Here is a 109,293-nt window from a genome sequence, read left to right as displayed (position 1 = left end):
GCCGAGCAGGGTGCTGGAGTCGGGTGCGCTTCACGGAGTGCTGCTCTCGGTGTCGGACGTGCCGGGGGCGGTGCTCGTCGGTGCGCCCGGGGGCGGGCGTCCCGCCACGCTATCGCCTCCGGCCAGGGGCTGACCGGGTCGGTCGCGCGGGCGCGGAGGAGGGCGACCGGACCGTGCCCCGGCAGGACGGCGTCGGGCTCGACGTCGAGCCACGGCTCGAGCACGAACGCGCGCTCGGCGGCGCGGGGGTGCGGCAGCGTGAGGTGCGCGTCGTCGCGGACGACCGCTCCGACGGCGATCAGGTCGATGTCGAGCGTGCGGTCCCCCCAGCGCTCCTCGCCCTCGCCCTCGGATCCGACCGCCGGCGCGCTCGATCGCCGAGGTCGCCGCGAGCAGGTCCTCGGGATCGAGGGTCGTCGATCCGGTGGCGACCGCGTTGAGGTAGCCGGGGGCGTCCGGATCGACGCCGTCGAGCTTCCAGGCGGGCGTCTCGACGACCTTCGACACGGCGTGCAGGCGCAGACCCGGAGTGGTGGCGAGTGCGCGCACCGCCTCCTCCAGGTGGGCGAGGCGGTCGCCGAGGTTGCTGCCGAGCGCGAGCACGACGCGGCGCTTGGGGCGGATCCGCTCCTGCCGGGGCCTCACGAGCGCGCCCTCGTGATCTGCACGGCGACGTCGTCGAAGGGCAGCGGGATGGGGGCGTCGGGCTTGTGCACCGTGATGCGGACGACGTCGGCCGCGGCGAAGCCGAGCGCGACGGCGGCCAGGCGCTCGGCGACGGTCTCGATGAGGTCGACCGGGTCGCGGGTGACCGCATCCGCCAGCGCGATCGCGAGCTCGCCGTAGTGCACGGTCTCGGCCAGGGCGTCGGCGCCCGCCGCAGGGGCGACGTCGAGCCACACGGTCGCGTCGATGACGAAGTCCTGGCCGTTCTCGCGCTCGAAGTCGAAGACGCCGTGGTGCGCGCGCACGCGCAGGCCCGTCAGCGTGATCGAGTCGCGGAGGGCGAGGGAGGCGGGGTCGACGGCGGTCACGGGAGCTCCTCGTGCAGGCGGGCGGAGAGCGCCAGGGCGCGGGCGCTGGAGCGGACGTCGTGCACGCGGACTCCCCAGGCGCCGCGATCGGCCGCGATCAGGCTGAGCATCGCGGTCACGTCGTCCCGCTCGGCGGCCGGGGCGTCGACGGGGCGAACGGGGCGAGGAAGCGCTTGCGGGAGTGCCCGACGAGCACCGGGAACCCGAGCGAGACGATCGCGTCGAGGCGGGCGAGCAGCGCCCCAGTCGTGCCCGCCGTTCTTCGCGGAAGCCGAGGCCCGGGTCCAGGATCAGGCGGTCGTCGCGGATCCCGGCCTCCCGCGCCGCGTCGATCCGGCGCTCGAGCTCGCCCCGCACCTCGCCGACGACGTCGGAGTAGGACGCGAGGGAGTTCATGTCGGCACTGTGGCCGCGCCAGTGCATGGCGATGTAGACCGCGCCGGCGCTCGGCGACGAGCGGCAGCATCGCCGGGTCGGCGAGTCCGCCCGAGACGTCGTTCACGACGAGCGCTCCCGCGTCGAGAGCGGCCTCGGCCGTGGACGCGCTCATCGTGTCGATGCTGACCTGCACCCCCTCCGTCGCGAGCGCGCGGACCACGGGCAGCACGCGCGCCTGCTCGGCGTCGGCGTCGACCCGCGCCGCCCCAGGGCGGGGTGGACTCGCCGCCGACGTCGACGTAGGTCGGCGCCGAAGGAGGCGGGGCCCTCGCCGCTGGAGCGGGTCATGCCGATGCCGTGGCGCACGGCGTCGTCGACGGAGAACCAGCGACCGCCGTCGCTGAAGGAGTCGGGGGTGACGTTCAGGATCCCGAGGAGGGCGGCGCGATCGGGCGGCGCGAGATCCGCAGCGGAGGGAGGCACGTCACTCCCCTCGCGCGGCGCCGATCAGCGCGATGATCTCGGCACGGGCGGCGGGCTGGGCGAGGGAGCCGCGGGCGGCGACCGTGACGGTGGAGCTGCGGGTCTGGCGCGGGCCGCGCATCCGCACGCACCCGTGCTCGGCGTCGACGACGACGACGACGCCCTCGGGAGCGAGTCCCGTCTGGATCACGTCGGCGATCTGCTCCGTGAGCCGCTCCTGCAGCTGCAGCCGCGAGGCGACGGTCTCGACGACGCGCGGCAGTCGGCCGAGGCCGACGACGCGCTCACCCGCGCGGTAGGCGATGTGCGCCACCCCGAGGAACGGCAGCAGGTGGTGCTCGCAGACGGAGCGGAACGCGAGATCGCGGACGATCACGGTCTGCCCGTCGGGGTGCACCGTCGCGTCGCCCTCGACGACCGCGAAGGTCTCGTCGAGGTGCGCGGCCGGATCGAGGTCGCTCTCGCCGAAGAACTCCTCGTAGGCCTCGGCGAAGCGCCGGGGGTGGAGGCGAGCCCCTCGCGGCCCGGGTCGTCCCCGATGGCCGCGAGGAGCTCGACGACGGCCGCCTCGATGCGCGCCTTGTCGACGGGCATCGGAGGCTACGCCGTCGCGGGACGCGGGTTGATCAGCGGCGGGCGCTGCGGTGCGGTCTCCTCGGTGCCGGCGGAGGTGACTCCGCCGTCGGTGGCACCCGCGTCGATCGGCGCCTTGGCGGCGGGGATCGCGATGGGCGGGAGATCGGACAGCGGACGCTTGTCGCTCGAGAGCCACTGCGGGCGCTCGTCGATGCGGCGCACGTCCTTGAAGATGTCGGCCAGCTGGTCGTGGTCGAGCGTCTCCTTCTCGAGCAGGTCCGCGGCGAGGCGGTCGAGGATGTCGCGGTTGGCGTTGATGACCTGCCACGCCTCGTCGTGCGCCTGCTCGATCAGCTGCCGCGTCTCGGCGTCGACCCGCTCGGCGATCTGCTCGGAGTAGTCGCGCTGGTGGCCCATGTCGCGGCCGAGGAACATCTCGCCCGAGGACTGGCCGAGCTTGACGGCTCCGACGTTCGAGGACATGCCGTACTCGGTGACCATCTTGCGGGCGATCGCGGTCGCCTTCTCGATGTCGTTCGAGGCCCCGGTGGTGGGGTCGTGGAAGACGATCTCCTCGGCGACGCGGCCGCCCATGGCGTAGGTCAGCTGGTCGAGCAGCTCGTTGCGGGTGGTGGAGTACTTGTCCTCGAGCGGCAGGACCATCGTGTAGCCGAGGGCGCGGCCGCGCGGCAGGATCGTCACCTTGGTGACGGGGTCGGTGTGGCGCATCGCGGCGGCGGCGAGGGCGTGGCCGCCCTCGTGGTACGCCGTGATCAGCTTCTCCTTGTCGCGCATGACGCGGGTGCGGCGCTGCGGGCCGGCGATGACGCGGTCGATCGCCTCGTCGAGCGCGCGGTTGTCGATCAGCTGCGCGTTGGAGCGGGCGGTGAGCAGCGCGGCCTCGTTGAGGACGTTCGCCAGGTCGGCACCGGTGAAGCCGGGCGTCTTTCGGGCGACGACCTCGAGGTCGACCCCCTCGGCCAGCGGCTTGCCGCGGCCGTGCACCTCGAGGATGCGCTTGCGGCCGAGCAGGTCGGGGGCGTCGACGCCGATCTGGCGATCGAAGCGGCCCGGGCGCAGCAGCGCCGGGTCGAGGATGTCGGGGCGGTTCGTCGCCGCGATCAGGATGACGTTGGTCTTGACGTCGAAGCCGTCCATCTCGACGAGGAGCTGGTTCAGCGTCTGCTCGCGCTCGTCGTGACCGCCGCCCATTCCGGCGCCGCGGTGTCGGCCGACGGCGTCGATCTCGTCGACGAAGATGATCGCCGGCGAGTTCTCCTTCGCCTGCTGGAACAGGTCGCGCACGCGGCTCGCGCCGACGCCGACGAACATCTCGACGAAGTCGGAGCCCGAGATGGAGTAGAAGGGCACTCCCGCCTCACCCGCGACGGCGCGGGCGAGCAGGGTCTTGCCGGTGCCGGGAGGGCCGTACAGCAGCACGCCCTTCGGGATCCGCGCGCCGACCGCCTGGAACTTGGCCGGCTCCTTGAGGAACTCCTTGATCTCGTGCAGCTCCTCGATCGCCTCGTCGGCGCCGGCGACGTCCTGGAACGTGACCTTCGGGGACTCCTTCGAGACCAGCTTCGCCTTCGACTTGCCGAACTGCATGACGCGGTTGCCGCCGCCCTGCATGCCCGAGAGCATCAGCCAGAAGAACGCGCCGATCAGGAGGATCGGGAGCAGGAAGCCGAGCGCCGACAGGAACCAGTTGGTCTGCGGCACCTCGTCGTCGTAGCCGTCCGACGGGTCGGCGGACGTGACCGCCTCGATGACCTCGGGTCCGCGCGGAGCCACGTAGTAGAACTGCACCTGGGTGCCGTTGTCGCCGTCGGCCTGCGAGAGCGTGAGATCCACGCGCTGCTCCCCGTCGACGATCTTCGCCGACTCGACCTGGCCGTCCTGCAGGAGCTGGAGGCCCTCCTGCGTGCTGATCTGCCGGAATCCGGACATCGTGATCAGAGAGGATCCGATCCAGACCGCCACGATCGCGAGGACGACGTAGAGAATGGGACCCCGGAAGATGCGCTTGACGTTCATGAATGTTGCGGGTGGAGACCCGGCACCTTTCTGACGAAGAAATGTGAGTGTCAGGCTACCTCCCGCACTCTGGGCGCGTGCCGCGCGTTCGCCGTGGGCATGCGTCGTGCTGTCCGGCTCGGCCGGGCTGGCCGAGCAACGCTGGCACGCGTTCTCGGATCGCGGCCCTAGGGGGGCGGGGGCGGTCCGATGGAGGGGCTGTCCGATCTGCAGGGGATCCGGGACGGGCAGGACGGTGACGAGCGGAGGCAAGCACGTTCCCGGGTGGAGGGCCTGCAGATCGGTGCGTGCGGTGCCGGGTCAGGCGGACGGCGCAGGAGGCGGGCGGCCACCTCGGTGGCGAGGACGGCGCCGAGCTGGGCCGAGAGGGTGGCGGGCAGGGTCGGCGGGGCGTCCCAGCGGGGGCCGGCGAGCAGGACTCCGCGCCTCTCCCCGACCGCCAGAGGGCGTCGACGCTGCCCAGGACGAAGGAGCGCAGGCGCTCGGCGGTCGCGGGGCGACCCCCTCCGTCAGCGCGAGGTCGACGAGGTGGCGGTAGGCGATCCCTCCGAACAGGGCGCCGTCGCCCGTGCCCTGGTCGATCAGGACGCCGTCGGGGGCGAGGCGGTCGAGGAGGTCCTCGGCCGTGAGAGCCGCGTGGGCGACGAGTCGGACGTCCGGTCGCAGGCGGTGCAGGGCGAGCGCCGCGCCCATGTAGACGCCGTGGTTGTAGCTGAAGGCCCAGTCGTCGCGGGCGGAGCCCCTCGCGGCCGATGCCGTCGGCGACGAAGCCGGACTCGTCGTCGCGCAGCCGCACGTGCATCCAGTCGAACGCCGCGCGCGCGAGCACCTCCCGCCCATCGGGACGCAGCAGCTCGAGCCGAGCCCGAGGATCGCGAACGGCCCGTTCGCCGGGGCGTTCTTGTAGTCGAGCTGCCTGCGGCGCCAGGCGAAGGCTGGCGCCGTGGCGGAGGTTCCAGCCCTTCCGGACGGAGAAGCGCTAGAGCCGGTCCGCACGGTCCAGCCAGCGCGGCTCGCCCGTCGCGGCACCGAGACGCGCGAGAGCGCCTCCGAGCCACATCATGTCGTCGAAGTAGCCGTTCACCAGTCGGCCGCCGTTGCGGAGCCGGATCGCCCGGTGCACGCGGCGCGCCCGATCGAGGTGCGTCTCGTCTCCGGTGCGCTCGAAGGCGTCGACCGCCGCATCGATCGCGTGCGCCAGCCACCAGTAGTGGAACGGCGCGTCGGCGGCGACCGAGGTCGGATAGCTCGCGTGGTACCCGATCAGGGGCGCCCGGAACAGCAGGTCGAGACTGCGCTGCGACGTCCGCCCGCTGCTCGGGCGAGGTCGGGCCACTCGTAGACGTGGGGCGCGAGGATCGCGACATCGCGGAGGTTGCGGTAGCGCTCGGCGTAGTCGAGCCCGTAGCCGATGACGAAGTCGTTGGGGATGTCGAAGCCCACGTAGGCGACGTCGACCTCGACCTTGGCGGCGCGGGGCTTGCGGAACAGCGCGCAGATCTCGACCGACTCCGCTCCTCGGCTGCGCAGGTTGCCCTGCAGCCACGAGAGGGTGAAGGCCCGAGTCGATGATGTCCTCGACGATCAGGACCTTGCGGTCCGTGATGTCGGTGTCGAGGTCCTTCAGGATCCGCACGACGCCCGAGGACTTGGTGCTGCTGCCGTAGGAGGAGACGGCCATCCAGTCCATGACGATGTCGAGCTTGAGCTCGCGCGCCAGATCGGCCATGACCATGACCGCGCCGCGCAGGACGCCCACGATCAGCAGGTTCTCGCCCTGGTAGTCGCGCTCGATCGCGCGAGCCAGGTCGCGGATCCGCGCGTGGATCTCGGCCTCGGTGTAGAGGACCTCGGTGATGTCGTCGGCGATGTCGGCTGCTTCCACCTCGATCACTCTACGGCCGGTCCGCAAGAGGTCAGTGCGGTCGGGCCGGCGCGACCACGAGGTCCGAGCCCGAGCGGGTCGCGACGGACGCCGGGCAGGTCGACGCCCTTCTGTCCGTGCCAGTCGGTGACGAGGGCGGCGACGGCCAGCGTCTGCGCGCGCGAGAGCGCGACTCCGAACTCGTTCGAGACGACCAGGCGGATGATGCGCTGCCGCAGCGCGGGCGGATCGGCCGCCAGCCCTCGGGCGTCGACGGTCACGTGCCCCTCGTCGTTCTGGCCGACGAAGCTCGAGGGCCCAGTCGAGCGCCATCGCGTCGAGCGCGTCGCCGTCCTCGCGCAGCTGCTCGGCGGTGCGGGCGAGTGCCTCGGCGATGCCCGGACCGAGCTCGTCCTCGAGCACCGGCAGCACCGAGCGGCGGACGCGGACCCGGGAGTAGCGGAGGTCGTCGTTGTGGGGGTCGTCCCAGGGCTCGAGGCCGGCGTCGGCGCAGGCGGCGCGGGTGCTCGCGCGGCGGATCCCGAGCAGTGGCCGGCGCAGCGGTCCGCTCGCGGCCGCCATGCCGTGCAGGCTCGCGGCTCCGGCTCCGCGCGCGAGGCCCAGGAGGACCGTCTCGGCCTGGTCGTCGAGGGTGTGCGCGAGGAGGACGGCCGCGGCGCCCGTCGCCTCGACGGCATCGGCGAGGCGCGGTGGCGCGCGGTGCGGGCGGCCGCCTCCGGCCCGTCCTCGCCCTCCGGTACCGAGACGACCTCGACGAGGACGGGCGCGAGGCCCAGAGCGCGCGCCTGGTCGGCGGACCGGCGGGCGACGCCTGCTGAGCCCTCCTGCAGGCCGTGGTCGACGATCACGGCGCCGGCGCGGAGGCCCGCGCGGGGCGCCTCGAACGCGACGGCCGCGGCCAGCGCGAGCGAGTCCGCTCCTCCGCTCAGGGCGACGAGGACGAGCGAGTCGCGCTCGAGCCCGTCGAAGCCGGCGCGGACGGCCCGCCGGATGTCGGCGACGGCGGGGGTCAGACGGGGGCGATCGGGCACATCAAGTAACGTTAGGCCAGCGATCCGGCCTGCGAGCGCTGGGCCTGTGCGCACGCTCGGGGAGGCGGATCCGATCCGCCGATGCGCCGCCCGCGGCGCCACCGACCTCAAGCGAGCGAACATGGCCGCATACGACGTCGTCGTAGAGATCCCCAAGGGCAGCCGCAACAAGTACGAGGTCGACCACGAGACCGGTCGCGTGTACCTCGACCGGGTGCTCTTCACCTCCTTCGTCTACCCGACGGACTACGGCTACTTCGAGAACACCCTCGGCCTCGACGGCGACCCCGTCGACGCGCTGGTGCTGCTCGAGTACCCCGTCTTCCCGGGCGTGGGCGTCTCGGTGCGCCCCGTGGGCGTCCTCAACATGAGCGACGAGGCCGGTTCCGACGCCAAGGTGGTCGTGGTCCCCGCGAAGGACCCGCGCTGGCAGCACATCCAGGACATCGGCGACGTCCCGGAGCAGACGAAGAACGAGATCAAGCACTTCTTCGAGCGCTACAAGGACCTGGAGCCCGGCAAGTGGGTCAAGGTCGAGGCGTGGGGCGACGCGGCCGAGGCCGAGCAGATCGTCCAGGACGGCATCAAGAAGCTGGCCGAAGAGGGTCACTGACCCCTCGCGAATGACGAGAACCCGCTCCCTCCGAGTCCAGCGGCTGCTGGATCGCCGGTGGGGGCGGGTTCTTCGCGTTGCGGGACCGAGCCGGCGCCCCAGGAGGCCGGGCGGCCGACCATGCCGGTCGGGGTGCCCCAGATGGAGTGGATGCGCACCGGCGCGTTGGGGTTCGGCGCCTCGATGATCTGGCCGTTCCCGAGGAAGATGGCGACGTGGTAGTAGTCGCCGGCTCCGCCCCAGAAGATCAGGTCGCCGCGCTGGCGCTCGCTGTAGGGGACGAGCTTGCCGTCCGCCGCCATGGTGTTGTACTGGTTCGTCGCCGAGTGGGTGCCGATGTAGCGACCCGCGGAGGCGTAGGACTGCTTTGTCAGTCCCGAGCAGTCCCAGACGTCCGGACCCATGCCGCCGAGCAGGTACCGCTCGCCGAGCTGCGCGGACGCGTACGCGATCGCGGTCTCGACCTCGCTGGTGTTCGGCTGGCCGACCGGAGCGGGCGCGGGGGCCGGTGCCGGGGCGGGCGCAGGAGCGGGGGCCGGTGCCGCGGGAGCGGGAGCCGGCGCCGGAGCCTGGACGGGAGGCGCGGGCTGCGGCGCGGCGGGGACGGGCTGCGGCGCAGCGGGAGCCGGCTGCGGAGCCGCGGGAGCGGGGGCCGGAGCCGCGGGAGCGGCCGGTCGCGGCGCTGCGGGCTGGGGCGCCGCCGGGGCGGGAGCCGCGGGACGGGGACGGAGCGCCTGCCGGCTGCGAGCCCTGCTCCTGCGAGGTCTCCTCGGCGTCGGCCTGAGCCTGAGGCCGCTGCGGCGGCCGCCGCAGCCGCAGCCCTGCGCTCCAGCTCGCCCGCGAGGAACGCGGTCTCGACCTCGACGGTGGAGTCCTTCAGCAGCGCGAGCTGGGCGATGAGCTCGGACGACTTCGCCTCCTGCGCGGCGAGGGCCGACTGCGCCGAGCGCGCGGCGTCGTCGGCGATCGCGCGGGCGCGGTCGGCCTCGTCCGAGAGCGCCCGGTGCTCGTCGACCGCGACGTCGGCCTGCGCGGCGAGGGACTCGGCGTTCTGCTTGTCGCCGAGGGCGTCGGCGTAGACCTTCTGCGACTGCTCCGTCAGCTGCGACATCGCCCCGAGCTGGTAGAGCAGGTCTCCCGCGTTCTCTCCGCTCGCGACGAGGCTCATCGAGAGGTCGCCTCCGGCGGCCTTGGACAGGTGCGCGGCGAGCAGGCCCGCGCGCATCCGGGAGGTCTGTGCCTTGGCGGAGGCCTCGGCGGCGCGGTCCTCGAGGTCGGTGACGGCCTGCGCGGCGGCGGCGAGGGCGTCCGACGCCTGACGCCAGGTCTCGGCCCCGCGCATCGCCTCGACCGAGGCCTCGTCGACCGCGCTCTGCAGCCCGGCGACCAGACCGGTGATCGAGTCGATCTCGGCCTGCTTCGCCGCCTCGTCGAGCTTCGCGTTCTGCACGTCGTCCCACGAGGGGTACTGCGGATCGTCCGCCGAGGCGGGGTGAGTCCGAAGGACGCGGTGATCGCGGTCACGGCGAAGGCCGCGGACACCGCGAGCGGCAGCCGGCCCTTCCAGGCCCGCTCGCGCGGCGCCGGCGTGAATCCTCGTGCGGTGGTCCGGGCGTCAACCAAGGGTCACTCCTCGTGCGGCCATGAAGGGCTGGGCGTTGACGGCGGTGCCGTTCACGCGGGTCTCGTAGTGCAGGTGGCAGCCGGTGGAGGCGCCGGTGGAGCCGACCGCGGCGATCTGCTGACCGGCCTCGACCCGCTCGCCGACGCTCACGTAGATGCCGCCCGCGATGATGTGGGCGTAGCCGGTGCTGATGCCCTCACCGTGGTTGATCTCGATCCAGTTGCCGTACGTGCCGAACACGCCGGCGTAGGTGACGGTGCCGCTGTGAGCGGCGAAGATCGGGGTGCCGCAGGGAGCCGCGAGGTCGGTGCCGCGGTGGAACGAGCTGGTCGATCCTCCGCCGGTCGAGAGGCTGCCGCGCGGTCCGAACGTGCCGGTGATGCGCCCGTTGACGGGCTTCACCCAGCCGGAGTCGCTGACCGCGGTCGATCCGCCGCCCGCGACGGGGGCCGGAGCAGGGGCAGAGTAGCCGCCACCGCCACCCCCGGAGCTGGGACGGGGAGCCGCGGCCGCAGCCGCTGCGGCGGCGGCCTGCGCGGCGGCGCGCTGGGCGTCGGCCGCGGCCTGGCGGGCGGCGGCCTCCTCGGCGAGCTTGCGCTGACGTTCGGCCTCGCGCGCGGCGACTCCCGCCTGGTACTCGGCGACGGTGCGCGACTCCGTGTCGCGCAGCGCGGCGAGCTGCTGCTCGAGCACGATGCTCTGCTCCTGCTGCTCGACGAGCGCGGCCTCGGACGCCTGCTGGGCGCTCGTGGCCTCGGCGAGGGCGGCCTCGGCGGCGACCCGGAGGCGCTCGCGCTCCGTCTGCGCCACCTCGGCCTGGTCGGCCAGCGATGAAGCGGTGTTGCGGGCGGTGCTCGCCTGCTCGTAGATCGCGTTGGAGCGCTCGACGAGCTTGGTCATGTTGCCGATGCGGCCGAGCAGATCATCGGATCCGGTGCTCGCCGTCGAGGAAGATGTTGACGGACAGGTCCGTGCCGGTGGTGCGGTAGAGCTGGGCGGCGAGCAGGCCGGCCTGCTGCGACGCGGCGTCGGCCTCGTCGGCGCTCGCGGTGGCCTTGGTGTCGAGCGACGTGGCGCGGTCGGCGGCGAGGTCGAACGCCTCCTGTGCCGTGAAGTACCTCGCCGCGCTTCTGCGCGAGCTCCTGGGCCGCGGCGACCTCGTCCTGCAGTCCGGCGATCAGCGAGGTGATGTTCTCGACCTGCGCGGCGGCCGCTTGGGTGTCGCCCTTGGCGGCCTCCACGTCGGCCCACGTCGGGTACTCGGCCGCCTGCGCGGGAGTGGCGACGAGGAGACCGGCGACGAGCGCGAGCACCGCGGACGCGAGCGCGGCGGAGCGGAGCCGCCCGAGCCGTGGCGCGCCCGATGACGGTGCGGGGCGACGGCGGCGCGGGGAGAGAGCATGGGACCTCGGGGTGATCGGGGATCCCTCACCACGGCAGGACGACGCGGGCCGTCGCCGGGGGAAGGGCAATTCCGACCAACCCTAACCAAGCCCCTACCGCCGCGCCTAGAGATGCGGCAACCCCGGACGGGGTTGTTCACGTGTGCGAAACGTTCGGATTTTGCATCTGGCGCGATCATCCGTATGCTTGCGTGTCGGTAGTCATGGTGGGGTCGGCCGCAGGGTCGCCCTGCAGCTTCCGGCCCCATCGTTTAGTGGCCTAGGACGCCGCCCTTTTCACGGCGGTAGCACGGGTTCGAATCCCGTTGGGGTCACGAAGACGGCACCGAGCAAGAACCGGTCGGAAACGAGCGGGTGGAAATCGAATAGCCTCGAAGGCAGTATGCTTGTCTTCGCAACGAGGCCCTGTAGCGCAGCTGGTTAGCGTGCCGCCCTGTCACGGCGGAGGTCGCGGGTTCAAGTCCCGTCAGGGTCGCAAAGGGGCCCTTCCGAGAGGAAGGGCCTTTTTCAGCGGCGGAACGTCGCAACGGCTCTGTAGCTCAGTTGGTAGAGCGCACGACTGAAAATCGTGAGGTCACGGGATCGACGCCCGTCGGAGCCACGGAAACCCTCGCCTAGCTTCTACATGGCGGGGTTTCTTCATGTCCGGACGCGTGCGAGGAGGACTCGTCCTGCAGAGCACGCGTGCCGGGCCGTTCGCCCAGCCTGCCTGCGTAGCCTGGTGAGGCCATGAATCCCGCCGCCTTCCCGCCGCCCGATCCGTCGACCGTCGCTCCCGAGCAGCCTCCGGTCGCGCCTCCGTACGCCGCGGCGCCCAGCGGATGGCCCACGCCGACCGCCTGGCCGGCGCCTCAGCAGGCGCCCGAGCCGCAGCCGTCGATCCATGCGCCGTACTCGTCGCTCCTCTACCTCCCCGATCCGCGCGTTCGCTGGGGACTGCCGACCGCCGTGCTCACGATCGCGGGGATCGTGGTGCCGCTCGCGGTGCTCATCCTGCTGTTCGGCTTCGGCGTGCTGCCCTACTCCCCCGGGCTCGCCTTCGCCGGCGCCTTCGGCAGCTACCTGATCGGCCTGGTCGTGCCGATCCTCGCCTCGCGGCTGCGCGGGCTGAAGTCGCTGGCTGCCGATTTCGGCCTGCGGTTCCGCTGGATCGACGTGCCGATCGGGATCGGCCTCGGGATCGCGGTGCGGATCGCCATCGTGCTGGTGCTCCTGGGCTTCTCCCCGTTCCTCCAGGACGCGCAGGGGAACCTCGAGCTCGAACCGGATCCGCTGTGGTTCGTCCTCAGCTCCGTGGTCATCCCCGTGGTCGTCGCGCCGATCGTGGAGGAGATCCTCTGCCGCGGCGTCGTGATGCGGGCGGTGCGCAACCGCATGCTCCGCACGAGGACCGAGGCCGCTCCCCCGACCCGGGGGCGGCGCGTCTGGGCGGCCGTGTTCAGCATCATCGCCTCGACGCTCGTCTTCGCACTGCTGCACGGGCACCAGATGGTGAACCCCGCGACGATCGCCACGCTCGGAGTGACCACGGTGGTGGCGGGTCTCGCGCACGGCTGGATCTCGACCGTCACCGGTCGGCTCGGCGCGGCGATCATCTCGCACGCGACGCTGAACGGCACCGCGGTGCTGCTGCTGGTGCTGGTGACGGCGCTGGGCTGAGCCGGCCCGACGTCTCAGACATCGAGGGCGCGCAGCGGCGGGCGCTCGATCGGGAGCTCGCCGCGCACCTGCCGGTGCAGGCGCTCCATGTCGGAGTCGAGAGCGGCGGCCGTGCGGGCCGCGTCGGCGAGTCCGTCGAGCAGCTCCGTGGGCACCTGGCGGTCGTACTTGTAGTAGATCTTGTGCTCGAGGCTCGCCCAGAAGTCCATCGCGATCGTGCGGAACTGGACCTCGACGCAGACGTCGACGGATCCGCCCGAGAGGAACACCGGCACCTCGACGATCGCGTGCAGGCTCTTGTAGCCGTTCTCCTTGGGGGAGGCGATGTAGTCCTTCACCTCGAGCACCGTCACGTCCGGCTGCGACGTGAGCAGCTCGAAGACGCGGTAGACGTCCGAGACGAAGCTGCACGTGATCCGCACGCCCGCGATGTCGGTGATCGCTCCCGAGATGCCCTCGAACGTGGTGTCGCAGCCCTTGCGCTCGATCTTCTCGATGAGGCTGTCGGCCGACTTGAGCCTGCTCGAGACGTGCTCGATCGGGTTGTAGTCGTGGAGCTCCCGGAACTCCTCCTGCAGGATCGACACCTTGGTGACGATCTCGTCCATGCCGAACTTGTACTGGAGCATGAACCGCGCGAAGTCGTCGCGCAGCGCTCGGATCTCGGCGACGGTGCCCGCGTCGAGGGCCTGCGCACCGGCGTCCGTGAGCGGAGGCAGGGCGGCGAGCGAGGGTTCGGAGGGCGGCGATCCACAGTCGGACACCCTACGCGGGCGCAGCCAGCGGCCCGGTGTGAGCGGGAGGAGCGTCTGCTCACAGGACGCCCTGCGGCGGGACCGGGACGCGTGGCCATACTGGATCGTGTGAGCACCGCCGCCCCGGGTCCGACCTTCCCGCCTCCCGATCCGGCCACCGTCTCGCCGGGCCGACCGCCCCGGCGCCGGATCCCGCAGACGGCTCGGCGCGCGATCGCGGGCGGTGCGGCGCTCCTGCTCCTCGCCGCGGGCGCGGGCACGGCGGTCCTCGTCCGCGACTCCGTGTCGCAGCAGCGGTTCGCCGAGGCGTCCGAGGGGCTCGAACGGGTGGCCGCCGACCACGATCGGGCCGTCGATGCGTGGGCGGCGCTCGAGGAGTCCGTCGGGGAGGAGACGGAGGGGATCCGACCGGTGCTGGACGAGGCGGACGACGCGGCCGTGGATCCGTCGGCGCGCGACGCCTACGAGGCGGCGATCGACGCCCTCGTCGATGCGGCCGACGACGTCCCCGTCGCCGCGCGGGCGGCGGTCGCGGTGCCCGAGGCGCCGGAGGGAGCCGACGAGCGCTTCGCGGCGGCCGACGACCTCGACGCCCGGGCGGCGGAGCTGGCCGAGGAGGCCCGGGAGCAGGAGGAGCAGCGGGTCCGCGTCCGTCCGCTCCTGTCCGCGACGGGCGCCGCCGCGACCGCGTTCACCCGGAGCACCGCCGCCACGGCCGAGGCGCTGATCGCGAGCAGCACCGCCGCCACGCACCAGTCGCGCTGGCTGGTCGAGAAGGCGCTCTACGGGTACGGCAGCGACCCGGTCCCGCTCGACTTCTCGGACCCGGGCGCCCTGCGCGCGTACCTCGCGCAGGTCGAGGCGCTGCAGGCGTCGCAGGAGGAGGGTCTCGTCGAGCGTGCCGCAGCGGACTGGCCGAGGAAGCAGCAGGTGCTCGACTTCGCCGACTCGATCGGGGGCGGCGTGCCGATCGACATCTCCTGGGAGGAGAGCATCGAGGTGGACGGCGTCGCGTACGGCGACCGCGACTCCGGGGCCGGCCTGGCGACGTGGAGCCTGCAGGAGGGGGCGCCGTCGCGGATCCAGCTCACCGAGAGCATCCAGCGCTACTGGGACGCGGGCTGGACCGTGGGGCTCGTCGCGCGCGAGGTCGGGCACGCCATCACCTCGAAGCAGAGCTGCTACGACCTGTACCGGGCAGCGCCCTTCGACGGCGACGACGAGAAGTGGGCGACCGCCTGGGGCGCTCTCCCTGGGGTACACCGAGGGTTCGGGGGTCGAGCCCTACGGCTCCCCGGGCGACGACGCGATCGCCGTCGCCGCCGGATGCCGGTGATGCGTCCTAGCCTGGGGCGATGAGCACCGAGCCGCGTCCGCTGCGCTACTGCGCGTTCGTCATGAACACCGCCTCCCACATCCAGCACGGGCTCTGGCGCCACCCCGACGCCCGTCAGCACGAGTTCGACGACGTGCAGCTGTGGATCGACCTCGCCCGCACCCTCGAGCGCGGCCGCTTCGACGCGATGTTCTTCGCCGACGTCGCCGGCCTCTACGGCCCGGCGGACGGCGACTGGGAGGTCAACGCGCGCGAGGGCCTGCAGCTGCCGAGCAACGATCCGGCCGTGCTGCTCTCGGCCCTCGCCGTGAGCACCGAGCACCTCGGCTTCGCGTTCACGAGCTCGGTGCTGCAGTCGCACCCATTCGACTTCGCCCGCAAGGTCTCGACGCTCGACCACGTCTCGAACGGGCGGATCGGCTGGAACATCGTCACGAGCGCCCTCGACGGCGCCGCGCGCAACTTCGGCTACGACCGGCTCGAGGAGCACGACGAGCGCTACGCCTGGGCGCAGGAGTACCTCGACGTCGTCTACAAGCTGTGGGAGGGCTCGTGGGACGACGGCGCACTGCTGCGCGACAAGGCCGGCGCGTTCGCCGACGCGTCGCGCATCCACCGCATCGACCACGTCGGGAAGCGCTACCGCGTGCAGGGGCCGCACCTGTCCGCCCCGTCGCCGCAGCGCACGCCCGTGCTGTTCCAGGCCGGCTCCTCCCCCGCCGGCCGGCGCTTCGCGGCGCGCAACGCGGAGGCGCAGTTCGTCTTCTCGGGGTCGCCCGAGAAGACGCGCGAGCTGATCGTCGACACGCGCCGGCTCGCCGCGGAGGCGGGTCGCGGGGACGGCGTCCCGGCCTTCTACCTCGGTCTCTCGTTCATCACGGGCGACACCGAGGAGGAGGCTCGCCGCGCCGAGCGCGAGATCGACGAGTACCTGTCGTCGGACGCGTTCCTGCTGCACTCGAACCTCGGCTTCGATCCGAAGACGGGCGAGAAGCTCGATCCGGATCTGCCGCTCTCGGCGATCGAGACCTACGCCGGGCAGAGCCACCTGCAGTGGATCCGCGACGCGTCGCCCGATCGCGAGCCGACGGTGCGCGACCTCGCGCGGCTCTCGGCGAAGCTCCGCGGGCGCGTGGTGGGCACACCCGAGCAGATCGCCGACCATCTCGCCGAGTGGCGCGACGCGGGCATCGACGGCATCAACGTCGTCAACTGGATCCTGCCCGGCAGCTACGAGGAGTTCGTCGACCGGGTGATGCCGGTGCTGCAGGAGCGCGGGCTCGCTCAGACGGAGTACGCGGAGGGCACGCTGCGGCGCAAGCTCTTCGGGACGGACGAGCTGCCCTCGACGCATCCGGCGCGGGCCTACCGGGGCGCGTTCGCCTGAGTCCGGGCCGGCCGACCTCCGCCGCTCGGGGAGGGATCCGGACCGCGACCCGCCTAGCGTGGAGCTATGACCACTCTGCCGTCCACCCTCTTCTTCTCCTTGTACGTCGTCGTCCTGGTCGTGGGCGCCGTGCTCGCCGTGGTCCTCGTGGTGCTGCTGTGCCGCCTGGCGATCGCGGCGCGCGAGACGCTGCAGAACCACGACGCGACTCCGCGAGCTGCAGATCGTGCGGCTGCTCGAGGAGGACGAGGACGGGATCACACCGCAGGACCTCGGCTAGGGCGGTACGGCTCGGGCTAGGGCAGCGCGGGGCGCGGGTCGGGCTTCGGCACCCGCGGGATGAGCAGCCCGAGCACGACCGCGACGACGGCGCCCACCGCGCCGATCACGAAGGTCAGCCGGAACCCCTCGGAGCTCGGCACCTCGACGGCGCCGACCGAGACGGTCAGCTGCGCCAGCACGGCGGCGGTGACCGCCGACGACAGGGTCGTGCCGAGGGTGCGCATCAGCGAGTTGAGCCCGTTGGCCGCAGCCGTCTCGGAGGCGGGCACGGCGTGCATGATGAGCGTCGGCATGGCGGCGTACGCGAGCCCGAGGCCCACTCCGATCAGGGCGTTGATCACGAGGATCTGCCACACCTCGCTGCCGAAGGGCAGCACCAGGAGGTACGACACCGCGATCAGAGCGGCGCCCGAGATCAGGACCACCCGGGGTCCCGAGCGCGAGGAGAGACCGGCCGCGACGGGAGAGGTCGCCATCATCGCGAGGCCGGAGGGGCCAGCACGAGGCTCGCCACGATCAGGCTGAGGCCGAAGCCGACCCCGGAGGCGGTCGGCAGCTCGAGCATCTGCGGCAGCGTGATCTGCGCGCCGAAGAACGCGAAGCCCACGGCCACGGAGGCGAGGTTCGTGAAGAGGACGGCGGGCCGCACGGCGACGCGGAGATCGACGAGCGGGCTCGACTGCCGCAGCTCGAACCAGCCCCAGAGCACGAGCACGGCGACGCCGCCGAGCCCCGAGCCGAGGATCGCGGGGCTCGTCCAGCCCGCGTCGTTGCCGCGTGAGACGGCGATCAGCACGCCGCTGAGTCCGATCGCGAGCCCGATCGCGCCGACCACGTCGAAGCGGCCGGGCGAGCGCAGGGTCGACACCGGGACGACGAGCAGGATCAGCACGATGTCGAGGACGCCGAGCCCGGCGGACATCCAGAACAGGACGTGCCAGTCGGTGCTCTGGGCGATCAGGGCGCTCAGCGGCAGCCCGAGTGCACCACCGATGCCGAGCGTGGCGCTGACCAGGGCGATCGCGCCGGGCAGTCGATCGCGGTGCAGGGTGTCGCGGAGGATCGAGATGCCCAGCGGGATCACTCCCATGACCGCGCCCTGGAGCGCGCGCCCGACGACGAGGGTCCACACGTCGCCGGCGAACGCGCAGACGATCGAGCCGAGCACCAGCACCACGAGCGCCGCGACCGCCATCCTCCGCTTCCCGTAGAGGTCGCCCAGGCGGCCCGAGACCGGAGTGAGGATGCAGGCGCTCAGGAGGGTCGCTGTGATCACCCACGCGGTCTCGCCGCGGTCGGCGTCGAGCAGTCGCGGCAGCTCGGACTGGATGGGCACCACCAGCGTCTGCATGAACGACGCGCTCATCCCCGCGAAGGCGAGGACGGCGGTGATCAGACGCGGGTCGGGCGTGCGGGTGAGGGAGCGTCTGTCGGAGTCGGGCACGCGGGTCCTTCGAGTCGGGGATGTATTGCCCAGCTTTGCAGTCGCCGGCCGGGTACTCGAACCGCGGAGGGCTCCGGAACCTTCCCGCTCCGCGCCCTTCCGCAGTCGGTCGGGCGGGACGAGGATGTGCGGATGATCGACATCGAGAACTGGATCGCCGGCTACGAGAGGGCGTGGGCGAGCGACGACCCCGCCGACATGGCCGCGCTCTTCACCGAGGACGCCGAGTACTTCACCGCCCCGCACCGCGACGCGATCACTCCGGCGCGACGCGATCGTCGAGTGGTGGCGAGCGGAGTCGGAGCCCGCCGAGCCGACCTTCGCGTGGGGTCTCGTGGCCCTGACGGACGCGACGGCGGTGGTGCAGGGGCGGACCGTCTACCCGGGGGCGGAGACGTACCTGAACCTGTGGATCATCCGCTTCGCTCCGGACGGGCGGGCGTGCTCGTTCGCGGAGTGGTTCATGGAGGAGCCCGCCGACTCGGTGTCCTAGAAGCGCGGGTCTCGATACGCCGCTGCGCGGCTACTCGACCAGCAGGGGCTCGAGCGTCAGAGCTGGGCGCCCGGCACCGCGAAGGTGTCGCAGTCGACCGCGTCGCCCTCGAAGCCGGCCTCGAACCAGCGCTGGCGCTGCTCGGCCGAGCCGTGGGTCCAGCCCTCGGGGTCGACCGTGCCGGTCGCCTGCTCCTGGATGCGGTCGTCGCCGACGGCCGCCGCCGCGCCGAGCGCGTCCTGGTACTCCTGCGCGGTGACGGGCTTGAGGTAGGGCGTTCCCGTCTCGTCGGGCACGGTCGAGGCGTCGCCGACCCACGCGCCGGCGAAGCAGTCGGCCTGCAGCTCGAGGCGCACCGAGTCGGAGTCGGGCCCGGTGCCGGAGCGGTCCGCGGACTCCATCGCACCGGTCAGGTTCTGGATGTGGTGCCCCCACTCGTGGGCGAGGATGTACATCTGCGCGAGCGATCCGCCTGAGGTGTCGAACCGGGTCCGCAGCTCGTCGAAGAACTCCGTGTCGAGGTAGATGGTCTGATCCGGCGGGCAGTAGAACGGGCCGACCGCGGCCGTCGCGCCGCCGCATCCGGTGCTCGTCTCGGTGTCGAACACGATGACGCCACCCGGAGTCGCGTAGGTCGCGCCGATCGTGCCGGTCGCGGTGGCCCAGTAGCGGTCGAGCGACTCGGCGGCGCCCTCGAGGCGGCCAGTCGACCTCGGTGTTCGCGTCGGCACCGCTGTCGCAGGCGACTGCGGTGCTGGTGATCTGCTCGGGCGAGGTGCCGCCTCCGCCGCCGAGGACCTCGCCGAGTCCCGTCAGGTTCACGCCGAGCAGCTGCGACAGCAGCGCGAGCACGACGACTAGCCCGCGCCGCCGCCGACTGCGATGCCCGTGGTGCGTCCGCGCCGGCGGACCTTGCCGCCGCTGAGCTGGGAGTCGTCGTTGAAGGTCATGCGGTCACGGTAGTGGTCCGGCGCCGCTCCCCGCCGGGGCTTGCGGAGGCGCGGGTCAGCCCCAGCGCGACTCGCTCGTCGAGCGGATGATCTCGAGCAGCGCGTCGCGGAGCGGACCGTGCTCGAGGCTGCCCGGGAACATGTCGACCTCGAGCCGGTGCGCACGCTGCCACGCCTCGGTGCCCTTCGCGGTCAGCGAGACGAGCTGGCGGCGCCGGTCGGCCGGGTCGCTCCGGCGTCGACGTGGCCCTCGCGCTCGAGCCGCTCGATGGTGCGCGACATGGTCTGCACCTCGACGTGCGCGGAGGCGGCGAGCTCCTTCTGCGCGACGGGCCCGGCCTGCAGCAGGTGCAGGACGATGAGTCCGGCGTGGGTGAGGCCGATCTCGGCGAGCGCCCCGTGCCAGGCGTGCTCGACCATGCGGGACGCGGTCGACAGCAGTCGGCCCGTGGGCCAGCTGTCCATCCCGGAGTCGTCGTCCGCGCGCATCCGCTCAGGATAGCCCCGCGTGCCGGCGCCTCCCGGCTCAGGACGCGAAGCGGTGGGGGCTCAGGACGCGAAGCGGTGGGGGCTCAGGACGCGAAGCGGTCGGTGGCCTCGATCAGCGCGTTCAGGATGCCGGGCTCGTCGAACGCGTGCCCCGCGTCGGCGATGAGGTGGAACTCGGCCTCGGGCCAGGCGCGGTGCAGGTCCCAGGCGGTGAAGGCCGGGGTGCACATGTCGTAGCGGCCCTGCACGATCACGGCGGGATGCGGCGCAGCACCTCGGCGTCGCGGAGGAGCTGCCCCTCCTCGAACCAGCCCCGGTGCACGAAGAAGTGGTTCTCGATCCGCGCGAAGGCGAGGGCGAAGGCGGGGTCGGACCACGCCTGGATCATCTCGGGCTTCTGCAGGAGCGAGATGGTCGACGCCTCCCACGTTGTCCAGGCGACGCCGGCCGGACCGTGCACGGCCGGGTCCTCGTCGTGCAGGAGGCGGTAGTACGCCTCGATGAAGCTGCCGCGCTCCGAGGCGGGGACGACCGAGGTGTACGACTCCCACAGGTCGGGGTAGACCGCGGCGGCCCCGCCCTCGTAGAACCACTCGAGCTCGGCGCGGCGGAGGGTGAAGATCCCGCGGAGCACGATCTCGCTGACCCGCTCCGGGTGCGTCTCGGCGTAGGCCAGGGCGAGGGTGGAGCCCCGGGAACCGCCGAGGACCAGCCAGGTGTCGACGCCGAGGTGCTCGCGCAGGCGCTCGATGTCGGCGACGAGGTACCAGGTGGTGTTCGTCGAGAGGTCCGCGCCGGGCTCGCTGGCGTGCGGGGTGGAGCGTCCGCACATCCGCTGGTCGAAGAGGACGATGCGGTACTTCTCGGGGTCGAAGAGGCGGCGGTGCGCGGGCGAGGTGCCGGCACCGGGGCCGCCGTGCAGGAAGACGACGGGCTTGCCGTCGGGGTTGCCCGAGACCTCCCAGTAGACGGAGTGGCCGTCGCCGACGTCGAGCATGCCGGTCTCGTACGGCTCGATCTCGGGGTACAGGGTGCGCATGCTCGGCACTCTACGGAGTCGCAGTGGCGCGTTCCGCGATCTCGGCGGCGCGGTGCGCGATCGACCGCGCGCGGCGGTGCTCCGCTCGATCGCCTGCCCGGCGTAGGCCGCCGCCACGATGAGCGCCGCGCCCAGCGCGCCGAGGGCCTCGATCGCCTCGCCCGCGAGCACCGTGCCGACCAGCAGCGCCCAGACCGGCTCGGTGCCCATCAGGATGCTCGCCCGCGCGGCCGAGGTGCGCCGGACCGCCCAGAGCTGCACGACGAAGGCGAAGACCGAGCAGAGCAGCCCGAGGAAGAGGACGCTCCCCCAGCCCGCCGCGTCGAGAGCGGCGGCCGAGACGGGGAGCGAGGGACCCGCGAGCAGGGAGAACGCGCCGGCGCAGACGAGCACCTGCACGAGGACGACTCCGAGCGTGCCGTCGGTGCGGCCCCGGGTCAGGTGCGCGCTGGCGGTGACGTGGAACGCGCGCACGACCGCGGCGGCGATCACGAGCGCGTCGCCCGGCGTCGGCGTGCGGAACCCGCCCTCCGAGACGAGCAGTGCGACTCCGACCACCGCGGCGACCGCGGCGACGAAGAACGAGCGCGGCAGCCACGAGCGCGAGGCCAGCCCCTCGAGCACGGGGGTCATCACGAGCGCGAGGCTGATCAGCAGCCCGGCGTTGGTGGCGGAGGTGAGGTGCACGCCCCACGTCTCGAGACCGATGACCGCGGCCTGGGAGCAGCCGAGGACGGCGGCGATCACGAGGCCGCGCCCGCGCGGGAGGCGCTCGCGGCGCACCAGGCACACCAGGGCGAGGGCCGCGGCGGCCACCAGGAAGCGGAGGGCGACGGCCGAGGGCACTCCGGTCACGGCCGCGAGGTCCTTCGCGGCGAGGAAGCTGGCACCCCACACCGCGGCGACGCCGAGCAGGAGCAGATCGGCGGCGGTGTCGGAGGAGCGGCGGGAGGGCATGGGGCTACTGTCGTCCCCACGGACGATGAAGAACAACGGGCATCGTCTTGATCGATGAGGAAGCAGATGCTTATGGATCCCGCGCGACTCCGCCTGCTCCGCGAGCTCGGTGACCGCGGGAGCGTCGCGGCGGTCGCCGCCGCCCTGCACATCAGCGCCTCGGCGGTGTCGCAGCAGCTCGGCGCTCTGCAGGCCGGGGTCGCCGTCCCTCTCACGGTGCGCAGCGGTCGCCGGCTCGTGCTCACGGAGGCGGGCGAGGCGCTCGCCGTCGCCGGGGCGCGCGTCGAGGAGGCGCTGGCCGAGGCGCAGGCGGCGGTCGACGCGCATCTGGAGCGCGACGACCGGGCGGTGCGGGTCTCGGCCTTCCACAGCGCAGGCCTCACCCTTTTCGGGCCGCTGCTGCGGAGCGCTGGGCGAGGACCTGCGCGTCTCGCTGACCGACGCCGACGTCGCCCAGGACCGCTTCGCCGGGCTGACCGCCGACCACGACCTCGTGATCGCGCACCGCCTCGCGCACGATCCGGAGTGGCCGTCGGCCAGGATCGTCAGCACTCCGCTGCTCGTCGAGCCGCTCGACATCGCCCTGCACGCCGCGCACCCGCTCGCCGCGCAGGCGAGCATCCGCCCGAGCAGCTCCGCGACGAGCGCTGGATCTCGACGCACGACGGCTTCCCGCTGGCGGGAGTGCTCGAGCACCTCGGCGCGCTCGGCGGCCGGGCCCCGCGCATCGAGCACCGGATCAACGAGTTCTTCGTGGCGGCCGAGGTGGTCCGCTCGGGAGCGGCGATCGCGGTCATGCCTCGGATCACCGCCTCGACGCTCGCGGTGGACGGGATGGTGCTGCGCCCCGTCGAGGGCGGGGCGCTCGTCCGGCACGTGGACGTGCTCGCCCGACCGGGGGCGCTCGCGCACCCGCCGGTGCGCCGGGTGCTCGCGGTGCTGCAGGAGGTGGCCGGACGGACGGCGGGGGTCTAGGCGCGCAGATCCCGCTCGAAAGCGAGACGGACGCGGCGCTCGTACTCGTCCTGCTCCATCGGCACCACCGCGACGAGCAGCTCCTCGAGCCGCTCCTGGTCGGAGCCCGTCACGGAGACGATGGAGTAGTCGATGAGCCGAGCGAGCATCCGGGATCCGTCGACCTCGAGCACCCAGACGCCGTCGTCGCGGCGCTCGCAGGTGTTCCCCGCCGTCCCCGCCAGCTCCGGAGCCGTGTAGCGGCTGCAGACCTGGATCTCGAGCGCGAACTCCGGGTCGAACCGACTCGTGAGGATCGTGATGTCCCCCGGGTCGGGAAGGTGGTCGGTGTCCTGCCGGGCGAGCGGATCCTCCGACGCCCGGACGGAGGGACTCGTACTGCCCGATGACGACGGCCGTCGTCGTGAGTCGATCGGACTCGAACGGCACGACGGAGTAGTCGAGCCGGTACTCGTACTCCGTCTCCTGCGAGGCGCGCACCGCCGTGGTCCGCCCGACCACCGTCTGCGCCACGGGTGATGCCACCACAGCCAGGAGGGCGGCGGTCGCCACTGCTCCGATCACCCGGGGGCGACCCGGATGGACGACGAGCGACCCGGACGCCGCCGCGGCTCCGAGCAGCAGCGGAACGGCAGCGAGGAGGGAGGCGGGGAGGCGGCGCCTCGGTCACGAGCGGCGCGACCACAGCGGCGAGCGTCGCGAGGGTCAGCAGCGTGCCGAGCGCGAGATTCGCGCCGACGTGGAGTCGACCCGTGACGATCCGGGACACGCTCAGCAGCAGCGCGGTGGCGATCAGCGGCAGGACGGCCAGCGCGGCCAGACCGGCGGACCCGGCGAAGAGCAGCGGCACGGCGAGGATCGATCCGGCGAAGGCGACGGGCGCTGACGGCGATGCCCGCCATGACGGAGTGGGCGATCACCGGAGGTCGATCGGACGCAGTCGTCATCGGGCCCCTCCCTGCCGCTGCCCCCGAGTGTAGAGAGCGACCGCTCCTCCTACCCCGCTCGCAGCACGCGCGCCTACGCTCGTCGGCATGAGCACGCAGCGCACGCCGGTGAAGGTCGCAGTCACGGGAGCGGGGGGCGCCATCGGCTACGCCCTGCTGTTCCGCATCGCCTCGGGTCAGCTCCTCGGGCCGGACGTGCCCGTGCGGCTGAGCCTGCTCGAGATCCCGGCCGGGCTCCGGGCCGCGGCCGGCACCGCCCTCGAGCTGCAGGACGGAGCGTTCGGGCTCCTGCACGGCGTCGAGGTGACCGACGATCCCCGCGCGGCCTTCGACGCCGCGAACGTCGCACTCCTGGTCGGCGCCCGGCCCCGTTCGGCGGGGATGGAGCGCGCCGACCTGCTCGCCGCGAACGCCGGCATCTTCGGGCCTGGGGCGCCGCGCTGAACGCGCACGCCGCGGACGACGTCCGCGTGCTGGTCGTCGGGAACCCGGCGAACACGAACGCCTGGATCGCCCGCGCGAGCGCGCCGGACATCCCGCGCGGTCGCTTCACCGCGATGACGCGGCTCGACCACAACCGCGCCGTCGCGCAGCTGGCCGCGAAGCTGGACGCCCCGGTCGGCTCGATCGCGGGAGTCGCGATCTGGGGCAACCACTCCGCCTCCCAGTACCCGGACGCGACGCACGCGAGCGTCGACGGACGGCCCGTGACCGAGCTGGTCGACGCCGCGTGGTTGCACGACGAGTTCGAGCCGCGCGTCGCGAAGCGCGGGGCCGAGATCATCGAGGTGCGCGGAGCGTCGTCGGCCGCCTCGGCAGCGTCCGCCGCGATCGACCACGTGCACGACTGGATGACGGGCACCGAGTGGACCTCGGCGGCCGTCGAGTCGGACGGCTCCTACGGGGTGGAGGAGGGGCTGATCTCGTCGTTCCCGGTGCGCTCGGTGGACGGCGAGTGGCGCATCGTCGAGGGGCTCGAGATCGACGAGTACTCGCGGCGCAAGATCGACGAGTCGGTGCTCGAGCTGCGGGCCGAGCGCGACGCGGCGCTGGCGTACCTGCAGCGCTGAGCCCGCGGCCCGGCCGCCCTGGTCCCGGCGTCAGTGGCGCGGGAGCCTTCTCGGGGCGCGGGAGGCTGCCGTCGGCGCGGGCCGCCTCGTACCAGGCGTGCGCCTCCTCCTGCCGGGTCTGCTCGGCGCCGGTCGCGATGGCCGCGCGCAGGTGCTCGGGGCCGTAGCCGAAGGACGCGACGAGGTCGCCGGCGTGGGGACGGAGCCGGGCGAGCAGGCGGTCCATGTACGACGTCACGGCGACCGCGCGCTGCGACGAGAGCCGCCCGTGCAGCAGGTACCAGTCGAGGTGCTTCTCGACGAGGCCGAGGCCGAAGAGGTCGCGGAGCCAGGTGAGGACCGTGCGGGTCCCCTCGTCCTCGATGCCGGCGAGCGCCTCGGTGAACGCCTCCCACTGCAGCAGCTCGGCGTGCGCGCGGGCCGCCTCGATCAGCTGGTCCTGGTGGGCGTTGAAGAGGCGCGCGGCCTCGTCGGCGGGGAGCTTGCGCGCCGCGCGCAGGCGTGAGGCAATGCCGGAGACCATGGTCTCGACGCGTCCGGTGAGCAGCTCGCGCTGGTCCTCGCGGAGCTGGCCGACGGAGCGGGCCGTGGATCCGCGGTCCGAGACGACCTGGGCGAGGCGGCGCAGACCGGAGTTGTCGACCGTCGCCCCCGCGACCTGGCCGACGGCGTAGCGCGCCAGCTCGGTGGGCTGGGCGTCCTTGAAGCGGCGCCCGACGTCGGTGAGCAGGCGCTTCGCGACGAGCTGGAGCAGGACCGTGTTGTCGCCCTCGAAGGTGACGTAGACGTCGAGGTCGGCGCGCAGCTGCGTGAGCCGGTTCTCGGCGAGGAAGCCCGCGCCTCCGCAGGCCTCGCGCGCCTCCTGCAGCGTGTCGAGGGCGTGCCAGGTGGAGACCGCCTTCAGCCCGGCGGCGAGGGTCTCGAGGTCCTGGCGCGACTCGTCGGTGTCGTTCCTGCCCGAGAAGACGTCGTCGAACGCGCGCAGCAGCTTGTCGTGCGCGAAGCCGGCGGCGTACGTCGTCGCGAGGCGCGGGAGCAGACGGCGCTGGTGGCGCTGGTAGTCGAGGAGGACCTCCTCGCGGTCCCCTCCCCGGTGAACTGCCGGCGCTGGTCGCCGTACGTCACGGCGATCGCGAGGGCGATGCGGGACGCGGCGACCGCTGCTCCGTCGAGCGAGACGCGGCCCTGCACCAGGGTGCCGAGCATGGTGAAGAAGCGGCGGCCCGGGCTCGCGATGGGCGAGGAGTAGGTGCCGTCGGCCGCGACGGAGCCGTAGCGGTTCAGCAGGTTCTCGCGCGGCACTCGGACGTGGTCGAAGTGCAGGCGGCCGTTGTCAATGCCGTTCAAGCCGCCCTTGAGGCCGTCGTCCTCGCCGCCGATGCCCGGGAGGAACGCGCCGGACTCGTCGCGCAGCGGCACGAAGAACGCGTGCACGCCGTGGCCGACGCCCCGAGTCACCAGCTGGGCGAACACGACGGCGGCGCGGCCGTCGATCGCGGCGTTGCCGAGGTAGTCCTTCCACGCGGCGCGGAACGGGGTGTTGAGGACGAAGTCGCCCGTCTCCTCGTCGAACGTGGCGGACGTGGCGATGGACGCGACGTCGGAGCCGTGACCGGTCTCGGTCATCGCGAACGCGCCGGGGATGCGGAGATCCATGATGCCGGGCAGCCACTTCTCGTGGTGCTCGCGGGTCCCCAGGTGCAGGACCGCGGCGCCGAAGAGGCCCCACTGCACGCCCGACTTGATCTGCAGCGACGGGTCGGCGGTGACCAGCTCCTCGAAGCCGGCGATGTTGCCGCCGTGGTCGGCGCCTCCGCCGAGGTCGGCCGGGAACGCCCGCAGCACGCCCTTCTCGGCGGCGAGGATCCGCATCTGCCGCGTGACGCGCGCACGGTGCTCGGCCATGGGGAGGCCGCTCTCGCCGTGCAGCTCCGGACGGGCGGTCAGCGCGCGGCGAGGCGAGGCGCTGCTCCTTCCAGGCGCCCAGGAGCAGCTCGCCGAGGACCTCGACGTCGACCGACGGTGCGCCGTCCTCGTCGAGGCGGGCGTCGACCTCGGTGCCGAGCGCGTCGACGGGCGGAGTGGGGGCGATGGCGCCGGAGCGGGAGCGGCGCTTGCGGGAGGAGCCGGTGGCCGCCTTCTCGGCGGCGTCCGCGGCGGAACGGGGGCGGGGAGCAGTGGTGACCATGAGCGAGGATCCCTTCGACCGACGGCGGTGACTGCACGCTAGGTCGCGGTCGCGGAACGCGGAAAAGTTCCGTCGCGGGCCGACAAAGGCGGCCGGGCGGATGCGGCGGGGCGTTGTCGGATCGGGCCAGGCGGGCGTGGGCGAGCCGGGACGGCGTGGCTAGGCTCGCGGTATGAGCGAGCCGCCGCTGCCTCCGCCCCCGCCGCCCCGCCGGGAGCCGGTGCAGCCGGAGTGGGCGTCTCCCGGTGCGACGCCGTCGGGCCTCTCGACGCCGTCGGCCCCCGGGCGGATGCCGTCGGGGCCGGGCACTCCGTGGACCGCGGCGCGCCTGCGCCGCCCGGTGCGGGTCTGGGACCTGGTGCTGACGATCGTGCTGCTGGCGGGCGAGTTCCTGCTGACGGCGCTGCTGTCGTACTTCGGGCTGTTCCTCGCGATGGCGAGCGACGCCTGCATGGGCGGCAACGACTGCGACTCCGGACTCATCGGCGGCGGAGTGCTCGTGGCCGCGGGCGGGGTCTGGATCGGGATGCTCGTGGCGCTGGTGGTGTCGATCGTGCTGCTGGTGCTGCGGCGGATCGCCTTCTGGGTGCCGATCGCCGGCACGGTGCTGTCGTTCGCCGCCACGATCATCGGCTCGTGGATGGCGATGGCCGGGACGGGGACGTGAGCGGAGCGCCGGCACCGCAGCGGCGCCCGGTGCGCGTGTGGGACCTCGTCCTCACGGTCGTGCTGCTCCTGGCCGAGGTCTGCGCGACGCTGCTGCTGACCTACGTCGGCCTCTTCTCGAGCATGGCGAGCGACGGCTGCCTCGGCCGCGACGACTGCGACTTCACCCTGCTGAACTGGGGGGTCCTCATCGCGGCGGGTGGGGTCTGGATCGGGATGCTCGCCGCGCTCGTCGTGTCGATCGTGCTGCTGGTGCGGCGGCGGATCGCCTTCTGGGTGCCGATCGCCGGCACGGGCCTCGTCGTTCGCCGCGACGGCGATCGGCATCTGGATGGTGACGGTCAGCACGGACTGATCGGCGCTCAGTAGCTGTCCCATCCGGGCTCCCAGTCGGGCTCCTCCGGCGGCACCCAGTCGTCCTCGGGCGCGGCGGAGGAGACGGGCGGACCGGCGGTGCGCTCGGACGAGGCGCCGCCGAACGCCGGGCGGGCGCCCTTCGCCGCGGCGCCACCGGAACGGGCGGCACCGGAGCGGGCCGGACGCCGGGGCGCCGGCTCCTCCTGGTTCGCATCGGGCTCGGCGATCTCGGGCGTCTCGCCCGCGACGACGGCGAGCACCGCGGCTCCGTAGGTCACGAGCTTCTTCTGGCCGACACCGCCGATGATGCTGAGCGCGTCGATCGTGGCGGGCTCGGCGGTGGCGATCTCGCGCAGGGTCGCGTCGTTGAAGACGATGTAGGCGGGGACCGACTGCGCCCGCGCCTGCGCGGCGCGCCACTCGCGGAGCCGCTCGAACAGCGGCTGCGCCTCGGTCGGCAGATCGGACACGGTCGAGCGACCGGAGCGCGACGAGCCGCTCGAGCGGGCGGGCTTCTCGGGCTCCTGCCGCAGCTCGACCTTGCGCTCGCCGCCGAGGACCGACCCGGACGCCGGGGTGATCACGAGCGTGCCGAAGCCGTCGTCGTTGACCCCGAGCAGCCCCTGCGCGAGCAGCTGGCGCGCGACTCCGCGCCACTGGGTGTCGCTCAGGTCGGCGCCGATGCCCCAGGTGGAGAGCGCGTCGTGGCCGTGCTGGGTGGTGCGCGGGGTGGTCTTGCCGCGGAGGATGTCGATGACGTGCCCGGCGCCGAACTGCTGGTTGCGCTCGCGCTTGAGCCGCACGACGGTCGAGAGGAACTTCTGCGCGGCGACCGTGCCGTCCCACGAGGCGGGCGGCTCGAGGCAGGTGTCGCAGTTGCCGCAGGCGGTGCTCTCCTGGCCGAAGTAGGCGAGCAGGTTCACGCGACGGCACTGCACGGTCTCGGAGAGCGCCAGCATCGCGTCGAGGTGCGCGGACATCCGGCGGCGGTGGGCCAGGTCGCCCGGCGACTCGTCGATCATGCGGCGCTGCTGCACGACGTCCTGCAGGCCGTAGGCGAGCCAGGCGGTGGACGGCAGGCCGTCGCGACCGGCGCGGCCCGTCTCCTGGTAGTAGCCCTCGACCGACTTGGGCAGGTCGATGTGCGCCACGAAGCGGACGTCGGGCTTGTCGATGCCCATGCCGAACGCGATGGTGGCGCAGACGATCACGCCCTCCTCGCGGAGGAAGCGCGACTGCGCGGCGGCGCGGACGCGGGCGTCGAGGCCCGCGTGGTACGCCACCGCGTCGAAGCCGGCGCCGCGCAGCGCCTCGGCCGTCGCCTCGACGCTCTTGCGCGAGAGGGCGTAGACGATGCCCGCGTCGTCGGCGTGCTCGCGGCGCAGGAAGTCGATCAGCTGCTTGCGCGGCTCGACCTTGTTGACGATGCGGTACTGGATGTTGGGACGGTCGAAGCTCGAGACGAAGTGCCGGGCCTCGCCCATGTGCAGGCGCGTGGTGATCTCGCGGTGCGTCGCCTCGGTCGCCGTGGCGGTGAGCGCGATGCGCGGCACGTCGGGCCAGCGCTCGGCCAGCTCGCCGAGGGCGAGGTAGTCGGGGCGGAAGTCGTGTCCCCACTGGCTCACGCAGTGGGCCTCGTCGATCGCGAAGAGGGCGATGCGGCCGCGGGCGAGGAACTGCTTCATCCCCTCGTTGCCGAGCCGCTCGGGCGCGACGTAGAGCAGGTCGAGCTCGCCGTCGAGGTAGGCGCGCTCGACCCGGGCGCGCTCGCCCGAGTCCTGGGTGGAGTTGAGGAACTCGGCGCGGACGCCGTTGGCGCGCAGGGCGTCGACCTGGTCCTGCATGAGGGCGATGAGCGGCGAGACGACCACCCGGTGCCCTCGCGGACGATCGAGGGGATCTGGTAGCAGAGCGACTTGCCGCCGCCGGTGGGCATCAGGACGACCGCGTCGCCGCCCTCGATGACCTGCTCGACGATCTGCTCCTGCTCGCCGCGGAAGGAGGAGTAGCCGAAGACGCGCTCGAGGATCTCCTGCGCGGGCGTCTGAGTACCGGGCTGCTCGGCGAGCGGGAGGGCGGTCGCGGTGGGCTCTGTCACCCGGGGAACTCTACCCGCCGCCTCCGACTCCGCCCGGGCGACGGGGACCGCTGGGGACGGCGCCGGAGCGCCTCCGGTTGGGGAGGAGAGGTCAGAGCGCGGTGATCGTCTTCGTGTCGCCGTCCCAGAAGCGCACGCTCGAGAGGCCCACGGGGAACGGCTCGCCCAGCAGGGGCACGGCCGCGCCCAGCTGCTCGGCGCGCAGGCGGCGCGAGGCGCTCACGTGCGGGGTCCACGCCTCCGGGAGCGACGTGGGCACGCCGCCCGGGACCGCCGCGACGGTGGCGCGGTGCAGGGCGTCGAGCGCGGGCGAGCGGACGGCGCCCCAGGCGAGCACGAAGCGGCCGGAGTGGGGGAAGAGGAGGACGGCGCCGAGGTCGACGCTCGCGGGGAGCGGGCCGAGGGCCCCGGGCTCCGGGCACTCGAGCTCGGGGCCGGCGACGAGGGTGATGTGCGGGCGGTTGCTCTCGGAGCGGTGCAGGGCGAGGCTCGGCAGCCCGGCGCTCTCGAGCGCCTCCCACTGGCTCCGGATGCGGGCCTCGGACTCCGGGTCGAGGAGGAGTTCGACGCTGCGCACGCGTCCTATCCTGCCGCGAAGGGCGGCGCCCGGCGCGGGCTCGCCGTTCCGCAGAAGTTGCGGTAACGGCGCGCGCTCACCGCAACTTGTGGAGGATCCGCGGGGCTCGAGGACGGGCGACGACGTCGAGTACGCAGAAGTTGTCGTACTCGAGCGCGAGTACGACGACTTTCGAGGAGTCGACGGGGCGGGCGGGGCAGGCGGGACGGGAGGGACGAGCGGCTCTGCGCCGCCCCTGCTTCCGCAGAAGTTGCGGTAACGGCGCGCGCTCACCGCAACTTGTGGAGGATCCGCGGGCTCGAGGACGGGCGACGACGTCGAGTACGCAGAGGTTGTCGTACTCGAGCTCGAGTACGACGACTTTCGAGGAGTGGGGGGCGGGCGGGGCGTCAGCCGATCGTCACGAGGGTGGCGAAGAGCTCGGGGGCGCGGCGGTCGACGAGGCGCCCGCCGAGGCGGATCCCGAGCACCGCGAACAGCCCGCCGAGCACGAGCGCGAGGACCAGCGACACCGTTCCGAGGACCGGGTCGCTGCCGACCAGGGAGATCGCGCCGACGACGATCGACGGGAGCGACAGCAGCGCGGTGGCGCCCATGCTGCCGAGCATCACGACGCTCGAGATCATGCCGGAACCCGGCGGCGTCTTCAGCGGGCTGTCACCGGGCGCCGGCACCGGGTAGACGACGAGCGCCGACGCGATGCTCGACACTCCGAAGCCGCTGAGGACCAGGGCGAGCGAGATGCCCAGGATCGCGGGGATCGCCTCGGGCCGCCCGGCGTAGAGGCAGGTGCCCACCGCGACGATCACCACGGCCGGGACGCCGACGATCGCGGCGGCGATGACGCGGCCGGCGCGGTCGGCCGCCCCGTCACTCCGAGCTGAGTGCGCGGCCCACGCGGTGCCGTCGTACGAGACGTCGGCGCAGAGCGTCACGCCGAAGATCAAGGCGATGAAGACGGCCGAGAAGGTGGCGAACGAGCTCTCGCCGCCGCCGAGGGTGCCGTAGAAGAGCGTGAGGACGACGACCGCCGGGATCACGAGCAGGCCGCGGCTGTAGCGCGGGTCGCGCCACCAGTAGCCGAGGGCCCGCGCGGCGATCGCCCCGGTGGGGGTGCCGGGGAACCGGCCGAAGAGGCCGATGCCGGCGGATCCGGAGGCGGTGCCGGACGCTGACGCGGCGGGCTCGCGCAGGGCGCGGCGCAGCGCGAGCGACCAGCCCCGCACGAGCACGGCGAGCGTCCCCACTCCGATCGCGGAGCGCGCGAGCGCGGCGAGCCACTCCCCGCCACGATCGACCCGGGCACCGCCCAGATCGCTCCGAGCGGCGACCAGCCGAGGGCCGTGGCGACGACGGGGAGGACGTCGACTCCCTCTCGAAGCACGCCCATCACTCCGATGAGCAACGGCCCGAGCAGGACCATCACGACGAGGACCACTCCGCCGATCACCTCGCGGTAGCGGCGGCTCGAGCCCAGCCCGGTGGTGAGCGCGCCGATCAGGCGGAGGCGACGACGCAGGTCGCGACGCCGATCACGGCGCAGACGAGCGCGGGGACGACGCCGATCGGCTGCCTCCACCAGGCGGCGGCGGTCGCGAGGGCGGCGAGCGAGGTGACGATGCCGGGGATGCCCGCGATGCCGGCGGCGGCGAGGCCCAGCATCAGGGTCCTCAGGGGGATCGGGAAGGTGGCGAGCGTCGAGAGGTCGAGGCTCTGATCCGAGCCCGACACGAAGATGGAGGCCGAGTACCCAGCCCAGCAGCAGGGCGGAGCCGCCGAGCACGATCACGACGTTCACGAGCGCGGGATCGGTGCCGCCGAGCGCGACGAGGCCGACGACGACGAGGCCCAGGACGAAGACCGCGTACAGGCCCCCGAAGATCACCCCGATCAGCTGCCACACGTTGCGCGTGAGCGTGTTGCGCAGCAGCAGCAGGCGCAGCCTCAGGAGATGCGCAACCATGCCGGGCCCTCCTGGTGGGTGCGTCCGCCGACGAGCTCGACGAAGCGCTCCTCGAGGCTGGACCCCGCCCGCACCTCGGCGAGCGTGCCGGCGGCGAGGACGCGGCCGTCGGCGATGACGGCGACGCGGTCGCACATCCGCTCGACCAGGTCCATCGAGTGGCTCGACACGATCACGGTGCCGCCGGAGGCGACGAAGCCGGTCAGGATGTCGCGGATGTTGGCCGCGGAGACGGGGTCGACCGACTCGAACGGCTCGTCGAGCACGAGGAGCCGCGGGGCGCGCACGAGGGCGCAGGCGAGCGCGATCTTCTTGGTCATGCCCGCGGAGTAGTCGACGACGAGGGTGCGGTCGGCCGGATCGAGTCCGAGCAGCGCCAGCAGGTCGTCGGCGCGCTCGAGGACGGTGGGCCGGTCGATGCCGCAGAGCAGGCCGTAGTAGGTGATGAGCTGGAGTCCGGTGAGCCGGTCGAACAGCTTGACGCCGTCGGCGAGGACGCCGATCAGGCGCTTGGCCTCGAGCGGCCGCTGCCAGACGTCGACCTCGTGGATCGTGACGACGCCCTCGTCGGGGCGGAGCAGGGCGGTGGCCATCGAGAGCGTCGTGGTCTCGCCCGCTCCATTCGGGCCGACCAGGCCGAAGAACGAGCCGGCGGGGACGTCGAGGTCGATGCCCTTGACCGCCTCCTTGTCGCCGAAGCGCTTGCGCAGACCGCGGATCCGCAGCGCGATCTCGCCGGAGCGGCCCGCCGCGTCCGGGGCGGCCCAGGCCGGAGCTGCGTGCTCGGTAGCGTCGTCGGGGGCGCTGGTGGGCGCCGTTCCGTTCGTCCCGTCCATGGGAGTCCCTTCGGTGCATGACCGCGGGCCGCGGTGGGCGGCCGCTCCTCCCACGGTAACCAGGCCTCGTGGCACGGGGCATCCGCCTCGGGAGGGATCCGCGCCGCCTACGCTGACTCCATGCCCACGCTCCTCCTCGTCCGGCACGGGCGCACGACCGCGAACACCGCCGGGATCCTGGCCGGCCGCACCGCCGGGGTCCGGCTCGACGACGTGGGGCGCGCGCAGGCCGCTCGCACGGCGGAGCGCCTGGCGGCGGTGCCGCTGGCCGCCCTCGTGACGAGCCCGCTCGAGCGCTGCCGGCAGACGTCGCGGGCGATCCTCGACCGGCAGGGGACGCCTCCCGAAGCCGTCGTCGAGAAGGGGATCACCGAGGCCGACTACGGGCAGTGGTCGGGCCGGCACCTGCGCGATCTGGCGAAGGAGCCGCTGTGGGCGACGGTGCAGAACCAGCCGTCGGCGGTGGTGTTCCCCGGCGGCGAGGGGCTCGCGGCGATGCAGGCCCGCGCCGTCGCGGCGATCCGGAGGCACGACGCGGCCGTCGCCGAGCAGCACGGCCCGGCCGCGGTGTGGGCCGCCGTCAGCCACGGCGACACGATCAAGGCGATCCTCGCCGATGCGCTCGGGATGCACCTCGACCTGTTCCAGCGGCTGTCGGTCGGACCGGCGTCGGTGTCGATCATCCGCTACGGCGCGGGACGGCCCGAGGTCGTCGCCACGAACACCGAGGCGGGGGACCTGGGCTGGCTGCGCGCGGCCCCGGCGCCCGCGGCCGAGGCCGCTGTCGGCGGCGGAGCCGGTCACGAGTAGGTCCACGCGAGGAGCCACCCTCCGGGACGCGGCTCGTACACTGGAGTCATGCCCATCGTCCACGCGTTCGACTGGCCCGACCGCGTCGTGGTCGGCACCGTCGGCTCGCCCGGCGCCCGCTCCTTCTACCTGCAGGCCCGCACGGGTCCCCGCGTCGTCAGCGTCGGACTCGAGAAGCAGCAGTCGGCCCTGCTCGCCGAGAAGATCGACGAGATCCTCGATCAGCTGATGACCGCGGAGGGCAACCCCGCGAGCGTCCCCTCCGGCACGCCCGCGGAGCTCGTCGACAACGAGCCGCTCGACCAGCCGGTCGAGCCCGAGTTCCGCGTCCGGCGGTCTCAGCCTCGGCTGGGATCCGACGACCGCCCAGATCGTCATCGAGGCGTACCCGCTGACCGAAGCCGAGGAGTCGGCCGAGGACGCGGAGCCCGAGGAGATGGTCGTGCTTCGGATCCCCGTCGGCACCGCCCGCGCGTTCGCCAAGCGCACCCTCGAGGTGGTGGGTGCGGGGCGTCCGGCTGTGCCCGCGCTGCGGAGATCCGATGGACCCCGACGGGCACGACTGCCCGCTGGCATGAGCGAGGACGCGGAGCCGAGCGGCGAGGAGCTCACGACCGGCGCGCTCGAGCTCACCGGCCGGATCACCACCGCCTCCAACGCCACGTTCCTCGCGCGGATCGGCGACACGTCCGTCGTCTACAAGCCGGTGTCCGGCGAGAAGCCGCTCTGGGACTTCCCCGACGGCGATCTCGCGGGGCGCGAGGCGGCGGCGTACCTCGCCTCCGAGGCCCTGGGCTGGAACGTGGTGCCGCGGACGTGGCTCCGCGACGGGCCGCTGGGCCCCGGCATGGTGCAGCTCTGGCAGGACATCGACCCCGAGCAGGACGCGGTGGACCTCGTGCCGTCGGCGGAGGTCGCCGAGGGCTGGCGGCACGTGCTCGACGGCAGCGACGAGGAGGACCGCGACGTCTCGCTCGTGCACGAGGACTCGGCGGCGCTGCGGCGGATGGCGGTCTTCGACGTGGTCGTCAACAACGCCGACCGCAAGGGCGGGGCACGTGCTCGCCATGCCCGACGGCCACCGCTACGGCGTCGACCACGGCCTGACGTTCCACGTCGAGCACAAGCTGCGGACGGTGCTCTGGGGCTGGATCGGCGAGCCGCTGACGGCCGACGAGATCGACGCGCTGGGGCGGCTCCGGGCGCGATCGACGGGCCGCTCGGCGCGGCGCTGTCGGAGCTGCTGCTGAACGAGGAGATCGAGGTGCTGGGGCGCCGCTGCGACCGGCTGCGCTTCGTCGGGCCGCTTCCCGGCACCGCGGGGCGGGATGCCCGCGGTGCCGTGGCCGCTGTTCTGACGCGGACGGCGACGCCGGCCTAGAAGGCCCAGCCGCGGCCGAACATCTCGTCGCCGGTGGGACGCCCGCCGTCGGAGCGGTCGCGCGAGCCGAGGTACGAGCTCACGACCGCCGCGCCGAGGTCGTCGGCCTCGGGGTTCACGACCGTGCCGCCGGCCCGCCTGGCGAGCGAGTCGAGGAACCGCGCGAGGCCCGGGTCCTCGCCCAGGCGGAAGAACGTGGTGTGCGCGCCGAGCCGCACGGAGGCGTCGAGCTCGCGCACCGAGACGGCGATCGTGACCGGGTCGGGCGGGTAGTCGAAGAAGACGTCGCCGGCGGGCTCGAGGTGCGCGGTCGGCTCGCCGTCGGTGACGATCAGCAGCACGGGCTGCGCCCCCGGGTGCTTGCGGAAGTGCCGGTTGGCCAGCAGCAGGGCGTGGTGCAGGTTCGTGCCCTTGTCCCACTCGGCGTCGAGGCCGACGAGCTGCTCGATGCCCATCACCTCGGCCTGGCGGCCGAAGGCGATCAGCTGCAGCTCGTCGCCGCGGAACCGGCTCGTGATGAGCGTGTGCAGGGCGAGGGCGGTGCGCTTCATCGGGACCCAGCGGCCGTCCATCGCCATCGAGAAGGAGGTGTCGACGAGCAGGGCGACGCAGGCCTGCGTGCGCGCCTCCGTCTCCTGCACCTCGACGTCGCCGATCTCGATGCGCACTCCGGAGGCGGTGGACCGGCCCTCGCCGGCGGTGCGGGTGAGGGCGTTGGTGATCGTGCGCGGGAGGTCCCAGGCCTCGGTGTCGCCGAACTCCCACGCGCGCGTCGCTCCGGATCGCTCGCCCGCGGCACCCGCCCGGCGCACGTCGCGCGCGCCCTGACGACCCGACATCGTCTCGGCGATGTCGCGCAGGAGGGACTTGCCGAGCTGGCGCATCGCCTTGGGGCTGAGGGCGAGCGAGCCGTCGGAGCCGCGGCGCAGGGTGCCGGAGTCGCGCAGCGCCCGCTCGAGCTGCTTCAGCGTCTGCGCGTCGACCGCCGCGTCGTCGCCGATCCGCTTCGCGAGCAGATCGAGGTCGAGGTCGTCGAGCTGCGAGCCGTTCTGCGACTGCGCGAGCTGCTCGGCGAGCGCGTCGAGGTCGGCGAGCTCCTGGAACACGCCGGTGCCGTCGCCGAGGCCGAGCCCCTGCTCGCCGTCCATCCGCTCGGAGCCGCCCCAGTCCTCGCCGGGTCGCAGGCCCCGCAGGGCCTCGTCGAGCTTCCCGAGCGACTGCATCAGCTCGGGGGTGCCGAAGGCCTGCTGCGCGAGGGCGTCGAGCTCGTCGCGCTGCTCCTGGGTCATCGAGTTGCGCATCCGCTGCGCCGCGGCCGCCCGGGCGGCGAGGGCGTCGATCAGCTCGTCGACGGTCTCGGGGTTCTCGAGGAAGTACTCGCCGTGCTGCGCCAGGAACGCGTCGAACTGCTCCGGGGTGTCCTCGCCGCGGGCGTGCGACTCGAGCAGGTCGTTGAGGTCGCGGAGCATGGCGTCGATCGCGGCGCGGTCCTCGTCGCTCGCGTTCTCGAGGGCCTGCTTCATGCCCGCGAAGCGCTGCTCGAGCATCTCGGCGCCGAGGAGCTGCTTGATCCGCTCGAAGTCGGCGCGCGCCTCGGGGCTCCGCCAGGAAGTAGTCGGCGAGCTCGGACACGGCGGCCGCGGCCGACGGCGGCAGGCTGTCGAGCTGGATCTCGGCGAGCGCGCGGTCGCCGTCGTCCATCTGCGTGTCACGGGCCAGCTGCTTGCGCTCGGCGAGGACCGCCCGGTCGAGCAGTTCGCGGACCTCGCGGAGCGTGCCGTCGAGGTTGTGCTTCTGCGCGAGGTCGCGGCGGCGCTCGGCCACGCGGCGACCGAGATCGTCGAGGCCGAAGGCGTCGCGGCCGCCGCGGCGGAGGAACTCGCGCAGGGCCCGCTCGGGCGAGGTGCCGGCCATCACGTCCTGGCCGATCGCCTCGAGGGCCTCGGCGAGGTCGACGGGCGGAGCGAGCGGGTCCGGGCCGCCCCGGTACTCGGAGTAGCGCGCGTCGCGGTGCAGGCGGCGGTTGGTCCGGCGCCCCGGCTCAGCCATCACGGCCTCGCCGCCGCCGGTCTCCTTGCTCAGCCGGCGCGAGAGGTAGAGGCCCTCGAGCGCGAGCTCGACGGCTCCGGCGCGCTGGCCCTCGTTCGTCGCGCCCAGGCGCTCGGCGAGGTCCTCGTAGACGGTGGCCTCGCCCAGGATCGGCAGTCCGGCGAGGAACTCGCGCGCGGTCACCTGCTCGCCGGTCGTGATCATGGCGCCGTCCTCGACGGCGGTGACGAGCAGGCCGAGATCGATGCCGCGCAGGTGCGCGCGCACCGTCTCGGCGGTGGCCTGGCGCAGGAGGTGCTCGAGGATCTCCTCCTCGCGCCCCTCCTCCCCCGACTCGAACTCGATCTTGCCGCCGAGCACGTCCACCGCGGTCTCGAGGTCGATGGGGCGCGCGACGGCCTCGGCCTCGCCCCGGCGGGTGGCGCGGTGCAGCGCTGCCGCGGCGATGGTCTCGGCGCCGGCGATGGCGAAGCGGGCGCTCACTCCGCTGCGCTGGTCGACGGAGCTCGACTCGCGCAGGGCCCGGGTGAAGCGGGCGAGGATCTCGATGAGCGCGTCGGGCACGGTCGCGACGAGGTCCGCCTCCTGACGGATCACGGCGATCTCGTCGTCGAGCTCGGTCGGGTAGTGCGTGCGGATCTCGGCGCCGAAGCGGTCCTTCAGCGGAGTGATGATGCGGCCGCGATTCGTGTAGTCCTCGGGGTTCGCGCTGGCGACGACGAGCACGTCGAGCGGCAGACGGAGGACGTAGCCGCGGATCTGGATGTCGCGCTCCTCCATCACGTTGAGCATCGCGACCTGGATGCGCTCGGCGAGGTCCGGCAGCTCGTTGATCGCGACGATGCCGCGGTGGCTGCGCGGGATGAGACCGAAGTGGATGGTCTCGGGATCGCCGAGGCTGCGCCCCTCGGCCACCTTCATGGGGTCCACGTCGCCGATGAGGTCGGCGACGCTGGTGTCGGGGGTGGCGAGCTTCTCGACGTAGCGCTCCTCGCGCGAGCGCCAGGCGACGGGCAGCTCGTCGCCGAGCTCCTCGGCGCGGCGGATGCTCACCGTGGTGATCGGCTCGTAGGGGTGCTCGCCGAGCTCGGAGCCGGCGATGACCGGCGACCACTCGTCGAGGAGGCCGTTGAGGGTGCGCAGGAGCCGGGTCTTGCCCTGGCCGCGCTCGCCCAGCAGCACGATGTCGTGGCCGGCGATCACCGCGCGCTCGACCTGCGGGATCACCGTGTCGGCGAATCCGTGCAGCCCGGGCCACGGGTCGCGGCCCTCGCGCAGGGCGTCGAGCAGGTTGTCGCGGATCTCGGTGCGGAGGCTCTTCTGCACGTGCCCGGAGGCGCGGAGCTGGCCGAGGGTCTGGATCGTCGGACGCATCACTCCGGCAACGCTACGCCCGGGTGCGGCCGCGTGGCGGAGGTCTGCGGAAGTCGGCAGGGAGCTCGCGGGGACGCGCGTCCGGGGCGGTCGGCTCCTAGGCTCGGGGGCATGCGGACCCTCCCTGTGCGCCGGATCGAGCTGCACCGCGCCGCTCCCCCGCCCGCCGACTCGTGGCCGTTCACGATCCCCGCGGTGCGCCAGGTGCTCGACGACGGGCTCGACCTCGGCGCGATGACCGTCCTGGTGGGCGACAACGGCGCGGGCAAGTCGACGCTGGTCGAGGCGCTGGCGATCGCCTACGGGCTGAACGCCGAGGGCGGGACGATCAGCGCCCGGCACGCGACGCGGCCCTCGGAGTCGGTGCTCGGCGAGCACCTGCAGGTCGTGCGATCCGGCGGCGCCTCGAAGAAGGGCTTCTTCCTCCGGGCCGAGACGATGCACGGGCTCTTCACCTACCTGGAGGACCTGGGCGGAGAGAGCGTCTCGTGCCACGACCGCTCGCACGGTGAGTCGTTCCTGGACGTCGTGCTGACCCGCTCGCGGATCAGTGGCTTGTGGATCTTCGACGAGCCGGAGTCGGCCCTGTCGTTCTCGGGCTGCCTCGCGCTGCTCGGGCTCTTCCGCGACCTGCTCGCGAACGGGTCGCAGATCGTGCTCTCGACCCACTCGCCGATCCTCGCGGCGGCCACCGGGGCCGACCTCTACGAGATCGGCGAGTGGGGGCTGCGGAGGTGCGACTACGACGACCTCGATCTCGTGCGGAACTGGCGGGCGTTCCTCGAGGCTCCGGGGCGGTACACGCGGTTCCTGGACTGAGCCGGGGAGCACCGCTCAGTCCTGGTCGAGGATCCAGTCGGCGATCTCGTCGGGCAGCCGCGGGCTCTGCCGCACCCAGGCGACATGGGGGTCGCGCAGGGGCCGCCCCTGGATGGGATGACGGCGGCGCGTGATCCGAGCACGCGGGACGGCCGCGCAGAGATGGTCGACGGCGCGGCGCGAGGTCAGGCGGTCGCCGTCGATGTCGAACACGAGGAGCGGGCGCTCGAGTCGGGTCAGGCTCTCGTCGTAGTCCTCGGCCGCGCCCGGTGCCGCGAAGCGCCCGGTGCGGCTCTGGCGGGCGCAGTCGATCATCAGGCGGGTCGACTGCCGGTGGGCGAAGCCGAGCCTGTCGCCGGGGAAGTACCCGACCGCGTGCGAGAGGAGGACGAACAGCTGCGGCACGATCCTGTTGCGCGGTGCCCGCCAGCCGTTCTGCGCCCGGTGCCACGAGGACCCGGAGCCGACGAGCACGACACCGGCGAAACCGGCACCCTCGGGAGCACCCGTCGCGCTCGTCCGGGAGTCGGCGATGAGACCGAGCTGCCCCCGAGGCTGTGGCCGAGCAGCCAGATCCGCTCGGCGCCCAGTTCGCGGCGCAGGTACGCGACCGACTCGGGGATGTCGCGCTCGACGATCTCGACGTAGCCGTGCGTCGTGGTGCGACTCGCCGAGGGGTCGCCTCGCCTTCGCCGCGCAGATCGGTCAGCACCACGGTGAAGCCGCGGGCGGAGAAGGAGTCGGCGAGCGCGCGGTAGTAGCCCGAGCGGATCCCCATGGCCGGGAGGACGTACACGTGCTGGCCGGTGTCGGGGCCTCCTCGGCGGCACGACGGTCAGCACGATCCGCGTGCCGTCGCTGATCCGGACGGTGTGCGCGACGGCTGGATCGACCGCTCCCGCCGGGTCGACGACGGGTGCGTCGGACGGGGGAAGGAGTCGGTGGGGAGCATGGGATCCGTTCGAGGACGAGGACGGGGAGTCCGGGGCGGGGTCGGGCGCGGGGTCGCGGGCGGGCACCGGCGAGGGCGACGGGATCACTGTCCCGGGTCCGGTCCCGGCACCGCTGCCCCCACTTCATGCCGAACGCTGCCCGCCGGAAGCCGGGACGCGCGGCGAGGCCGACTCGGTCCCGCGGCTCAGACGACGCCCGTGAAGGCCGTGCGGCGGCCGACGAGCGTCAGGAGCAGCGCGGCGACTCCGAGGACCGCCATCAGGAGCGGGAGAACCGAGCCCTCGAAGGAGCCGAGCAGCACGGCGCCGACGATCCCCGCTGCGAAGATCGCGAGGTTGAAGGCGACCGGGAGGAACGCGTTAGCGACGTCGGAGTCGGCTCCGCCCGCCTTCGTGAGCGCCGCCTGCAGCTGGGCGGACGCGCCGCCGAAGCCGATGCCCCAGAGCACGGCGCCGACGACGATCGCCGCGGTCGAGTCGCCGGCGAGCAGGAGGATCACGGCGGCGACGACGAAGACGGCGACGCTGCCGTGCAGCAGCGGGCGCGAGAAGCGGTCGATCAGCACCGCGGTGAGCGCGACTCGACCACCGACGCGATGCCGTAGACGAGCAGGGTCACGTCGGCGCCGAGGCCCGATCCGGTTCCGCGGAGATACGGGGCGACGTAGGTGTAGATCGTGTTGTGGGCGAGCATCCAGACGGCGATCACGGCGAGGACGATCGCGATGCCCGGCTTCGCGATCACCCGGGCGAGGGCAGTCGCGAGGACGCCTGCTGACCCGGCGCGTCGGGGACGACCAGCACGATCAGCACGAGGACGACGACGGCGAGCAGCGAGAGGCCACCGAAGGACCAGCGCCAGTCGAGCACGGTGCCGAGCCACGCTCCCAGCGGAGTGCCCAGGGCGAAGCCGAGCGGGGCGCCGGTCGACACGATCGCCAGGGAGAGGCCGCCGCGGCTCTCGGGGCTGATCCGGCGCCCGTAGGCGGCGAGCATCCCCCAGATCACGCCGGTGAAGGCGCCGGCGACGAATCGGGACGCCAGCGAGAGGGCGACGTCGCCCGACAGCGCGGTGACGGTGTTGGCGAGCACGAGACCGACGATCGCGGCGAGGATCAGCGGCTTCCTCCGGAACCCGCGGGTGAGGCTGATGGCGGGCACGGTGACGACGACGGTGCCGAGCGCCTAGACGCTGATGAACTGGCCGACGACGCCCTCGCTGGTGCGCATGCCCTCGGCGATCACGGGCAGCAGGCCGGCGGGCATCGTCTCGGCGGCGACTAGGAGGAAGCCCATCGCGGCGAGGATCGCCAGGGCGGCCCAGGGCATGCGCTCGGAGCGCGGATCGGGCGTGCGGGAACCGGTCGGGGCGGTGGCGGTCGGGGCGGTGGCGGTCATGGCGTCCTCTCGAGGGCAGCACGGAGAAGCCCCGCGCGGGGGCGTCCAGGGGGAACGGGCGTCAGGAGGGGAACGGGTGTCAGGAGGCGGTCGCGCGGGCGCGCTCGACGACGCCGTCCGTCGCGGCCCAGCTGGCCAGCAGTCGCAGGCCCTCGTCGGACGGGCTGCCGGGGACGGCGGGGTAGACCGTGAGCGAGTGGCCGGGGTCCTCGACGAGCTCGACGGCCTGGAAGGTGAGCTCGAGGAGCCCGACGACGGGATGCCGGAACTGCTTGCGGCCGGCGTAGTGGCGGCGGACGTCGTGCGCGGCCCAGAGGGCGCGGAACTCCTCGCTCCGCATCGAGAGCTCGCCGACGAGCTCGGCGAGCTGCTTGTCGTGCGGGCTGCGTCCGGCGTCGCGACGGAGGATCGCGACGTTCACGTGCGCCGCGCGCTCCCAGTCGGGGTAGAAGTCGTGGGCGCGGGGATCGAGGAAGATGAAGCGCGAGTGGTTCGCGGGTCGCTGCGGTCCGCGGTACATCTCGGAGTAGAGGGCGTAGCCGAGCGGGTTGGCGGCCAGCATGTCCATCCGGTTGTTCGTGATGAACGCGGGAGCGCCGGTGACGGCGTCGAGCAGGTACTGCAGCTCGGGGCGGACGGTCGCGGCGACGGGGACGGCGCGGACGCGACGGGAGGCCGGAGCGGCGGCGCGGGCGAGGTCGTGGAGGTGATCGCGCTCGGCGCGGTCGAGGACGAGCGCGCGGGAGATCGCGTCGAGGACGCTGTCGGAGACGCCCTCGAGGTTCCCGCGCTCGGGCGGGTGTAGTAGTCGACGCTCACGCCGGCCAGGCGCGCGACCTCCTCGCGGCGCAGTCCGGGGACGCGCCGCCGCCCGCCGATCGGATCCACGCCGGCCTCCTCTGGGCTGAGGCGCCCGCGGCGGGAGGCGAGGAACTCGCGGATCTCGGCTCGGTTGTCCATGCCGGGAACGCTACGGGGGCGAGCCGCAGGGGTGGGAGGGTCTGCTGGAACCCGTCTCGGTGGAGCCCTGGCTCGGGCGACGGGACGCGCCGTTGACTGAGGCCGTCCTCCTCCGGGACCCGCGCCGAGCACGGGAGCGCTCCGGAGGACCGCCGAGTGAAGGAGAACCATGCGCGCCACCCTGATGTACGGATCCGGCGACGTCCGCGTCGTCGAGGTCCCCGACCCCGAGATCCAGGAGCCGACCGACGCGATCCTCCGGGTCACGCACGCCTGCGTCTGCGGCTCCGATCTGCACCCGTACCACGACCTCGAGAGCACTCCCGAGGGACGGCGCATGGGCCACGAGGCCATCGGCGTCGTCGAGCAGATCGGCTCCGACGTCGCCGTGCTGCAGGTCGGCGACACGGTCGTCGTGCCCTTCGCCTGGTCCGACGGCACCTGCGCGTTCTGCCGCGACGGCATCACCACCTCGTGCGTGCACGGAGGGTTCTTCGACGGCGCGGCCTCCGCGACCCAGGCCGAGAAGCTGCGGGTGCCCTTCGCCGACGCGACCGCCGTGGTGATCCCCGAGGGCACCGACGAGGCGCTCATGCCCTCGCTCCTGGCCCTCTCGGACGTCTACCTCACCGGTCACCACGCCGCCGTGCGCGGCGGGGTCCGCCCGGGGCTGACGGTGACGGTCATCGGAGACGGCGCCGTCGGGCTCTCGGCCGTCCTCGCATCGCAGCGCCTCGGCGCCGAGACGATCATCCTGATGGGCCGTCACACCGCCCGCACCGATCTCGGCCGCACGTTCGGAGCGACGCACGTCGTGGCCGCGCGCGGTGAGGAGGGCGTGGCGGAGGTGCTGGCGATCACGGGCGGCGAGGGCTCGCACGTGGTCCTCGAGGCCGTCGGACACCTGCCCGCCTACGAGCAGGCGTACGGCGTGGTCCGCCCCGGCGGCACGATCTCGAGGGTCGGAGTGCCGCAGTACGAGGACGCCCCGGTCGGCTTCGCCTCGCTCTTCGGCAAGAACGCGACGCTCACGGGAGGGCCGGCGACGGTGCGCGCCTACCTCGAGGCCGCGCTCCCCAGGTGCTCGACGGCTCGATCGAGCCCGGTCTGGTGTTCGATCGAGGAACTGCCGCTGTCGGACATCGCCGAGGCGTACCGGCTGATGGACTCGCGCGAGGCGCTGAAGGTGCTGATCCGACCGTGATCCGGAGGTGATCAATCGGTGATCCGACGGGCGGGGCTGGAGCGCTGGGAGGACGACTCGCCGAGCACTTCGCCGAAGCGGTCGCGGCGGAGTAGGTTCGCTGATGATCAAGCTAGATCGCACGACTCGACGTCCTCCCCCTCGTCTGCTCCCGCTCCCTCAGCGCATCCGAAGCGCCTGCTGAAGCGAGACGACCGGCCCGAAACCGGTGGGATGATCTCGCGCACTCGCCCCCTCCTCGATCCGTCCACCCTGGAATCGGCCGGATCCTCCTACCCGAAAAGAGATGCAGCCATGCCCGAGAACGCTGCCACCGAGACCCTGACCATCCTGCGCGACCTCCTCGGCGCTCTCGAGACGCCCGGCGCCCTGAACCCGGCGTTCGCCGCGCACCTGGGCACGCAGGTGCGCACCGCCCTCGGCGAGGCCGGCCACGCGGTGATGATCGCGCGGGCCGCCTGAGCCCGAGCATTCCCTCGGGGCGCTGAGAACGCGGTCCGAGCCCCCTCCCGGTGGGGGGTCCGTCAGAACGGGGGCGGGTCGTCGAAGCGGGGACCCCTCTCGCTTCCGACCGTCCGACGTGGTGCGACGAGCGCCGGCGCGCGCGTACTGACCCGACGGCCGGTGGGAGTGGTCCAGTCGGCGGTGCCGTCGGGATGCAGAACGTAGGTCCAGCGGTCGCCGTGTCGGACGTGGTGATGGCTCGTGCAGAGCGACGCCAGGTTGTCGAGTGCGGTCTCGCCTCCGTGGCGCCACTCGATCGTGTGGTCGGCCTCGGCGGTCATGGCGGAGCGGGTGCACCCGGGGAACCGGCAGGTCCGATCCCGCAGCTGGAGCGCCAGCCTCATCCGAGGCGGAGGCACGCGGTGGGTGCGACCGACCGAGACGACCCCTCCCGTCTCCGGATCGGTCAGGACGCGCGTCAGGGAGGCTCCCTCGACGATCAGCTCACGGGCGAGCCCGGCGGGCACGAGGCCGTAGCCGTCGAGCACCGCCGAGGCGTCGTCGCGCCCGGCAGCGGTGCTCGCGGCGAGCGTCAGTCGGACCTCCGCACGCAACCCGGGCACGAACGTCGGAGCGCGAGCGTCGCCGCCGATCCTGACAGCGCGGTCGATGCCGTCGCCATCCCCGGCGGGCGCCGAGCGGGGTTCTGACCGGGGCGCGGTGCCGGTGATCTCACCGTCGCACAGCAGATCGGCGCAGGCGTCGGCGCGGAGCTGCGCGAGCGTCCGCCCGTCGCCGGAGCCGGGGCCCTCCCTCGGCGGCGCCGTCGCGGAGGGAGCGGGCGATGCGGTCGAGGCGGTGGTACGCGCCGAGTGCGGCGGTCGCCGGGAGCAGAGCGCAGAGGGTGGCCATGCCGTCGATCTCGGGGCTGACCCAGACGGCGCGATCCTCGCGCGCGCGGGAGTGGCGCTGGGCGAGCGGCTGCTCGTGCAGCTCGTCCCGCAGTCGGGCCGTGATGCGCCTCAGCTGCGTCGGAGTCGACGACGAGGCCGCCTCGGCCGCCCGCTCGTCGAACACCGCTCGGGACTCGGCGGGCAGGGTGCTCGCCGTCGCGCAGATCACCTCGCCCGACTCCCAGAGGATGCGGGCCTCTGCCAGCGCGGCGCGGGTGCACGGGAGATGCTCGACGAGCAGCTGCGCGTGCTCGAGCATTCGGGTCGCGGCCCGCTCGGAGACGCCGAGGGCGACCGCCATCTCGGCGCGGAGCGACCGCTCCACGAGGTCGCCCGCCTCGCTGCGGGAGAGGCCTCCCCCGCGCGCGAACGACTCCGGCACCGCGAGCGCCGCGCGGTGGGCGGCGTGCAGCGCCGCGGCCCTCGCGAGGAGGATCGGGGCCGTGGAGCGGGCGAGGCGTGCGGCGAGATCGGAGAGGGCGCGGACCGTGTCGGGCGCGACCTCCTCGGTGGGCGAGGGGGAAGGTGATGTCATGCGAGCAGTACGGCGGAAACCACTGACATTCGCTCATGTTCTGCGGATCGGGGGAGATCGGGGTCGGTGGAGGTGGGTGCGGCGGCGTCGGCGTCGGCTCCGTCGGGGACGCGGGCGTGCGGCGTCGGGAGTCCTCAGGTCCCGATACGCCCCTGCGGGGCCATTCGACCAGCAGGAAGGCGCGATACGCCCCTGCGGGGCTACTCGACCAGCAAGAGGGGGCGGAAGGACCAGGAGCACCTGGGGTGGCGGGTCTCGATACGCCCCTGCGGCCGGGGCTGCTCGACCAGCAGGAACAGGCGGGGCCGCCCGGTCGGACGGCCCAGCCTGTGCGCTACTTGATCGAGCCGCGCATCACTCCGCTGACCACCCAGCGCTGAGCGAACAGGTAGACGATCAGCAGCGGCGCCATCGCCATGAGGTAGGACGCGAAGGCGACGGTGTAGTTCGTGTTGAACTGCCCCTGGAACACGTACTCGGCGAGCGGGAGCGTGCGGGCGGCGGGGTCCGAGAGCACGACGAGCGGCAGGATGAAGTCGTTCCACGCCCAGACGCAGGTCAGGATGCCGACCGTCGCGTTCATCGGTCCGAGCAGCGGGAAGATCACCTGCCAGTAGGTGCGCCAGGTGGACGCGCCGTCGGTGCGCGCCGCCTCCTCGAGCTCGATCGGGATCGAGCGGATGAAGGCGGTGTAGATGAACGTGTTGATCGACAGGCCGAAGACCGCGTAGAGCAGGATCAGGCCGACCTGGTTGTCCAGGCCCAGCAGAGCCGTCTCCTTCACGACCGGCAGCATGATGATCGGGAACGGCACGAAGACCGCGGCGAGCAGGTAGAAGTAGACGCCCTTGAAGAACGGCTTGTCCAGGTTCCGAGCGACGGCGTAGGCGACCATCGAGTTCGAGAAGAGCGTCAGGACGACGGCTCCGACCGTGATCAGCGCCGTGTTCACGAACGCCTGCGGGAACCGGGTCGCGGTCCAGGCCTCGGCGAAGTTGCCCCACGAGATCGAGGTCGGCAGCTCGAAGCCGGTGCCGCCGAGCTGGTCCGGCGTCTTCAGCGCCGTCACGACGGCGAAGTAGAGCGGCAGGAGGATCGTGAGCGAGCAGACGGCGATCAGCGCGGTCGCCCACCAGTTGATCCGGTAGGTGTCGCGGGAGGGCGGCGCGTCCGCCGCTCCTCGTCCTGGCCGAGGGCGATGGCGGTGGTGGGAGTGACGGTGGCGGTCATCAGAACGACGCCTCTCTGCGGCTGAGGACCCGGAACTGGATCAGCGAGACCACGATGATGATGAGGAAGTAGAGGACGGCGTTGGCCGTCTGGTAGGCGTACTCGCCGCCCTGGAAGCCGCCGCGGTAGATGAGCAGCGTGATCGACTCCGTCGAGGTGCCCGGTCCGCCGTTGGTCAGCGCCACGATGTGGTCGAAGACCTGCAGGAAGTTCTTCATCGAGATGACCATGTTGATGGTGAAGAACGAGGCGATCAGCGGGAACGTGATCGACGTGAACTGGCGCCAGGTCGACGCTCCGTCGAGCGAGGTCGCCTCGTACAGCTCCCCCGGGATCGTCTGCAGGCCGGCGAGGTAGATGATGATCGAGAAGGCCGAGGCCTGCCAGACCGCCAGGACCACGATCGCGACCCAGGCCCAGTCGGGGTTCGCGAGGATGTTCTCCCCGATGACGGGGATGCCTCCGAGGATCTGCGGCAGCGAGTTCGCGAAGAGGTACTGGAACACGTACCCGATGACCAGCGTCGAGAGCACGTACGGGATGAAGTAGATGCCCCGGAACGCGGTCTGGAACTTGATCTTCGCGTTCAGCGCGATGGCGATGGCCAGCGAGATGACGTTGACGAGGATCGTCGCCACGATCGCGAAGCCGAAGGTGAAGCCGTAGGCCTTCCAGACGCGGTCGTCCTGGAGGAGGGCGACGTAGTTGGAGAAGCCGATCAGGTCCCACGCGCCGTAGCCGGCGTAGTTCGTGAAGCTGAAGAAGATGCCGGTGAGCACCGGCACGGTGTGCAGCACGAAGAAGAGGAGGACGGCGGGGATCGTCATCCGGTAGAAGGTCTTCGAGGTGCGGCCGATCGTGCGCTTGCGCGGCGAGCGGGGCGGAGTCGTCGCGAGCGTCTGCGCGGGCGCCGTGGTGGTCGTGGTCATGGGCCGGGTCACTTCCTGGTCGTGCGTGCCGCGACTTTGCGCCACTCACTGTCGAGGGTCCGGAGCGCCGCATCGGCGTCCCCGTCGGCGAGGAACGCCTGGAGGGTGGGGTTGAGCGGGATGCTCGCGGGGATCTGGTGGTCGACGAAGCCGATCAGGCGGCCCTCGGCGAAGTACGGCTGCAGCTCGGCGAGGGTCGGATCGGCGTTGGGCGCGGCGTCCACGAGCGGCGAGTACGCGGCCTGGCTGGCGACGTACGGCTCGACGACTCCGGGCGTGAGCAGGTAGTCGACGAAGCGGCGGGCCGCCTCGAGCTTAGGGTGCCGCGCCCGATCGCGATCGCGACGTCGACCCCGGAGGTGACGCGGGTCTCGGCGGGGTCGTCGAGCACGGGGTAGGGGAAGACGCCGAGGTCGATGTCGGGGTTGTTCGTGCGGACCGGGTTGATCGCCCAGATGCCCTGCGCGTACATCGCGGCCTCGCCGGCGGCGAATGCCTGGTTGCCGTCGTCGTAGCCGCGGCCGAACGCGCCCTCCTGGGTGTACGAGAAGAGGGTGCCGAGGCGCTCCATGGTGCTCGCGTAGTCCTTCGAGAACGAGACGGGAGAGTCGGGGCCGAGGCTCGCCCCTCCTCCCGCAGCGCCTCGAAGAAGCCCTCGGGCTGGAGCTGACCGCCGATGGCGTTGAAGGCGGGGGCGCCGGTCCAGTTGTCGAGCAGGGCGCCGTAGAACGGAGTGACGCCCGCGGCGACCAGGGCGTCGCAGACCGCGATCAGCTCGCTCCAGGTCGTCGGCACCTCGAGGCCGTTCTCGGCGAAGATCGTGCGGTTGTAGAGGATGCCGTCGGCGTTGTTCGCGAACGCCAGGGCGTTGATCTCGTCGCCCTCGAAGCTCCCGAGGTCGGCGAGGATCTCGAGCGCCGCCGGGTTCACCCGGTCGACGAGCTCGTCGCCCGTGAAGTCGTGGAAGACGCCGGCCTTCGCGAGGTCCGCGTAGTACCCGCTGCCGTTCAGGGTGAGCACGTCGGGGACCTTGTCCTTGACGAGGAGGGTGCGGATCGCCGTGTCCGGGTCGGGCACGTTGTTGGCGATCACGCGGATGTCGGGGTTCGCCGCCTCGAAGTCGCGGATGATGCGCGCGAAGTCCTCGACCGCCTCGGCCTTGAACTGGAAGAAGTCGAGAGTGGTGACTCCGCTCGAAGCGCCCGGCGAGGCGCAGGAGGCGAGGGCGGCCGCGGAGGCGGCGGCCAGGGGCACGGTGAGGAGGGTCCTGCGCGAGAGGTGTCGTCTCGCGAGGTCTGATCGGGGGACATCGGCGTCTCCCTGCGGTGGAAGGGGTGTGGTGAGGGGAGGGTGGACTGCTGGATCAGCGGGGTGGGGGCGGCGGTCAGACGGCGGTGAGGGTGAGCACCACGAGCTGCTCCGGATCGAGGACGGGCGCCTGGACGCCGACCGTCGCGAGGACGCGGCCGCTGAGCACGGTCGTGCGGCCGGTCCAGCCGAGCTCGGACTGCCCGGGGCCGCCCAGCGGCGCACTGACCGGTGCGAGGGCCACCGAGTACGACCGCTCCGGATCCAGACCCGGGAACGTCAGGGGTCCGGGCGGATAGCTCTCGCTCGTGCGGAGGCGGGCGTAGACGAAGAGCGCCTCGGCCCCGTCCACCGCGACCACTCCCGAGAGCGAGGCCGAGTCGTCGGCGAGATCGGTCCGCACCGCGACGCCCGAGTGCAGCAGGGCGCGGTGCTCGCGGTGGAACGCGACCCAGCGGGCGAGCTCCTCCTCGACCTCCGGGGCGAGGTCGGAGATGTCCCACTCGATGCCGAAGTGGCCGGTGAGCGCGGTGCCGGCACGGAAGGACAGCGAGTGGGTGCGCGACGTCGAGTGCGACCGCGGCCCGCCCACGTGCTGGCCCATCAGCTCCGGCGGCACCACCAGCTGCGTGTACGGCTGGATCGTGGCGCGCTCGAGCGGGTCGATGCGGTCGCTCGTCCAGATGCGGTCGGTGCGCGCGAGGATCCCGAGGTCGACCCGGGCCCCTCCGGAGGCGCACGCCTCGATCTCGAGCCCGGGGTGGCGGGCGCGCAGCTCGTCGAGCAGGCGGTAGAGGGCGAGCACGTTGTCGTGCACGGCCGCGCGACCGGTGGCGGGCGAGACGGCCTCGAGCAGGTCGCGGTTGTGGTCCCACTTGAGGTACGCGATCGGGTACTCGACCAGCAGGGCGTCGAGGGCCGCGAGGACGTGGTCGTAGGCGCCCTGCTGCGAGAGGTCGAGGACCTGCTGCTGGCGACCGGGGAGCGGGAGGTGTCCGGCGGGGCCGAGGATCCACTCCGGGTGCGCACGGGCGAGATCCGAGTCGGGGCTGATCATCTCGGGCTCGACCCAGAGCCCGAACTGCATGCCGCGCGACGTAACGGCGTCGATGATCGGAGTGAGGCCGTCGGGCCAGACGGAGCGGTCGACGCTCCAGTCTCCGAGTCCGGAGGTGTCGTCGCGGCGGCCGAGGAACCAGCCGTCGTCGAGCACGAACCGCTCGACTCCCAGGCGCGACGCCCGCTCGGCGAGGGCGGTGAGCCGCTCGAGGTCGTGGTCGAAGTAGACGGCCTCCCAGGTGTTCAGGGTCACCGGGCGCGGCGTCGACGGGTGCTGCGGCCGCGCACGGACCGAGGCGTGGAAGCGGGCCTGCAGCTGGGACAGTCCGTCGCCCCACGAGCCCGAGGCGATCGGCGTCTCGTAGCTCTCGCCCTGCGCCAGCTCGATCTCGGCGGGACGCAGCAGCTCGCAGGCCGCGAGGAGCGAGACCCCCTCGGGGGTGCGCTCGGCGCGGATCGAGGTGTTGCCGCTCCAGCCGAGGTGCAGGCCGTGCACGAGGCCGCGCTCCCAGCCGAAGCCGGGGGTGCCGACGGCGAGCAGGAGGGTGGAGTCGGCGCCGGGGCGGCCTCGGCGGCTGGAGCGCACGTGCTCGCCGATGGTCAGCTCGTGGCGCTGCGGGTGGCGCTCGCGGAGGTGGTGCCCGGTGGTGTCGAGGATCTCGCGGGCGGTCGCAGGAGGGGGAAGCCGAGCTCGAGGCGGTCGAGGCGGAAGGGCCGCTCGTCGAGGTTCTCGACGCGGGCGCGCTGGGTGAGGAGTCCGGCGGAGTCGACCTCGAGGTCGATCGTGACGCGGAGGCGGGCGCCGGCCGCGATCAGCCGGAGCGCGGATCCGAGGACCTCGACGCTCTCGACGGCGAAGCGCTCGCTCGCCGTCGTGCGGTCGTGGGTGCCCTCGAGGGTGGGGGCGTGCTGCCAGCCGTCGGCCTCGACGGCGACGAGCCCGAACGGAGCGAAAGCGTCGAGCCCGCCCGAGACGCGCTGCGGAACGGCGGCGTCGGCGAGGGCGGATAGTTCAGCGCCGGAAAGATCACCGAGGTCGGCGCCCCAGTGCGTGATCGAGGGGAACGTGTCGTGCCGGGCGTCGAGGACGACGCTCGTCCCTCCGTTCCGGAGATGGAGGACCGCACGATCCGCGGACCGACGGGTGGCGGGACTGCTCGTCTCTGCTGTGCTTCGCTGCATGTGTTCTTTCTACGGCAGAACTAATGGGGGTGTCAAGAGGCTTCCCCGAGCCCACCACAGGTCGACGACCGCTACATTGCTACCGGAGTGGAAAGAAGAGGCAGCATGGCCATCACCGACACCGTCGCCCCCGAGGACACCGCGGGGACCTCCGCGGAGCTGCTCGCCCGCGAGGTCCTCATCCACGGTCCCATCTCCCGCAGCGAGCTCGGCCGCCGCCTCCGCCTCTCCCCGCCAGCCTCACCCGGCTGGCGCGCCCCTTCATCGAGGGCGGGCTCTTCGTCGAGGGACCCGAGCAGAGCACCGGAGTGGGCCGCCCGGCCCGCCCGCTCGACATCCGCCCCGACTCCCTCCGCTTCGTCGGAGTCGAGGTGACGGGCACGCAGGTGCTCGCGGTCCGCACCGACCTGCGCGCCCGGACCGAGGTCGAGCTCGTCCGCGATCTCGCGGGCACCTCGCCCGCCGAGGTCGTCGAGGCGATCGTCGGAGTGGTCGAGGATCTCGGTGGGGCCGCCGCGTTCGCGGGTCTCGGAGTCACGATCGGCGGCAGCGTCGACGCGGCCGGCCGCGTGAGCCGTGCGCCGTTCCTCGGCTGGCGCGACGTCGATCTCGCCGGGCCGCTCTCCGAGGCGCTCGCCCTGCCCGTCGCACTCGAGAACGACGTGGTCGCGCTGACCGCGGCGGAGCACTGGTTCGGTCAAGGCCGCGGCGTGGCGCACTTCGCCGTGCTCACGATGGGCGCGGGAGTGGGCTACGGACTGGTCGTGCACGACCGCGTGGTCGCGCCTCCCGCGGCGGGCCTCGGGCTCGGCGGGCACTTCCCCCTCGACTCCGGCGGACCGGTCTGCGAGGCGGGGCATCGGGGCTGCTCCACCGCGATGCTCACGCTGCCGTCGCTGTCGCGGCAGCTCCTGGTGGCGACGGGACGCGAGCTGACGCTGGGCGAGGGGCTCTCGCTCGCGCGGTCGGGCGACCCGGGCGCCGCTCGGATCCTCGGGGACGCCGCCCGCGCGCTCGGCACGATGATCTCGGCGATCGCGAACCTGGCGATGGTCGACACGGTGATCCTGGCCGGCGAGGGTGTGGCGCTCTACTCGGAGCAGTCGGAGCTCGTCGACGCGACCATCGCGGCGACGCGGGATCCGGATGCGGCACCGCCCGTGCTCCTGGTCGACGACGGCGGGCTCATCGAGTGGGCGCGCGGGGCGGCGGCGACGGCGATCCAGCGGCTGCTGCCGCGGATCGCCGAGGTCGTCCTCCGGGGCGGCGGAGTAGCGCGGCGACACTGCTCGCCCCCTCGCTGATCGAGGAGCCGCGCAGCGCCCACCCCTGCTGATCGAGGAGCCGCGCAGCGGCGTACCGAGACCTCCGTCACCGGGAGGGTGGATCTCGATACGCCCGCTCCGCGGGCTACTCGATCAACAAGAGCGCGCCCGCTCCGGAGGTGGTCGATCAGCAAGGACGTGCGCGCCCCGAGGGATGCTGGATCAGCGGGGACGCGTCCGCACCGCGGGACGCGCGGGCGGCAGGGCCGCTCAGCCCTGCGCCGCGACGAGCTCGCGGAGGGCCTGCACGACGAGGGCGTGGTCGTCGAGGGAGGCGAGGCCCGAGACGGTGGCGGCAGCGACCACTCCGACCCCGCGCACGCGGATCGGGACCGAGCCGCCGGTGACGGCGTACTCGGGACCGAGCCAGCCGCGGTCGGTCGGATCGGCGCCCGCGGCGACGAAGCGGGCGTCGGCCAGAGCACTGCTCGTCTCGAGGCGGAGGACCACGGCCGACTTGCGGGAGATCCACGACTCCTGATCGGGCGTGCTCCCCGGCAGCGCGGCCCGGAAGAGGATCAGGCCGGGGCGGCGGATGTCGACCGAGACGGCCGCTCGGGCCTCGCGCGCCAGCTCCGCGATGCGGCAGCCCAGCTCCCACGCGGTGCTGTGGTCGAACGAGTCGAGCACGAGCTCGCGCTCCTGCTGCTCGAGCTCGGCGACGAGGGCGGTCGCGGCTCCGACCTCATCTGTGGTGCTGTCGGTGCTGGTGCTGTCGGTCACGGTGTCCTCCCGGAGTGGTCCCCCGACGAAGCCGACCACCTCGGTGCGACCTCGCCGCGGCGGCGCGCCGGAGGAGGGGTCAGCGGCCCTCGTACTCGGCATCGGTGACGTGCTCGGCCCAGATCGTGCTCGCGGCGGGATCGTCCGCGCTCTCGAAGAGGGCGAGGTGCTCCATGAAGACGCCGGGTGCGCTCGCGTGCCAGTGCTCCTCGCCGGGCGGCGTGTAGAGGGTCTGCCCCGCGTGGACCTCGAGGACCGTGCCGTCTCGGCTGCCGAAGCGGGCGACTCCGCTGGCCACGTGCAGGTACTGGCCGCGCGCGTGCGCGTGCCAGGCGGTGCGGGCGCCGGGCGCGAAGCGCACCCGGGCGAGGGTGGCGCGCTGATCGGCGTCGTGCGGGACCGCGATCAGGTCGAGCCAGACATGGCCGGCGAACTGCTCGGGCGGGTTCTCGACGGTGGGAGCGGTGGGTTCGATGTTCACGGGGATCCTCTCGGCGGTGGCGGGGTCAGAGCGGGAGCAGTCGCACGGTCGCCGAGACCGGGCCCGCCCGAGCATGGGCGAGAGGTAGGGGCTGCCCGCGTACTTCGCGCGGTAGGCGGCGTCGACCGCCTCGTGCATCGCTGGGTCGGCCTGCTCGAACGCCACCTCGTGCTCGGTGCCGGCGGCGCGGATCCGCCCGGCGCCCTGCTCGATCGCGGCGCGGTACCAGCGCGAACTCCGCCCGTTCCAGGCGCGGGCGAGCAGATCGCCGCCGACGACGACCGACCAGATCCAGGTGGGAGTGCCGTAGGTCGTGCCGTCGGCGCGGAAGGGCGACACGTGCAGATCATCGGAGGCGGCGATCGCAGCGAGCGTCGCTGGACTCCAGGTCATTCGGGGCTCCTCGGAGTCGGGGGCGGAGAGAGCACCGCGGCGGGCGCATCGCGGATCGTGCCGGGCGGCGCCTCCCGCTGCCGCGTCGCCCACCACGAGGCGAGCAGGCTCAGCGCGTCGGCGCTCGGCGAGCCGGGCTCGGCGCAGTAGATCAGGAAGTTCAGCCCTTGCTCGCCCATCGGCTCGAACGCCTCGTAGCTGAGGTGCAGATCGCCGACGACCGGATGGTGGAAGAACTTGGCGCCGCTGGCGTGATGCCGCACGTCGTGGGCGCCCCAGCGGCGGCGGAACTCATCGCTCCGGGTGGAGAGCTCGCCGATGAGCGCCTGGAGACCGGCGTCGTCGGGGGTGCGGCCGGCCTCGGTCCGCAGGATGCCGACGCTGATGTCGGCGGCCGTCGCCCAGTCGGGGTGGAAGCGCTCGGAGAGGTCACGGCGGAGGAAGGTGAAGCGAGCGAGGTTCACCGGTCGCTCGGGGCGCTCGTACTCGTCGGCGTACAGGGCGCGGAACAGCTCGTTCTCGGCGAGGACGTCGAGCCGGCCGTTGCGGACGAAGGCGGGAGCGCTGCTGATCGACTCGACCGCGAGGCGCAGGCCGGGGCGCACGGAGGCGATGCGGCGGGGACGGCGGCGGACGGGCGACCCTCCGGCCGCTCGGGCGAGATCGAACAGGTGTGCGCGCTCGGCGTCGTCGAGACGCAGCGCAGCGGCGAGCGCCTCGAGCACCCCTCGGAGGCTCCCGCGCAGGTCGCCGCGCTCGAGCCGGGAGTAGTACTCGATGCTGACCCCCGCGAGCTGCGCGACCTCGCTGCGGCGCAGGCCCGGCACGCGCCGGACTCCGCCGGAGGGCAGCCCGACCCTGTCGGGCGAGAGGCGGGCGCGGCGGGAGACGAGGAAGTCCTTCACCTCGGGATCGTGGGGCATGGGTTCACGCTACGTCGCGCCCCGGATCGGCGGGGTGCCCTGTCAGAACACCTCGGGAGAGAACCTCCCGGAACCCTCCTGGGGAGGAGTTGTCTGGATCGGCGCGCCCCCGTCCCCGCGCCGCGAGGGATCACTCCATGCCCGCCGTCACGACTCCCGCCGTTCCATGAGCACCGCCGAGAACCTGCCCGTCGGCATGACCCGCGGCCTCACGCTCCTCTTCGCGATCGCCGGCGGCGCCGCGGTCGGCAACCTGTACTGGGCGCAGCCGCTGCTGGGGGTGATCGGCGGGGACTTCGAGTCTCGGCGGGTGCCGCGGGGCTGCTCGTGACGGTCACGCAGATCGGCTACGCCGCCGGGGTGTTCCTCCTGGTCCCGCTCGGCGACACGCTCGACCGGCGGCGCCTGATCCCCGCTCTGATGACCCTGGCCGCGGTGTTCCTGGCCGCCACGGCGCTGGCGCCCGCGTTCCCGGTGCTGCTCGCGAGCCTCGCGCTGATCGGGGTGACGACGGTGGCCGGCCAGCTGCTCACTCCGCTGGCCGGCGACCTGGCCACCGACGAGCAGCGCGGGCGGGTGCTCGGCGCGGTCGCCTCCGGACTGCTGCTGGGCCTGCTGATCTCCGCGCGATCAGCGGGATCCTGGCCGATCTGCTCGGCTGGCGTGCGGTGTTCGGCATCGCCGCCGGGCTGATCCTGGTGCTCGCTCTCGTGATGGCCCGTCGGCTGCCGCACCTGCCTCCGCGCGCCCGGGTGCGGTACGGGAGCCTGCTCGCGTCGGTGCTGCGGACGGTCGGGAGCAGCCGCGCGGTGCGCGTGACGGTCCTGATCGGCGCCTCGGCGATGTGCGCGTTCACCCTGTTCTGGACCGGGCTCACCTTCCTTCTCGGCGCCGAGCCGTACTCCTACTCCGCCACCGCGATCGGGCTCGTGAGCCTCGTCGGCATCGCGGGGGCCGTCTCCGCGCAGCGGGTCGGGCGCCTGTACGACCGCGGGCTGTCGCTGCCCGCGATGGGCGTCGGACTCGCCGTGGCGCTGCTCGGGCTCGTGATCGCCGGAGTGGGCTCCGGCTCGATCGTGGTCGTGCTGATCGCGGTGGCCGTCTTCTCGATCGGGCTGCAGGGCGTGCAGGTGCTCGCGCAGACGCGCATGCTCTCGATCGACCCGGGGGCGCGGAGCCGGCTGAACACGGTGTACATCGTGGGGAACTTCGCGGGCGGCGCGATCGGATCGGCGCTCGCGGGCGTGCTGTGGCAGGCGGGCGGCTGGACGGCGCTGATGCTGGTGGCCGCGACGGTGCTGGGCTTCGGGCTGACGGTGTGGGCGGTGCAGCGGACGCGGGCACTGGCGGGCTGACGGGGGCGCGAGACGTCGCGGGGGTCCTCGCATCGCGAGTCGACTCGAGACGGGCTCCGACCGAGAAGCGCAGCCCGATCCGCGTCCACTCGACGAGGTCCACGGTCGCGAGTCGACTCGGAACGGGCTCCGACTCCGAAGCGCACCCCGGTTCGCGACCACTCGACGACGCTCACAGACGCGAGTCGACTCGGAACGGGCTCCGACTCCGGCGCGCACCCCGGTTCGCGACCACCCAGGAACCTGCACGGCCGCGAGTGGGCGCGAGACGGGCCCCGAAGCAGCGCTGCACCCCGCTCCGCGACGACTCGAGGACGACGACCGCGCCCGCCGGCTCAGCGGCGGTCGAGCCGCGGCGCGTCGGCCAGCAGCCTCCGCGTGTACTCCGACGCCGGCGCCCCGAGCACCGCAGCGACCGGCCCCGACTCCACCACCCGCCCCTCGCGCATCACCGCGATGCGGTCGCTCATGTGCGCGATCACACCGAGATCGTGCGAGATGATCAGCAGCGCCAGTCCGTGCCTCCGCTGCAGATCGTCGAGCAGGTCGAGGATCTGCGCCTGCACCGAGACGTCCAGCGCCGACACCGGTTCGTCGCAGATCAGCACGTCGGGCCGCGTGGCCAGGGCGCGCGCGATCGAGACCCGCTGGCGCTGGCCGCCCGACAGGGTCCGAGGCGACCGCGAGGCGAGCGAGGGAGCCAGGCCCACGCGGCCCAGCAGCTCGTCGACGTCGCCCGCCCCCGCGTCGCGCAGCAGACGGCCGACGCTCCAGCGCGGGTCGAACGACGAGAGGCTGTCCTGGTAGACGGCCCCGATGCGCGGTCGCAGCGGGCGCCGGTCGCGTTCGCGCGCCGCCGACCACGGCCGGCCGAGGAACTCGACGCTCCCCTCCTGGGGACGCCGCAGGGCCAGCAGGAGGCGCGCCACCGTGCTCTTGCCCGATCCGGACTCGCCCACCAGCCCCAGGGTCTCGCCGCGCCGCAGCTCCAGGCCGATGTCGTCGACGGCGACCCGCGTCCCTCCGTCCGGGCGCGCGAAGCTCGTGCGCAGCCCCTCGGCGCGCAGCACCACGTCGCCCGGGGGCGGCGGAGGAACGACCTCGGCGCTCGAGGACGACAGCCGCGTGCCGCGCGGCCGCCCGGTCGGCACCGCCGCGACGAGGGTGCGGGCCTCACGGCTCGTCGGAGCACCCAGCACCTGCGCGGCGGGACCCTCCTCGACCACGCGGCCGTCGGCCAGCACGAGGATGCGGTCGGCGAGCCCGGCGACGACCGCGAGGTCGTGCGAGACCAGCAGCAACGCCCGTCCGCGCGCCTTCTGCTCGGCGAACAGCTCGAGCACGCGGGCCTGCACGGTCACGTCGAGCGCGGTCGTCGGCTCGTCGGCGACGAGCAGCGGAGGATCCAGCGCGATCGCCGAGGCCAGCAGTGCCCGCTGCCGGAGCCCGCCCGAGAGCTCGCCCGAGCGGTCGCGCATCCGCTCGGCCGCGTCGGGCATGCCGACGCTCGTCAGGGCCTCGGCCGCGCGCCGCGAGCGCTCGGCCGCGGGCAGGCGCCCGTGCAGACGCCAGGCGTCGCCGATCTCGCGCCCGATCGGACGCAGCGGGTCGAGGAGAGGAGGGCGTCCTGGGGTACGAACCCGGCACCGGCCCCGCGGAGCCGCCGCAGCGTCGGCTCGCCCGCACCGACCACCTCCGTGCCGCCCACGCGCACGCTGCCCGAGACCGCGCCCCCGCTCAGCCCCAGCAGCGCTCTGGCCGTGACGCTCTTGCCCGAGCCCGACTCCCCCACGATCGCGACGCACTCGCCCGGCTCCACGCGGAACGACACCCCGTGCACCACCTCGACGCCGTCGAACGCGACGCGCAGGCCGTCGACGACGACGGCGCTCATCGCGCACCCCGCAGCCGACCGCCGAGCACGGTGGTGGCGATCGTCGATCAGCACGATGACGAGTCCCGGGAACACCGTCAGCCACCACGCGCTCGCGAGGTAGGTGCGGCCCGCCGAGAGCATCGCTCCCCACTCCGGAGCCGGCGGCTCGGCCCCGAGGCCCAGGTAGCTGAGCGCCGACGCCCAGACGATCGCCTGCCCCACGCCGAGCGTCGCGAGCACCGCGAGGGGGCGAAGGTGTTGGGCAGCACATGCCGCAGCAGGATGCGCGCGGGGCCGTGGCCGAGGACCCGCGCGGCCTCGACGTAGCCGGAGTCGCGGATGCCGAGCAGCTGCGTGCGCAGGATGCGGGCGTACCCCGGCGCCGTGGACAGGCCGACCGCGATCGTGGCGGGGACCACTCCGGGACCCGTCACCACGATCACCAGGAGCGCCAGGAGCAGTGCGGGGAACGCGAACAGCACCTCCAGGACGCGCCCGATCAGCCCGTCGACGAACCGGCCGCCGAACGCGGCGATCACGCCGAGGACCGCGCCGAGGGCGAGGCCGATGGCGGTCGCGCTGACGCCGATCAGGAGGGACGCGCCCGCGCCGGCGATCACGCGGCTGAGCACGTCGCGACCGGACTCGTCGGTGCCGAGCAGGTGCGTGGCGGACGGCGGCGAGAAGGAGTCGGTGGGCGCGATCGCGAGGGGGTCGAACGGGGCGAGGAGGCCGGGAGCGGCCGCGGCGAGCAGCAGCAGGGCGACGAAGGCGAGCGAGACGATCTCGCCGGCGCGCGCAGGCGGGCGCCACGACGGCGCACGGGTGCCGCGGAGGTGCGCAGCTCGAGCCGCTCACGCGGCCGCCTCCTCGACGGACTGCGCCCGGACGACCCGGGCGGGAGCGAGGCGCGGATCGACGAGGCGCGCCACGAGGTCGGTGGCGACGGTCACGAGGATGTAGGCGAGGGCGGTGACGAGGACGACCCCGGTCACCACCGGCACGTCGCGGACGGTGACCGCCGACAGCAGCGAGCGCCCGAGCCCGGGCCGCGCGAAGATCGTCTCGACGACCACCGCCCCGCCGATGAGGTAGCCGAACGCCCAGCCCGAGAGCGCGATGCCGGGCAGCACCGCGTGGCGCAGGGCGTGGCGGAGGCGGAGTCCGAGCTCGCTCTCCCCGCGCGCGCGGGCCGCGAGGACGAACGGCGACTCCAGGGCGTCGAGGAGCGAGCGGCGCATCACCTGGCCGAGGAAGCCCGCGAGCGGGATCGCGAGGGTGAGCGCGGGCAGGACGAGGCCGTTCGGCGATCCGGTGCTCACCGGCGGCAGCCAGCGGAGGGTCGTGGCGAACACGGCGATGAGCACCGTGGCCAGCCAGAAGTGCGGGAGGGCGGCGGCGGTCAGCTCGAGACCCGCGCCGAGGGCCGCGGCGAGACGGCCGCCGCGGGTGGACCAGAGCGCGGTGCCGAGGGCCAGGATCCACGCCAGTGCGAGCGCGAGGACGGCCAGCAGCAGCGTGCCCGGCAGCTGCTGCCCGAGCAGCTCGACCACCGGGACTCGGAGGGAGTAGGACGTGCCGAGGTCGCCCCGCGCGAGCCGGCCCAGCTGGGTCAGGTACTGCAGGAGGAGCGGCTGGTCGAGCCCGTACTCCTGGCGGACCGCGGCGAGCGCCTCGGCCGAGGCCTGCGAGCCCGGACCGCCGAGGATCGCCTCAGCGGGATCGCCGGGGATGAGGCGGATGAGGAAGAAGACCGCGGTCGCGACGGCCCAGAGCACGACGACCGCGCCGCCGAGGCGGAGGAGGACGCGGCGGATCATGCGGGCTGCTCCTTCCAGGGGGTCACGGCACCAGCATGCCGGACGGTCCGCGCGGAACCTCCGCTGAGAGAGGGTCTGACGGCTGACAGCCGAAGACCCCACTGACAGCTGACGTCGCGCGCATCTGCTGGTCGAGCAGCCCGGGGGCGCGGGCTGCTCGATCAGCGAGGCGGGGCGTCGGGTCAGACCCAGGCGTCCGCGAACCACGGTGTCGAGACCGTGGCGAGCGCCTCCACGCCCTGCACCGACGAGCGGAGCAGGTAGTGGTTCTGCTGGTCGTACAGCGGCAGGATCCAGTAGCCCGAGAGCACGATCTCCTGCGCCTGGCGGTACAGGTCGGCGCGCTCGTCCGCGTCCGTCGTCGCGCTGGCCTGCTCGAGCAGCGCGTCGAGCGCGGGGTCGGCGATCTGCGCGTGGTTGGCGAAGTAGCCGCTGGGCGCGGGGTGATCCCCGAGGACGAGTACAGGATCCGCAGCACGTCGGGGCCGACCTTCGTGTACGGCGCGCTGACCAGCTCGTACTCGTTCGCCGCGAGGGCCGCGTACCAGCTCGAGAGGTCCAGCAGGCTGATCTCGACGTCGAAGCCGGCGGTCTTCGCCGAGGCCTGGATCTGCTCGAAGAGCGACTGCTCGGCCGGGATCGACTGGTTGGTGCTGACCGGGAAGCGCAGCGTGAGCGGCTTCCCGTCCTTCTCTCGGACGCCGTCGCCGTCCGAGTCGGTCCAGCCGGCGGTCTCGAGGAGCTCCTCGGCCGCGGCGACCTCGTCGTCCGATCCGGCGTCCTCGAAGAGCGAGGGGTCGGAGTAGGCGGTCGCCTCGCTGCTCGAGAGCGGCGAGTAGGAGCGCTCGGCGGTGCCGAAGAAGGGGAGTCGATGGCGTCGTTCACGCCGACGGCCCGGATGAACGCCTCGCGCACGCTCGCGTCGTCGAAGGGCGACTGGCCGCCGTTCAGCTCGATGCGGTTGACCGAGCCGGGGCGGGGAGCGTCGAGCTCGACGAGGTCCGACGCGTCGGTCGCGGCCTGCAGCGTGTCCGGCTGCGCGTTGTCGATCACGTCGACCTCGCCGGCCTGGAGCGCCGCGTAGCGGGTGGCGGAGTCGGGCAGGAAGCGCCACTCGATGCTCGGGAGGTACGCGGGCCCCTCGTGGCCGTCGCCGGTGGGGCCGGTCGAGGCGTCGTAGGCGTCGTTGCGGGTGAGGGTCACGTGGTCCTGCTTGACCCACTCCGTCACCGTGAACGGACCGGTGCCGACGGGCGCCTCGCAGTTGGCGGCCTCGCCGCGGGCGATGCCGGTCGGCGACTGGATCGCCGTCCACGGCTGCGCGAGCGACTCGAGCAGAGCGCTGTCGGGGGCGCTGAGCGTGAAGCGCGCGACGGTCGGCGAGACGGCCGTGACCGACTCGACCTTGGCGACGGCGAGGTAGCCGGTGGAGGACTTGGTGGCCGGGTCCTGCGAGGTGCGCGATGTTGGCGGCGACCGCCTCGGCGTCCAACGGCGTGCCGTCGGTGAACTCGACGCCCTCGCGCAGGGTGAAGTCGTAGCTGAGCGCGTCGTCCGAGACGGTCCACGACTCCGCGAGCCACGGCGTGATCGTGCCGTCGGCCTCGCGCGAGACGAGCGACTCGAGCACCTGGGTCGCGAGCAGCGCCTGCGGGTAGTTGCCGCCGACGTGGGGGTCGAGGCAGGTCGGCTCCGCGTCGCCGGACGCGTGAGTGAGCACGCCGTCGGCGACCGGAGTCGCGGAGTCGCCTCCCGCGTCGGACTCGGCGGTGCAGCCGCTGAGCAGGAGGGCGCCCACGGCGAGCGCGGCGGGGAGGAGGAGAGAGCGGCGCATGACGTCTTTCGTGGAGGGTCGGGAGTGCCGGGTTTCTTGGACGCGGCCCAGGAAACGCTAGCAGGAGGGGCGGGGCTGCGGGACGAGTCGCCCGGATCCACCCGCGTCCTTACGGCGCGATCGGAACGAGCGGAGCATGCCGGATCGAGGCCGCCAGGCCCTAGCCTCGGAGCGTGTCCTCAGTGCGCCCCAGGGCTTCCGCGATCGTTCCGCCGTCGATGCGCGTCGACTGATGCTGGAGGACGAGCCCTCGGTGCAGCCCCTGCGCGTGTTCCGCGAGGAGCTCCTCGCCCGGCGCACGCGGAGGAGCCCCGGAGCGGTCGTGCCCGACTTCGACCCCGCGGAGGCCGGGATCCGCGCCCGCGCCCTCCTCGTGCTCGAGGCCCCGGGCCCGATGGCGGCCGGCCTCGCCGGATCGGGCTTCGTCTCGGTCGACAACGACGATCAGACCGCCGCCACCACCTGGACGCTGCGCGACGAGGTCGGTCTGCACGAGCGCACGCTGGTCTGGAACATCGTGCCCTGGCACCTCGGCGACGGCGCGCCCGATGCGGACGAGCTGCGCCAGGGCGCGATGGAGCTGCGCCGCCTCCTGCCGCTGCTCCCCGATCTGCACGTCGTCGTCACCGCCGGCACCGCGCCGACGAAGGGCTGGGCCGCGAACATCGCTCCGTATCTGAGCGGCGGGCCCACCGTCATCGGCTCCTGGAGCCCCGGGCAGCGCGCGATGAGCCAGCCCCGCAAGCGCGACGAGCTCAAGCGCGCCTTCGAGCGGGCGGCGCAGCTGGTCGGCTGACCCCGCGCAACGGATCCGGGAGTCGTCTCCGCGTTCACTCCGGCGTCGACGGCCCGCCCTCCCGCCTGTCGGCACCGACCCGTAGGGTCGGGGGCGAGGGGCGTCGTGCCCCCGCTAGGGGGAACTCCATGCCATTGCTCTCGCGTGCCGCCGTCCGGCGCACACTCGCTCTCGCCGCCGCCGTCCTGGTCGCGGGCTCCGCGCTCGCCACGCCCGCGTACGCGGATGCCCCGGAGGGGACCGCCACGATCACGGGCCGGGTCCTGTTCGAGGGAGCGCCGGACGCTCCTCCGGCCGCCGGAACCGGGGTGCTCCTGCTCCCCGCGACGACCAGCGAGGTGGAGCCCGTCGTCCCGTCGGCCACGGCCGCGGACGGCTCCTTCGCCGCGAACGTCGTGCCCGGCGTCGAGTACACGGTCCTCGCCACCGTCGAGGACGGCCTGCACGTTCCCCGCAGTCTCGGCGCGACCGGCCGCTTCGAGCGCGGCACGGTCTTCTCGGCCGACGCCGGAGAGACGCTGGCGCTGCCCGAGTACGTGATCCCGCTCGGAGCGACGATCAGCGGCCACGTCACGACCGACGACGGCCTCCCCGTCCCGGTGTCCGCCTACCAGGGCCCCCTCGTCGGCTACACCGACACCGTGACCGAGGCGAACGGCGACTACACCGTGCGTGGTCTCGACCCCGACCTCGGCGCCGTCACCGTCGCCTTCGGCTCGGACGGCGACGGCGGCGCCCAGGAGTGGTGGCGCGACAGCCCGACCCAGGACGGCGCCGAGACCATCGTCCTCACCAGCCTCGACGAGGCCGTGACGGGGATCGACGCCGACCTGCGCACGCGGACGAACCCGCTCGACACCGTCCCCTGCGTCGACGTCTCGACCCTGACGGTCTCGAAGGCGACGTCGGCCGTCCGCGCGTTCCTCCGGAGCCACCACGACGCCGGTGCGCTGAAGGCGCTCACGCGCGCCGACGTGCTCCAGTACCTGGCGCGCTGCGCCTGACCGGCGACCCACGAGGAGGGACACCCGTGACCCCGAGACCCCGCCGGCCTCGGAGTCGGGCACTGGTGGCCCTCCTCCCGCTCGCCCTCGCCCTCGTCGGTACGGCCGTCGGCCTCGCGGTGGCGCCCGACGTCCCAGCAGGACGGGTCGTCGGCGGCGTGACAGCGGCCGCCGTCGGCACCGCGACGATCGTCGCGGCCGTGCTCCTGTTCTCGCGTCGTCGGGAGCGGTGAGGTCGGCGGTGCCGTCGAGCGCGCTGCGCCCTCCGCGCACCGCGGACCGCCCGCCGAGGAGGGCGCCGCGTCAGCCGGCGGTCGACGCGCGCACGACCAGCTCGGGCTGGAAGAGCACCTGCCGCGGCTCCGACTCGAGCAGCAGCTCGACCGCCGTCGCGCCGATGAGCGCGCTCGGCTGGCGGATGCTCGACAGCGGCACCACGGTCGCCGTCGCGAAGGCGATGTCGTCGTACCCGATCAGCGCGACGTCCTCGGGCACGCGCACGTCGCCCAGCAGCATCAGGGCCTGCAGCACCCCGACCGCGAGCAGGTCGTTGGCGCAGAACACGGCGTCGGGGCGATCGGAGGCGTCGCGCGCGGCGAGAGCGCGCCCCGCCTCGCGCCCCGCGAGCACGGACAGCGACTCCGTTGCGATCTCCTCGAGCACGGCGCCCTCGACCTCCTGTACCGCCGCGCGAGGCGCCGGCGAGGCGGTCGGCGACCTGGCGGATCGACTCCGGACCGCCGATGACCGCGAGGCGGCGGCGGCCGAGGCTCAGGAGGTGCTCCACGGCGAGGCGCCCGCCGGCCACGTCGTCGACGGCGACCGACGAGAGCGCGGAGTCGTGCGACTCCCGGTCGACGAGGACGCACGGGATGCCGTGCGAGCGGAGCCTGTCGAGCCGCGACGACTCCTCCCCCAGCGGCGAGATGAGGACACCGCTCACGCGCTGCTCCTCGAAGAGGTCGAGGTAGGCGGCCTCGCGGCCGGGGTCGTCGTCGGTGTTGCCGAGCAGGACAGCGAGGCCGGACTCGGCGGCCCGCGCCTCGGCTCCGCGGGCGAGGTCGAGAAGAAGGGGTTGCCGGCGTCGAGCACGATCAGGCCGATGCTGCGGCTGCGGCCGGCGCGGAGCTGGCGCGCGGCGTCGTTGCGGACGAAGCCGAGCTCGGCGATCGCCTCCTGCACCCGGCGGACCGACTCGGCGCCGACCTTCTCGGGGCGGTTCAGCACGTTCGAGACGGTGCCGACGGAGACGCCGGCTCGGGCGGCGACGTCGCGGACGCTCACGGACGGCACGGCGCCTCCTCGGGGTCGGGCCGCGGCGGGCGGCGGTCCCGGAAGTATGGCACCGGGCCGGGCGGCGCTGGAGGACGACAGCGGCGCTCGACTCCGGGACGCCGTCTTTGACACGCTCCCAGCGCCCGCGATACGCTCGCCGAGCACCGTCGTGAAACGATTCACGAGTACCACGCACCCCTCCATCCGAAGGAGCCGCTCGATGTCGAGTGACACCCCCTCACCCGGGTCTGCTTCCAGCTCCAGGTGAAGCCCGACCGCCTCGAGGAGTACCAGGAGCGCCACGCGGCCGTCTGGCCCGACATGCTCCGCGCCCTCAAGGACACCGGCTGGAACAACTACTCGCTCTTCGTCCGCGAGGACGGACTGCTCGATCGGCTACGTCGAGACCCCCTCGATCGTCGACGCGCAGGCCGCCATGGCGCGGACCGAGGTCAACGCCCGCTGGCAGGCCGAGATGGGCGAGTTCTTCGTCGACCTCGACGGTGCCCCGGACGAGGGCTTCCTCCCTGACCGAGGTCTTCCACCTGGAGGACCAGCTCGCGGCCCTCGACGCCGCTCCCACTCCCGACACCCTCGCAGAAGGACACGCCTCGTGACCGAACTCTCCCCCGACGTCCTCAGCCAGCTCGAGCAGCAGGCGATCGAACTGCCCTCGTGGGCCTTCGGCAACGCCGGCACCCGCTTCAAGGTCTTCACGACTCCCGGTACGCCCCGCACGATCGAGGAGAAGATCTCGGACGCGGCGACCGTGAACGAGCTCACCGGCCTCGCTCCGACCGTCGCGCTGCACATCCCGTGGGACAAGGTCGACGACTACTCGGCGCTCGGCGACTACGCCGCGTCGAAGGGCGTCTCGCTCGGCACCATCAACTCGAACACGTTCCAGGACGACGAGTACAAGTTCGGCTCGCTCACGCACTCCGACCCGGTGATCCGCCAGAAGGCGATCGACCACCACCTCGCCTGCATCGACATCATGGACGCGACCGGCTCGCGCGACCTCAAGATCTGGCTCGCCGACGGCTCCAACTACCCCGGACAGCAGGACATCCGCGGGCGCCAGGACCGCCTCGCCGACTCCCTCGCGACCATCTACGAGCGCCTGGGCGCCGAGCAGCGGATGGTGCTCGAGTACAAGTTCTTCGAGCCCGCGTTCTACCACATGGATGTGCCGGACTGGGGAACCTCCTACGCCCACGTGGCCGCGCTGGGCGACCGCGCCCTGGTGTGCCTGGACACCGGACACCACGCGCCGGGCACCAACATCGAGTTCATCGTCGCCCAGCTGCTGCGCCTCGGGAAGCTCGGCTCTGTTCGACTTCAACTCGCGCTTCTACGCCGACGACGACCTCATCGTCGGCTCGGCCGACCCGTTCCAGCTGTTCCGGATCCTCTACGAGGTCGTGCGCGGAGGCGGCTACGGCCCGGATTCGCCGGTCGCCTTCATGCTCGACCAGTGCCACAACGTCGAGGACAAGATCCCCGGGCAGATCCGCTCGGTGCTCAACGTGCAGGAGATGACCGCGCGCGCGCTGCTCGTCGACCGCGCGGAGCTCGAGAAGGCGCAGCTCGCGGGCGACGTGCTCGGCGCGAACGGGATCCTGATGGACGCCTTCTACTCGGACGTCCGCCCCGCGCTGGCCGCGTGGCGCGAGACCCGCGGCCTGCCGGCGGACCCGATGAAGGCCTACGCCGACTCCGGGCGCGCGCAGCAGCTCGCGGAGGAGCGCGTCGGCGGCACCCAGTCGAGCTGGGGCGCGTGACGGGTCCGCTGCTCGCGCAGCGACCCTCCCCTTGCTGATCGAGTAGCCCGTGCAGCGGGCGTATCGAGATCCACCCTCCCGGTGACGTCGGGTCTCGATACGCCCCTCCGGGGCTACTCGACCAGCAGGAAACCCTCGCGTCCCTCTGTGGATCGAGCAAGCGCACTGCAGCCTTCCCCTCGCTGAGGGAGCAGGCCGCGCAGTGGACCCCTTGCTGATCGAGTAGCCCGTGCAGCGGGCGTATCGAGATCCACCCTCCCGGTGACGTCGGGTCTCGACACGCCCCTCCGGGGCTACTCGACCAGCAGGAATCCCGCACGCACCCCTCGCTGATCGAGTAGCCCGCGCAGCGGGCGTATCGAGATCCACCCTCCCGGTGACGTCGGGTCTCGATACGCCCCTCCGGGGCTGCTCGACCAGCAGGAAGCCTCTCCGGGGCTGCTCCGCCGGCAGCGGCGGGTCAGCGGCCGAGGGTCGACGCGCGGGCCATCAGCTCCGGGGCGAAGACGCGGCGGCGGTCGGCGCCGTCCGACGGCGCGCCGATCACGTCCTGCAACAGGTCGACGGCGGAGGCGCCGAACGACTCCTGCGGCGCGCGGATGGAGCTGAGCGGCACGAGGGACGCCTCGGCGTACTCGATGTCGTCGTAGCCGATCAGGGCGATGTCCTCGGGAACGCGGATGCCGTGGCTGACCAGGACCTGCTCGAGGCCGATCGCCAGCAGGTCGTTGACCGCGAAGACCGCGTCGGGGCGGGAGGCGGGATCGCGCGCCGCGATCGCCTCGCCGACCTCGTGGCCCTCCGCGATGACGCGGTGCTCGACATCGATCATCTCGAGGGTCGCCCCCGGCACCTCGGCCACGGCCCGGCTGGCGCCCGAGAGCCGCTCGCCCACCTGCTGGATCGACAGCGGTCCGCCCACGAACGCGAGTCGGCGGCGACCGAGCTCGAGCAGGTGCTGGGCGGCGAGGCGTCCGCCCGCGACGTCGTCGAGCGAGACCGAGGGCTGCACCTCGGAGCCGGCGCGGCGGCCGACCAGCACGGTCGGGGTGCCGCGCGAGCGGACCGAGGCGAGCCTGTCCTCGATGGCGCCGTGCGAGGCGACGAGCATGCCGCGGACGCCGTGCTCCTCGAAGAGCTCGAGGTAGGCGTCCTCGCGGGTGCGCTCGCCACCGGAGTTGGCGAGGAACAGCGACAGGCCGAGCTCGGCGGCTCGGCGCTCCGCCCCTCGGCGATCATCGCGAAGAACGGGTTCGACACGTCGGGAGCGATGTAGGCGATGGTCGAGCTCTGCCCGAGGCGGAGCTGGCGCCCCGCGTTGTTGCGGACGAATCCGAGCGACTCGATGGCCGCCTGGATCCGCTGCGCCTTCTCCTGGGACACCCGCGCGGGGTGGTTCAGGAAGTGCGAGACGGTGCCCATCGAGACGCCCGCGGCGGCGGCGACGTCGCGGATGCCGACCTTCGCCATCGCTGCCTCCTGGGTGTCGGGGTCGTCGCGGCGAGGCGCCGGACGGGTTTCGATGCTCTCACGCGCGGCCGGATCACTCCGGCAGCAGCGGCTCCGGCAGGGCGACGCCGTGCGCCTCGAGGGCCTCGGAGACGACCTTCACCGCGTTCAGCGCGCGGGGAACCCCACGTACTGCACCGCGTGGATGACCGCCTCGACGACCTCCTCCGCGGTGGCACCGGTGTTGATGGCGGCCCGGGTGTGCCCGCGCAGCTGCGCATCGACGCCGCCCAGCGCGGTCAGCACGCCGAGCGTGATCAGCTCGCGCTCGCGCAGGGTCAGGCCGGGACGCGAGTTGACGTCGCCGAAGTTGAACTCGAGGCCGTAGCGGGCGAGGTCCTGGGCGCGGCCGCTCTGCAGCGCGATCAGGCCGTCGGCCTTCCCCTCGCCGTAGACGGCGTCGAAGGCGGCCTTGCCGCGCGCGAGACGCTCGGGGTCGGGAGTGGTCACGTCGTTCCTCCTGGATCGGGGCGTCAGATCGAGTGCCCGCCGTCGAGCGGCAGGATCACCCCGGTGATGTTGACGGCGGCGGGCGAGGCGAGGAACACGATGGTCTGCGCCAGGTGCTCCGGCTCGCCGAGCAGCCGCGAGGGGATCTGCGCGAGCAGCGCCTCGCGTCGCTCCGCGGTGTCGTTGTCGCGGCCGGGGGTGCGCTGGGCGCCGGGCGCGAGCGCGTTGACCGTCACTCCCTGATCGGCGACCTCGATCGCGAGCGCCTTGGTCAGCCCGACCACGCCGGCCTTCGCGGCCGCGTAGGCGGTCGCGCCGCGCACGAGACGGCCACCGGCGACCGCGGCCACGGAGGCGATGTTCACGATCCGCCCCGAGCGCTGCTCGAGCATCGCGGGCAGCACCGCGCGGGTGACGGCGAAGACGGTGTCGAGGTTGCGCTCGATCTGCGTGCGCCAGGTCTGCTCGGTCATCTCGTGGAAGAAGGAGACGGCACCGCCTCCCGCGCCGTTGACCAGCACGTCGATCGCGCCGTCCTCCTCGATCACGGCTCCGAGGGCGATCTGCACGGCGTCGAAGTCGGTGAGGTCGACGGCGACGGCTCGCGCCGCACGGCCCTGCTCGCGGACGCTGCGGGCCACCTCCTCGGCTCCCGCACCGTCGAGATCGACGACGACGACGTCGGCTCCGGCGCGGGCCAGCTCCCGGCAGATGATCCGGCCCAGCGCCCCTGCGCCTCCGGTGACCAGTGCTCGTCGACCCGTGAGTTCCATGCGCGTGCTCTCCGATCTCGGCCTCGCCGCACCAGCGGCGGGCGCGGGCTGCTCCGCCCGTTCATCGACCCCATGGTGCGGGATTCTTTGAAACGTGTCAATCCGAAAGGTCGTGAGCGGGGCCGATCCGGTCGCTCCGCTCTTCTACTGCGCAGGGATTCGCTCCGGACTCGTTCTTGACACCGCCGATCCGCGTGGCTAGCCTCGCAAATTGTAACGTTTCAAACGTTCCCGCACCTTTCAAGGAGGAAATGTGTCCCGCACTTCACGCCCCCAGGAACGTGGCTCCCGCCGCGTCGTCCACGGTCTGATCGCCGGAACGGGAGCCGCCGTGCTGCTGCTCACCGGCTGCGCATCCGGAGACGGCGGGGGCTCGTCAGAGTCCGCCGACGCCGGCTCCTTCTCGGTCCTCACTCCGGCCGAGAACGCGATCATCCGCGACGAGCTGACCACTCTCTCCGAGGGCGCCTGCGCCACCGAGAACGAGGCCATGCCGCTGGAGGACCAGACGGTCGCCCAGGCCGACGTCGTCCAGAAGATCACCCTGCTCGCCAGCCAGGACGCACTGCCGACCGCCTTCGTGGCCGGCACCGCGCAGGTCCGCCCGGACGGCGACCTCGGCAAGAACGACCTCATCGTCGACTACGAGGAGAAGCTCACCGAGCTCGGAGTCTGGGACGACGTGCTCCCCGCCGCCAAGTCCACGATCACCTCGGTGTACGGCGGCATGGTCTCGCTGCCGTTCCAGTACAACGTCGAGGGCATCTGGTACAACAAGCAGATCCTCAGCGAGAACGGCATCGCCGAGCCGCAGACCTGGGACGAGCTCGTGACCGCGCTCGAGACGCTCAAGGGCGCCGGAGTGGTGCCGCTGACCGAGGCGGGCAGCCAGGGCTGGCCCTCACCCGCCTGATCGGGAACTACCTCTTCCGCTCCATCGGCCCCGACGCCATGAAGGACGTCCAGTCGGGCGACGCGAAGCTCACCGACCCCGAGTACGTCGAGGGCGCTCAGGCGATCGCCGATCTCGGCTCCGCCGGGCTGTTCGGCGAGGGAGTCACCTCCCGCGACACCGACACCGCGAACACGCAGTTCCTCACCGGCGAGGCCGCGATGACCTACAACGGCTCCTGGTTCCTCGCGAACCTCAACGACCCGGCGCAGAATCAGATCGGCGAGGAGAACGTCGGGTTCCTGCCGTTCCCGGACGTCGAGGGCGGCGCGGGCGACCGCAGCCAGTGGCCCGCGAACGCCGGAGCCGCGACCGCGATGTCGGCGAAGGCCTACACCGACGGCGTCGGCGACTGGCTCTCGTGCATCGCCGAGAACTACGGCTCGAGCGCGCTGCAGAACCAGGGCGTCATCTCGGGCTTCGCGCTCAACGAGGAGGTCTCGGACGTCCCCGCGCTGACCACCGTCGTGCAGGAGTACGTCAACGAGGCCGACGAGACCGTGCTCTGGTTCGAGGCGCTCTTCGACGCCAAGACCACCTCGGACGCGCAGACCAACGTCTCGCTCCTCGTCTCGGGCGGCATGAGCGCCGAGGACTACATGGCGGCCCTCCAGGTTGACCTCGACCAGGCCCAGTAGGCCCGATCGACCCGAGGTCGCGCCCCGCCGGGCGGGCCTCGGACGACGACCGGGGCGGGGCTCATCCCTCCCGCCCCGGTCGCACCCCTCTTCTCCCCGCGTGCGTGCCCCGCGCGCACCTCGAAAGGACTCCCGTGAACAGCGTTCTGGGTGACAAGAAGGCGATCCTGATCCTTCTCGGACCGGCACTCGCCGTCTACACGCTCATCAAGCTCGTCCCGGTGCTCTGGTCGCTCGGGCTCACCTTCTTCACCGGCAACCCGCTCGGCGGCTTCGAGTTCGCGGGCGGTGCCAACTTCGTGCGCTTCGTCCAGGATCCGCAGGCGCTGGAGGCGCTGTGGTTCACGGTCCGCTACTCGATCGTGATCACCGTGGGGCAGGTCGTGCTGGGCTACTCGCTCGCGCTGCTCTACGTGTTCGTCCTCAAGAACTCGTCCTCGTTCGTCCGCACCGTCGTGTTCTTCCCGACCGTGCTGCCGACCGTCGCCGTCGCGCTGCTGTTCAAGAGCATGTTCGCGGTCGGGAGCCAGGAGGGGCCGGTCAACGCCGGTCTGGGCGTCTTCGGACTCGACGGCATCGACTGGTTCGCCACCGCCGAGGGCACCTTCGCCGTGGCGGTCGGCATGGAGCTGTGGCGCTCGATGGGCTTCTTCGCGATCCTGCTCTATGCCGGACTCGTCGACATCCCCGAGGAGACGCTCGAGTCGGCCCGCCTGGACGGCGCCACCGGCTGGCGCCTCGTGCGCTCGATCGTCATCCCGCTCTCGCTGCCGGTGCTGCTCTCCTCCGTCATCTTCAGCTTCAACAACACGCTCAAGGTGTTCGACACCCTCCTGGCGCTCAACAACGGCGGACCGGGCAGCTCGACCACTCCGCTGACGCTCTACATGTACCGGACCGTCTTCAGCTACTCCGACTACGGGTACGGCTCGACGATCGCCCTCGTGCTGACGATCATGTGCTTCCTGGTCACCCTCTTCATCTTCCGATCGTCGCGCCGCGACAACACGAAGGAGGCCTGAGGTGTCCACCGGAACCCTCCCGCGCCCCGCCGCCCGCGTCCGCCCCTCCGTCCCCGCGGGCCCGCACCGGCAGGCCCGCCGCCTCGGCCGGGGCACCCGCCGCTGGATCGGCCGCGCGCTGATCGCGCTGCTCGTCGTCGTCGAGGCGTATCCGATCTTCTGGATCGTGATGGGCTCGTTCAAGACGCAGAACGAGTTCTTCGCGAACCCCACCTGGGCCCTGCCCGAGAGCCTCGACTTCTCGAACTACGTCTCGGCGCTGACCGAGGGCGACCTCGCGACGAACCTGCGCAACAGCGTCCTGGTCACGGTGCCCTCGCTGGCGCTGATGATCGCGCTCGGAGTCGCGGCCGCGTACGCCCTCGAGGTTCTCGTGTGGAAGGGCCGCAACACGGTCCTGCTGCTGTTCATCGCGGGCATCATGATCCCGGGGCAGATGATCCTGGTCCCGCTGTTCACCGTGTACTTCCGCACCGGGCTGACGAACTCGCTCTGGCCGCTGATCATCACCTACACGGTGATGGGACTGCCGCTGACGGTGTTCCTGATGACCGCCTACTTCCGCGCGATCCCCCGCGAGATCTTCGAGGCGGCGGCGATCGACGGCGCGAGCATGATCACCGCGTTCTTCCGCGTCGGCGTGCCCATGATGCGCAACGCCATCATCACCATCGCGCTGGTCGAGTTCTTCGCGGTCTGGAACGACCTGCTGATCGCGCTGACGTTCACCACGAACGACGAGCTCGCCACGGTGCAGGTCGGGCTGCTGAACTTCAGCGACGAGTACGGATCGACGCAGTACGGTCCGCTGTTCGCGTCGATCAGCATCAACATCCTCGGGATGCTCGTGCTCTACCTGTTCCTGAACAAGCAGATCATGGCGGGCCTGGCGGCCGGATCGGTGAAGGGCTGACCGGTGGGCTCTGACGCCGGGTCCGCTCCGCGAGAGGCCGCCGCGTACTGGGAGGAGACGGCGCCGGGACGCGGGCGGCGGCGGCCCCGCGCGGACGTGCTGAGCGACGCTCCCCGCCTGCGGTTCGACGGGGAGTGGCGGTTCCGGCTCGCGCCGACCGCCGCCGGCACCGGGCCCTCGTTCGCGGACGTCGACCTCGACGACTCCGACTGGGACCTGCTCCGCATCCCCTCGCACTGGGTGCTCGAGGGCCACGGCGACCCGCTCTACACGAACACCGCCTACCCCTTCCCGCTCGATCCGCCGCACCTGCCCGACGAGAACCCGACCGGCGACCACCGCCTCCGCTTCGACCTCCCCGCCGACTGGCCGGAGGGCGGCCGTGCCGTCCTGCGGTTCCAGGGCGTCGACTCCTGCGGGGCCGCGGTGCTGAACGGAGTCGAGCTCGGCTGGTCGACCGGCAGCCGCCTGCCGTTCGAGTTCGACGTCACCTCGTCGCTGCGCCGCGGATCGAATCTGCTCGCCGTACGGGTGCAGCGCTGGTCGGCCGGCAGCTACCTCGAGGACCAGGACATGTGGTGGCTCCCCGGGATCTTCCGCGAGGTCGAGCTGCTCTGGCGTCCCGACGGCGCGGTCGACGACGTCGTAGTGACCGCCGACTGGCGGGACGGCACGGGCACCCTGCTGGTGCAGGCGCTCGACGCCGACGGCGGACCGGTGGCCGCAGTGGTGCGCGTGCCGGAGCTCGGGATCGAGACGACGGCGGGCGAGGCCGTGTCGGTCGCGGCCGAGCCGTGGAGCGCGGAGTCGCCGCGCCTGTACCGCGGCACGCTCGAGGCCGCGGGCGAGCGCATCGAGCTGAGCATCGGCTTCCGCACCGTGCTGATCCGCGACGGCGTCTTCACCGTGAACGGAGTGCCGGTGCGGCTGCGCGGGGTGAACCGGCACGAGCACGACCCCGACCGCGGACGCGCGCTCGACGAGGCCACGATGCGCCTGGACATCGAGCTGATGAAGCGGGCGAACGTCAACGCCGTCCGCACCTCGCACTACCCGCCGCACCCCGCCTTCGTCCGCCTCTGCGACGAGCTCGGCCTCTGGGTGCTCGAGGAGTGCGACATCGAGACCCACGGCTTCATCTACGCGGGGTGGGAGGGCAACCCGCCGACGGATCCGCGGTGGCGCGACGCGCTCGTGGACCGCGTGACGCGCATGGTCGCCCGCGACCGGAGCCGCCCGAGCATCGTGATGTGGTCGCTCGCGAACGAGAGCATGGTCGGCGAGGCCTTCGACGAGCTGCGGCGGGTCGTGCTGGAGCTCGATCCGACCCGGCCGATCCACTACGAGCGCGATCCGAGCTACCGCGACTCGGACGTGTACTCGGTGATGTACCCGTCGCTGAGCGATCTCGAGGCGATCGCGGAGCGACGGGAGCCGACTCCCGAGGGGTCGTGCCGGGATCGTTCGACGACGTCCGGCGCCGCCGCCTGCCGTTCGTGCTCTGCGAGTACGGGCACGGCGATGGGCAACGGGCCGGGATCGCTGGACGAGTACCAGCGGATCCTCGAGTCGTCCTCGCGCATGGTCGGCGGCTTCGTCTGGGAGTGGATCGACCACGGCTTCCGCGCGGCCAGGGCTTCCGCCACGGCGGCGACATCGACTTCTCGCCCAACGGCGGCAGCTACTGCATCGACGGACTGCTCTTCCCCGACCGGACGCCGTCGCCCGGCCTCGCCTCGCTGGCGCGCGCCTACGCGCCCGTCGTGATCGACGTGACGGCCGCGACCGTGACCGTGCGCAGCCGGCAGGACGTCGTCGACACCTCCGCGCTGCTGTTCCGCTGGAGCATCGCGGACGAGGGGGCGACGGTCGCGGAGGGGTGCTCGACGTGCCGGCGGTGCCCGCGCGGGAGTCCGTGACGGTCGCGGCGCCGAATGCCCCGGAGGGGGACGGCGAGCGGGTGCTGACCGTGACGGCGGAGCTCGCGGATCCCGCGTCCTGGGCCCCGCAGGGGCACGAGGCCGCGTGGGGGCAGGCGGTGCTGGTGCCGGAGGCCGATGTCGAGCGGGGAGCCCTGACCCCGGTCGTCGCGGGCGAGCGACTGCAGGTCGGCGCCGCCTCCCTCGACGCCCGGACCGGCGCCCTGCTGGAGCTCGCGGGCGTGCTCGTCGACGGGCCCCGCCTCGATCTGTGGCGCGCCCCGACCGAGAACGACCGCGGCCAGGGCGTGCTGAACGCCCTGGCCGCCGAGTGGGTCGCTGCGGGACTCGACCGGATCGTGCACCGCACCCTCGAGGTGGCGGCGAGCGCCGACTCCGTCACGGTCGTGACGCGCAGCGGCCCGGCGACGCGGACGCTCGCCGTCGTCAGCACGTTGACCTGGACGGCAGACGGCGACGCGGTGCACCTCGATGCGCGCTTCTCGTTCACGGGCGACTGGAGCGACACCGCCTACGGACACCTCTCGGTCACTCCGCCGCGCCTCGGTCTGCGGATGGGGCTGCCGGCCTACGCGGACGCGGAGTGGCGCGGCCACGGCCCCGGCGAGTCCTACGCGGACACCGTCGGCGCCTCCCGTCTCGGTCTCTGGCGCTCGAGCATCGACGCGCTGCAGACGCCGTACGTGGTGCCGCAGGAGAACGGGAACCACGTGGGCACGCGGCGGCTGGCGCTCTCGGGGGCAGGGCTTCCGACGCTCGAGGTGACAGGGCTGTTCGACTTCACCGCGCGGCGCTGGTCGAGCGAGGACCTCGCCGCGGCGGCGCACCCGCACGAGCTGCGCGACTCGGGGCGCGTGCTGCTGAACCTCGACGTGCGGCAGCAGGGCGTCGGCAGCGCCTCGTGCGGCCCGGCGCTGCCCGAGCGCTACCGCGTGCCGGTGGAGGATGCGGCGCTGTCGCTGACGTTCCGGGTGCTGGCGCCGGGCTGACGGTCGACGTCACTGAAGGAGGCCTCTCCCTGGAGCCACGACGGTCCGCGCCACCCCTCCTCGGAACCAGGGGCCTCCAGTAGCGTTTCGACCAATCGCCCCCTCCCCAGCCTCTCCACGATGCTCACATGGGAGGGGCCTTGCCGTGAACTGCCGTCATGACGGTCAGGCCGCTCTCCACCCGTCGTCGTCCACGAACGAGCTGCAGAACGAAGGCTGAGCGGGCCGATCGAGGCGGATCACCCCGGATCGGGCCGCTCAGCCTTGCTTCTGCGGATCGCCTCGCCGCACGGCGCGGCTCAGGCCCTCGATCAGGTCGTGCTGCGCGTGGTGGCCCGCCCGCGTCGGCACCAGCGGGTACACGTGCAGCTGCCCGACGGCCTCGTGCAGCTCGAACGGCACTCCCGCCGCGGCCGCCTTCTCGGCGAGCAGGTGCACGTCGGGGTTCAGCACATCGCGGGTGCCGGTGAACACGGTCAGCGGCCCCAGCCCCGCGTAGTCGCCGAACAGCGGGCTGACCGCCGGGTCGAGCAGGTCGAGGTCGCCGCGCCAGTGCTCGGCGAGCACGCGCCCGCCGGGGGTGCCGAGCCACGGATCCGTCGGCTGCACGAGCGGGATGCGCGGGTTGCTCCACGACAGATCGAGGGCGGGAGAGATCAGCACGGTCCGCGGCAGCACCACGCCCTCGTCGCGCAGTGCGAGCGCCGTCGACAGAGCGATCTGACCGCCCGCGGAGTCGCCCGCGAGGCAGGTCGGGCCGTACCGGTCCAGGCTCCTGCGCACCAGGGCGAGCACCCCGTCGCGGGCCTCGCGCGCCGTGCCGAACGGCACGAGCGGGTAGATCGGCAGGGTCACGGCGATCGACGCGTCCGCCGCGATGCGGGCGGCGAGGCGCCAGTGCTGCGGGTGGATCTCGTTCACCCAGCCGCCGCCGTGCGCGTACACCGCGCCTCCGAGCACGCGGTCGCGCGGGCGCAGCGTGTACACCGGCCAGCCGGCCACGTGCTCGACGTCGACGCGGATCCCGGACGCGAGGCGCGCCGGCGGTCCGTACGGAGCGGGCCGCAGCTGCGCCTCGCGGATGCGCCGCCTCGCCCCCTCCTCCGTCACGAAGGTGCGGTTCGCGCGGGCGAGCCGCAGCGCGAGCGGGACGAGGGCGTCGGGCACCGAGAGGGTCATGCCGTGAGCATCGCCTCTCCCGGTGCGCGGACGCTGGGCGTCAGGACCGCCGGATCGGGGCGACCCCGTTCCCGAGCGGATGGTGCAGATCCCGGATCAGGCGCGCGAGCAGGTCCGGCTTCTCGACGAGCGCGCCGTGAGTCGCCCGGGGCAGGATCGCCAGCTCACCGTCCGGCAGCGCCTCGAACATCGACACGAGGTGCTCGAACCGCACCTCGTCGTCGTCCCCCGCGACGACGAGCACGGGCATCGCCAGCCGGCCGAGATCACCGGGATCCAGCTGCGGCTCGAGGGCGTGCAGCCGGGCGGACTTCGCGACGACGACCGGCCAGTGCTCACGCCCGTCCGGGGACACCTCGCCGTACGCGTCGCCGAGGAACTCGGGAGCCTCCCCGTTCAGCACCCCCGCCCGCCAGCCGTCGCGGTGGAAGACCCCTGCGCCGACCACCAGGGTGCGGACGAGGTCGGGGCGTCGCAGGGCGAGAAGCAGGCCGACGATCGCACCGTCGCTCCAGCCGACCACGTGCGCAGGTCCGAGTGCGAGCTCGTCGAGGACCGCCGCCACCGCGTCCGCCGCGTCCACGAAGCTCCACTCGCCCAGGACATCGGGGCTGCGGCCGTGACCCGGCCGATCGACGACGACCCAGCGGTACTCGGGCAGGTCTCTCGAGCAACGGCGCCATCGAGCGGGGAGTCGGTGCCGCGGGTGCAGCGCGACGAGCGGATCGCCCTCACCCGAGACGGAGTGCCAGATGCGCGAGGTGTCCATGCCGAGACCGTACGCCCGCTCGGGCCTCAGCGCCCCCTCCTCCTCCAGCAGCATGCCGACCGAGGTGGCGCACGCGTCGCCGCGCCACGCCTCGATCCCCTCGCGCACCGCGAAGACGACGATCACGAGTCCGGCCACGGCGTCGGCCCACCACCAGCCGAGCAGGGCGTTGAGCGCCAGCCCGATCAGGACCGCCGCCGACAGCCACGTGCAGACGAGGGTCTGCTTCGAGTCGGCGACCGCGGTGGCGGAGCCGAGCCCCGCCCCGCGCGCCGCTCGGCGAGCGAGAGGAACGGCATCACGACCACGCTCAGCGCGGTGATCGCGAGCCCGAGCGGGCTGATCGCGGGCTCGCTGCCGGCCGCCAGCGACAGGATCGACGACACGGCGACGTAGGCGGCGAGCGCGAAGAACGCCACGGCGATCACGCGGAGGGTTCCGCGCTCGTAGCGCTCGGGGTCGCGGCGGGAGAACTGCCACGCGACTGCCGCGGCCGAGAGCACCTCGATGCCGGAGTCGAGCCCGAAGCCGATCAGCGCCGTCGACGACGCGGCGGCTCCCGCGCTCAGGGCGACGACCGCCTCGACGAGGTTGTAGCCGATCGTCACGGCGACGATCAGGCGGACGCGGCGCAGCAGCAGCGCGCGGCGGGGCTCGGCGAGCGCGGTCACGAGCAGGTGCACCCCGTCGCCGGAGCAGCAGTCGGGCTCGACGTACAGCACGACGCGCAGCAGGTCGCCGAGGGCGTCCGCGAGGTGCGGATCGGCCAGCCGGTACCAGGTGCGGCGCCCCTCCGGGACCGCCTCGACCAGCCCGCAGCCCCGCAGGCACGCGAGGTGGTTCGACATCGACTGCCGCGAGACGCCGAGCGCCTCGGCGAGGTCGGAGGGGAACGCCGGCGCCTCCCGCAGCGTCAGCAGGATGCTCGCGCGGGTCGGATCCGACAGCGCCGAGCCCATCCGGGCCAGGGCGGCGGTGTGGGTGAGGGTCGCCGTGCTCAGTGCGGCGACAGTACACGATCCGGTGTACTGTCGCCGCCGCGCACGGCCGCCGACAGGCCGCTCCGGGCCCTACTGCACCGACCAGCCGCCGTCCGAGGCGAGCACGATCCCGTTCTACGTTCGCGGAGTCGTCGCTGAGCAGCCAGGTGATCGACGCGGCCATCGTGTCGGCCTCGACCACCGGCGGGATCAGCGCGAAGAACGGTGCGAGGCGCTCGCGGGCGAAGTCGCTCGACATCGTCCCCTCGATCCCCGTGGCGGTGGGGCCGGGAGCGACCGCGTTCGTGCGGATGCCGGAGCGCCCGTAGAGGAACGCCGAGCTCTTCGTGATGCCCACGACCGCGTGCTTGGACGCCGTGTAGGCGGTGCCGGCCGCGTTGCCGCGCAGCGAGCGCCTCCGACGCCACGTTCACGATCGCCCCGCGACCGGCCTCGAGCATCGCCGGCAGCACCGCGCGGCTGAGCGCGAACGTGCCGTCGACGTTCACCGAGAACACCCGGCGCCAGAGCGCGTCCTCGGTCTCGTGCAGCGGGGTCATGCCGTCCATGATCCCGGCGATGTTGGCGAGGCCGTCGATCCGCTCGCCGGCCGCGGCGACGATCGAGGCGACCCCGTCCGTCGAGGTGATGTCGGCCGTCACCGTCACGATCGAGCCCTCCGGCGAGGCTGCGGCGAGCGCCTCGATCCCGGTCGGCACGACGTCGACCGCGATCACCCGGCCGCCCTCGCGCACGATCCGGCGGGCGGTCGCCCGGCCGATGCCGGACCCGGCGCCGGTGACGATCACCGTCTTCCCGACGAAGCGGCCGGAGCCGTCCTGCGCCTCCTCCTCCGTCTCCTCCGGCGGGATCACGCCGCCGTTCGCCTGCTTCACGAGAGTGTCGACGAGCTCCTGCGGGAACGCGCCGCCGCCGAGCTCGACCATCGCGCGCAGCGACAGGCTCGCCGCGGGGCGCAGCGCCTCCTCCGACTGACCGCCCTGGGCGAGGATCCCGCGGAGGATCCGACCGCCGACGGCGTCGTCGAGCCACTCCTGCAGCGTGTTCTTCGAGGTGAGGGTCATGCGGGTCTCCTTCGATCGGGGCGGCATCGGTGCTGTGATAGTAAATATCTCATTTGAGACTGAGTCTCAACCGCGGATCGGAACCCTCCGGCGGCGCCTCGGCTCCGAAGTCCTCTCGGCGGGCGTTCCGGCCCGCCGCCTCCGGAAGGACCCCGCATGCCCATCCCCGCCGTGGACTACGCCCACATCCGCCTCACCGTCCGCGACATCGCCGTCTCGCGCGCCTTCTACGACTCCGTCTTCGGCTTCGACGTCGCCTTCGAGGCACCGCCGGCCGACGCACCCGCCGAACAGCAGGAGCAGCTGGCCTTCCTCTTCGGCGGAGTGATCTACTCCTTCCCCGGCGGACTGCTGGGCCTGCGCCCCGTCGCCGCCGCCGACGACCGCTTCGACGAGGACCGCGTGGGCCTGGACCACCTGAGCTTCGCCGTCGCCGGACCGGACGAGCTGCAGGCCGCCGTCGCCGTGCTCGACGAGCTCGGCATCGCGCACGAGCCCATCAAGGACACCGGCCCGCAGAGCATCCTCGAGTTCCGCGACCCCGACGGCATCGCGCTCGAGATCTCGGCCGCCAACTGAGCCGGGCGCCGCGGCCTCCGCGCCGCGGCTCCTAGGCTGACCGCATGACCGCACCGCTCCGCGACCGCACGCGCGCCCTCCTGCGCGCCGAGCTCGCCGACGCGGTGCTGGCCGTGTTCCTCGAGCGCGGCTACTCCGCGGTGACGGTGGAGGAGGCCGCGCGCGAGGCCGGAGTCTCGCGCGCGACCTTCTTCCGCTACTTCCGCAGCAAGGAGGACGTGGTCGTCGCCGCCGTCGAGGGCGACCGCGTCGATTACGCCGCTCCCGTCCGCGCCCTGCCCGCCGACGCCGCACTCTCGGGCTGGGAGCTGGTGCGCGCCTCCGTCGAGCCCGTCGTCGTCGTGGCGACCCGCGAGCCCGAGGTCTACCGGGCGCGACTCCGCTTGATCTCGAGCGAGTTCGCACTCAAAGCGCGGCTGCGCGAGCGCCGCGCCGAGGGAGCGGAGGCGCTCGCCGACTCGATCGCCGCGAGGGGTGTCGAGCCGCTCACCGCCCAGGTGCTCGCCGCCGCCGGCCTCGCCGCGGTCGACGTGGTGTGGGAGGAGTGGGCCGCGCACGAGGACGCCGACTTCCGCACGATGGTCGACGAGGCCTTCGCGAGGCTCCGGGCCGGAAGCTGAACCCTTCCGAGCGTGAGCTCGCACGGGCGACGGAGCACACTGGTGGCATGACCGCGACGTCGATGATCGACCCCTCCGTCCCTCCCTCCGGCGCCGGCTGCGTCGAGTGCGATCGCACCGGAGCGTGGTGGGTGCACCTGCGCCGGTGCGCGCTCTGCGGGCGCATCGGCTGCTGCGACGACTCGCCGAACCGCCACGCGACCGCGCACTACGAGTCGATCGGCCACGCCGTCATCCGCAGCTTCGAGCCGGGTGAGGACTGGTTCTGGGACTACCGCACCGGCGACTACGCGGACGGGCCGCGGCTCGCGGATCCGCAGGAGCACCCGCTCGACCAGACGGCGCCAGGGCCTGCCGACCGGCTGCCGGCGGACTGGCGGGAGCAGCTGGGGGCCTAGGCCCGGCGCACGACGCGGGCCGAGGCTCCGGCCCATTCGAGCGCGAGGGCGTCGAGCGAGAGGTCGAGCGCCGAGGCGAGGGCCGCGACGGTGCCGAACGCCGGGCTGGGGAGGCGGCCGGTCTCGATCTTGCGGAGCGTCTCGGGCGAGAGCCCGGCCTGCGCGGCGACCTCGTTCAGCGTGCGGGTGCCGCGGGCGCGCCGGAGTGTCTCGCCGAGCCGACGGCCGGCCTCGAGCTGCTCGGGGGTGAGGGGTGCGCGGACCATCACGGCGGGCTCCTTCGATCGGGCGGGCGGCGGGCGGTGGCCAGTGGCTGGTATTTTCATACCAGCCGACCGGTATTAGTATACCGAAATGATCGAGCTGCACACCTCCGCCGAGATCGACGAGATGCGCGCGGCGGGCGCCTTCGTCCGCGACACGCTCGCCTCCCTCTCCGCCCGCGCCGAGGTGGGCATGAACCTGCTCGAGATCGAGCAGGCCGCCCGCCGGGCCGTCGACGAGCGCGGCGCCGTCTCCTGCTACTGGGACTACGCGCCGTCGTTCGGCAACGGGCCTTTCCGCAACGTGATCTGCACCTCCGTCAACGACGCCGCGCAGCACGGGCTCCCGCACGACTACCGGCTGCGCGACGGAGACGATGCTGAGGCCTGGACTTCGCCGTCTCGGTCGACGGCTGGGTGGCCGATGCCGCGGTGACCACGATCGTCGGGCGAGCCGAGCGGAGCGACGAGGAGCTGATCCGCTCGACCCGCGACGCCCTCGCGGCCGGCATCGCGGCCGCCGTGCCGGGCAACCGCGTCGGCGACCTGTCCGCCGCGATCGGCGCGGTCGCCGCCTCCGCCGGCTACCCGGTGAACCTCGAGTTCGGCGGGCACAGCGTGGGCCGCACGATGCACGGCGACCTGCACATCCCCAACGACGGGCGCGCGGGCCGCGGCTACCGGCTGCGGCCCGGCATGGTGATCGCGCTCGAGCCGTGGTGGGCGAAGACGACGTCGCGCATCCGGATGGACCCCGACGGCTGGACCGTGCGCACCGCCGACGGCAGCCGCGCCGCGCACACGGAGCACACGCTCGCGATCACGGAGGACGGGCCGCTGGTGCTGACGGGGTGACGTCCTGGCGTCCGCGAGCCATAGTGTGAGTGCAGGTCGAGGAGGTTCATCCACCGGCACTCGCTCGCAGCGCCATCGAGCGCGGCGACGAGCGGCATCGAGCGCGGCGACGAGCGGCATCACGAGACGGCTTCCCCGGGAGCGCACGCCGTCCCCTCCGCAGCCTCAATAGTCACGGCGGCCAGCGCGATCACGAGTAGGCCACCGTGCCTGCACCCCCCTTCGAGACGCCTCGCCTTGGGGTTCGCTGGCGTAGACACCCGCCTGACGGGACTGATGAGCAGGTCGCCAGTCGTGCCCTTGCTGAAGTTGTGCGAAAATCACACGCATGGACAAACTTGCTCTCGGCCAACGTGTTGCACAAGCTCGCGACGACGCGGGCGTGACTCAAGACGGTCTCGGACGAGCCGTCGGCCTTGATCGCTCAGCAATCTCACGCCTCGAGAAGGGCGAACGCAAAATAAACGTCCCTGAGTTGGTTCAAATCGCCGAAGCTCTTTGAACGGCCACTGTCCTATTTCGTCTCTGACCCCGTTCAGGCCGTAGTCAGCAGGCGAAACGACCTTACAAATGCTCACGGAAGCACGAAGAAACTGGACGCGGAATTAGACCACTTTGCGCTGGATATCCAGTTTCTCCTGCGGCGAAATCTAATCCCGACGCCTGACCGGCTACAGCTGGACGTCCCACAGGATCACTCGGCCACTGAATCAGCTGCAAGTCGCGCCCGCACGCAAGCTTCTCTTGGGACAGACCCAATCGAGGATCTCGGTCGTGCCTGCGAAACCCTCGGCCTCTACGTCCTCTCCTCCTCCTTGGGAGATCGCGGCGCAGATGGTGGTTGCGTCGAGGTCGACGGCTCAACCGCGACCGTCGGTGCGGCGGTTCTCAATGGGGATATGCCATCGGGTCGTCGGCGGATGACTCTTGCACACGAATTAGGACACTGGCTGTTCGGCGACGCCTACGACTCGGAAGCATCCTCCGAGACGGAGAGAATGATCAACTCATTTGCCATCCACTTCCTGGCCCCACGAGCCGGGGTGACCAAACTATGGAATGCCTACAGTTCTTGGAAGGTCCGAGACCGGGCTCTTGCCGTCGGTGCGATATATCGACTTAGTTGGTCTGCCACAATCAGTCAATTGCGCAACCTGCACCTCATCTCCTTCGACGAACATCGCACTTTCGGCAGTTACGAGCCAACGGCGGGCGACTACTTACGGCTCGGGCTTATCTGGTCTGATGAATTTAAGGAGTCGTATCTTTCTCCGGCGCTCACTTCTTCAATCCTTAACGCCTACGTTGCAGAACAATTGACCGCCGCGCGAGCGATCGAACTTCTGAGAGGAACGCTTTCGACGGCAGATTTACCGCAGCGGCCGGAGGGAAAAATAGAAGATCTGCGGGATCAGTTTGCCGGTCATGAGAAATAGCGGCGGCAGGTGGGTGATCGATACGAGCGCTTACACTCACCTGTGCCGCGCTGGACACGCATACATACTTGAGAAACTTGCACCAGCAGGATCGGTGCTTGTACCCACCTACGTAAACTGGGAGATAGAAAACGGGCGTAACACGCATACAAGCATTCCGTCAGTCAGTGGCTCCTCCTGGGCAGAACTAGCCATTCTGACGGAAGACGAAGAAGAGACCATGCTTGAGGTGAAAGCCGACATGGCTGGCGGCCCCACCCAGCATATTGGCGAATGCGCAGTCATCGCGATCGCCCGACACCGCGGGTTTACTGCTGTTATTGACGAACGCGAGGCTGTAAATCAAGCGAATTTTCGCGGCGTCGATAATGTGGGTACTATTTGGATCGTCATTGAGGCCTATTTGACAATTTTTGATCGCGACCGCGCGAAAGCTGAGAAAGTTGTAGATGATTTACTACTAACAGGCATGTGGCTACCCGTAACGTCTGGTGCAGGGCTTTTTGCTTGGGCTTATAGGAATGGCCTACTTCCTCGAGATTAGTCGCCTCAGCCGAGGTCGCCGGCCATGCAACAAAACGCCGTTGACAACATCAACGACGGCACCGACGAGTGGATTGAGCGAGCGGTGCTGCCCGCGGGCCATGGAGTGGGCCGGCGCACGAGTTGCCGGCCCTCTCCGCATCACCCGGTGACGCTCGCTGGTTGCGTGGGAACGCCAGCACCGCCCGTGATGAGGCGCGCTTTCGAGCGGCTCGAGGTGGCACCCTCGGAGAATGAGCGCGCAGAAGACCGGCCCCACCGACGCGAGCGTCGACGAGTTCCTCGCGGCGGCTGTTCCGGCCCGCCGTCGAGAAGACGGAGTCGCGCTCGCCGCGCTCTTCCGCGAGGTCACCGGTACGGAGCCGGTGATGTGGGGGCCGTCGATGGTCGGCTTCGGCAGCTACCGCTACGTCTCCCCTCCGATCCGCGCCGCACCGGCGTCTGGCCGAAGACGGCGTTCTCACCGCGGAAGGCGCAGCTCTCGCTCTACGGGCTCAAGGACCTGCCCGAGGGAGCCGCGCTGCTGCCTGAGCTCGGCCGATTCACCGAGGGTGCCGGCTGCGTCTACGTGCGCACCCTCGACGACGTCGACCTCGACGTGCTGCGCCGCCTCGTCGCGATCGCCTTCTCGCGAAGCGACGACCCGACCCCCTAGCCCACCAGCGCCGCGCGTCACCCGCATGGCGCAATGCATGTCGTGCGAGCGGATGACCGCGGTCGGTCCTGCGGGACGACGACGCGGCACGCGGATCCGAGGATCGTGGAGCAGGTCGGAGCGCACCCCGCGCTCCGACCCGAGGAGGATCCGATGCCGATCGCCGCCGCACCCGTCGCCACCGCACCCGCCAGCACTGCACCGGTGGCCGCCGCCCAGCCTGCTCCGACCGCCGAGTCCGTAGCGCGCTTCCCGACCGCCGTCACGCCGACCGACTCGCGGCACCGTCTCCGCCGGATCGCCACCGCTCCCCTCCGCGGTGCCCTCTCGGTCGTGTTCATCACGACCGTCGTCGCCGGCAGCGTGCTGCAGGGCGTCGGCTACCTCAGCAACGTCGGCCTCCGCGCGCTCGACGAGCCGCACTCGCCTCGACCTACCCGCACCCCGTCCGCACCGACTCCGAAGGCCTCCCATGCTCTCGACCGACTCCGCCCGCCCCGACTCCGCCCTCGCCCTCCTCGGCGCCGGCGCCCTGCCGCTGACCGTCATCGAACTCGGCGACAGCGTCGACTTCTACCTCGCCACCGTCGCCCACCGCGGCTGACGCGGCGTGGGGCTCCGCCGGAGTCGTCGCGCCGACCGGGTGCAGCGGGAGGTGCGTCACCTTCTGAAGCGAAGTCGATGCGCGCCGAAATCGGTCGAACACCGCTCGAGACAGTATTTTCACTCATATCAGGCACGATGCCGAGGACTTAGAGTTCTGTCGTGCCAGCGCCCCGACAGAATCCCAAACCGGTCAAGATCCCGATCATCGTGGACATTCCTCAAGAATCTCCCGGCCTGAACTTCGACCGCTACGTCGACGGCCTCGTCGGAGTTGTGCGAGGCGGTGATCCCGCCCGGTACACGATCGGTCTGTACGGGGCGTGGGGTACGGGTAAGAGCTCGATTCTCGCCGCGCTCGAGAACAAGCTGAAGGACGCCTCTGACGAGCTGTTCGTCGTGCACTTCGATGCGTGGAGGTATGAGAAGTACGAGAACATCCTGTTCCCGCTTCTCTACTCCGTCAAACGGGCCGTCACCTCAGCGTCCTCCGCCAAGAGCGCGACCATTCGCAACGCCCTGAGCGGACTGCTGCAGAACCTGGAAGTGTCTTTCATGGGTGTCGGCGTCCGTGTCGAGCGTGGAGAGTCGGAGCGCGGCGAAGCGTACTCGATGCCCTTCGAGGATCTCCACAAGCTCTCCGCCGGAATCGGCAAGGACAAGAGGATCGTCGTCCTGGTCGACGATCTAGACCGATGCTCCCCGACAACATCGTCGATCTGATCGAAGCGATACACGTCCTGACGGATGTTGAAGGGTTCGTGTTCGTACTCGCTCTCGACTACGCCGTGCTCACGACCGCCATCAAGAAGCGCTACGAGAATGTCAATCCAGATCAGTTCGTCGAGAAGATCATCCAGGTCCCCTTCCGGATTCCGGCACTCGACGGAGCCGCAGAAGCATTGCTCGAGGCGGTCATTCCGAAGTGGGCGAGCATCAAGTCGGAGTGGTTCCCCGGCCTGGAGGACGAGCTAATGACGCGCGTGATCAGCGCCGCGCTCCGATCCAATCCTCGGCAGGTCAAACGCCTCATCAATTCGCTCCTGATGACGAAGCACATCGCGTGGGGATCGACCATCTCGGACGAGACCCTGTTGATCCTGCTCGCTCTGCAGCTCCGATGGCCGGGACTCTTCGCTGCCTTCCACCGGAACATCCATCTGGCGGATGAGAACGACGTGGAGACGCTCGGCGGTCTCTCCTGGCTGAAGATGCACTACCAGGGGGACGACGACGACTCCACCGCGATCGACCTCGGGGCGGAGTTCGCCGAGAACACGCCGGAGGAGGAGAGGAGGAGCGGGTTCACCGACTTCCTGGTCTCGTTCTTCGCTGAGGAGACTCGTATCGACTACCTGACTCAGGCGATGGCGCTCACGGCGGCGACCACGCAGACCGAGCCCGCACAGCTGGTCGGACTGTCCAACTTCGCCACCCGGCTTTCTGCGGCGCCGGAGGCTCTGTCGGATCTTGTGCACGAACTGGTGAGCTACGCGCAGAACCTCGGCGCGGATGTGAAGCCTCGGGACAACCGGACCTACCTCGGCTTCGGCCGACCGAAGATCTTCGCCAGCATCAATTTCCGACCCAGCAAGGGAATTGTCCTGATCTACGCGCCGATCCCTCTGACTCCCGAGGATCTGGCCCGAGGCTACGTGCACGACGCCTCCGCGAGAGGCCATCACGGGTTCGGCGGATTCGAAATCATCCTCCGTCCGGGAGAGCAGGAGCAGCTTGCTTTCGCGAAGGCAGTGATTCAGAAGAGCTACGACCAGGCGTCCTGAAGTCCCTCCGGAGGCGGCGGGCTCAGTCGCCTCCGCCGCCGCCTCCATCGCCTCCGCCCGAGGAGCCGCCGGAGTCCGAGGATCCCGACCCGCCGTCGTCCGGCCCGGTGTCGGCGCGGTCGTCCGAGCGACCGTCCGTCGATCCGGTCGCGGCACCGCCGCCTCCATCACCCGCTCGCCGATCCGGCGCCCCGGGACCGCCAGGACCGCTCGGCCCGCCAGGCCCGTTCAGCATGCTCCGCTTCTGCAGGAGCAGCACGATCACGGACCCCACGACCAGCACTCCGACGACCAGCGCCACGGCCGTTCCTATCGCACTCCCACCCATGACGACTCCGCTCGCTCGCTGCGCGCCCGGTGCGCGTCGCGGCCAGCCTAGGCAGGGCCCCCTGGACCCGCCTCCCTCCCGGGGCGGAGGTGGGCGCCGCGCTACGGTGTGCGGATGACGACCGAGAGACAGCCGACGATCCGCGACGTCGCGGTGCGGGCGGGTGTCTCCTACCAGACCGTGTCGCGCGTGCTCAACGACAGTCCTCAGCTGCGCCCGCGGACCCGGGAGCGGGTGCTCGCCGCGATCAGCGACCTCGGCTTCCGGCCCAGCGCGGCGGCACGGGCGCTCGCGACGAGCCGCAGCGGGCTGATCGGGATCCTCGCCGCCGAGAGCCACAGCTTCTACGGCACCGCCACCGCGATGGCCGCGATCGAGCAGGCGGCACGCGACGCCGGCTACCGGGTGCCGGTCGTCAACGTCGCGTCGCCCGATGCGGAGTCGCTCGCCGACGGGCTCGAGCACCTGCAGCGCGAGTCCGTCGAGGCGATCGTCGTGCTGGCACCTCAGGAGCGCGCGCTCGAGGCCATCGAGAGCCTGTCGATCGGGGTGCCGTTCGTCACCCTGGGCGCGGCGGGGCGCGGAGCGGATCCTCGACTCCTGGTCGATCAGGCCGCCGGCGGGCGGCTGGCCACCGAGCATCTGCTCGCCCTCGGGCACCGGCGGATCGCGCACGTCGCGGGTCCGCAGCACTGGGTCGAGGCCCACGCGCGCCTCGAGGGATTCACGACGCGGCTCGCCGAGGACGGACTCGAGCCCGCCCGCGTGATCGAGGGCGACTGGAGCGCCGAGTCCGGCTACCGCGCCGGACTCCGGCTGCTCGACGGGGTCGCGGACCTCGACGCGGTCTTCGCGGGGAACGACCAGATGGCGCTCGGACTCCTGCACGCATGCGCCGATCGCGGCGTGCGGGTGCCCACGGACCTGAGCGTCATCGGCTTCGACGACGTCCCGGAGGCGGCGCACTACCTGCCGCCGCTGACCACGATCCGCCAGGACTTCGCCGAGGTCGGCCGCCGCACCATCGGCGTCGTGCTGGCGGAGCTGCGCGGCGAGACCGCGGCGGTCGACCTGCCCGTCGCGCCGCAGCTGGTCGAGCGGGCGTCGACCGCGCGCTCCGTCCGCTGAGCAGAACCTCTGCTGAGGCTGCTCGTCAGCCGCGATCATCGCTGAGGCACGAGCACAGCCGAGGTTCTGCACGCGGCGGCCTCGTTGCCAAGCCGGACGCGAGTCGCCTACTCTGACTCCTGGCTTTGTGAACGGTCACATCGCCCGAGCGAGGAGCACGATGGACCAGCGACGGCCCCCTTCCGCCCCCGGTGGAGACGCGATCACGAGCGGCGCGACCGCCCTCGGGATCGAACTCGGATCCACCCGCATCAAGGCCTGTCTCGTCGACGCCGCCGATCCGTCGGTCGTGCTCGCGACGGGCAGTCACGAGTGGGAGAACCGGTTCGTCGACCGGCGCTGGACCTACTCCCTCGAGGACGTCTGGTCGGGCCTGCAGGCCGCGTTCGCCGACCTGGTCGCCGACGCGCAGGAGCGCCACGGAGTCGCTCCCACCACCTTCGGGGCGCTCGGCGTCTCGGCGATGATGCACGGCTACCTCCCTTCGACGCGAGCGGCGAGCTGCTCGTGCCGTTCCGCACCTGGCGCAACACCAGCACCGGTCCGGCCTCGGAGCAGCTCACCGAGCTGTTCGGCGCCAACATCCCGCTGCGCTGGTCGCTCGCGCACTTCCACCAGGCCGTCCTCGACGACGAGCCGCACGTGGCCGACGTCGACTTCCTCACGACCCTCGCGGGCTACGTGCACTGGAGGCTGACGGGCCGCAAGGTCCTCGGAGTCGGCGACGCGTCGGGCATGGTCCCCACCGATCCGGCGACCACCGACTACGACGCCTCCGTGCTCGAGGCGTACGACGGCCTCGTGGCCGGCCGCGGTCTGCCCGCACTGCGCGACCTGCTGCCCGAGGTGCTCCCCGCGGGCGCCGAGGCGGGCGAGCTCACCGCCGAGGGCGCACTGCTGCTCGACCCCACCGGCGCGCTGCAGGCCGGCGTGCCGTTCTGCCCGCCCGAGGGCGACGCCGGCACCGGCATGGTGGCCACCAACTCCGTCGCCCCGCGCACCGGCAACGTCAGCGCCGGCACGAGCATCTTCGCGATGGTCGTCCTGGAGCGGCCGCTCGCGGGCGTCCACCACGAGCTCGACCTGGTCGCGACTCCGGCCGGCGACCTCGTCGCGATGGTGCACTGCAACAACGGAGCGAGCGAGCTCGCGACGTGGGTCGGCCTGTTCTCGCAGTTCGCGGCGGCGCAGGGCCTCCCCGCCGACAGCGACGCCGTCTACGGCACGCTGTTCCGCGCGGCGCTCGAGGGCGACGCCGACGCCGGCGGACTCCTCGCCTACAACCACCTCGCCGGCGAGCCGATCGCGGGCCTGGTCGAGGGCCGTCCGCTCGTCGTCCGCACCCCGGACTCGCGGCTGACGCTGCCCAACTTCGTCCGCGCGCAGCTTCCCTACGGCGTCTTCGGCACCCTCGCGCTCGGCATGCGCGTGCTCGCCGAGGAGGGCGTCGAGCTCGACGCGATGTCGCGCACGGCGGCATGTTCCGCACGGCCGGAGTCGCGCAGCGCTTCCTCGCCGGAGCGCTCGACGCGCCCGTGGCCGTCGCCGAGACCGCCTCCGAGGGCGGGCCCTGGGGCATCGCCGTGCTCGCCGCCTTCCGCCGCGACGGCGGGGCGACCTCAGCGCGTACCTCACCGACCGCGTCTTCACCGGCTACTCCTTCGACAGCGTCGCCCCCGACGCCCGCCGACGTCGCTGGCTTCGCCTCCTACCTCGAGCGCTACCGCGACGGCCTCGCCGTCGAGCGGACTGCCGTCGAGACCCTCACCGACACCCGACCCACCGCACAGGAGAGACCGCATGACCTTCGATCCGGCCACCGAGGAGGCGATCGCGCGCGTCCGCGAGGACGTCGCCCGCCTGCACTCCGAGCTCGTCCGCTACGGCCTGGTCATCTGGACCGGCGGCAACATCTCGGGCCGCGTACCGGGCGCCGACCTGTTCGTGATCAAGCCCAGCGGAGTCTCGTACGACGACCTCGCGCCCGAGAACATGATCCTGTGCGACCTCGACGGCGTCGTCGTCCCGGGCAGCGCCGGCAGCGACCGCAGCCCGTCCAGCGACACCGCGGCGCACGCGTACGTGTACCGCGAGATGCCCGAGGTCGGCGGAGTGGTGCACACGCACTCCACCTACGCCACGGCCTGGGCGGCGCGCGCCGAGGCGATCCCCTGCGTCATCACGGCGATGGCCGACGAGTTCGGCGGCGAGATCCCGATCGGCCTGTTCGCCATCATCGGCGACGACTCCATCGGCCGCGGCATCGTCGCGACCCTGACCGGGCACCGCCTGCGCGCGGTCCTGATGCAGAACCACGGAGGTCTTCACCATCGGCAAGGACGCGAAGGACGCCGTGAAGGCGGCGTCGTCATGGCCGAGGACGTCGCCTCGCACCGTGCACCTCGCGCGCCAGGGCGGCGAGGTCGTCCCCATCCCGCAGGAGTCGATCGACGCCCTGTTCGACCGCTACCAGAACGTCTACGGACAGAACCCCACCGGAGCCATCGCATGAGCACGACCAGCACCCCCCGATCCGGCAGCATCATCCCCGACCTCGCCACGCGCACCGTCTGGTTCCTGACCGGCAGCCAGGACCTCTACGGCGAGGACACCCTCCGCCAGGTCGCCGAGCAGTCGCAGGCCGTCGTCGCCGAGCTGAACGCGGCGAGCGCGATCCCCGTCACGATCGAGTGGAAGCCGGTGCTGAAGAGCTCCGACGCGATCCGCCGCACCATGATCGACGCCAACGCGGACGACTCCGTCGTGGGCGTCATCACCTGGATGCACACCTTCAGCCCCTCGAAGATGTGGATCCACGGCTTCGACGCGCTCGCCAAGCCGCCGCTGCACTTCCACACCCAGGCGAACGTGGCCCTGCCGTGGCAGGACATCGACTTCGACTTCATGAACCTCAACCAGGCCGCGCACGGCGACCGCGAGCACGGCTACATCCTCAGCCGCATGAGCGTGCCGCGGAAGACGGTCGTCGGCCACGCCAGCGACGCCCGCGTGACGGAGTCGATCGGCATCTGGTCGCGCGCCGCGTCCGGCTGGGCCGCCTCGCAGAGCATGAAGGTCGCCCGCTTCGGCGACAACATGCGCAACGTCGCCGTCACCGAGGGCGACAAGACCGAGGCCGAGATCCGCCTCGGCGTCAGCGTCAACACCTGGGGCGTCAACGAGCTTCGTCGAGCGCGTCGACGCGGCGACGGCCGAGCAGATCGACGCCCTCGTCGCCGAGTACGTCGAGAGCTACGACGTGGTCGCCGAGCTGCTCCCGGGCGGCGAGCGCCACGAGTCGCTCCGCTACGGCGCGGCGGTCGAGATCGGCCTGCGCTCGTTCCTGGAGGAGGGCGGATTCGAGGCGTTCACCGACAGCTTCGAGGACCTCGGCGGACTCCGCCAGCTCCCCGGCCCGGCGGTGCAGCGCCTGATGGCCGACGGCTACGGCTTCGGCGGGGAGGGCGACTGGAAGACGGCCGTCCTCATCCGCATCGCCGCCGTCATGGGCGCGGGCCTCCCCGGCGGCACCAGCCTCATGGAGGACTACACCTACGACATGACGCCCGGCGAGGAGCTGATCCTCGGTGCGCACATGCTCGAGGTCTCGCCGACGCGTGTCGTCGAAGCGCGCCACGCTCGAGATCCACCCGCTGGGCATCGGCGGCCGCGAGGACCCGGTGCGCCTGGTCTCTCACCGCGGACGCGGGACCCGCCGTCGTCGTCGCGCTCAGCGACGTGCGCGAGCGCTTCCGCCTCGTCGCGAACGCCGTGCAGAACGTCGAGCCGCCGCAGACGCTGCCGCACCTGCCGGTCGGCCGCGCGGTCTGGCAGCCCGCCCGGACTTCAGCACCAGCGCCGCCGCGTGGATCACCGCGGGAGCGGCCCACCACACGGTCATGACGACGCAGATCGGCGTGGAGGCATGGGAGGACTTCGCCCGCATCGCCGGCGTCGAGCTGCTCGTCATCGACGAGGGCACCACGCTCCGCGGCTTCGAGAACGAGCTGCGCGCGAACGCGGCGTACTACCGGCTGTCGCAGGGGCTGCAGCGCCTGCCGCCGGAGGGCCCGTCGCGTCGCGCGGCGGGCCCTCCGTGCTGTCCGCGGTCGGCGACCGAGCTGCGCCGTCCTGAGATCCGCCCCGCCGGACCGTTCGTTGCGCGCCACGACGAATGCTCCCGTCCGGGGGAAACGGACAGGAGGAGCCCGTAAACTCGGACCTTCGGAGCAGCCCGGGGGCCGGGCTCTCCGCGAGGTGCGGGAGGGTCGCAGTGGCAGTCGGATTCCGCCAGGACGGTCCCCTCCGCCCTCTCGGTCGGGCCCGGCTGCAGCCGGTCGCCGACGCCGATGCCGCTCGCGCACCCCGCCGCAGCCGCCTGGCGGCCGGGCTGTCCATGCCCCCTCCGGGCCCGGTCTGGTGCGGCCCTCCCCCTCGCCCAGCCCTGGGAGTCGGCGCTGATCCGCCTCGTCCGCGCGGGCGCCCCCGCCGTCGAGCTGCGCGAGGCGACGGCGTCGTCGCCCGAGGGCGCGAGGGTCGCCGCCGTGATCGAGCTCGCGCGCGACGCACCTCGGCCGCGGGGACGACGACCGGGCACAGCGGATCGCGGGCCGGCTGGTGCGCTCCCGCCACGACCCCGCGTCCGATCCTTCCTGGCGCGCTACGGCCTCTCGCTCGGTGCGCCTCCCTCAGCGCCGGTCTGGACGTCACGGTCCCCTGGACGTCGCAGCAGCTGCGCCTGGTCTTCGCGGAGCTCGCCGGAGCCGACGACCACGCGGTAGCGGCCGCGGCACTCGAGACCCTCCCTCCCTCGACGCCTCGCCGCCGCGGCGCTCGCGTCCTCTACTCCGCCCGTCGGCGCTGGGCCGATGTGGCGGTGCTGACGGCGGGCATCGTGAACGTCGACGCGGCGTCGGCGGCCGCGCCCATCCGGACGCGCGGCGCTGCGCGAGCTGGGCCTCATCGAGAGCGCTCTGGACGCGCTCGACAAGGTCGTGCGGCCCAACGTCACGACCGCCCGTCCGTTCGAGCTGCGAGGCCGAGGCGCTGTTCGAGCGGGCCAGCACCCACCTCGCCGACGGGCGTCGCGCGCCCGCGCGGCGGGACCTCGAACGGGTGCTGGTGCAGTACCCCGAGAGCACCGAGGCGCGCGAGCTGCTCGCCGCCGCGAGCCGCTGAGCGCCGCCGGAGCAGCTGGTCCCGCGGGGCGGTCGTCCCGGCGGCGGCCCGTCTGCGACGCGCAGCACCACCGAGGCCGAGTTCTACCGAGGCGGAGGAGGGGAAGTCAACCGTCTCGCCCGGGCCCTGCTCCGACCTACCGTGAGAGAGCACCCGAGGAGGACCTGGATGGCTGTGACGCGCTTGACGCTCGACGGCTTCGACTACACGTTGGCGCCCGAGATCGACCTGGACGCGCTGCGCTCGGCACTGCTGGACGGCGTCTCGAGCGTGGGCAGGTGGGTCGGCTTCGCGTCGCTGAACCGCGGCCTCGTGCACGCGCTGATCACTCCGGCGAGCAGCGTCCGTCTGGAGGAGCACCCGGACGCCCCGGTCGAGTTCACCTGGGACGGCGACCAGGCGGGGTACGACCTGGACTTCAGCTACGGGATCTCCCGGACGCCCGTCAGCCGATCGGGCGGCGGGGTCCGGTGTCCGGAGGACGTGGATCTCGATACGGCCACGGGGCGGCCTGCTCGATCAGCAGAAGGGGGCCGCAGGGCGGCTCTGCTCGATCGGCACGGGGCGGAGCAGGCCGCCGCGGCGCGGGTCAGAAGTCGTCGAAGTCGACGGTCTCGCGCTCGCCGTCCGGCAGGGCGATGGGCTGCGCGACGAAGGAGTTCTCGGGCCGGTTCCGGGCGATGCGCCGGCGCAGGTCGGCCACGGCCGCCTCGAGCGCCTCGGCGACCGACGGGTCCTGGTCGATGCCGAGCTCCACCGGCACGGCCACGAGCTCGCTGCTCGCATCCAGCGTCATCCGCGCGTCGATGAGGTCGCCCTCGTCGGTGAACGCGGGAACGGTCACCGCCTCGGAGTGGTCGTGCCGGTTGATCGCGGTGACCAGTTCGAGGAGCGCGTCGGCGACGGCGTCCGTCGTCACGATGCACTTGGGACGCGTAGGTGATTTCCTGCATCCCGCTACTCGACCAAATGGACGGATCGGGAACCAGCACTTGCGCGTCCGGTGCTCAGTCCGGTATTTCCTCGAGGCCCGCCTCGCGGCGCCACAGGTGCACCGGCTCCCAGCCCAGGCCCTCGCGCGCCCGGTCGATCGAGACGACCGTCTCGAAGCCCTCGAGCGGACGGGTGAGCGGCACGTCGGGGAACGCCGACGCGACGAGCGCGGCCGACGGGATCGGGGATCCGGTGTCGGAGGCGGCGATGTCGTACACGGCGAAGCCGGGCCGGCCGACCTCGAGCGCCCGCGCGATCGCGCTCGCTCCGTCGCGGGCGTCGACGTAGCTCCAGAGCAGGTCGCGCCGGTAGCCCGGGTCTCCCTGAGCGCTCGACGAAGCGGCCGTACTCCCCGCGCGCGTGACGTTGGTGAAGCGCAGCGCGGTGATCGAGGACTCGCGGTCCCAGCGCACGAGCTGCTTCGTCATCGCCTCCTCGAGGATCTTGACCAGGCCGTAGGTGTTGTTGGCCCGGTCGCCGCCGTCCTCGCTCAGCGGCAGCGAGGCGGGCGGCTCGACGAACGGGAAGCCCATCGCGGTGATGCTGGAGGCGTACACCAGGCGCCGCACACCGGCGCGCATGGCCGCGTGGAACACGTTGAACGAGACGGCCATGTTGGAGTGGAAGGTCGTCGCATCCGGGACCAGCCCGTTCACCGGGATCGCCGCGAGGTGCACGATCGCGTCGACCCCGCTGTGCCGCGCGGTCACTCCGAGCACCGCGTCGAGTGCCTGCCCGTAGTCGGAGAAGTCGACGCGGGTGAACGGGACGGGGACCGACGGCGGGGTCGAGGTCGAGCCCGATCGGCTCGTGGCCCTCGGCGAGCAGGCGCTCGAGGGTCGCGGTGCCGAGCGTGCCGGAGCAGCCGGTGACGGCGATGCGCATGGGAGTCCTCTCCAAGGGCGGGCCCCGTCAGCGTAGGGGGAAGTCGGCGGGCAGCGGCAGGGCCGGGACGTCGTGCCCCGCGGCGTCCGCGTCGTCGGCGTGGAGGTGGCCGGTGCGCCCGCCGGCGGGCAGCCCCGTCTCGGTGAAGAACCCCCGGAGCGGCTCGTAGACCGCGACGATGTCGCACGTCGCCGGCCTGCGTCAGCACGATGTCGCCGGCCTGGACGTAGCGCTCGGCGCCGTCCACCAGGATCCGGCCCTTGCCCTCGGCGAAGAACCACACCTCGTGGTCGTCGTGGTGGTGCCGGTCGAACCGTCCGCCCTCGAGTCCGACGGCGAAGCGGCCGATCGTGCCGACGGCGCACCAGTCGGGCCGATCGCCAGGATGCGCAGCCAGGTGCCGGGCTCGTAGACCGGCATCAGGCCTGCGCCCAGCGCGGGGCGGTCCTGGCTCGAGGATCCGCGCGCCGGGCAGCGAGTCGAGACCGGTCTCGGCGCCGCCGGGCGTGTACCACGACGAGGAGGCGCAGCGGCCGCCAGGTGGTGTTGTACGTCGAGTGCACGGTGTCGCGCGGGATGTGCAGGGCGTCGCCCTCGCGGATCGGGAACGCGGGGCCGTCGCCGACGGTCTGCCCCTCGCCCGAGACGACGTAGATGACCTCCTCCTCTCCGGGGTGCGCGTGCGGGTCGTGGCCCTGACCGGGTAGATGATCACCTCGCCGGTGGTGAGGCCGACGGGGCCGTCGAGGTGCGGGGTGACGAGCCACTTGATGGTGCCCCAGTCGAAGACCCGGGTGGGCACCTCGTCGGGGCGGCGGCCGGACTGGGCGGAGGTGGGGGTGACGGACACGGTGGTCTCCTTACGCGATCGGGAGGGACTTGAAGTCGACGAGCTGCTGCCGGATGGCGCGCTCGGTGGGGAGGCGCTCGACGGAGGAGGCGCCGAAGAAGCCGACGACCCCCTCGGTGTGCTGGAGGACGTAGGCGGCGTCGGCGGGCTCGGCGATCGGTCCGCCGTGGCAGAGCACGATCACGTCCGGATTCACGGCCACGGCCGCGTCGCGCATCTCCTGCACGCGCGCCGCCGACTCCTCGAGGGTGAGGGCCGTCTGCGCGCCGATGGTGCCGCTCGTGGTGAGCCCCATGTGCGGCACGAGGACATCGGCTCCGGCCTCGGTCATCGCGACGGTCGACTCGACGTCGAAGACGTAGGGCGCGGTGAGCAGGTCGCGCTCGGCGGCGAGGCGGATCATGTCGACCTCGAGATCGAAGCCCATGCCCGTCTCCTCGAGGTTCTGGCCGGAAGACCCCGTCGAAGAGCCCGACCGTGGGGAAGTTCTGCACCCCCGTGAAGCCGAGCCGCTGCAGCTCATCGAGGAACACCTCCATCCGGCGGAAGGGATCGGTGCCGTTCACCCCCGCGAGCACCGGCGTCTCGCGGATGATCGGCAGCACCTCACGGCTCATCTCGACGACGATCTGATTGGCGTCGCCGTAGGGCAGCAGGCCCGAGAGCGAGCCGCGGCCCGCCATCCGGTACCGGCCGGAGTTGTAGATGATGATGAGGTCGACGCCGCCGGCCTCGGCGGCCTTGGCCGAGAGGCCGGCTCCCGCGCCGGCGCCGATGACGGGCTTCCCCGCGTCGATCGTGGTGCGGAGGCGGGCGAGTGCGCTCGAGCGGTCCATGTCAGTTCCTCTCCTGGGACGTGCGGATCAGGGAGTCGAGAGCGTCGGCGGCGGCCCGGGCGAACTCCGGGTCGTTGACGTCGAGCGGGGAGTCGACCACCCCGACGGACGAGCCGGCCACGCCCTCGAGGACGGCGTCGACGGTGGCTGCGCGCGCCCGGGGTCGTCGAAGACGGCGCCCGGCACGTCGATCGCGGACACTCCCGCCCCGCGACACGGCGAGCACGGTCGGTCCGGTCGCCGCCGCGAGCTTGCGGCCGACGATCGCACCCAGCTCTGCGCCCTCGGCGGCCGTGGTGCGCATCAGGGTGACAGTGGGGTTGTGCACGAAGAAGTGCCGGTCGGCGAAGCGCTCGGGGCACGCTCTCGCGCGGTCCGAAGCTGACCATGTCGAGCGCGCCCAGGCCGACCACCTGCGGGATCCCCGCCCGCCCGGCCGCCTCGGAGGCGATCCGGCCCGGCGCTCAGCACGCCGCCGACGAGCTCGTCCGCCAGCTCGGCGGTGGTGAGGTCGAGCACCCCTGCGAGGTGGCCCGACCGGGCGAGCGCCTCGACGGCGCGACCGCCGGATCCGGTGGCGTGGAAGACGAGCACCTCGTAGCCGAGCTCGTCGAGGCGGGCGCGGGCGACGTCGACGGCCGCGGTCGTCACTCCGAACATCGTGGCGGCGATGAGGGGCGAGCGCCCTCGCTCGGGCTGCTCGCGGCGCGCTGCGTGGGCGGCGGCCATGCCGGCGATGCCGCCCGCCGCGTTGTCGAGGACCTCGCGCGAGAGGCTGTTGATGCCGGCGATGTCGACGACGCTGTACGTCATCGTCACGTCGCCGGCCCCGACGTAGGGCGAGACGTCACCGGCGGCCATGGTCGAGACGAGCATCTTGGGGAGCCCGACGGGGAGGTCGCGGACGGCCCGGGCGGCGATGGAGGTGCCTCCGCTGCCGGCGAGCGCGAGGACGCCGTCGAGGGCGCCGTCGCGGCGCAGGCCCTCGAGCACGGTCGCGGCGCCCTCGCCCATCGCGGTCATCGCCACTCCGCGGTCGCCGCGCTCGCGCAGCCCGCCCAGGTCGGCTCCGGCCGCGCGCGCAATCTCGGCGGCGGTGACGTCGGCGGTCCCGGAGTGGGCTCCGACTCCGACGTCGACCAGCACGACCTCGACGCCGAGCGCGGTGAGCCGTTCGGCGATCCAGGCGTACTCGGCGCCCTTGGTGTCGAGAGTGCCCACGAGGGCCACCCGGGGTGATCGCGGCATCGCTCTGCTCCTCCTGGGGCCGGAGCTCGTCCGGTCCACGTCGTCGTGGTGCGTCGGGCCTTCGCGCCGACACCGCTCATCCTGATCGGAATTTTGAAACGTGTCAAACAGCGTTCGCGCGGCTATGCTGGCGCTCACTTGAAACGTGTCAGAGTCGAGACGCCGAGGTGGCGGAGCGAGGGGCACGTCGTCCGTCGGTGCTCGGGACCTCCCGCGCCGCCCCAGCAGGAACGAGGCTCCCCCGGTGGCCATCCCCTCCTCCCCCGCATCGAGCACCACCGCGAGGCCCTCGGGATCGGCGAGCGCCGCCCCCGGATCTCGTGGACGAGCAGGGCCCACGACGACTGGCGCCAGGCGTCGTACGAGCTCGAGCGCCGCGACGCCGCGGGCGCCGTCGAGCGGATCCGCGTCGACTCCGCCGACTCGGTGCTCGTGCCGTGGCCGTTCGCGCCGCTCACGAGCCGGGAGCGGGTCGAGGTGCGCGTGCGGGTCTTCGGACGCCGCGACGACGACGCCCCGTGGAGCCGCCCGACCGCGGTCGAGGTCGGGCTGCTCGACCCGGAGGACTGGGTCGCGGTGCCGGTGGGCGCCCCGTGGCCCGAGGATCCGGAGTCGGACCGCCGACCCTCGGCTCGTACGCCGCTCCTTCGTCGTCGACGGCGAGGTCGCCTCGGCCAGGCTCTACGCCAGCGCGCACGGGATGTACGAGATCGAGCTCAACGGCGCGCGCGTCGGAGACGACACCCCTCGCCCGGCTGGACCGCCTACCCGAGCCGCCTGCGCTACTACAGCTACGACGTGACCGACGCTCTGACGACCGGCGGCAACGCGATCGGCTCGTGGCTCGGCGACGGCTGGTACCGGGGCCGGCTGGGCTGGCGCGGCGGGTTCCGCAATCTCTACGGCTCGGACCTGTCGCTGATCGCGCAGCTCGAGATCGTCTACACCGACGGCCGCCGGCGTGACCGTCGCGACCGACCACTCCTGGCGCGCCGCGACCGGTCCGATCCTCTTCTCGGGCAACTACGACGGCGAGGTGCACGACGCCCGCGAGGAGCGCGCCGGCTGGTCCTCCCCGGCTTCGACGACTCGGACCGGGCGCCGGTCGCCGTCGCCGAGCGCGACCCCGCGACCCTCGTGGCTCCCCAGGGTCCGCCCGTGCGCTGCTCCCAGGAGGTGCGCCCCGTGGCCGTGCTGCGCACCCCGAGCGGTCGCCGGGTCCTCGACCTGGGGCAGAACCTGGTGGGCCGGATGCGGATCCGGGTGAGCGGTCCGCGTGGCGCGACCGTCACCCTGCGGACCGCCGAGATCATGCAGGACGGCGAGCTCTACACCCGCCCGCTGCGCGACGCCCGCTCGACGGACGTCTACACGCTCGCGGGACGCGCCCGGGAGGAGTGGGAGCCGCGGTTCACCTTCCACGGCTTCCGGTTCGTCGAGGTGGAGGGCTGGCCGGGCGATCTGGAGGCGGCGGTCGCCGCGGGCGACGTCGTCGCGCGGGTCCTGCACACCGACTTCGAGCGCACCGGCTGGTTCGCCTGCTCCGATCCGCTCGTCGAGCGCCTGCACGAGAACGTGCTCTGGAGCATGCGCGGCAACATGGTCGACATCCCCACCGACTGCCCGCAGCGCGACGAGCGGGTGGGCTGGACGGGCGACATCCAGGTGTTCGCACCGACCGCCTCGTTCCTCTTCGACGTCTCGGGGATGCTCTCGTCCTGGCTGCGCGACGTCGAGGCCGAGCAGCTGCCGGACGGCACCGTGCCCTGGTACGTGCCGGTGATCCCGGCCCACCACATGTGGACGCCGATCCGCCCCGGAGCAGCCTGGGGCGACGCCGCCGTGCTCGTGCCGTGGACTCTCTACGAGCGCTTCGGCGACACCGGGGTGCTCGAGGCGCAGTACGGCAGCGCGAAGGCCTGGGTCGAGCTCGTCGAGCGCCTGGCAGGGCCCACCCGGCTCTGGGACGAGGGCTTCCAGCTCGGCGACTGGCTCGACCCGGACGCCCCGCCGCAGGATCCCGCGGACGCCAAGACCGACCGGCACCTCGTCGCGACCGCGTACTTCGCCCACTCCGCGCGCCGGCTCGGTCAGAGCGCCGAGGTGCTCGGCCGCACGGAGGACGCGAGACGGTTCCTGGCACTGGCCGCGGAGGTGCGGGCCGCCTTCGTCGCCCGCTACGTCGCCGACGACGGACGCATGAGCAGCGACGCGCAGACCGCCTACGCGCTCGCCCTCGAGTTCGAGCTGCTGCCCGCGGAGCTGCGCCCGGCCGCCGGCGCCCGTCTCGCCGAGCTGGTGGCCGCCGCGGGCGACCGCATCTCGACCGGCTTCGTCGGCACTCCGATCGTCTCGGACGCCCTGTCGGGCACGGGCTGGACCGAGCGCGCCTACGCCCTGCTGCTCGAGCGGGGCTGCCCGTCGTGGCTCTACCCGGTGACGCAGGGCGCGACGACGATCTGGGAGCGCTGGGACAGCCAGCTCCCGGACGGCACGGTGAACCCCGGCACCATGACCTCGTTCAACCACTACGCGCTGGGAGCAGTGGCGGACTGGCTGCACCGCGTGGTCGCGGGCCTCGCTCCCGCGGAGCCCGGCTACCGCTCGATCGCCTTCCGGCCGCGCCCCGGCGGCGGCCTCACCTCGGCGAGCGCGGCGCACCTCACGCCCTACGGACGGGCGTCGATCGCCTGGTCCCTCGCGGACGGCGAGCTCCGCGTCGAGGTCGAGGTGCCGGTGGGGACGACGGCGGTGCTGGATCTCGAGGGCGCGGAGCCGCGCACTCTCGGGCCGGGACGGCACTCGGCGGTGGCTGCGGTGCGGGAGACGGTGGCGCTCTGAGGGCGCCATCGGCGCGGGGGTGCTCACGGAGACGTGAGGTGCAGGCGGTCGTCGCACCATGCGGCGACCGCCTCGTCGTGGGTGGCGACGACGATGCTCGCGCCGTGACCCGCGAGCTCGGCCAGCACGTCGAGGACCATCGCCGAGTTGCCGGCGTCGAGGGCGCCCGTGGGCTCGTCGGCCAGCACGACGGTCGGGCTCTTCACCAGGAGCCGGGCCAGGGCGACGCGCTGCTGCTCGCCGCCGCTCAGCCGCGACACCCGCTCCCGGCTCCGCCCGCCGAGGCCGACCCGGTCGAGGGCGCCCTCGAAGCGGCCGGCTCGGCCGCGCCGCTCGCCGAGCGCGAGAGCGAGGTTCTGCTCGACCGTGGCGGTGTCGACGAGGGCGTAGTTCTGGAAGAGGTAGCCGAGGCGGTGCCTCCGGAACCTCTCCGCCCGCCGGCTCGCAGCCGGGTGAGCTCCTCCCCGTCGACCTCGATGGAGCCCGAATCGGGGGCGTCGAGCAGGCCGAGGCAGTTGAGGAGCGTGGATTTGCCGCTGCCGCTCGCGCCGGTGAGCGCGAGACTGCGGCCCGAGGGGACGGAGACGTCGATGCCGGTCCAGAGGGGCGGCGGGCGAAGCCCTTGGTGAGGGCGGTGGCGTGGATCACGGGAGTCCTTTCGAGAGGCGGGCCGGGACGGGCGGTCAGGAGTCGTCGGACCGCGGGCGGGCGGCGCGACGACGGGCGAGGGCGAGACAGACGACGAGCAGCAGCGAACTGAGCGCCGTCACGCCGAGCGCGAGCAGCGACTGCTCGAGGACGAACTCCTCGGTGTCGACGGTGCCGAGGTCGAGGACGGTCCGCACGTCGCGGGGATCCCGGAGCCACATCGGCACGACGGCGACGGTGACCGCCCCCGCTAGGAGGACGCCCTCGAGCGCGAGACCGCTCCGGTGCGCCGACGGCGGAGGGAGGCCGGCGATGCGGTGGACGAACGCCCGCCGCCGGTCCTTCTCGGCGATCACCATCGCGGACACGAGCCCGGTGAGCAGGACCACGAGCGTCCCGCTGACGAGCCCCAGCACGTTGATCGAGAGCGTGCCGAGCGCCCGCTGGTACTGCTCGTTCGCCTGGTAGGCGACGGGGGTGATCGACACGACGACGTCGGTGAGGCCGCGCTCGTCGAGGGCGGCCGGGATCGCCTCGGGCTCGGTGAAGAGGACGGCACCTCGGGTGATCGCCGAGTAGACCTCGGAGGGCGCGTAGGCGTTGATCGAGGGAAGCACCACGAGGATCGGATCCTCCAGGGACGTCGCCCGGGCGAGGACATCGACGTCGGTGCTGCGGAAGGTGAAGAGGGTCTGGCCCCGTGGGGTGATCCGCTCCTCGACTGGCAGAGCCGCAGTGGCCGGGGCGGGAACAGCGACTCTCGACTGCGTCTCCTGCCACCAGCGGAGCTCCTCAAGAACGACCTGCCTGCGCTCGGCACTGGTGCCCTCCGGTTCGAGGACGGTGATGACCCCCTCCGCGACATCGGTGATCCGCGATCCTCCTTCTCCGAGGACCTCGACGGATCGGAGATAGCCCTCGTCGACGAGGAGGACGTTCCGCTCCTCCGAGAGCCCCGGCTCCGCCAGGATGACCGCGCCCCCGGACGCCTGCGAGGAGACGAGGTCGGCGAACGCGGGGATCGTGCGGAGATACTCGTCCTCGCTCAGATAACCGCTGATCCCGAGGATCGCAGCGTCCTGAGCGGAGCCCCAGAACTCCCGAGTGCGGTTCTCGAGCTCCGCGACGCGAGCACTCTGCCCGAGTGCGGCGATGACGGCCAGCAGCACGAGCACGGCGGGCACGCGCACCGCGTAGACGCCGAGGAGAACCCACCAGCCGTCGATCTCGCCCTTGACCTGGTCGAGGAGACGACGGTCGTCGGTCAGGGCGATCCCGACGGCATGTGCGCCGAGGGCGGCACCGAGGAGCACGGAGACGAGACGAGCGAAGAGCATCGCGAGAGTGGGGAGCTGCGCCACGCCGTTGTACGCCGCCAGGGTCAGGGCCAGGGCGGCGAGGCCGGCGGCGGCCCAGGCCGCGACGGGCGGTCCGAGCGATCGCCACTCCCGGACCAGGATCCCGAGGAACCCCGCGCCGTGAAGCCGCTGAACTCCGTGAGCCCGACTGCGGAGGACGGTTCCCGCGCCCACCAGCACGATCACAGCGAGACATGCCACCATCAGCGCCCGCGAGAGATCGCCGTACTCGCGGTACGAGTCGATGTCGAATCCGACCGGGTACGGGTGGACGGCACCCGACCAGCCCGCGTCCTCGATCACGCCGAGAACGGCGTCCGCGTCCGCCCGATCACCGCCGACGAGGTAGGCGCCCCTCGCGTCGATCGAACCGAGGTCGACGAGCGGAGCGACGGTCGTCGAGATCGACGTGTCGACGGCCTCGTAGCCGCTGTCGAGCAGGTCGGCCGCGGCGCCGGGGCCCGCGACGAAGAGGTGGCGGACACCCTCCGGATCGTCGGGATCGCTCAGGAGACGGACGACATCGAGGTCGCCCTCTTCTGCGAGCGCGGTCAGCTCCCGGTAGAGCTCCGCAGCAGGGATCCGCGGCTCGGCCGCCCCCGAGACCCGGAGCTGCCAGCCTCCGTTCCAGACGGCTCCCCGCGCGTCGGACGCCCTGACGAAGAGGAACGCGAAGACGGCCGCCAGAACGACGGCGAGCACGTACCCCGTGATGACACTTCGACTTCTCACGGCACCCTCCAGGTGCGAGGGAGGGGAAGACCACTCGTCGCACCCTCCCTCGGTTCTCGGTTCAGCAGAAGGAGTAGTAGGCGCTGTCCACGACGTTCTTGCGCGCGGGCGCGCTCACCGAGGCGGGACGATTCGGCTGGGTGCAGTTCGATCGCCAGTTGGTGCCGTTGTTGACCGAGGCCCGGTGCCACTTCGAGGGATGGTTGTACGACGACAGCACGGTGCCGTTGCTCACGCCGTAGTACCAGGTGCCCCCTTCCGGGTACGCGGTCGTGTACGCCGCCGCCGCAGCGGGTGCGACGAGCATCGTGCCCGCGAGCGCGAGGGCGGCGACGAAGGAGCGGCGCGAGCCGGGCGCGCGGGAGAACGAGGGCGACGTGAGCGAGAGGGACATGGGGATTCCGTTCAGCAGAGGTGGACCGCCTGCGGGGCGGGCTGCCCGATGGAGCAGTTCCGGAACCGTACGCCCGGACCCATCCGAGTATGGTCACCTCTCTCCCGCATCCGGGAAGCCCGGCGCGGAATCAGCCCTGTGGAGGAGCCTCCGCCGATGCCGCCCCCGGCACCGGACCCGCACCCGCCGCCGCGAACCGCCGCGCCAGCACCTCGAACGCCGAGGCCAGCTCCCGCGGCTCGGCCTCATCCAGCTCGGCACCGAAGCGCCCGAACGATGCCGCGAGCGCCTCCCACGACCACGAACCGGCCCTCACGCGGCAGCTCCCGTCGCCGAGATCCTCGACCTCCTCGGCGAACGGCAGCACCGCGGAGGCCGGCGCGCGCAGCACCGCGCTCCCGACGCACGGCCACGCCCCGTCCTCGGACCCGCGGAACCGCGCGGTCAGGAACGCCGCCGGCTCCCTCCCGGCACCGCTCGGCGCGCGAACCGTCCACCGCCGGCTTCCGGCGCCACGACGCGATCGGCGCGGAACACCCGCCAGTCCTCGCGCTCGAGATCGAACGCGATCAGGTACCAGCGCCCCTGCCGGGCCACGAGGTGGTGCGGCTCGACCCGCCGCGGCGCTTCCGAGTACGCGAACCGCAGCTCCTCCGACGCCCGCACCGCCGTCGAGACGGCGATCAGCACCTCCGGAGCGACCGTCGGCCCCGCTGCGGGCGCCGTCGTGAACCGCAGGGCGTCGAGCCGGTGCGCCACTCGCTGCGGCAGCATCTGCCGCAGCGTCGCGAGCGCTCGCGCCGACGCCTCCTCGAGCCCCGTGCCCGTCAGCGGAGCCGACCGCAGCGCCACGGCGAGCGCCAGAGCCTGATCGTCGTCGAACAGGAACGGCGGCAGTTCCGACCCGGCCTCCAGCCGGTAGCCCCCGTCGGGCCCCTTCGCCCCGCGGATGCGGTCAGCCCAGCTCGCGCAGCCGATCGACGTCGCGCCGCACCGTCCGCGGTGTCGTGCCCAGCCGCTCGGCGAGCACCGCACCCGGCCAGTCCCGCCTCAACTGCAGCAGGGAGAGCAGCTGGAGCATCCGAGCACTGGGAGAAGCCATGTCACGAAGCCTAGATCGAGAAGAGGACAGGATCCGTCCGCTTCCCCTGGCAGCGTGAGCGTCACCGGGAGGACGTCCCGGCCGATCACGAGGAGCCGACATGAGCATCACCACCACCACCCACCTGAACTTCCGCGGAGACGCCCGCGCGGCGCTCGAGTACTACCGCTCGGTCTTCGGCGGACGGCTCGACGCGTTCACCTACGCCGACGCCCACGCCGTGACGGATCCCGCCGAGGCGGACCAGCTCTCGTTCGGCCAGGTGGTCTCCGAAGCCGGCTTCCACGTCATGGCCTACGACGTGCCGTCGCGCACCCCGTACCAGCCCGGCACGATCCCCGTCTTCGTCTCGGTGCGCGGCGCCGACGCCGACGAGATCACCCGGTACTGGGAAGCACTGTCGGAGGGGTCCGAGATCGTCGCCCCGCTCGCTCCCGCGTCATGGGCCCCTCTCTACGGGATGCTCCGCGACCGCTTCGGCGTCACCTGGGTGCTCGACGTCGAGGCGGTCCGGGCGGCCTGACCCGCACCGCCCTACTCGGCCCCGCCCGTCTCGGCGTGCGGGGCCCCGACGGCCTTCGACTCCGGCGACCCGCGCTCGCGGAGGTACACCGAGAGCGCGGCCATGCTGCCGACCGCCAGGAACTCGGACTGCCAGTTCTGCAGCGTGCGGTTCCAGAAGTCGGAGGTGACCAGGTACTCCGCCCACGAGACCGGTGCCGACAGGTCCATCAGCTGCTGCTCGGAGTAGGCGACGGCGCCGGTCACCGACTGCGCGAACCACGAGCCGAGGAAGATCGCGCCCATCACCAGGAGCAGGGAGTGGGAGTAGACCCAGCGACGGAGACCGGGCGGCGCCTTCGCGGGGTGCGGCGACGACTCCTCCGCGTGCTCCCCCACCCGCTGCTCCTCGTCGGTCCCCGGACCCCGCTCTGACACCTTCTTCGACTCCGAGGAGCCTCGCTGCACGAACCACACGGTTGCGGCGATGTAGAGGAAGAACTGCAGGTACTCCGACTGCCAGTTCTCGGCGACGTCGCCGGCGAAGCTCGACGACGTCACGTATCGGAGCCAGTCGACCGGCTCGAGACCGGCGGCCTCCAGCTCCTGCCGGTACGAGAGCAGCCCCGCGACCGACTGCCCCGCCAGACTCAGGAGGAAGAGGCCGGCGAAGAGGAGCGTCAGCGAGTCGTCGCGGAGGAAGGAGCGGGCGGGCGCCGCCGTCCGCTCCCCGTGCAGCATCGCGGTCATCGGTGCAGCACCCCCAGAGCGACGAAGTAGACCAGGCCGACCGAGACGAGGGTCAGGCAGCCGGCGAAGACGGCGCGCATCACGAACCGTCGATCCTGCAGTCGAAGGGGGCGTCCTCCGTCGTCGCCACACAGCCCGCAGCGCGGACGCGCCAGCCGTCCCCGCTCGCCGCCAGGAACACGATGTCGCCGTCGAGCTCCACGATGGCGCCCTGCCCGTACGCCTCGGCGCGCGGGACGCCGCGGCCCGCCTCGAGCCCGAGCGAGCCGATCGCCTGAGCGCAGTCCGCGCCCTCCTCCTCCGCGACGGCCGCCGCGGCCTGCGGGGTCAGCAGCGCGCACGCCGTCTCCGCGTCGCCCTGCGCGAGCGCCGCCTCGAAGGCGGCGGCCGTGCTCTCGGCCGCCGCCGTGTCGGGCCCGGAGCAGCCCGCCAGGGCGAGCACGAGCACGAGCACCGCGGGGATCCGTCCGCTCTTCTGCATCACGCCGCCACCGTAGAACCGCGGGCAGCCGCAACTGGAGGGCGTTGACAGAAGCGGAGGCGGTGTACTCGCGCCGGGCGACGCGACCCGATCGCCACGACCCGTCCTGCTCCCCTCACAGGCCGGGTTCCGCCGCGCTCCTGCACCGAGCCCCGCGCACTCTCCCGGCAGGAGGGCCACGAGGTGGAGGATGACCGCATGCCCTCCCCGCATCCCGCCCCCGAAGGAGCACTCCGTGACAGGCGCCGTCCTCCCCCTCGTCGTCCGGATGCGCCCGCGTCCCGTCGACGAGCAGCACCGAGCGGCCAGTCCACTCGAACTGCTCGTCGATCTGACCTTCGTGGTCGCGATCGCCCAGATCGTGCAGCAGCTCGCCCACGCCGTCGAGGAGGGCCA

General features: G+C 72.4%; 108 protein-coding genes, 3 tRNA genes and 34 pseudogenes (2 of these 145 only partly in view). 57 read left to right on the top strand and 88 right to left on the bottom strand.

The window, feature by feature from the left end; translation table 11 throughout:
- From AC0CII_RS19285 to tilS, 12 genes and pseudogenes are all read right to left on the bottom strand, one after another.
- Window positions 1-299, bottom strand: the 5' portion of a protein-coding gene (locus tag AC0CII_RS19285) for a hypothetical protein (RefSeq protein WP_465231016.1). 85 nt of this gene lie to the left of the window's left edge; only the first 299 of its 384 coding nucleotides appear in the window; its start codon is at window positions 297-299; its stop codon lies off the left edge, out of view.
- 109 nt (window positions 300-408) lie between these two features.
- A pseudogene (locus AC0CII_RS19280) lies at window positions 409-549 on the bottom strand (2-amino-4-hydroxy-6-hydroxymethyldihydropteridine diphosphokinase); the annotation flags it as partial.
- Between the two features lie 92 nt (window positions 550-641).
- Window positions 642-1,034, bottom strand: coding sequence for a dihydroneopterin aldolase (folB, locus tag AC0CII_RS19275; RefSeq protein ID WP_307786248.1), 393 nt, complete (start codon window positions 1,032-1,034; stop codon window positions 642-644).
- Window positions 1,031-1,153: a hypothetical protein gene (locus tag AC0CII_RS19270; protein ID WP_465230345.1), complete on the bottom strand. Its 123-nt coding sequence runs from the start codon at window positions 1,151-1,153 to the stop codon at window positions 1,031-1,033. Before AC0CII_RS19270 ends, folB begins: the two co-directional genes overlap by 4 nt.
- Entirely contained in the window at window positions 1,150-1,632 is a 483-nt protein-coding gene (locus tag AC0CII_RS19265; RefSeq protein ID WP_465231015.1) for a dihydropteroate synthase, read from the bottom strand. The genes AC0CII_RS19270 and AC0CII_RS19265 overlap by 4 nt, the downstream gene beginning before the upstream one ends.
- Window positions 1,581-1,895, bottom strand: coding sequence for a dihydropteroate synthase (locus tag AC0CII_RS19260; protein WP_465230344.1), 315 nt, complete (start codon window positions 1,893-1,895; stop codon window positions 1,581-1,583). The genes AC0CII_RS19265 and AC0CII_RS19260 overlap by 52 nt, the downstream gene beginning before the upstream one ends.
- A gap of 1 nt (window position 1,896) precedes the next feature.
- A pseudogene (gene folE, locus AC0CII_RS19255) lies at window positions 1,897-2,489 on the bottom strand (GTP cyclohydrolase I).
- 6 nt (window positions 2,490-2,495) lie between these two features.
- Window positions 2,496-4,508, bottom strand: coding sequence for an ATP-dependent zinc metalloprotease FtsH (gene ftsH / locus AC0CII_RS19250; protein WP_207407817.1), 2,013 nt, complete (start codon window positions 4,506-4,508; stop codon window positions 2,496-2,498).
- Window positions 4,509-4,808: 300 nt separating this feature from the next.
- Entirely contained in the window at window positions 4,809-5,504 is a 696-nt protein-coding gene (locus AC0CII_RS19245; RefSeq protein ID WP_465230343.1) for a hypothetical protein, read from the bottom strand.
- Window positions 5,488-5,844, bottom strand: a complete 357-nt coding sequence (locus tag AC0CII_RS19240) for a hypothetical protein (RefSeq protein WP_465230342.1) — start codon at window positions 5,842-5,844, stop codon at window positions 5,488-5,490. The genes AC0CII_RS19245 and AC0CII_RS19240 overlap by 17 nt, the downstream gene beginning before the upstream one ends.
- Window positions 5,844-6,393 (bottom strand): annotated as a pseudogene (gene hpt / locus AC0CII_RS19235) (hypoxanthine phosphoribosyltransferase); the annotation flags it as partial. The gene AC0CII_RS19240 and the pseudogene hpt, both read right to left, overlap by 1 nt.
- 5 nt (window positions 6,394-6,398) lie before the next feature.
- A pseudogene (gene tilS, locus AC0CII_RS19230) lies at window positions 6,399-7,424 on the bottom strand (tRNA lysidine(34) synthetase TilS).
- Window positions 7,425-7,545: 121 nt separating this feature from the next.
- Here tilS and ppa point away from each other — a divergent pair.
- Window positions 7,546-8,037 carry an inorganic diphosphatase gene (gene ppa / locus AC0CII_RS19225; protein WP_056868278.1) on the top strand — a complete coding sequence of 164 codons (492 nt, stop codon included), beginning with the start codon at window positions 7,546-7,548 and terminating at the stop codon, window positions 8,035-8,037.
- Here ppa and AC0CII_RS19220 read toward each other — a convergent pair.
- From AC0CII_RS19220 to AC0CII_RS19205, 4 genes are all read right to left on the bottom strand, one after another.
- The gene (locus AC0CII_RS19220) at window positions 8,031-8,441 is read right to left on the bottom strand and encodes a C40 family peptidase (protein WP_465230341.1); all 411 of its coding nucleotides are present in this window, start codon (window positions 8,439-8,441) and stop codon (window positions 8,031-8,033) included. The two genes, ppa and AC0CII_RS19220, sit on opposite strands and share 7 nt — an antisense overlap.
- Complete coding sequence (locus AC0CII_RS19215; RefSeq protein WP_465230340.1) at window positions 8,408-9,487, bottom strand: hypothetical protein; 1,080 nt, start codon at window positions 9,485-9,487, stop codon at window positions 8,408-8,410. The genes AC0CII_RS19220 and AC0CII_RS19215 overlap by 34 nt, the downstream gene beginning before the upstream one ends.
- A 165-nt stretch (window positions 9,488-9,652) precedes the next feature.
- Window positions 9,653-10,561: a peptidoglycan DD-metalloendopeptidase family protein gene (locus AC0CII_RS19210; protein WP_465230339.1), complete on the bottom strand. Its 909-nt coding sequence runs from the start codon at window positions 10,559-10,561 to the stop codon at window positions 9,653-9,655.
- Window positions 10,558-10,974, bottom strand: a complete 417-nt coding sequence (locus tag AC0CII_RS19205; RefSeq protein ID WP_465230338.1) for a hypothetical protein — start codon at window positions 10,972-10,974, stop codon at window positions 10,558-10,560. Before AC0CII_RS19205 ends, AC0CII_RS19210 begins: the two co-directional genes overlap by 4 nt.
- A 330-nt stretch (window positions 10,975-11,304) precedes the next feature.
- Here AC0CII_RS19205 and AC0CII_RS19200 point away from each other — a divergent pair.
- The 4 genes from AC0CII_RS19200 (at window position 11,305) to AC0CII_RS19185 (ending at window position 12,723) form a co-directional block, all read left to right on the top strand.
- A tRNA-Lys gene (locus AC0CII_RS19200) sits at window positions 11,305-11,378 on the top strand.
- A gap of 87 nt (window positions 11,379-11,465) precedes the next feature.
- A tRNA-Asp gene (locus AC0CII_RS19195) sits at window positions 11,466-11,539 on the top strand.
- A 53-nt stretch (window positions 11,540-11,592) separates the two neighbouring features.
- Window positions 11,593-11,665: transfer RNA gene (locus tag AC0CII_RS19190), tRNA-Phe, on the top strand.
- 128 nt (window positions 11,666-11,793) lie between these two features.
- The gene (locus AC0CII_RS19185; RefSeq protein WP_465226764.1) at window positions 11,794-12,723 is read left to right on the top strand and encodes a lysostaphin resistance A-like protein; all 930 of its coding nucleotides are present in this window, start codon (window positions 11,794-11,796) and stop codon (window positions 12,721-12,723) included.
- 14 nt (window positions 12,724-12,737) lie between these two features.
- On the opposite strand, the gene AC0CII_RS19180 is transcribed toward AC0CII_RS19185, so the two are convergent.
- Window positions 12,738-13,352, bottom strand: a complete 615-nt coding sequence (locus tag AC0CII_RS19180; RefSeq protein WP_465228082.1) for a GTP pyrophosphokinase — start codon at window positions 13,350-13,352, stop codon at window positions 12,738-12,740.
- Window positions 13,353-13,586: 234 nt separating this feature from the next.
- Between AC0CII_RS19180 and AC0CII_RS19175 the strand changes: the two genes are divergently transcribed.
- From AC0CII_RS19175 to AC0CII_RS19165, 3 genes are all read left to right on the top strand, one after another.
- Window positions 13,587-14,837: a hypothetical protein gene (locus AC0CII_RS19175; protein WP_465230337.1), complete on the top strand. Its 1,251-nt coding sequence runs from the start codon at window positions 13,587-13,589 to the stop codon at window positions 14,835-14,837.
- Window positions 14,834-16,201, top strand: a complete 1,368-nt coding sequence (locus AC0CII_RS19170; protein ID WP_465226766.1) for an LLM class flavin-dependent oxidoreductase — start codon at window positions 14,834-14,836, stop codon at window positions 16,199-16,201. The genes AC0CII_RS19175 and AC0CII_RS19170 overlap by 4 nt, the downstream gene beginning before the upstream one ends.
- Window positions 16,202-16,267: 66 nt before the next feature.
- Window positions 16,268-16,501 (top strand): hypothetical protein, encoded by a 234-nt coding sequence (locus AC0CII_RS19165; protein ID WP_465230336.1) that lies wholly within the window; start codon window positions 16,268-16,270, stop codon window positions 16,499-16,501.
- Here AC0CII_RS19165 and AC0CII_RS19160 read toward each other — a convergent pair.
- Both AC0CII_RS19160 and AC0CII_RS19155 read right to left on the bottom strand, forming a co-directional pair.
- Window positions 16,498-16,962 (bottom strand): MFS transporter, encoded by a 465-nt coding sequence (locus AC0CII_RS19160; protein ID WP_465230335.1) that lies wholly within the window; start codon window positions 16,960-16,962, stop codon window positions 16,498-16,500. The genes AC0CII_RS19165 and AC0CII_RS19160 overlap by 4 nt on opposite strands.
- The gene (locus tag AC0CII_RS19155) at window positions 16,959-17,927 is read right to left on the bottom strand and encodes an MFS transporter (RefSeq protein WP_465230334.1); all 969 of its coding nucleotides are present in this window, start codon (window positions 17,925-17,927) and stop codon (window positions 16,959-16,961) included. Before AC0CII_RS19155 ends, AC0CII_RS19160 begins: the two co-directional genes overlap by 4 nt.
- Before the next feature lie 334 nt (window positions 17,928-18,261).
- Between AC0CII_RS19155 and AC0CII_RS19150 the strand changes: the two genes are divergently transcribed.
- The gene (locus AC0CII_RS19150) at window positions 18,262-18,420 is read left to right on the top strand and encodes a hypothetical protein (RefSeq protein ID WP_465230333.1); all 159 of its coding nucleotides are present in this window, start codon (window positions 18,262-18,264) and stop codon (window positions 18,418-18,420) included.
- Between the two features lie 56 nt (window positions 18,421-18,476).
- Here the strand turns inward: AC0CII_RS19150 and ypfJ are convergent, their stop codons facing one another.
- From ypfJ to AC0CII_RS19125, 5 genes and pseudogenes are all read right to left on the bottom strand, one after another.
- Window positions 18,477-19,151 carry a KPN_02809 family neutral zinc metallopeptidase gene (gene ypfJ, locus AC0CII_RS19145; protein ID WP_465230332.1) on the bottom strand — a complete coding sequence of 225 codons (675 nt, stop codon included), beginning with the start codon at window positions 19,149-19,151 and terminating at the stop codon, window positions 18,477-18,479.
- 126 nt (window positions 19,152-19,277) lie between these two features.
- Complete coding sequence (locus tag AC0CII_RS19140) at window positions 19,278-19,535, bottom strand: hypothetical protein (RefSeq protein ID WP_465230331.1); 258 nt, start codon at window positions 19,533-19,535, stop codon at window positions 19,278-19,280.
- 27 nt (window positions 19,536-19,562) lie between these two features.
- Window positions 19,563-19,835 (bottom strand): MarR family winged helix-turn-helix transcriptional regulator, encoded by a 273-nt coding sequence (locus AC0CII_RS19135; RefSeq protein ID WP_465230330.1) that lies wholly within the window; start codon window positions 19,833-19,835, stop codon window positions 19,563-19,565.
- A 107-nt stretch (window positions 19,836-19,942) separates the two neighbouring features.
- Window positions 19,943-20,898: pseudogene (gene pip / locus AC0CII_RS19130) on the bottom strand (prolyl aminopeptidase).
- A gap of 162 nt (window positions 20,899-21,060) precedes the next feature.
- A pseudogene (locus AC0CII_RS19125) lies at window positions 21,061-21,855 on the bottom strand (DMT family transporter); the annotation flags it as partial.
- A 66-nt stretch (window positions 21,856-21,921) separates the two neighbouring features.
- On the opposite strand from AC0CII_RS19125, the gene AC0CII_RS19120 reads away from it, so the two are divergent.
- Window positions 21,922-22,830 carry a LysR family transcriptional regulator gene (locus tag AC0CII_RS19120; protein WP_465230329.1) on the top strand — a complete coding sequence of 303 codons (909 nt, stop codon included), beginning with the start codon at window positions 21,922-21,924 and terminating at the stop codon, window positions 22,828-22,830.
- Here the strand turns inward: AC0CII_RS19120 and AC0CII_RS19115 are convergent.
- Together AC0CII_RS19115 and AC0CII_RS19110 are read right to left on the bottom strand one after the other, a co-directional pair.
- Window positions 22,827-23,003 (bottom strand): hypothetical protein, encoded by a 177-nt coding sequence (locus AC0CII_RS19115; protein WP_465230328.1) that lies wholly within the window; start codon window positions 23,001-23,003, stop codon window positions 22,827-22,829. The two genes, AC0CII_RS19120 and AC0CII_RS19115, sit on opposite strands and share 4 nt — an antisense overlap.
- A 387-nt stretch (window positions 23,004-23,390) precedes the next feature.
- Window positions 23,391-23,777 carry a hypothetical protein gene (locus tag AC0CII_RS19110; protein ID WP_465230327.1) on the bottom strand — a complete coding sequence of 129 codons (387 nt, stop codon included), beginning with the start codon at window positions 23,775-23,777 and terminating at the stop codon, window positions 23,391-23,393.
- Window positions 23,778-23,864: 87 nt separating this feature from the next.
- Here AC0CII_RS19110 and AC0CII_RS19105 point away from each other — a divergent pair.
- Window positions 23,865-24,847 (top strand): annotated as a pseudogene (locus tag AC0CII_RS19105) (malate dehydrogenase).
- A gap of 43 nt (window positions 24,848-24,890) precedes the next feature.
- Here AC0CII_RS19105 and AC0CII_RS19100 read toward each other — a convergent pair.
- Window positions 24,891-27,035 (bottom strand): annotated as a pseudogene (locus AC0CII_RS19100) (acyl-CoA dehydrogenase family protein); the annotation flags it as partial.
- 172 nt (window positions 27,036-27,207) lie between these two features.
- Between AC0CII_RS19100 and AC0CII_RS19095 the strand changes: the two are divergent.
- Window positions 27,208-27,702 (top strand): DUF6264 family protein, encoded by a 495-nt coding sequence (locus tag AC0CII_RS19095; RefSeq protein WP_465226777.1) that lies wholly within the window; start codon window positions 27,208-27,210, stop codon window positions 27,700-27,702.
- Window positions 27,699-28,070 carry a hypothetical protein gene (locus AC0CII_RS19090; RefSeq protein WP_465230326.1) on the top strand — a complete coding sequence of 124 codons (372 nt, stop codon included), beginning with the start codon at window positions 27,699-27,701 and terminating at the stop codon, window positions 28,068-28,070. Before AC0CII_RS19095 ends, AC0CII_RS19090 begins: the two co-directional genes overlap by 4 nt.
- 230 nt (window positions 28,071-28,300) lie before the next feature.
- Here AC0CII_RS19090 and recQ read toward each other — a convergent pair.
- The 5 genes and pseudogenes from recQ to AC0CII_RS19065 form a co-directional block, all read right to left on the bottom strand.
- A pseudogene (recQ, locus tag AC0CII_RS19085) lies at window positions 28,301-30,156 on the bottom strand (DNA helicase RecQ); the annotation flags it as partial.
- A gap of 91 nt (window positions 30,157-30,247) precedes the next feature.
- A complete protein-coding gene (locus tag AC0CII_RS19080) occupies window positions 30,248-30,733 on the bottom strand; it encodes a 2'-5' RNA ligase family protein (RefSeq protein ID WP_465226779.1) in 486 nt (161 codons plus the stop codon).
- Window positions 30,734-31,122: 389 nt separating this feature from the next.
- Complete coding sequence (locus AC0CII_RS19075) at window positions 31,123-31,773, bottom strand: hypothetical protein (protein ID WP_465230325.1); 651 nt, start codon at window positions 31,771-31,773, stop codon at window positions 31,123-31,125.
- Window positions 31,770-32,696, bottom strand: coding sequence for a hypothetical protein (locus tag AC0CII_RS19070; RefSeq protein ID WP_465230324.1), 927 nt, complete (start codon window positions 32,694-32,696; stop codon window positions 31,770-31,772). The genes AC0CII_RS19075 and AC0CII_RS19070 overlap by 4 nt, the downstream gene beginning before the upstream one ends.
- Window positions 32,678-33,532, bottom strand: coding sequence for an ABC transporter ATP-binding protein (locus AC0CII_RS19065; protein ID WP_465230323.1), 855 nt, complete (start codon window positions 33,530-33,532; stop codon window positions 32,678-32,680). Before AC0CII_RS19065 ends, AC0CII_RS19070 begins: the two co-directional genes overlap by 19 nt.
- A gap of 120 nt (window positions 33,533-33,652) precedes the next feature.
- On the opposite strand from AC0CII_RS19065, the gene AC0CII_RS19060 reads away from it, so the two are divergent.
- The 3 genes and pseudogenes from AC0CII_RS19060 to AC0CII_RS19050 all read left to right on the top strand — a co-directional run bounded on the left by AC0CII_RS19060 (window position 33,653) and on the right by AC0CII_RS19050 (window position 35,700).
- Window positions 33,653-34,342 (top strand): MSMEG_4193 family putative phosphomutase, encoded by a 690-nt coding sequence (locus AC0CII_RS19060; protein ID WP_207406656.1) that lies wholly within the window; start codon window positions 33,653-33,655, stop codon window positions 34,340-34,342.
- Between the two features lie 48 nt (window positions 34,343-34,390).
- A pseudogene (locus tag AC0CII_RS19055) lies at window positions 34,391-34,920 on the top strand (DUF3090 domain-containing protein).
- A pseudogene (locus AC0CII_RS19050) lies at window positions 34,917-35,700 on the top strand (SCO1664 family protein). Before AC0CII_RS19055 ends, AC0CII_RS19050 begins: the two co-directional pseudogenes overlap by 4 nt.
- A gap of 19 nt (window positions 35,701-35,719) precedes the next feature.
- Here AC0CII_RS19050 and AC0CII_RS19045 read toward each other — a convergent pair.
- Window positions 35,720-37,772, bottom strand: a pseudogene (locus tag AC0CII_RS19045) (vWA domain-containing protein).
- Window positions 37,773-39,146, bottom strand: a pseudogene (locus AC0CII_RS19040) (magnesium chelatase); the annotation flags it as partial.
- 111 nt (window positions 39,147-39,257) lie between these two features.
- On the opposite strand from AC0CII_RS19040, the gene AC0CII_RS19035 reads away from it, so the two are divergent.
- The gene (locus tag AC0CII_RS19035; protein WP_465230322.1) at window positions 39,258-39,965 is read left to right on the top strand and encodes an AAA family ATPase; all 708 of its coding nucleotides are present in this window, start codon (window positions 39,258-39,260) and stop codon (window positions 39,963-39,965) included.
- 15 nt (window positions 39,966-39,980) lie between these two features.
- Here AC0CII_RS19035 and AC0CII_RS19030 read toward each other — a convergent pair whose 3' ends face one another.
- The 7 genes and pseudogenes from AC0CII_RS19030 to AC0CII_RS19000 all read right to left on the bottom strand — a co-directional run bounded on the left by AC0CII_RS19030 (window position 39,981) and on the right by AC0CII_RS19000 (window position 43,276).
- Window positions 39,981-40,280 (bottom strand): hypothetical protein, encoded by a 300-nt coding sequence (locus AC0CII_RS19030; protein ID WP_465230321.1) that lies wholly within the window; start codon window positions 40,278-40,280, stop codon window positions 39,981-39,983.
- Entirely contained in the window at window positions 40,280-40,984 is a 705-nt protein-coding gene (locus AC0CII_RS19025; RefSeq protein WP_465230320.1) for a hypothetical protein, read from the bottom strand. The genes AC0CII_RS19030 and AC0CII_RS19025 overlap by 1 nt, the downstream gene beginning before the upstream one ends.
- Window positions 40,985-41,103: 119 nt before the next feature.
- The gene (locus tag AC0CII_RS19020) at window positions 41,104-41,484 is read right to left on the bottom strand and encodes a hypothetical protein (protein ID WP_465230319.1); all 381 of its coding nucleotides are present in this window, start codon (window positions 41,482-41,484) and stop codon (window positions 41,104-41,106) included.
- Window positions 41,478-41,663, bottom strand: a complete 186-nt coding sequence (locus AC0CII_RS19015) for a hypothetical protein (RefSeq protein ID WP_465230318.1) — start codon at window positions 41,661-41,663, stop codon at window positions 41,478-41,480. Before AC0CII_RS19015 ends, AC0CII_RS19020 begins: the two co-directional genes overlap by 7 nt.
- A complete protein-coding gene (locus AC0CII_RS19010) occupies window positions 41,660-42,079 on the bottom strand; it encodes an MFS transporter (protein WP_465230317.1) in 420 nt (139 codons plus the stop codon). The genes AC0CII_RS19015 and AC0CII_RS19010 overlap by 4 nt, the downstream gene beginning before the upstream one ends.
- A 24-nt stretch (window positions 42,080-42,103) precedes the next feature.
- Entirely contained in the window at window positions 42,104-42,316 is a 213-nt protein-coding gene (locus AC0CII_RS19005) for a hypothetical protein (protein WP_465226786.1), read from the bottom strand.
- Window positions 42,317-42,395: 79 nt separating this feature from the next.
- Window positions 42,396-43,276 (bottom strand): annotated as a pseudogene (locus tag AC0CII_RS19000) (helix-turn-helix transcriptional regulator).
- 169 nt (window positions 43,277-43,445) lie between these two features.
- Here AC0CII_RS19000 and AC0CII_RS18995 point away from each other — a divergent pair.
- Together AC0CII_RS18995 and AC0CII_RS18990 are read left to right on the top strand one after the other, a co-directional pair.
- Window positions 43,446-44,480 carry a zinc-binding dehydrogenase gene (locus tag AC0CII_RS18995; protein ID WP_465230316.1) on the top strand — a complete coding sequence of 345 codons (1,035 nt, stop codon included), beginning with the start codon at window positions 43,446-43,448 and terminating at the stop codon, window positions 44,478-44,480.
- 294 nt (window positions 44,481-44,774) lie between these two features.
- Window positions 44,775-44,942, top strand: coding sequence for a hypothetical protein (locus AC0CII_RS18990; protein ID WP_465230315.1), 168 nt, complete (start codon window positions 44,775-44,777; stop codon window positions 44,940-44,942).
- Window positions 44,943-45,004: 62 nt separating this feature from the next.
- On the opposite strand, the gene AC0CII_RS18985 is transcribed toward AC0CII_RS18990, so the two are convergent.
- The 8 genes and pseudogenes from AC0CII_RS18985 to AC0CII_RS18950 all read right to left on the bottom strand — a co-directional run.
- Window positions 45,005-45,655 carry an HNH endonuclease signature motif containing protein gene (locus tag AC0CII_RS18985; protein WP_465231014.1) on the bottom strand — a complete coding sequence of 217 codons (651 nt, stop codon included), beginning with the start codon at window positions 45,653-45,655 and terminating at the stop codon, window positions 45,005-45,007.
- A gap of 1 nt (window position 45,656) precedes the next feature.
- On the bottom strand, window positions 45,657-46,412 hold the full coding sequence (locus AC0CII_RS18980; protein ID WP_465230314.1) for a DUF222 domain-containing protein: 756 nt from the start codon (window positions 46,410-46,412) through the stop codon (window positions 45,657-45,659).
- Between the two features lie 334 nt (window positions 46,413-46,746).
- Window positions 46,747-47,481: a carbohydrate ABC transporter permease gene (locus AC0CII_RS18975; protein WP_465230313.1), complete on the bottom strand. Its 735-nt coding sequence runs from the start codon at window positions 47,479-47,481 to the stop codon at window positions 46,747-46,749.
- Window positions 47,482-47,641: 160 nt separating this feature from the next.
- Window positions 47,642-48,571 carry a carbohydrate ABC transporter permease gene (locus AC0CII_RS18970; protein WP_465230312.1) on the bottom strand — a complete coding sequence of 310 codons (930 nt, stop codon included), beginning with the start codon at window positions 48,569-48,571 and terminating at the stop codon, window positions 47,642-47,644.
- 8 nt (window positions 48,572-48,579) lie between these two features.
- Entirely contained in the window at window positions 48,580-48,795 is a 216-nt protein-coding gene (locus tag AC0CII_RS18965) for a hypothetical protein (protein ID WP_465230311.1), read from the bottom strand.
- A gap of 91 nt (window positions 48,796-48,886) precedes the next feature.
- Complete coding sequence (locus AC0CII_RS18960; protein WP_465230310.1) at window positions 48,887-49,825, bottom strand: ABC transporter substrate-binding protein; 939 nt, start codon at window positions 49,823-49,825, stop codon at window positions 48,887-48,889.
- Window positions 49,826-49,955: 130 nt separating this feature from the next.
- A complete protein-coding gene (locus AC0CII_RS18955) occupies window positions 49,956-50,231 on the bottom strand; it encodes a GH36 C-terminal domain-containing protein (RefSeq protein ID WP_465231013.1) in 276 nt (91 codons plus the stop codon).
- Window positions 50,232-50,348: 117 nt separating this feature from the next.
- Window positions 50,349-52,120, bottom strand: a pseudogene (locus tag AC0CII_RS18950) (alpha-galactosidase); the annotation flags it as partial.
- 105 nt (window positions 52,121-52,225) lie between these two features.
- On the opposite strand from AC0CII_RS18950, the gene AC0CII_RS18945 reads away from it, so the two are divergent.
- The gene (locus tag AC0CII_RS18945) at window positions 52,226-52,495 is read left to right on the top strand and encodes a hypothetical protein (protein ID WP_465230309.1); all 270 of its coding nucleotides are present in this window, start codon (window positions 52,226-52,228) and stop codon (window positions 52,493-52,495) included.
- Window positions 52,429-53,424 carry an ROK family protein gene (locus AC0CII_RS18940; protein ID WP_465230308.1) on the top strand — a complete coding sequence of 332 codons (996 nt, stop codon included), beginning with the start codon at window positions 52,429-52,431 and terminating at the stop codon, window positions 53,422-53,424. Before AC0CII_RS18945 ends, AC0CII_RS18940 begins: the two co-directional genes overlap by 67 nt.
- Before the next feature lie 231 nt (window positions 53,425-53,655).
- On the opposite strand, the gene AC0CII_RS18935 is transcribed toward AC0CII_RS18940, so the two are convergent.
- The 4 genes and pseudogenes from AC0CII_RS18935 to AC0CII_RS18920 form a co-directional block, all read right to left on the bottom strand.
- Complete coding sequence (locus tag AC0CII_RS18935; protein WP_465226793.1) at window positions 53,656-54,168, bottom strand: heme-degrading domain-containing protein; 513 nt, start codon at window positions 54,166-54,168, stop codon at window positions 53,656-53,658.
- 79 nt (window positions 54,169-54,247) lie between these two features.
- On the bottom strand, window positions 54,248-54,649 hold the full coding sequence (locus AC0CII_RS18930) for a cupin domain-containing protein (protein WP_465226794.1): 402 nt from the start codon (window positions 54,647-54,649) through the stop codon (window positions 54,248-54,250).
- A 123-nt stretch (window positions 54,650-54,772) separates the two neighbouring features.
- Window positions 54,773-55,042, bottom strand: a pseudogene (locus tag AC0CII_RS18925) (DUF2255 family protein); the annotation flags it as partial.
- Window positions 55,039-55,965 carry a helix-turn-helix domain-containing protein gene (locus tag AC0CII_RS18920; RefSeq protein WP_465230307.1) on the bottom strand — a complete coding sequence of 309 codons (927 nt, stop codon included), beginning with the start codon at window positions 55,963-55,965 and terminating at the stop codon, window positions 55,039-55,041. The pseudogene AC0CII_RS18925 and the gene AC0CII_RS18920, both read right to left, overlap by 4 nt.
- Window positions 55,966-56,131: 166 nt before the next feature.
- Here AC0CII_RS18920 and AC0CII_RS18915 point away from each other — a divergent pair, with 166 nt between their 5' ends.
- The 3 genes from AC0CII_RS18915 to AC0CII_RS18905 are packed head-to-tail and all read left to right on the top strand — an operon-like array spanning window position 56,132 to window position 57,320.
- Window positions 56,132-56,296, top strand: coding sequence for a hypothetical protein (locus tag AC0CII_RS18915; protein WP_465226796.1), 165 nt, complete (start codon window positions 56,132-56,134; stop codon window positions 56,294-56,296).
- Window positions 56,293-56,658, top strand: a complete 366-nt coding sequence (locus tag AC0CII_RS18910) for an MFS transporter (RefSeq protein ID WP_465230306.1) — start codon at window positions 56,293-56,295, stop codon at window positions 56,656-56,658. The genes AC0CII_RS18915 and AC0CII_RS18910 overlap by 4 nt, the downstream gene beginning before the upstream one ends.
- Entirely contained in the window at window positions 56,634-57,320 is a 687-nt protein-coding gene (locus AC0CII_RS18905; protein WP_465230305.1) for an MFS transporter, read from the top strand. Before AC0CII_RS18910 ends, AC0CII_RS18905 begins: the two co-directional genes overlap by 25 nt.
- A 335-nt stretch (window positions 57,321-57,655) precedes the next feature.
- On the opposite strand, the gene AC0CII_RS18900 is transcribed toward AC0CII_RS18905, so the two are convergent.
- The 5 genes and pseudogenes from AC0CII_RS18900 to AC0CII_RS18880 all read right to left on the bottom strand — a co-directional run bounded on the left by AC0CII_RS18900 (window position 57,656) and on the right by AC0CII_RS18880 (window position 62,850).
- On the bottom strand, window positions 57,656-58,819 hold the full coding sequence (locus AC0CII_RS18900; RefSeq protein ID WP_465230304.1) for an ABC transporter ATP-binding protein: 1,164 nt from the start codon (window positions 58,817-58,819) through the stop codon (window positions 57,656-57,658).
- 11 nt (window positions 58,820-58,830) lie between these two features.
- Window positions 58,831-59,214, bottom strand: a complete 384-nt coding sequence (locus AC0CII_RS18895) for an ATP-binding cassette domain-containing protein (protein WP_465231012.1) — start codon at window positions 59,212-59,214, stop codon at window positions 58,831-58,833.
- A gap of 77 nt (window positions 59,215-59,291) precedes the next feature.
- Window positions 59,292-59,828 carry an ABC transporter permease gene (locus tag AC0CII_RS18890; protein WP_465230303.1) on the bottom strand — a complete coding sequence of 179 codons (537 nt, stop codon included), beginning with the start codon at window positions 59,826-59,828 and terminating at the stop codon, window positions 59,292-59,294.
- A 222-nt stretch (window positions 59,829-60,050) separates the two neighbouring features.
- Window positions 60,051-61,016 carry an ABC transporter permease gene (locus tag AC0CII_RS18885; RefSeq protein ID WP_465230302.1) on the bottom strand — a complete coding sequence of 322 codons (966 nt, stop codon included), beginning with the start codon at window positions 61,014-61,016 and terminating at the stop codon, window positions 60,051-60,053.
- A 182-nt stretch (window positions 61,017-61,198) separates the two neighbouring features.
- A pseudogene (locus tag AC0CII_RS18880) lies at window positions 61,199-62,850 on the bottom strand (ABC transporter substrate-binding protein).
- A gap of 232 nt (window positions 62,851-63,082) precedes the next feature.
- On the opposite strand from AC0CII_RS18880, the gene AC0CII_RS18875 reads away from it, so the two are divergent.
- From AC0CII_RS18875 to AC0CII_RS18865, 3 genes are all read left to right on the top strand, one after another.
- On the top strand, window positions 63,083-63,646 hold the full coding sequence (locus tag AC0CII_RS18875) for a uracil-DNA glycosylase family protein (RefSeq protein WP_465230301.1): 564 nt from the start codon (window positions 63,083-63,085) through the stop codon (window positions 63,644-63,646).
- Window positions 63,647-63,774: 128 nt separating this feature from the next.
- A complete protein-coding gene (locus AC0CII_RS18870) occupies window positions 63,775-64,650 on the top strand; it encodes a hypothetical protein (RefSeq protein WP_465226800.1) in 876 nt (291 codons plus the stop codon).
- A gap of 26 nt (window positions 64,651-64,676) precedes the next feature.
- Complete coding sequence (locus AC0CII_RS18865; RefSeq protein ID WP_465226801.1) at window positions 64,677-64,883, top strand: hypothetical protein; 207 nt, start codon at window positions 64,677-64,679, stop codon at window positions 64,881-64,883.
- A 70-nt stretch (window positions 64,884-64,953) separates the two neighbouring features.
- Here AC0CII_RS18865 and AC0CII_RS18860 read toward each other — a convergent pair.
- A pseudogene (locus tag AC0CII_RS18860) lies at window positions 64,954-65,943 on the bottom strand (LacI family DNA-binding transcriptional regulator).
- Window positions 65,944-66,189: 246 nt separating this feature from the next.
- Here AC0CII_RS18860 and AC0CII_RS18855 point away from each other — a divergent pair.
- Both AC0CII_RS18855 and rhaI read left to right on the top strand, forming a co-directional pair.
- Window positions 66,190-66,542 (top strand): annotated as a pseudogene (locus AC0CII_RS18855) (L-rhamnose mutarotase).
- Window positions 66,539-67,709: pseudogene (gene rhaI / locus AC0CII_RS18850) on the top strand (L-rhamnose isomerase). Before AC0CII_RS18855 ends, rhaI begins: the two co-directional pseudogenes overlap by 4 nt.
- A gap of 460 nt (window positions 67,710-68,169) precedes the next feature.
- On the opposite strand, the gene AC0CII_RS18845 reads toward rhaI, so the two are convergent.
- Window positions 68,170-68,901, bottom strand: coding sequence for a substrate-binding domain-containing protein (locus AC0CII_RS18845; protein WP_465231011.1), 732 nt, complete (start codon window positions 68,899-68,901; stop codon window positions 68,170-68,172).
- On the opposite strand from AC0CII_RS18845, the gene AC0CII_RS18840 reads away from it, so the two are divergent.
- A complete protein-coding gene (locus tag AC0CII_RS18840; RefSeq protein WP_465231132.1) occupies window positions 68,833-68,985 on the top strand; it encodes a hypothetical protein in 153 nt (50 codons plus the stop codon). The genes AC0CII_RS18845 and AC0CII_RS18840 overlap by 69 nt on opposite strands.
- Window positions 68,986-69,326: 341 nt before the next feature.
- On the opposite strand, the gene AC0CII_RS18835 is transcribed toward AC0CII_RS18840, so the two are convergent.
- Window positions 69,327-69,668: a carboxymuconolactone decarboxylase family protein gene (locus tag AC0CII_RS18835; RefSeq protein WP_465230300.1), complete on the bottom strand. Its 342-nt coding sequence runs from the start codon at window positions 69,666-69,668 to the stop codon at window positions 69,327-69,329.
- Between the two features lie 23 nt (window positions 69,669-69,691).
- A complete protein-coding gene (locus AC0CII_RS18830; RefSeq protein ID WP_465226806.1) occupies window positions 69,692-70,441 on the bottom strand; it encodes an SDR family oxidoreductase in 750 nt (249 codons plus the stop codon).
- A gap of 253 nt (window positions 70,442-70,694) precedes the next feature.
- Here AC0CII_RS18830 and AC0CII_RS18825 point away from each other — a divergent pair, with 253 nt between their 5' ends.
- The 7 genes from AC0CII_RS18825 (at window position 70,695) to AC0CII_RS18795 (ending at window position 76,895) form a co-directional block, all read left to right on the top strand.
- Complete coding sequence (locus AC0CII_RS18825) at window positions 70,695-71,354, top strand: ABC transporter substrate-binding protein (protein ID WP_465226807.1); 660 nt, start codon at window positions 70,695-70,697, stop codon at window positions 71,352-71,354.
- 38 nt (window positions 71,355-71,392) lie between these two features.
- Window positions 71,393-72,031, top strand: coding sequence for a hypothetical protein (locus AC0CII_RS18820; protein WP_465226808.1), 639 nt, complete (start codon window positions 71,393-71,395; stop codon window positions 72,029-72,031).
- Between the two features lie 134 nt (window positions 72,032-72,165).
- A complete protein-coding gene (locus AC0CII_RS18815) occupies window positions 72,166-73,053 on the top strand; it encodes a carbohydrate ABC transporter permease (RefSeq protein ID WP_207407013.1) in 888 nt (295 codons plus the stop codon).
- A 1-nt stretch (window position 73,054) separates the two neighbouring features.
- Entirely contained in the window at window positions 73,055-73,966 is a 912-nt protein-coding gene (locus AC0CII_RS18810) for a carbohydrate ABC transporter permease (protein WP_251943715.1), read from the top strand.
- A 3-nt stretch (window positions 73,967-73,969) separates the two neighbouring features.
- The gene (locus tag AC0CII_RS18805) at window positions 73,970-75,733 is read left to right on the top strand and encodes a glycoside hydrolase family 2 TIM barrel-domain containing protein (RefSeq protein WP_465230299.1); all 1,764 of its coding nucleotides are present in this window, start codon (window positions 73,970-73,972) and stop codon (window positions 75,731-75,733) included.
- Complete coding sequence (locus AC0CII_RS18800) at window positions 75,730-75,885, top strand: hypothetical protein (protein WP_465230298.1); 156 nt, start codon at window positions 75,730-75,732, stop codon at window positions 75,883-75,885. The genes AC0CII_RS18805 and AC0CII_RS18800 overlap by 4 nt, the downstream gene beginning before the upstream one ends.
- Complete coding sequence (locus tag AC0CII_RS18795; protein ID WP_465230297.1) at window positions 75,846-76,895, top strand: beta-galactosidase small subunit family protein; 1,050 nt, start codon at window positions 75,846-75,848, stop codon at window positions 76,893-76,895. Before AC0CII_RS18800 ends, AC0CII_RS18795 begins: the two co-directional genes overlap by 40 nt.
- Before the next feature lie 258 nt (window positions 76,896-77,153).
- Here the strand turns inward: AC0CII_RS18795 and AC0CII_RS18790 are convergent, their stop codons facing one another.
- The 6 genes and pseudogenes from AC0CII_RS18790 to AC0CII_RS18765 form a co-directional block, all read right to left on the bottom strand.
- On the bottom strand, window positions 77,154-78,074 hold the full coding sequence (locus tag AC0CII_RS18790) for an alpha/beta hydrolase fold domain-containing protein (protein WP_465226810.1): 921 nt from the start codon (window positions 78,072-78,074) through the stop codon (window positions 77,154-77,156).
- A 40-nt stretch (window positions 78,075-78,114) separates the two neighbouring features.
- Complete coding sequence (locus AC0CII_RS18785; RefSeq protein WP_465231010.1) at window positions 78,115-78,843, bottom strand: alpha/beta fold hydrolase; 729 nt, start codon at window positions 78,841-78,843, stop codon at window positions 78,115-78,117.
- Window positions 78,844-78,879: 36 nt separating this feature from the next.
- A pseudogene (locus AC0CII_RS18780) lies at window positions 78,880-79,514 on the bottom strand (cation efflux transmembrane domain-containing protein); the annotation flags it as partial.
- Window positions 79,511-79,802: pseudogene (locus AC0CII_RS18775) on the bottom strand (ArsR/SmtB family transcription factor). The pseudogenes AC0CII_RS18780 and AC0CII_RS18775, both read right to left, overlap by 4 nt.
- A 217-nt stretch (window positions 79,803-80,019) precedes the next feature.
- Window positions 80,020-80,181: pseudogene (locus AC0CII_RS18770) on the bottom strand (SDR family NAD(P)-dependent oxidoreductase); the annotation flags it as partial.
- 115 nt (window positions 80,182-80,296) lie between these two features.
- Window positions 80,297-80,770: pseudogene (locus tag AC0CII_RS18765) on the bottom strand (SDR family NAD(P)-dependent oxidoreductase); the annotation flags it as partial.
- Between the two features lie 294 nt (window positions 80,771-81,064).
- On the opposite strand from AC0CII_RS18765, the gene AC0CII_RS18760 reads away from it, so the two are divergent.
- Genes AC0CII_RS18760 through AC0CII_RS18750 form a run of 3 tightly spaced genes read left to right on the top strand, consistent with a single transcriptional unit; the run spans window position 81,065 to window position 82,505 of the window.
- The gene (locus tag AC0CII_RS18760; RefSeq protein ID WP_465226815.1) at window positions 81,065-81,487 is read left to right on the top strand and encodes a VOC family protein; all 423 of its coding nucleotides are present in this window, start codon (window positions 81,065-81,067) and stop codon (window positions 81,485-81,487) included.
- A 44-nt stretch (window positions 81,488-81,531) separates the two neighbouring features.
- Window positions 81,532-82,107 carry a TetR family transcriptional regulator gene (locus AC0CII_RS18755; protein ID WP_465230296.1) on the top strand — a complete coding sequence of 192 codons (576 nt, stop codon included), beginning with the start codon at window positions 81,532-81,534 and terminating at the stop codon, window positions 82,105-82,107.
- Between the two features lie 47 nt (window positions 82,108-82,154).
- Window positions 82,155-82,505 (top strand): UBP-type zinc finger domain-containing protein, encoded by a 351-nt coding sequence (locus AC0CII_RS18750; protein WP_465226817.1) that lies wholly within the window; start codon window positions 82,155-82,157, stop codon window positions 82,503-82,505.
- On the opposite strand, the gene AC0CII_RS18745 is transcribed toward AC0CII_RS18750, so the two are convergent.
- Window positions 82,502-82,771, bottom strand: a complete 270-nt coding sequence (locus AC0CII_RS18745) for a helix-turn-helix domain-containing protein (protein ID WP_465226818.1) — start codon at window positions 82,769-82,771, stop codon at window positions 82,502-82,504. The genes AC0CII_RS18750 and AC0CII_RS18745 overlap by 4 nt on opposite strands.
- Window positions 82,772-82,859: 88 nt before the next feature.
- Here AC0CII_RS18745 and map point away from each other — a divergent pair.
- The 7 genes and pseudogenes from map to AC0CII_RS18710 all read left to right on the top strand — a co-directional run bounded on the left by map (window position 82,860) and on the right by AC0CII_RS18710 (window position 88,644).
- Window positions 82,860-83,623: pseudogene (gene map / locus AC0CII_RS18740) on the top strand (type I methionyl aminopeptidase).
- A gap of 328 nt (window positions 83,624-83,951) precedes the next feature.
- On the top strand, window positions 83,952-84,125 hold the full coding sequence (locus tag AC0CII_RS18735) for a helix-turn-helix domain-containing protein (protein WP_465230295.1): 174 nt from the start codon (window positions 83,952-83,954) through the stop codon (window positions 84,123-84,125).
- Window positions 84,094-85,059, top strand: coding sequence for an ImmA/IrrE family metallo-endopeptidase (locus AC0CII_RS18730; RefSeq protein WP_465231009.1), 966 nt, complete (start codon window positions 84,094-84,096; stop codon window positions 85,057-85,059). The genes AC0CII_RS18735 and AC0CII_RS18730 overlap by 32 nt, the downstream gene beginning before the upstream one ends.
- The gene (locus tag AC0CII_RS18725; RefSeq protein WP_465226821.1) at window positions 85,049-85,603 is read left to right on the top strand and encodes a PIN domain-containing protein; all 555 of its coding nucleotides are present in this window, start codon (window positions 85,049-85,051) and stop codon (window positions 85,601-85,603) included. Before AC0CII_RS18730 ends, AC0CII_RS18725 begins: the two co-directional genes overlap by 11 nt.
- Before the next feature lie 216 nt (window positions 85,604-85,819).
- A complete protein-coding gene (locus AC0CII_RS18720) occupies window positions 85,820-86,257 on the top strand; it encodes a DUF1801 domain-containing protein (RefSeq protein ID WP_465230294.1) in 438 nt (145 codons plus the stop codon).
- Window positions 86,258-86,729: 472 nt separating this feature from the next.
- Window positions 86,730-86,861, top strand: a complete 132-nt coding sequence (locus AC0CII_RS18715; protein WP_465226824.1) for a hypothetical protein — start codon at window positions 86,730-86,732, stop codon at window positions 86,859-86,861.
- Between the two features lie 161 nt (window positions 86,862-87,022).
- Window positions 87,023-88,644: pseudogene (locus AC0CII_RS18710) on the top strand (P-loop NTPase fold protein).
- A gap of 22 nt (window positions 88,645-88,666) precedes the next feature.
- Here the strand turns inward: AC0CII_RS18710 and AC0CII_RS18705 are convergent.
- Window positions 88,667-88,945, bottom strand: coding sequence for a hypothetical protein (locus tag AC0CII_RS18705; protein WP_465226826.1), 279 nt, complete (start codon window positions 88,943-88,945; stop codon window positions 88,667-88,669).
- Between the two features lie 141 nt (window positions 88,946-89,086).
- On the opposite strand from AC0CII_RS18705, the gene AC0CII_RS18700 reads away from it, so the two are divergent.
- The 5 genes and pseudogenes from AC0CII_RS18700 to AC0CII_RS18680 all read left to right on the top strand — a co-directional run bounded on the left by AC0CII_RS18700 (window position 89,087) and on the right by AC0CII_RS18680 (window position 95,423).
- The gene (locus AC0CII_RS18700; RefSeq protein WP_465226827.1) at window positions 89,087-90,100 is read left to right on the top strand and encodes a LacI family DNA-binding transcriptional regulator; all 1,014 of its coding nucleotides are present in this window, start codon (window positions 89,087-89,089) and stop codon (window positions 90,098-90,100) included.
- 160 nt (window positions 90,101-90,260) lie between these two features.
- Window positions 90,261-91,866, top strand: a pseudogene (locus AC0CII_RS18695) (xylulokinase); the annotation flags it as partial.
- Between the two features lie 34 nt (window positions 91,867-91,900).
- A pseudogene (locus AC0CII_RS18690) lies at window positions 91,901-92,428 on the top strand (L-ribulose-5-phosphate 4-epimerase); the annotation flags it as partial.
- 180 nt (window positions 92,429-92,608) lie between these two features.
- Window positions 92,609-94,149 (top strand): annotated as a pseudogene (gene araA, locus AC0CII_RS18685) (L-arabinose isomerase); the annotation flags it as partial.
- 224 nt (window positions 94,150-94,373) lie between these two features.
- Window positions 94,374-95,423, top strand: coding sequence for a hypothetical protein (locus tag AC0CII_RS18680; RefSeq protein WP_465230293.1), 1,050 nt, complete (start codon window positions 94,374-94,376; stop codon window positions 95,421-95,423).
- Window positions 95,424-95,481: 58 nt separating this feature from the next.
- Here the strand turns inward: AC0CII_RS18680 and AC0CII_RS18675 are convergent, their stop codons facing one another.
- The 9 genes and pseudogenes from AC0CII_RS18675 to AC0CII_RS18635 form a co-directional block, all read right to left on the bottom strand.
- Entirely contained in the window at window positions 95,482-95,661 is a 180-nt protein-coding gene (locus tag AC0CII_RS18675) for a hypothetical protein (protein ID WP_465230292.1), read from the bottom strand.
- A gap of 206 nt (window positions 95,662-95,867) precedes the next feature.
- Entirely contained in the window at window positions 95,868-96,197 is a 330-nt protein-coding gene (locus tag AC0CII_RS18670) for a hypothetical protein (protein WP_465230291.1), read from the bottom strand.
- An 88-nt stretch (window positions 96,198-96,285) separates the two neighbouring features.
- On the bottom strand, window positions 96,286-96,990 hold the full coding sequence (locus AC0CII_RS18665; RefSeq protein ID WP_465230290.1) for an NAD-dependent epimerase/dehydratase family protein: 705 nt from the start codon (window positions 96,988-96,990) through the stop codon (window positions 96,286-96,288).
- Complete coding sequence (locus tag AC0CII_RS18660; RefSeq protein ID WP_465231008.1) at window positions 96,978-97,505, bottom strand: cupin domain-containing protein; 528 nt, start codon at window positions 97,503-97,505, stop codon at window positions 96,978-96,980. Before AC0CII_RS18660 ends, AC0CII_RS18665 begins: the two co-directional genes overlap by 13 nt.
- Window positions 97,506-97,575: 70 nt before the next feature.
- Complete coding sequence (locus AC0CII_RS18655) at window positions 97,576-97,923, bottom strand: cupin domain-containing protein (RefSeq protein ID WP_465230289.1); 348 nt, start codon at window positions 97,921-97,923, stop codon at window positions 97,576-97,578.
- 93 nt (window positions 97,924-98,016) lie between these two features.
- On the bottom strand, window positions 98,017-98,529 hold the full coding sequence (locus AC0CII_RS18650) for a phosphoenolpyruvate hydrolase family protein (protein WP_465230288.1): 513 nt from the start codon (window positions 98,527-98,529) through the stop codon (window positions 98,017-98,019).
- 22 nt (window positions 98,530-98,551) lie between these two features.
- Window positions 98,552-98,842: pseudogene (locus AC0CII_RS18645) on the bottom strand (phosphoenolpyruvate hydrolase family protein); the annotation flags it as partial.
- A gap of 1 nt (window position 98,843) precedes the next feature.
- Window positions 98,844-99,170, bottom strand: coding sequence for a hypothetical protein (locus AC0CII_RS18640; RefSeq protein WP_465230287.1), 327 nt, complete (start codon window positions 99,168-99,170; stop codon window positions 98,844-98,846).
- Between the two features lie 176 nt (window positions 99,171-99,346).
- Window positions 99,347-100,090, bottom strand: a pseudogene (locus tag AC0CII_RS18635) (Tm-1-like ATP-binding domain-containing protein); the annotation flags it as partial.
- A gap of 45 nt (window positions 100,091-100,135) precedes the next feature.
- On the opposite strand from AC0CII_RS18635, the pseudogene AC0CII_RS18630 reads away from it, so the two are divergent.
- The 3 genes and pseudogenes from AC0CII_RS18630 to AC0CII_RS18620 all read left to right on the top strand — a co-directional run.
- Window positions 100,136-100,636, top strand: a pseudogene (locus AC0CII_RS18630) (glycoside hydrolase family 78 protein); the annotation flags it as partial.
- Window positions 100,637-100,790: 154 nt separating this feature from the next.
- Window positions 100,791-100,990: pseudogene (locus AC0CII_RS18625) on the top strand (alpha-L-rhamnosidase N-terminal domain-containing protein); the annotation flags it as partial.
- 237 nt (window positions 100,991-101,227) lie between these two features.
- Complete coding sequence (locus tag AC0CII_RS18620) at window positions 101,228-102,931, top strand: family 78 glycoside hydrolase catalytic domain (RefSeq protein WP_465231007.1); 1,704 nt, start codon at window positions 101,228-101,230, stop codon at window positions 102,929-102,931.
- Between the two features lie 23 nt (window positions 102,932-102,954).
- On the opposite strand, the gene AC0CII_RS18615 is transcribed toward AC0CII_RS18620, so the two are convergent.
- The 7 genes and pseudogenes from AC0CII_RS18615 to AC0CII_RS18585 form a co-directional block, all read right to left on the bottom strand.
- On the bottom strand, window positions 102,955-103,446 hold the full coding sequence (locus AC0CII_RS18615; protein ID WP_465231006.1) for an ATP-binding cassette domain-containing protein: 492 nt from the start codon (window positions 103,444-103,446) through the stop codon (window positions 102,955-102,957).
- A pseudogene (locus tag AC0CII_RS18610) lies at window positions 103,440-103,523 on the bottom strand (ATP-binding cassette domain-containing protein); the annotation flags it as partial. The pseudogene AC0CII_RS18610 and the gene AC0CII_RS18615, both read right to left, overlap by 7 nt.
- Window positions 103,524-103,614: 91 nt before the next feature.
- Complete coding sequence (locus AC0CII_RS18605; RefSeq protein WP_465230286.1) at window positions 103,615-105,669, bottom strand: hypothetical protein; 2,055 nt, start codon at window positions 105,667-105,669, stop codon at window positions 103,615-103,617.
- Between the two features lie 61 nt (window positions 105,670-105,730).
- Entirely contained in the window at window positions 105,731-106,063 is a 333-nt protein-coding gene (locus AC0CII_RS18600) for a lactococcin 972 family bacteriocin (RefSeq protein WP_465226838.1), read from the bottom strand.
- A 130-nt stretch (window positions 106,064-106,193) separates the two neighbouring features.
- Window positions 106,194-106,454, bottom strand: coding sequence for a hypothetical protein (locus AC0CII_RS18595; RefSeq protein ID WP_465230285.1), 261 nt, complete (start codon window positions 106,452-106,454; stop codon window positions 106,194-106,196).
- A gap of 53 nt (window positions 106,455-106,507) precedes the next feature.
- The gene (locus AC0CII_RS18590) at window positions 106,508-107,098 is read right to left on the bottom strand and encodes a helix-turn-helix transcriptional regulator (protein WP_465230284.1); all 591 of its coding nucleotides are present in this window, start codon (window positions 107,096-107,098) and stop codon (window positions 106,508-106,510) included.
- A complete protein-coding gene (locus tag AC0CII_RS18585) occupies window positions 107,019-107,267 on the bottom strand; it encodes a helix-turn-helix domain-containing protein (RefSeq protein ID WP_465231005.1) in 249 nt (82 codons plus the stop codon). The genes AC0CII_RS18590 and AC0CII_RS18585 overlap by 80 nt, the downstream gene beginning before the upstream one ends.
- Between AC0CII_RS18585 and AC0CII_RS18580 the strand changes: the two genes are divergently transcribed.
- A complete protein-coding gene (locus AC0CII_RS18580; protein WP_465226840.1) occupies window positions 107,266-107,688 on the top strand; it encodes a VOC family protein in 423 nt (140 codons plus the stop codon). The two genes, AC0CII_RS18585 and AC0CII_RS18580, sit on opposite strands and share 2 nt — an antisense overlap.
- Before the next feature lie 11 nt (window positions 107,689-107,699).
- Here the strand turns inward: AC0CII_RS18580 and AC0CII_RS18575 are convergent, their stop codons facing one another.
- Both AC0CII_RS18575 and AC0CII_RS18570 read right to left on the bottom strand, forming a co-directional pair.
- Complete coding sequence (locus AC0CII_RS18575; RefSeq protein ID WP_465226841.1) at window positions 107,700-108,416, bottom strand: DUF6766 family protein; 717 nt, start codon at window positions 108,414-108,416, stop codon at window positions 107,700-107,702.
- 79 nt (window positions 108,417-108,495) lie between these two features.
- Entirely contained in the window at window positions 108,496-108,900 is a 405-nt protein-coding gene (locus AC0CII_RS18570; RefSeq protein ID WP_465226842.1) for a hypothetical protein, read from the bottom strand.
- A gap of 232 nt (window positions 108,901-109,132) precedes the next feature.
- Here AC0CII_RS18570 and AC0CII_RS18565 point away from each other — a divergent pair, with 232 nt between their 5' ends.
- A protein-coding gene (locus AC0CII_RS18565) for a low temperature requirement protein A (protein ID WP_465230283.1) crosses the window boundary here: on the top strand, window positions 109,133-109,293 show its 5' end (the start). The gene runs 1,090 nt beyond the window's last position; 161 of the gene's 1,251 nt are visible here — the first part of the coding sequence; it begins with the start codon at window positions 109,133-109,135; its stop codon lies off the right edge, out of view.

The organism is Rathayibacter sp. AC182, from assembly GCF_979253875.1.
The sequence above is the reverse complement of the archived record's forward strand: the minus strand, read 5'-3'. Positions and strand labels throughout refer to the sequence as shown.

Coding starts and splice junctions, on each gene's coding strand:
- ftsH (WP_207407817.1), bottom strand. CDS start 4,508: ATGAACGTCAAGCGCATCTTCCGGGGTCCCATTCTCTACGTCGTCCTC.
- ppa (WP_056868278.1), top strand. CDS start 7,546: ATGGCCGCATACGACGTCGTCGTAGAGATCCCCAAGGGCAGCCGCAAC.
- AC0CII_RS19220 (WP_465230341.1), bottom strand. CDS start 8,441: ATGGGTCCGGACGTCTGGGACTGCTCGGGACTGACAAAGCAGTCCTAC.
- AC0CII_RS19210 (WP_465230339.1), bottom strand. CDS start 10,561: ATGACCAAGCTCGTCGAGCGCTCCAACGCGATCTACGAGCAGGCGAGC.
- AC0CII_RS19185 (WP_465226764.1), top strand. CDS start 11,794: ATGAATCCCGCCGCCTTCCCGCCGCCCGATCCGTCGACCGTCGCTCCC.
- AC0CII_RS19180 (WP_465228082.1), bottom strand. CDS start 13,352: ATGCTCCAGTACAAGTTCGGCATGGACGAGATCGTCACCAAGGTGTCG.
- AC0CII_RS19170 (WP_465226766.1), top strand. CDS start 14,834: ATGAGCACCGAGCCGCGTCCGCTGCGCTACTGCGCGTTCGTCATGAAC.
- AC0CII_RS19165 (WP_465230336.1), top strand. CDS start 16,268: ATGACCACTCTGCCGTCCACCCTCTTCTTCTCCTTGTACGTCGTCGTC.
- AC0CII_RS19160 (WP_465230335.1), bottom strand. CDS start 16,962: ATGATGGCGACCTCTCCCGTCGCGGCCGGTCTCTCCTCGCGCTCGGGA.
- AC0CII_RS19135 (WP_465230330.1), bottom strand. CDS start 19,835: ATGGACAGCTGGCCCACGGGCCGACTGCTGTCGACCGCGTCCCGCATG.
- AC0CII_RS19120 (WP_465230329.1), top strand. CDS start 21,922: ATGCTTATGGATCCCGCGCGACTCCGCCTGCTCCGCGAGCTCGGTGAC.
- AC0CII_RS19110 (WP_465230327.1), bottom strand. CDS start 23,777: ATGACGACTGCGTCCGATCGACCTCCGGTGATCGCCCACTCCGTCATG.
- AC0CII_RS19095 (WP_465226777.1), top strand. CDS start 27,208: ATGAGCGAGCCGCCGCTGCCTCCGCCCCCGCCGCCCCGCCGGGAGCCG.
- AC0CII_RS19070 (WP_465230324.1), bottom strand. CDS start 32,696: ATGGTTGCGCATCTCCTGAGGCTGCGCCTGCTGCTGCTGCGCAACACG.
- AC0CII_RS19065 (WP_465230323.1), bottom strand. CDS start 33,532: ATGGACGGGACGAACGGAACGGCGCCCACCAGCGCCCCCGACGACGCT.
- AC0CII_RS19060 (WP_207406656.1), top strand. CDS start 33,653: ATGCCCACGCTCCTCCTCGTCCGGCACGGGCGCACGACCGCGAACACC.
- AC0CII_RS19035 (WP_465230322.1), top strand. CDS start 39,258: ATGCGGACCCTCCCTGTGCGCCGGATCGAGCTGCACCGCGCCGCTCCC.
- AC0CII_RS19030 (WP_465230321.1), bottom strand. CDS start 40,280: ATGATCGACTGCGCCCGCCAGAGCCGCACCGGGCGCTTCGCGGCACCG.
- AC0CII_RS19005 (WP_465226786.1), bottom strand. CDS start 42,316: ATGACCGCCACCGCCCCGACCGCCACCGCCCCGACCGGTTCCCGCACG.
- AC0CII_RS18995 (WP_465230316.1), top strand. CDS start 43,446: ATGCGCGCCACCCTGATGTACGGATCCGGCGACGTCCGCGTCGTCGAG.
- AC0CII_RS18990 (WP_465230315.1), top strand. CDS start 44,775: ATGCCCGAGAACGCTGCCACCGAGACCCTGACCATCCTGCGCGACCTC.
- AC0CII_RS18980 (WP_465230314.1), bottom strand. CDS start 46,412: ATGACATCACCTTCCCCCTCGCCCACCGAGGAGGTCGCGCCCGACACG.
- AC0CII_RS18970 (WP_465230312.1), bottom strand. CDS start 48,571: ATGACCACGACCACCACGGCGCCCGCGCAGACGCTCGCGACGACTCCG.
- AC0CII_RS18945 (WP_465230309.1), top strand. CDS start 52,226: ATGGCCATCACCGACACCGTCGCCCCCGAGGACACCGCGGGGACCTCC.
- AC0CII_RS18920 (WP_465230307.1), bottom strand. CDS start 55,965: ATGCCCCACGATCCCGAGGTGAAGGACTTCCTCGTCTCCCGCCGCGCC.
- AC0CII_RS18915 (WP_465226796.1), top strand. CDS start 56,132: ATGAGCACCGCCGAGAACCTGCCCGTCGGCATGACCCGCGGCCTCACG.
- AC0CII_RS18900 (WP_465230304.1), bottom strand. CDS start 58,819: ATGCCCGACGCGGCCGAGCGGATGCGCGACCGCTCGGGCGAGCTCTCG.
- AC0CII_RS18895 (WP_465231012.1), bottom strand. CDS start 59,214: ATGAGCGCCGTCGTCGTCGACGGCCTGCGCGTCGCGTTCGACGGCGTC.
- AC0CII_RS18885 (WP_465230302.1), bottom strand. CDS start 61,016: ATGATCCGCCGCGTCCTCCTCCGCCTCGGCGGCGCGGTCGTCGTGCTC.
- AC0CII_RS18875 (WP_465230301.1), top strand. CDS start 63,083: ATGCTGGAGGACGAGCCCTCGGTGCAGCCCCTGCGCGTGTTCCGCGAG.
- AC0CII_RS18870 (WP_465226800.1), top strand. CDS start 63,775: ATGCCATTGCTCTCGCGTGCCGCCGTCCGGCGCACACTCGCTCTCGCC.
- AC0CII_RS18830 (WP_465226806.1), bottom strand. CDS start 70,441: ATGGAACTCACGGGTCGACGAGCACTGGTCACCGGAGGCGCAGGGGCG.
- AC0CII_RS18820 (WP_465226808.1), top strand. CDS start 71,393: ATGAAGGACGTCCAGTCGGGCGACGCGAAGCTCACCGACCCCGAGTAC.
- AC0CII_RS18790 (WP_465226810.1), bottom strand. CDS start 78,074: ATGACCCTCTCGGTGCCCGACGCCCTCGTCCCGCTCGCGCTGCGGCTC.
- AC0CII_RS18785 (WP_465231010.1), bottom strand. CDS start 78,843: ATGGACACCTCGCGCATCTGGCACTCCGTCTCGGGTGAGGGCGATCCG.
- AC0CII_RS18760 (WP_465226815.1), top strand. CDS start 81,065: ATGCCCATCCCCGCCGTGGACTACGCCCACATCCGCCTCACCGTCCGC.
- AC0CII_RS18755 (WP_465230296.1), top strand. CDS start 81,532: ATGACCGCACCGCTCCGCGACCGCACGCGCGCCCTCCTGCGCGCCGAG.
- AC0CII_RS18750 (WP_465226817.1), top strand. CDS start 82,155: ATGACCGCGACGTCGATGATCGACCCCTCCGTCCCTCCCTCCGGCGCC.
- AC0CII_RS18745 (WP_465226818.1), bottom strand. CDS start 82,771: ATGGTCCGCGCACCCCTCACCCCCGAGCAGCTCGAGGCCGGCCGTCGG.
- AC0CII_RS18735 (WP_465230295.1), top strand. CDS start 83,952: ATGGACAAACTTGCTCTCGGCCAACGTGTTGCACAAGCTCGCGACGAC.
- AC0CII_RS18725 (WP_465226821.1), top strand. CDS start 85,049: ATGAGAAATAGCGGCGGCAGGTGGGTGATCGATACGAGCGCTTACACT.
- AC0CII_RS18715 (WP_465226824.1), top strand. CDS start 86,730: ATGCTCTCGACCGACTCCGCCCGCCCCGACTCCGCCCTCGCCCTCCTC.
- AC0CII_RS18700 (WP_465226827.1), top strand. CDS start 89,087: ATGACGACCGAGAGACAGCCGACGATCCGCGACGTCGCGGTGCGGGCG.
- AC0CII_RS18650 (WP_465230288.1), bottom strand. CDS start 98,529: ATGAGCTGCAGCGGCTCGGCTTCACGGGGGTGCAGAACTTCCCCACGG.
- AC0CII_RS18600 (WP_465226838.1), bottom strand. CDS start 106,063: ATGTCCCTCTCGCTCACGTCGCCCTCGTTCTCCCGCGCGCCCGGCTCG.
- AC0CII_RS18580 (WP_465226840.1), top strand. CDS start 107,266: ATGAGCATCACCACCACCACCCACCTGAACTTCCGCGGAGACGCCCGC.
- AC0CII_RS18585 (WP_465231005.1), bottom strand. CDS start 107,267: ATGTCGGCTCCTCGTGATCGGCCGGGACGTCCTCCCGGTGACGCTCAC.
- AC0CII_RS18575 (WP_465226841.1), bottom strand. CDS start 108,416: ATGACCGCGATGCTGCACGGGGAGCGGACGGCGGCGCCCGCCCGCTCC.